A 115,343-nucleotide genomic window follows, 5' to 3' on the forward strand; every position below is an offset into this window, starting at 1 on the left:
ATATATTTTCATCTCTCTGCCCTTTTTTGTTTCAATAGGCTTGAGGTTTGAGAAGAGATGCCTATAGTTGATCCATTAAAGAGGAGCATAGCGCAGAAGAAGAGACTTTACCTAAAGATATGTAGAGACTGCGGTGTTAGAAACGCTCCAACCGCTGAAAAATGCAGGAAATGCAGAAGCAGAAACTTAAGATGGAAGAAGCGGGAGAAGACCCGATAGTTATCAAGCATTTTCTTCCCTAAATAACAGCATTTATTCTCCTTTTGGACATCATAATAAAAGGTTTCACGAAGCGTTGTTGCGCGTTTAAATTTTAAGTTGGATTATCATCCAACTTTAAGGATTACTTCTATCTGGCAGTCAGAAGGCATTCTCATCTTCTCCATCCACTCATTTCCGACAGCTATCATAGCAAATATCCCCGCGACTTCAGCCTTCGCCTTATAGACAAGGTTTAGAAGAGCGTTTTGGGTCTCCCCACTCTTTATAATGTCGTCAACTATTAGGATGCTATCGCGCCTCTTAATCGCGTCCCTTGGAATATAAAGCGTTAAAGTGTACCCCGAATTGCTTAATACATATGTTTCCTCAAGGAACGATGAGACCCCAACCTCCTTATTTGACTTCGCTATAACCAAGTTAACGCCTAAAGCATTGGCAACCATCGTTGCGAGAGGGACGCCGTCCACGGCGGCGGTTAAAACTTTCGTTATTCTTTTTCCAGCGAACCTAGCTATCGCATAGTTTGCAGCCTGCCTTAAAAGTATTATGTCGCCTATGAGCAAGGTATTATCAAAATATCCGTCGCTGTTAAACTTTAACCTCCTCTTGAACTCGTTCTCTAAGCCAACAATTTTCGATAGCGTGTTCCATAGCTGGCGAGCCCTTTCCTTGTTCGGTAGGACATGGCCTTTGGCATACCTGCTTAAGACCGTTACGGGTAGATCGGTTTTAGCGGCGAGCTCTCTGTAAGTATAATATTTTTTAGCTGTTCGAAGCAACTCCACTGTTGCTAAACGAAATTTTAAATCTTCGGTGTGGGTTGAAGCTTTAACCTCATCATATGTTAAATCGTGGAGCATAACGTCTCCTCCCGCGCTGAATAATTCTGGATAGATCCGTTATAGAATAATTTTCTTTTCGTTTTCTTTTCAGTAGTTCGAAAACCAATCTCGTAAAGTTGGGCGAAAAAAATAAGAATTGACTTGAAATAAGATTGTTTTTCGTTTAATTTTGTTATGAAGGTGATAGTCGTAAAGAATTTTAACGAAAAATGTGTAAGATTGCCTTTTTTACGCAGATGTTCCGCGTTCTAGTTTTGGACATTATGAGGGAAGCAGTCTCGCAACATACGTGTTTCCTACTGTGGCAGGCGTTTGAACGATGTTAGAGAAGAGTTTTACCGTAATGATTAAGAGCCTCCTAATGATAAATTACTTAAAACTCAGAGAAATTTATAGGAGAGGGTCAGCGATTATATGAGCGGCGAGCAGGGTTCGAGGAGGGGTAAGGTTAAGATCATATATAAGCCGGCTAAAGAGATCGTTATACTTGACTATTTCCAGTTTTCCAGAGACGCCCTAGATCAAATGTTCGCCCGCCTTATACATTCGGGTCTACCGGTGATAGCGCAGTGGGCTGAAGGATTAGTATTCGTGTATTTTCCTCTAACACCTGACACCAATGAGTTGATGGAGAATTATCTTAGGGGGAGAATTTTCTGGAGCTCCGTAAATTTTGCCTTAATGCCTAAATATTCCCCATCAATTAAAGTTGGCGGTTTAGAGATACCCGTCCTAGATGTCTCAGACCACCCAGTTTTAGTGGAAGTTGCACGATGGCTGAAGAAACACGCTAAACCAGACGTGAAAACGCCTACGGGCATCGTTAGAGGAGACCAGTTAACGCAATAATAACGTAAACCCCTTCTTAAATTAATAAAACAATAAATGATAAATATCGCCTCTACTTTAATTCTTCTAATCCCTTAATAAGGGGAGGAATGATGATTGTTTGGTTACGCTGGTAGGATTTTAAGAGTGAACCTGTCAACTGGGAAGACTTCGCTTGAACCGCTGAAGGAGGAGATGGCAAAGAAGTATATTGGCGGCATAGGCTTAGGTATAAGGCTACTAGTCGACAACTCAAAGCCCGGCATCGACCCGCTTAGCCCGGAGAACCCACTGATACTTACAACCGGGCCGCTCAGCGGTACAGTTGCGCCAACGGGCGGTAATGGACACGCCTTCGTCGCTAAGTCTCCGTTGACCAATGGAGTTGGCGAAGCTAAGTCGCATGGTTTCTTCGGCGCTGAACTTAAGAGGGCTGGTTACGACGCGGTGATATTTGAGGGAAAAGCCGAGAAACCCGTCTACGTATGGATAGACGACGACAGCGTTCAGATAATGGATGCTAAACACCTTTGGGGTAAATCCCCGCAGGAGACCGAAGATATCATTAGGGAGGAGCTAGGCGACTATTATATTCGCGTAGCGGCGATAGGTTTAGCAGGCGAAAAGCTCTCGCGGATCGCATGCATAATCAATGATAAAACTAGAGCTGCTGGGAGATGCGGCCTGGGCGCCGTCATGGGGTCAAAGAACCTTAAAGCCATAGCTATTAGAGGAACTAAAGATGTCCCGGTAGCTAAGCCAGAAGAATTCTTAGAGTTTGTTAAGGTTCTGCATGAGAGGATGAAGGGGCCTGCAACAGTTAAGTATAGAACTCTCGGAACACCGCAGAACGTTTTAGTCCACAATTCTCTCGGCTGCCTACCAACGAGGAACTTCACGAATGCCGTCTTCGAGGGCGCTGAGAAGGTTAGCGGCGAATACCTGAACATGCGCTTCGTAACTAAAATTATCGGCTGTTCCTCATGCGCGATGAGGTGCGAGCACATAGCTGTTGTGCCGGAAGGCCCATATAAAGGGACTATGGCTAGGGTTGAATATGAGCCGTTGTGGGCTTTCGGCCCCCACTGCGGCGTCGATCGGATGGATGCCATAATTAAGGCCATAGACCTATGTAATTATTATGGCATGGATTCGATATCAGCCGGTAACATTGTTGGCTTCGCAATGGATTGCTATGAGCATGGAATATTGACGAAAGATGATACTGGTGGATTAGACCTGAAGTTCGGTAACGCTGAAGCAATTGTTAAGCTAACTGAGATGATGGGTAGGCGTGAGGGGCTAGGTAACATATTGGCTGAGGGCGTTAAAAGGGCTGCGGAAATCATTGGGAAAGGTGCCGAGAAGCTCGCTGTTCACATTAAGGGTCTTGAGATGACCGGCTACGACATTAGGGGGCTTAAGACAGCCGCCGTAGGCTACGCGGTCTCGTTCCGAGGAGCCGACCACAACAGGCATGGAGCCTACGCCCTAGACATAGCTGGGAAAGTTGACAGATTCAAGTTTGAGAAGGGTAGATCTAAGCTGGTTATTGAGATAGAGGACCTATATACAATAATTGATTCGCTCATAGTCTGCAAGTTCTCCAGAGGGGTCTACTATAAGGGGTTTGAGGATCTAGCCAAATATTATGTGCTTGTAACCGGAATGGAGATGACGGCTGAAGAGTTGAGGCGGGCTGGCGAGAGAATAAGCAATCTGGCGAGACTATATAATATTAGAGAAGGGTTCACGAGGAAAGATGATCATCTGCCAATCAAAGTTATGACGACACCGATACCAGACGAAACAGTGTCGAAGGGAAGCTACATAACTCAAGAGGAGCTAGACTTTATGCTTGACGATTACTATGCGCATAGGGGCTGGACAAGGGAAGGGATCCCAACCCTTGAGAAGCTCAATGAGCTAGGTCTGGAGGATTTGGCGTACATCGTTAGGGATAAGTTTTAATAACAGTGTTAAATTAATTTGAAAAACTATATGGGAGGAATAGCATGTCCCATATACATGCGAGAAAGTTTGTTTCAGCTGACCCAGATAAATGCGTTGGATGCAGCGTATGTGAATACATATGTTCATTCGAGAAAGAAAAGGTATTTAACCCCCTCAAATCGCGTATAAGGGTTGTCCGATTAGACACTATTGTGAATATGTCTATCGCATGCAGGTTATGCGAGGACGCGCCATGTGTAGCGGCATGCCCACGCGACGCGCTTAAGCAATCTGAAGAGACAGGTATAGTGATGGTTGATGAAGACAAGTGTAACGGATGTGGATGGTGCATTGAAGCATGCGATTATGGCGCAATAATGCTTCACCCGGATAAAAAGGTCGTATTCGTATGCGACACATGTAATGGAAGCCCTAAGTGCGTGGAATGGTGCCCGGAGAAAGCCTTAGACTTCATCACTAAGGATGTTCTAGCCCAGAAATCAAGAATATCCGCAGTAAAGAAGCTCTTCCAAGAAGTGTTAAGAGCGTAAACCTCATCAAATCCATTCATTTTTCCATAATTTTTGGCTTTAAAACGATTTTTCAGCGTAAAATGTATATTATATTTTGTCTCTACGAATTCAGCCTTAAGTCTTTGATAAGCATTCCTGGGTTGGATGCGAGGTGATGGTGCACATTAACAATAACCTCTAGATCTCGAACTACTATCTGTAGGATGAGGAAAACTCTCCAAGACCGTTCATCTGAGCAATTGTTTAAGTCCGCTGCAATATGCTTTAGAAGGCTGGATACAATGCATATCACGTCCGCGATCTCCGTGAGCTTATATGACAGCCAGAAGGCCCCGCGCCTTCCACCAGAACCCTGCTCTTTAATGAGGCTCTCAAATACTCCTCTAATGTTTTCCAGAGTTTCAACTGATATCGCGCCAAGTATCCTTCGCATGTATTCATCTCCCGGTCTCTCCCTGAGTTCTATACCGACCTCCTCGAGAGCCACTTTAAGATGATCAATTATGATCCTGATCCTTTTACTTGCAAGCATTAAATGAAACCTTAGTCCCCCATCAGCCCTATTTACAGCGTTCTCAAAAAAATCTAAAATATCTGTCATAATCCAATAGAAGGCGAAAAGAAGCTGAAAACTACCATGAGCTGAATCAGCGCCCTTTAACATTTCTTACAACTCCAGCATTACAGGTGAAAATAAACTTAGATGCCAATATTTAAAGATTGTATGTTAACTTTTGTACAGAAAAGATTTAAATAAAACATTTGTATACATTTTTGGCCGTTATGTACGGTGATGCGTATGGGTGATCTAGTTTGGCGCACAATACGAATCCCTTAGGCGTGAATCCTCAAAGCCAGTAAGATTTAGAAGACTTCCGAGCAGGCGGCCTCTCGACGTATTCTTGAATCTCTGCGACGACTATGATTATATCTTTCTGCTTGAATCGATGGGCGACGACGGGAATAGATCCCGCTTCTCTTTCATAGGTTTTGAGCCTGAGGTAACTGTGACTATCAAGGATGGGGTTGCGCGTGTAGGCGAAGATCATATGAAAATTGATGATCCACTCAGCGTTATCGAAGCGTTTATAAGTGGAGCTAAGCCCTGCGACAACTACTTTAGGTATATTGGTGGAGCTGTTGGATACATATCCTATGACGCTGTGCGCTACTGGGAGAAATTGCCATATAAATCCGTAGATGATTTGGGTTTTCCCGACGTTGAGGTCGGCATATATAGCGATGGAATAATCTTCGATCACCTAAATAACGACGCATTCTATTTCTATAGGGGCGAGGATAAGTATAGTGACATCATAAAGAAGATTTATAGGGAGATAAACATACCTGCGTTGTCTTTCTCAACGCCGAAAGTTAACATGAGCAGAGACCGCTACAACACTATCATCGATAGAGCAAAGGGATACATTTTTGCAGGAGACATTTTTCAAGTCGTGCTTTCTAAAAGGTATAGCGCAAGCTATAGAGGCGGTTTCCAAAGATTCTACTTAAATCTGAGAAGGATTAACCCGTCGCCATACATGTATTTCCTCAAGATGAACGATCGGTTCATAATTGGCTCAAGCCCAGAAACCCTCGTTAAGGTGGAAGGCGATCTAATCGAGACTTACCCTATAGCCGGGACAAGACCTGTAACCGGAAACCATGAGAAGGATGCTGTTCTAGAGAAAGAATTACTTCAAGATCCGAAAGAGATAGCGGAACACGTGATGCTTCTAGATTTAGCTAGGAATGATCTCGGCAAAGTCTCAGAGTTCAACACCGTTAAAGTTGCCGAGTTCATGAGAATTCATAGGTATAGCCACGTTCAGCACATAGTTTCTAGGGTTATTGGCAGACTGAGAAGGGGTTGCGACTGCTTTGATGCCTTGAGAGCCGTATTTCCAGCGGGCACAGTTTCCGGGGCTCCCAAAGTTAGGGCTATGGAGATTATTGATGATCTTGAAATGGTTCGTAGGGGGCCCTATGCTGGCGCCGTAGGCTACTTCTCCTATAATGGTAACATGGATTTCGCGATAACGATACGAACTCTATTCGCCAAAGACGGCAAACTGCACATACAGGTTGGCAGCGGCATAGTTGCAGACTCAACAGCCGAGAATGAGTGGCTTGAGACCGAGTTTAAGGCTAGAGCCCTAATGAAAGCTTTAGAAGAATCCGAATGAATGCTCTGGAGGTGTTATGGTTGAAGGTTCTTATAATAGACAATTACGATTCATTCGTATATAACATTGTTCAATACGTTGGTGAGCTAGGCGGCGAACCAATAATTTACAGGAACAATGAAATAACCTTAAGGAAAGCAGCGGAAATCAGTCCAGAAAGGATAATCATTTCGCCGGGTCCGGGCAACCCGGCTGACAGAAGATATTTCGGGGTGTGCTCCGACATACTGTTGACTTTAAGCGTGAAAGTGCCGACTCTAGGCGTTTGCCTCGGGCATCAGGGGATAATATATGTCTTCGGCGGCAGAATAATTCCGGCTAAAAGGGTTATGCATGGGAAAACAAGCTTGATCTCGCATGATGGAAAGGGGATTTTTAAGGGCGTTGAAAATCCCTTCGAGGCCACAAGATACCATTCGCTTGTCGGCGATGAGGCCTCGCTGCCATCCTGCCTAGAGGTTACGGCCAGATCGCTAGATGATGGTGAGATTATGGGCGTTAGGCATAGGCTGTACCCTATAGAAGGCATACAGTTCCATCCGGAATCGATACTGACCCCTGAAGGAAAGAAGATAATTAAGAATTTCTTGGACTGGGGGTGCAAACATGATAGTTGACTGCATAAGGAAGGTTGTTGAGGGCGAAAACCTAACGCCTCAAGAGGCATGTGAAGTGATGAGGGAGATAATGAGCGGCGCGGCAACCCCGTCTCAGATAGCGGCCATTTTAACCGCGATGAGGATGAAGGGCGAAACTGTGGAGGAAATATCAGCTTTCGCATCAGTGATGAGAGAATTCTGCAACACCATTAAACCGAACGTTAGGGGGCGGGTTATCGATACATGTGGAACCGGAGGAGATAAAATAAAGACATTTAATGTGAGTACGTTAACCGCTCTCGTTGCCGCTGGAGCCGGCGTCCCAGTTGCCAAGCATGGAAACCGTTCAGTAACAAGTAAAATCGGGAGCGCAGATCTCCTAGAACGATTAGGCTTAAACCTCAACGTTGAGCCAGAAGTTGTTAAGAGATCCATAGAGGAGATAGGGATAGGCTTCATGTTTGCGCCCAAGTTCCATCCAGCTATGAAGTACGCGGCTGGACCGCGCAGGGAAATCGCTATAAGAACAGTCTTTAACCTTCTTGGACCCTTAACTAACCCTGCTGGGGTAAAAGCGCAGCTCCTTGGCGTCTTCGATGAGGCTCTGCTTAAACCTATCACGCTAGTCCTTAAAAGACTTGGTTGCGAGGAGGCTATGGTAGCGCATGGAGCCGACGGTCTCGATGAAATCTCAATAATTGGTAAAACTTCTGTGGCTTGGCTTAAAAACAACAATATAATGTTTCTTGAGCTGACCCCAAAGGACTTCGGCGTAGAGGCGGCTAGGGCTTCAGATTTAGTTGTGCAAAGCCCCGAAGAATGTGTCGAACTATCGTTCAAACTGCTGTACTGTAGCCCGAAAATCGATGACCCCAAGCTCCGCATGGTCCTCGTAAACTCGTCTGCAGCGTTGATTATTGGGGGGAAAGCCGACGATTTTAAGTACGGCGTCGAGCTCGCTATGGAATCTATTGCGAGCGGCTCAGCATACAAGAAACTTAGAGAGCTAATTAAGAGGTATGGCGGCAATCCCTCAATACTCGAGGAGCTTGAGAAGAAGTATGGTTGACTTTTTAGATCTGCTGGCTAAGGCTGCTATGGAGAACATTCGGGAAGGCTACTATAGTCGGCACAGCGCTTCAGGGAGCCTTAACCAACATGGGAAGAGAAGCCTTAGGGATGCTATACTTGGCTGCAGAAGAGCTGCCATAGTGCCGGAGATTAAGTTCGCTTCACCCTCAGCCGGGATTCTAAGGGCGGATAAAAGCGATGTGGAATCTATTGCCAGAGAAATGGTTTCTGCAGGAGCCGTTGGAATATCTGTTCTGACAGAGCCAAAGTACTTTTCCGGTTCACTTGAAACTTTTATTAAAGTCCGTCTATCAGTTGACGCGCCGCTTCTTATGAAGGATATAATTTTAAGCCGGTGTCAAATCGATGCTGCGCGTAGATTAGGCGCAGACGCCATACTTTTAATAGTCTCCATCTTTGAGCGCGGGTACTGTGAAATGGGGATCGATGAGATGATAGATTACTCTCACAGCATGGGGCTTGAAGTCTTGTTGGAAACTCATGATCCTAGCGAGTTTAAGACAGCGTTGTCGACGAAAGCCGATATGATAGGGATAAATAACAGGGACCTAAGAACCCTTAAAGTAGATATTAATACAACTAAAGCCATATTGGAGAAAGCTGGTAGGCTTAGGGTTGAAGGCAGGCCGATAATCAGCGAGAGCGGAATAAAATCGCCTGAAGATATATGTTTCCTGAGAAAATATGGCGTGGACGCTTTTCTGATCGGAACGGCTGTCATGTCCGCTAAAAACATTAGAGACTTTGTTACGCGTCTGGTGAACGCTTATGAGAAGGGTTAGAGTCAAAATATGCGGCATAACTAGAGTAGAAGATGTTTACGCGGCCGTTAAAGCCGGCGCGGACTCTCTGGGATTTATTGTCGACGTCCCGGACTCGCCGAGGAACATATCGTTGGAGCAGGCTAAACGGTTGATGGCGACTACTCCCTTATTCGTCACGAAGGTTGCAGTCACCGTCTTCAAGGGCCTTGAGCAAACCCTCAAAGTTTACAGAAAATTAAGACCTGACGCGCTGCAGCTGCACGGCGCTTTACCTTCATTAGATGAGATAAAGGAAGTCTCTAGGCGAACCAGGGTTATAGGGGTTGTTAAGGCTGTTTCAGATAAGATTCCTGAAGGCATAGTGCACGGCATAGGTTACCTTGACGCCATACTGGTTGATTCACATGCTCCGGGAATGTACGGCGGCACGGGGATAGTTCACGACTGGTCTTTAAGTAGAAGAATTAGGGACTCAATATACCCTAAACCGCTGATCCTCGCCGGAGGCTTAAGGCCTGAGAACGTTAGAAGCGCGATCCTCACCGTTGAACCATTTGCGGTGGATGTTTCAAGCGGTGTCGAAGCCTATCCCGGAGTTAAGGATGCTAAGAAGATTTTCTCTTTCATTGAGGAAGTTAGGAGGGCTGAGGAATGCCTAAACTGAGCGAGTATCCGACGAATGGAAAGTATGGTAGGTTTGGCGGAAGGTTCGTTCCAGAAACACTTATGTCCGCGCTCATTGAGCTTGAGGAAGCGTACTTAAAGGCGAAAGAAGACGAGGAGTTTAAAACCCAGCTGAAATATTATCTTTCAGAGTACGCTGGAAGACCGACGCCCCTATACTATGCGAGAAACCTTACAAAGAGGCTTGGCGGAGCAAAAATTTACTTAAAGCGTGAGGATCTAGCCCACGGCGGAGCACATAAAATAAACAATACCATTGGGCAGGCGCTTCTAGCTAAGAGGATGGGGAAGAAGAGGGTGATAGCTGAAACTGGCGCCGGGCAGCATGGTGTTGCGACAGCTATGGCTTGCGCAGCGCTGGGTTTAAGAGCTGAAATATATATGGGCTCAGAGGACATGAGGCGCCAGAGGTTAAACGTTTTTAGGATGGAGCTTCTAGGCGCAAAAGTTCATCCAGTAGAATCGGGATCCAAAACCCTCAAAGACGCTATAAACGAAGCCCTCAGAGACTGGGTTACAAACGTTAAAACAACCTACTATTTAATAGGTTCTGTTGTAGGCCCGCATCCATACCCAATGATGGTCCGGGATTTCCAAAGCGTCATCGGGTTAGAGATAAGAGGGCAGATTTTGGAGAAGGAGGGGAGGCTGCCGGACATATTGGTAGCGTGTGTTGGCGGTGGAAGCAACGCCATGGGAACATTCTATCCATTCCTAGACGACTTGGAGGTTGAGTTATATGGTGTTGAGGCAGCTGGTGAGGGGATAGAGACCGGGAGACATGCCGCCTCCCTATGCGCTGGCTCAGAAGGGGTTTTTCATGGCATGAGAACATATGTTCTACAGGATGAGGATGGCCAAATAACGACGACGCATAGCATATCAGCTGGCTTAGATTATCCTGGAGTTGGACCTGAACACTCGTTCCTAAAAGAGGTTGGGCGCGCCAAGTATGTTGCTGTAACTGATAGAGAGGCCGTGGAGGCTTTCCTTGAGCTCTCTAGGAGCGAGGGCATAATACCGGCCTTAGAGCCGTCTCATGCCTTAGCCTACGCTATGAGGATTGCGCCGAATCTAAGCAGGGACACCATAATAGTTGTCACATTGTCCGGAAGAGGCGATAAAGATGTTGAGGTTGCCGCATCCTACCTAGGTGTCAAGATATGAGGGCCATAGAGGAGAAATTTAGGAGTCTAGGTAGGCGCGGTGAAGGCGCATTAATAGGGTACGTTACGTGCGGCGACCCGATGCCAGACTACACGCTGAAGATAGCTAAAGCGCTGATTAGCGGCGGAATTGATATGCTTGAGCTCGGCATACCTTTCTCAGACCCAATAGCCGACGGCCCAATTATACAGCGCGCCGCCATGAGGGCGCTTAAAGCCGGCGTAAGGCCGCTTACCGTGATGGAGACCGCTAAAAAAATATCTGCGGCTCATCCAAACACGCCAATCATCATATTAACGTATTTCAACCTGATTTTCAAAGCTGGGCTGGAAAGATTCTTTAATCTCGCTAAAGAAAACGACATTGACGGGGTTATTGTCCCAGACCTATCTGTGGAAGAAGCCTCAGAGTATAAGGCTGTAGCCGAAAGATACGATGTTGACACAATTTTTCTCGCAGCCCCTTCAACTCCAAATGGACGCCTCAAGAAGATTATCGAGTATTCCTCAGGATTCATATATCTAGTTTCAGTTCACGGAGTCACAGGCCCTAGAGAGAGGCTAAGGAAAGAAAGCATCGATTTTGTTAGGAGGGCTTCCTCAATGTCTGGCGGAAAGATCCCTATAGCTGTCGGGTTTGGGATATCTAAGCCTTCCCATGTTAGGAGAGTTATCGCCGAAGGTGCTGACGGCGCAATAGTCGGAAGTAAAATCGTCAAAATCATGGAGGAAAACATTGATAATGAGGCAAGAATGCTCTCAAAGATAGAAAGTTTCATTAGGGTCCTCAAGAAGTCAACTGTGAAGAACTCTAGCTCCGCTATGAGATTTTAAATGCTCAAGAATATGCATACATGCTCATTAGCGTTTGAGAATATAAGCTCTTTTTTCAAAAATCTTATATTATTGTCCCGCCATTTGCTTAGGTGAAATAACTGGTGGAAATTAATGCTTGGCATTTTTCGGAAATCTAAAGAGAGGAAAGGGGGAAAGAAGGCGGTTAATCGAGCGCAAAGGCGCCTAGACGAGTACAAGCCAGCGCCGGAGGAAAGCTCTCCACCGTGGGTTGCATCTTTCAGAGAGGTGGAGAATGAGGTAGATAATAACGTTAAGTCTCTTCATCTTCACATCAAAAATATTAAGGAAACATCCTTGAAAATTGAGGAGCTAACGAAGATATTTAAGGCTGGCGAAATACCTGAAAACGTATATAATATTCTTTTAGTCGAGCTGAGCAGCAACCTATCGTCATTAATAGGTGAAATGCTCAGAATCAGGGAGAATTTAGAGCTGCTTAGAGCGAGAGCTAAGCTTGAGTGGGCAAAAGAAAAAATTGATATGGGGAGCATTTTTGAAAGCCAGTCTTTTTCTAAAGACTACTATTATTATAGAGGGTTACCGGTAATTAAGTGGCAGGACGTAATAAGCAAAATTGACAGCGCTTTATCATCGCTATCCTTCGAGGAAGAGCTATCCATTATTGAAAAGTATCTGTCAATAATCAGAGATAAATCTTCTTCAGGAGGATTGAAGGAAACCGAAGATATCAAGCAGATCTGTCAGCAGCGCTTAAGCGTGTTTTCAGAGAAGTGGGTTTCTATAAGACATGAAAAGGTTAGAAAAATAATAGATTTGGAGGCAAGAGCATCGCAGCTAAGGGATAGCATTAAGGAGATTGAAGTTAGGTTCGCGGTAGGGGAATTCGATAAAAACCTATACGAGATGAAGATAGGTCAGCTGCAAGGGGCTTTAAAGAGTGTGGAGAAAGAGATATCGGATCTTAGGAATTACATTAGTGAAATAGATCAGAAAATATTTAAGATAACTGAGTTATTGAGGGAGGATAGGCAAAATATTGGCGTGTGATGGAAAAACATTAGCTAAAACGATTCTAATACTGATGAATGCCATATTCTTTTTAGTGCTTTGCATGGCGCCGTTAACAGCATTATGCTCAACTCTATCAAAATATAATAGCGCAGAAAACACCAATGTAAACGTGACTTTGGTGATAAGTAGCGGGGATGGAAAGATTATCCCCAATAATTTAACTGTTTCCATATACGACTTGAATGGCAGCCTAATATTGAGCTGGGCGCTAAACGATACTGGGCGTTTAGATGCGAATCTCAAAAAAGGATTATACACAGTCATAGTTAAAGCCGACAATAATATCGTCAGCTCTCATAGAATACATATTGAAGAATCTAAAACCATCACTATCAACATGCAATCTTACGCCTTAGAGGTTACGTGTATTGATCAAGAAGAGAAATATGTGCGAGGGGCAGTAGTTCTCCTCTATGGCTTAGCGGGTTTCTCTACCGAAGGGGGCGCCCATGAAGAGTGGCAGCTTGTGAATTTAGCTAGAACGGATGAAAATGGAACAGCGCTTTTTCATGGTGTTTGGGGCGGAATATATAGGATTACGGTTAAAAGCGGTAAAACAATCGGTGAAAATACGCTGGAAGTCTATGAACCAAAACACATAACCATAAAATGCGACAGAGCATCTCTAAAGATTAGCGTCGTTACATCCGCGCCAATAGAGTATCCTCTTTCAAACGCGTCCGTCCTCTTACAGGATAGTGCCGGCCATCTGCTTTTTAAAGGCTATACTGACGATTATGGAAGCATAGAATTCGAGAACCTATACATCGGCAACTACACGATTTTCGTTGATTGGATGGATACACAAATTTTTTCCGGCGTGGTGAACACTAGATCTGTCAGAGAACTGCGAATAAGAACATCGGTCTTTAAAGTCTCACTGCACGTTAAAGGTCCCCTAGGCGAATCTCTACCCCGCTCAAAAATATTTATCTCGAAAATAATTTCTAGGAGAACCGTGAGTGTAGGGGAGATTGAGGCTGACGATAATGGTTTCATCACGTTTTTCTTGCCTTTCGGTACGTATGAGTTGACTTGTGTGAGCGGGATCTACTATGGTAAAATCACCATTAACTTGTCTGACAATTACAGCGGAGCAATACAATGCAACGTGCACTCGAATGTTTGGGCTCTAATATTCCTGTTATCTTTCCCCCTACTTATCCTGTCCTTAGTGATAGAGCGGAATAAACTTAGGAAGCCGCTGGAATATAGGCGCTACCAAAACATGCTATCGCGACTTGAATCAATGTACAGTAGCGGTTTAGTGGAATACAAGATATATAGGAAACTTAAGGAGGAGTATGAGACGAAACTTATAGAGTTGGGAGGAAGAAGGCGCAGATGAAGAATAAACGTAACATAAACCCGGCTTTATGGATTTTAGCAACGCTTTCCCTCATCGCATTCTCCTTAATTGCATGCTCCAGTAAAGTTGAATGCTACGATGGAAACGTTCAAGTTTGGCTGAGATTCTCTTTAAGAGAGTATCGGTCTGACAACCCTCTCAACAATGTTTCCGTCTCAATTAAAATATCTACGCCTAAAGGAAGATTCGAGCTGGGACCCTACGTAAGTAATGAAACTGGAATAATAGTTGTTCCTTTAGGAGAATTCTCCGCTAAGGATTTATCTACACCATTAAGATTAACTGATTTAGTCTTGTCGGGCGACTATATTCCGATTAAGGTTAACAACGTTTTTCTTGAAGACATACCGTTTTCAGCGCAGTATAAGTCTAGACAGGTTGAATTCTCAAATATGCAGATTACGGTTGAACATGAATTTTTCGAGAGAACCGCAGTAGTTAATGTTGATTGCTGGGCCCTTAGAGGCAAATTAGTCTCGATTTCAGACTGTGATCCGATAACTGGTGAAAGATCGGTGATCGGCATAAAGATGGCTGCTAAAGCTGTCCCCGAGGATGAGGTGAAAAGGGATGTTTATGAAAGTCTTTACTTTATTCCGGTTGGCTATAGCACGCTCATATACCATGCGCCTAAAACTAGAGTGGAATACGTTTACCCAAATCTCAAAATCGTCGTGGATGAGAACACATCTTCACTAAACTGGATGTATCATGCGGCGAAATCCTATGGAAATTATAGGATGGGTCTGGTTGACAGAGAAATCAATTGGCTGAAGTCTGCTGGCTTATCTCTTGACCGCGAGATAGAGGAGAAATCGGCTCTTGAAAGCCTGCTCGACAGGATTCTGAGCCTCTACGAGAAGGAAGATTACAGCACGGCCCTCAGCGGGATAAGGCTATTCATAAACAGGATTAATGACTTGGAAAAGTGGCTGTCAAATCTGAAAACTTTTTCGTTAGCAAGCACCATCTGCATAAGTCTTTTTGTTTTCGGGCTCTCCTCCATACTCTCAGGATTCATTTTTAATGAGCCCTCAAAAAACAAAGAGCGGGCGGCGATGAAAGCCGCGCTGTTTACGTCCCTGCTAGCGTTCTTCTTTTTAACAGACCCATCCTCTAGGATTACATGCGCCATATTGGTTGAAAGCGCCTTCAGCTCACCTCTCCCAGAGATAAATGTTCCAACAATCCTCTTAGGCTTATTTGTCATAGGTGTGCTAATATATTTTTTAGCAACGGTCATCTCCATTAAGAGGTCCCCAGTAACGGATCTCGCATTACAGTTAGGTGTAAGAAGCCTAAAGAGAAGACCCCTTAGAACATTACTGACTTTAATAACCATAGTGATAATCGTGTCCTCAGCAATAGCCTTCGTGAATATATCTGCTGCAAGAGAGACTAGAGTGAAGGGTTCTTGGCCCAGCACAAACGTCTTAGGCTTAAAGATAAGCGTGGATCCCGTAACGCCGGCTGGATTAAGCTCACATGACGTCGAATGGATTGAGGAGCAGGAGTGGTGTGATGAGGTCACGTATGTGGAGAGGGTTAAGGCTTATGAGCCGCTCGGCGAGACATATATTTCCCGCGTTGTGCTTTTCAGCTTCGGCGCAGAAAACCCGCGAATAGCGAGTTTGATTTGCGTCGACCCGATCTTTATGGAGAAACACTATAATTTCTCCCGCTATATAAGGGGGCTCTGGAAAGACTTCTCTAGAGGCGAAAAGGTTGCCCTCCTGCCAGCGAGATATGATGTTGCCATCGGCGACTACGTAATGTTGAGCGTAGAGGAAACGCTTATGACGCCGTTCGGAGCGGTACCTCTTGGATCTAGGGATCTAGGTCGTTTTCGAGTTGTCGGTAAATTTGAGCCAGCTCAGCTTTCGGATTTTAAGGGGATAGATGGCAGCCCGCTTTTCACCGAGCTGCTGAATGCTGTTTTGCTTCCAGTAAATTCGATAGAAGATCCATCGATGGCCATTTCAGAAGTCACAGTGATCGTGAAATCGGGTTTTGACCCCCTGGAGGCCGCTAGGGAGTTAGCGTATCTGCTTGGGCTTCCCGTAGTAGCTAACAAGAACGGTTTAGCGATTCTGGTTAGATGGGGGCTTGAGATCTCAAGTACAGGTGTTCTTCAGTATATTGTTCCGCTGCTTGTGGCGGGCTTAATGATGTACATAACAGCATTATCAATCTTTGAGGAGAGGAAGAGAGATCTATTCACGCTAGCAACACTGGGCCTAGACCCTCAAAATGTGCTTCTCACATTTCTCGTAGAAACTTTACTTATGGGATTACTGGGAACATTTATAGGCTTCTTCGGCACCCACATTCTCTCAACAATACTATCGCTTATTCCTCCGCTTAAAATGGGGATACCATATAATCCCTTCTCATTCTTCGTGGCCCTGCTTGTCGGCGTAGCCACAGTTTTCCTCGGAGGATACCTGCCATCCGTGAAAGCTCAAGGCTTAAGCTTAATGGGCAGGCCTAAAACCCGCGAACTACTGGGCGAAATAATTGTTGAGGGAGATAACGCTGTTTTTCAGCTTCCTATAAGGGAGACTCTTCAGAGCAGTGAACTACTATATGATTACTCTAGGGAAATCCTTAGGAAAGTGCCTTCATCCCTAGTGGATCCGCATTCAATTAAGAGCGAAATATACGGAGACGGCTCATTCAACATATCATTTGTGGTCTTGAGCGGCAGTCAAAGCGTCTTCATACCATGTAACTTAAAGGGCGAACGGAACGAGGATGTCTTGACGCTCTCCATAATATTTCCGAAATCCTTCATGGAGTATGAGCGGATTAAGAGGATACTTCGCGATTTGGAGGCGCACATGATTGGTTTCTCCTCGTGGCGTGACATGCAATTGAGGATGCGAATCGTGAGGGAAGCGCCCAAGAAACAGAAAACTATGGATGAAATATTGGATGAGATGAAACTGTTGATTAAGGAGATAAAGGATCTTAATAGAAAAATTGGGATTTTAGAGGCGCAGAAGGGAAAGCTTACCGAAGAAATCTATCGCGAGTACAGGCAAAAATATCTCAACATGATTAATGAAAAGTTTAAGGCTCTGCGCTCAACCTCTGTGGGTTTAGAGCCATATCTAAGCCAGATACAGGAGGAGATAAGGAGAACTAACCTAGAGATAGAGAGAGTTACAATAGCCTATAATCTCGGCGAAATAAGCGAGGAAGACTACATTAAGATGTGTAGCCCTCTGCAGAACAATCTAGCCGCGCTAAAAAACAGGCTTAGCGAAGTTGAGGAGATACTAGAGTTCCTAAGAAAACCTTTAGGAATATTTTAATTTGCTGAATCAGAACTCTATCTTTCTCCCCGTTTCCTCATCTACCCTGTAGCCTTGGAAATCTTTTATGAATCTTCTGGCTAAATCGTTGAACTCATCTACGAGCCGCCCAATCATCTTTTTGCTGAGCGCATCTTTTCTTATCACGAGATCGTACCTCTCATAGTTTATGGGCGTAAAAGCTAAGCCGTATTTTTCCGCCACATATCTGACCGCCACTGCAACATCAACCACGCCTCTAAAAACTAGGTGCGCCGCGGCCTCATGCGTCTTTACCTCAAAATTATACCCTTTAACCCTACTTTTCAGCTCCTCTGACCCGACACCTCTTCGTCTTGCCTCTTCCTCCAGCAATAGGTCTATTAGAATCCTGGTGCCGCTTCCCGGATTCCTGTTAACGAAACTAAATTCTTTATCCACTATATCGCTTATAGACAATGTCTCTGTAAAACCCCTCCTATATATAAAGCCCTGCTCACGTAAATAACCCCTAATAAGCAATACTTCCTTCAAACCCATCTTCTTAATGAACGGTACATTGTATTCTCCCGTCTCTCGGTCAAGTAAGTGAACCCCAGCCATATCAGCTACGCCCATTTTAATGGCATGTAGCCCAGCCATGCTACCTACGTTAAGCATACGTATATTTTCAGTCGAAATAATGCAGCCTATTAAATGTTGGAGCAATGGATCGTGACTGCCAATTATGTTCGCATCACACGGCCTCCAGAACGGATTCACCAAAACCTTTAATTCACAGTTTGCTGGAACATGCTCCACATGCTCCGGCACAACTATGTATCCGTCCACAAGGCTTAGAGAAGACACCCTACCGCTATGCCCCGGTAGAGGATACGCCATCATAGATCCTCCACGCTCCATCAACACAGCGGGCACGAATACCCTTACGCCCGGCTCACCTTTAAGGGGCATCGGCACACGCGCATCAATATACTTGTGCTCGTATACTTTAGCCCCCTGAAGTCTCGCCAATATCGGCATAAAGTATAGATTTACGGTTAGGAGACACGATAGCGGGAAACCCGGCAAGCCCAATATTATCTTGCCGCCGTGAACAGCTATAGCTAATGGTCTACCCGGTCTCTCTCTGACGCCGTGAACTATTAGGCCTGGAACAAGCCTAGATAAAGCCCTATAAACTAAGTCTTCTAGACCAGCGGATGTCCCCCCTATAGTGACTACCAGATCGTTCTCTTCAATCGCTCTCCAAAGCCGATCCTCCAAATCCCCCCTATCATCCGGAGCTCTTTCATAAATCTTTGGATCTGCACCCATAAGTTTAGCGTAACCATACACGAGGTGGGAGTTAGAGTCATATATACAGCCGTAATCTAACTGTTCGCCCGGAGCCCTAAGCTCATCTCCAGTTGGCAATATACCAACCTTCACAGGCTTATACACGTGAACTCTGCTAACTCCCAGAGCGGCCAGCATAGATGCCAATAGGGGCGTAACCATCTCGCCCCTCCAGGCGGCAACCTCCCCTTCGGAGAAGTCTGATCCAATTTGATCTATGTTTTCGCCTCTAGCCACGCTCCTATAGAAAAACGCGTAGTTGCCCTCAACGCTAGTATACTCTACTGGAACAACAGCGTCAGCCGGGTAGGGTATGATAGCCCCTGTAGAAACTTCTACGCACTCACCCCTGTTAATCCTAATGACCCTGGTTTCGCCGACCGATATTTGACCCGCTATCTTCAGCTTTCTAGGCCTATCCTCATATACGCCCACAAGGTCATCGCTTATCACCGCGTATCCGTCCATAAGCGACCTAGTGTACGGTGGATAATTCACCTTAGAGTACACGTTGCGGCTTAACACCCTGCCTAAAGCTTCGCTTAGAGGAAGCTCCAGTTCACCCAGAGGCTCTAAAGGCCTATATCTTTCGAGAATCGGTATAACCTCATCCACTGAGACCAGTCTACGATAAATTTTGCGTTCAGTCAAGGCGAGCCACCCCGACCCCAGAGGTTAACTTCAACCTCACACCCTTCATCGAAGCCCTCTAAATCCTCCGGAACCTCTACAAACCCGTTGCCCTTAAGCAGGCTAGCTAATGCTCCAGACCCGCCCGTCATGAGTGGCTCAGCATACGTTCTGCCGCCTTCATCATAAACTCTCACGCGCACAAAGCCTTTAACACCCATCTTCACAGTGACCCTACGGGTTAACGTAGCTTTAACCTTAGGGTATTCCGGTATCTCTAAGCCTAGACCCCTTAAAAGAGGCTTCAAGAGGTATTCTAGGGTTGACATGGCGGCTACGGGAAGGCCGCTCAAAGCCAGTATAGGTTTGCCGTCCTTTACCGCTAGGCAGGCGGTCTTACCCGGCTGAATAGCGAATCCATGTACAAGATATTCCGGCTTTATGCCCTCTATCGCCCTAATAGTATGGTCATGTTTACCCATAGACGTCCCCCCGACTAGCACTGAAAGATAATGTGTCTCGTCTCTTCTGAGCCACCCGGATATAGCGTCAACCTCGTCTCCGACCATGGACACTTCATCCACGATGAGGCCATGCCACCTAAGCCATGCGGCGACAAATTCCTGAGTGAACGGTCTAAAATACGTGCCTCCTACGATTTCGTCCCCGACATTTAGAACCCTCGCTCTCAGATCGAAGACTTTAACCCTAACCCTACCCTCTAAAATCAATCCAGCTATGGCCTGAGGTGCGACTCTACAACCCCTATAGACTATGGTTATGCCCTCATCGTATTCTTCCCCAGGCAGCGAAACATTTTCATATCTGGCTGAACGCTTCAACACAAGAACCCTATCGCCCTCCTCAACGGCGTCCTCCAACGGCACCACAGTATCGGAGCCAACGGGCAGCAGAGCGCCAGTCTCAACCCTGACAGCTGAGCCGGGCTCTAAAACAATATTAGTGTTCAGCCCAGGCCTAGCATAAGCGTCGAAAAGCCTCAGTGAAACGGGCGAGATGGGTGAGGCTGACTCGATGTCAAGAGCGCGGACAGCATAACCATCCATGACGGATTTAGGTCTAGGCGGAAGCTTAAAGCTGGAGACTACTGTCTCAGACGAATATTTTCCCAAAGAACCCTCTACGGGAACCTCAACCTCACCCGGAGGACTGAGAAACTTTAGGACTTCGGGCAGAACATCTGAAACCCTATGGAGCTCCCTCAACCCTTCCACCTACAACGCGCCAACCAATATGCTCGACATCTAAAATCGATTTCAGAACTAAAATATAATGTTATCCCGGCCAAAGCAGAGGGTGGAATTCTAGCCGTGAAAGATCAACCCTTCACCCCAGAGAAGGAAGGGTGGGCTCGTATAGCCACACCTACCTAATCACAGAATATTGCTTAAAAACTTTGGCTATTTCACTATTATGGCTGCCGAAGAAAACCGCATCTGAAATGGTTCATAAAACAATTAGGGTTAACCCTAGTACTGCCCTATCCCGCAGATTCCTGCTCTCCCGGAAAAGCTTATTTTAAGTTTCTTTTAAAAATCGGGGAAGTTTTCTTGGAGCCCCGGGCGGGATTTGAACCCGCGACCCGCGGCTTACGAGGCCGCTGCTCTAACCACTAAGCCACCGGGGCCTAAGGCTTAAATCATTAGTTAATTTTTATGAATGATAAATATTTTTCCCAATAATAAATTAGCTAGCTAATAAATGAAATATTCCTGATAATTTTATCAGAGCGTGATCTCTTTGAGCAATGGGATTAGAGAGGGCGACTACGTTTTACTATATCTAGATGATAAGAGGACGTATATGGTGAAGGCGGAGAGGGGGAAGGTTCTTCACACGCATAAGGGTTTTGTGAAAATTGATGACCTTATCGGTAAGGAGTTTGGCACACGTGTGAAGAGCAGTCTTGGAGTTGAATTTATTGCGTTTAAGCCGAGCATAAGGGACTATATATTTAAGAGCTCTAGGGGTACGCAGATAATATATCCCAAGGATATGGCGCTCATAATTTTATTCGGCAACATACAGCCCGGAAGCCGAGTTGTTGAGGCTGGAACTGGAACTGGAGCCCTAACAACAGTGTTGGCAAGTTATGTAAGGCCCGATGGGCGAGTACATAGCTATGAGATTAGAAGCGAGCTTCTCGAGATTGCGCGGAGAAATTTAGAGAGGGCCGGTGTACTGGAATATGTTGAATTAAAGAGTAAGGACATAACGTTGGGGATAGATGAGAGTAACGTTGATTCTGTCGTTTTAGATATGGCGGAGCCTTGGCTTGTTGTCCCTCACGCGTATAGAGCGTTGAAGGGTAGCGGCTCATTCATATCGTTCAGCCCAACGATAGATCAAGTAATAAGAACTGTCGAAGAGCTAAAGATGAATAATTTCGCAAATATAGAGACCATAGAATGCCTTGTAAGAAGAATAAGGGTTGAGAAAGGGAAGACTCGGCCAGAGACTTTAATGACCGGTCATACCGGATATATGGTTTTTGCGAGGAAGGCGCTCCCAGAGAATTGATTACATAATGCTCCATAGATAGGTTTTTATCCTAAAAGATATTTTAGTGAGAAGAAGAATAGATTGACAAGGGGATTAATGTGAGTTGAGCGATTTGCCGAGTAAAGCCAAGCGTGTCTGGAACAATAGGATGTTTAAAACTTTACTCATGTTCACCATATTAATCGTAAGCGTTTTCCTCGCCCACAAAATTCTCACCGTAATTTTAAGGACAGAGTACCCGTTATCTACACCGGAATCATGGAGCATGTGGCCGACAATTAGTAGAGGAGACCTGTTGATTATTCAAGGTGGATTGAGAGGTGAAGATATCCACGCGGATCCAAAGTACGGTGACATAATTGTTTTTAAGGATCCGAGGGGTGGATCCACCCCCATAGTTCATCGGGCAATATATAAAGGGTATGATGAAGGAAGGAAGATGTGGTTCTTTAGAACCAAGGGGGACAATAACTGGAGCGAGGATCCGTGGATAGTGTGGGAGGATGGCATATATGGTAAAGTCATCTTCATAATACCCTACCTAGGCTACTTTAGGATATATTTGGGTAATGAGGGAGGAATAGTGATTATAGCCATTTTAATAGTGGTTCTCTTAATATCAGAGAACTGGGATCTAATAAAGGAGAGAATAGGCAATAGAGGCAACAGTTCTAGTCAAAAATAATTCTGTGGAAAATAAATATAAATATATCCCATAACATAGAAAGTTCAAGTTACTTGTTAAATACATGTTGGGGGATGCCATTTAATGTCTCAGCAAACACAAGTCAAAGTTAGAATAGAAAACGTGGTTGCATCCGCAACACTAAATCAGAGAATAGACTTAAACGCTGTTGTCAAGGGTTATCCCGGAGTAGAATATCGCCCTGAGCAATTCCCAGGGCTAGTTTTTAGATTAAAGAGACCTAAAACTGCAACGTTGATTTTTAACTCTGGTAAGATGGTTTGCACAGGTGCGAAATCTGAGAGAGAAGCCCGTAGGGCGGTCATGAGGGTTATTAAGGAGCTTAAGAAGAGCGGAATAGTGATAGTTGGTAAGCCGGAATTAAAAATTCAGAATATTGTGGCCTCTGCAAATTTAAATGGTGTTATTGATCTAGAAAAGTCAGCTTACGTTCTAGGTAAGACGATGTATGAGCCGGAGCAATTCCCAGGTCTAATTTACCGAATGGATGATCCTAAGGTTGTTATACTTCTGTTTGCGAGTGGAAAACTCGTTTGTACGGGCGCTAAGAAAGAGGAGGACGTATATAGGGCTGTGGAGAACCTGCAGAAGAAGCTTGAGCGAGAAGGATTAATATATTATGAGCAAAGGTGACTCTAACTCTACTGGGGGACTTTAATCTGACTTTCACCGAATACTTTGATCATCACATGTTAAAAGAGGTTCTGGAAGAACCGGAAGTAATTAGAAGAACTATTGAGGAGGAGCGAGATAACATAAAGAACGTGGCCAGCGAGATCGCGTCTAAAGTTTTCGATATAGTGTACATAACTGGTAGCGGAACAAGCTATCATGCCGGGCTAGTGGCCCAATATGCGCTCTCAAGTCTCACGAATTTAGCGTCTAGCACCATACCGGCTTCGGAGTTCCAACGTTGGGTACCGCCAAGCATTTCACGAAGGTCTCTGGTAGTGGCTATATCCCAATCAGGGGAGAGCTCCGACATTATTGATGCAGTTAAATACGCGGTTAAGAGGAAAATGAGAGTTCTCGCAGTAACGAACACTCCTGGAAGCTCGCTTGCAAACCTAGCAGACTACGTAATAATTCCAAGGTCAGGCAAGGAGATCGCTGTTCCGGCAACAAAAACCTATGTGGCGCAACTTACAGCCGTCTTAATGTTTGCCATCGAATTAGCTGCGTTTAAAGAGAGCGAAACTGACATTAGCATTTTAAGAGAAAAATTCTTTAAGGTTCCGCTTTTAGTCGAAGAAATACTCAAGTTTTATAGGGAGAATATTCGTGAGACAGCCACAAAATATAAGGACAAAAACTTAATATTCGCCTTAGGCAGCGGGCCAAATTACGCTACTGCCCTAGAAACCGCCTTAAAGCTTAAAGAGACATGCATGGTTTTTGCTGAGGGATTCGCGACGCGGGAGTTTCTTCATGGTCCAATAAGGCTTGTTGATGAGAGAACGCTTATGATATTAATTTCCCCAATGGAAGAAGTTAATGATTACATTGAGTTATCGAGAAGCTTCAGGAGTTTTGGTGCAAAGGTAATCTCCGTTTTAGAGAAAACCGAGAATTCTGACGCTTTCCTCAAATTTTTTGATGATGTTTTTTTCGTTCCATACGGGTTGCCTAAAATTTTCTCTCCAATAATATTTATTGTTCCACTCCAATTATTCACATATTATGTGGCCATCTTTAAAGGTTTAAACCCGGATAAGCCGGAAAAGCTCGTGAAGGTGGTGAAGTAGAGTGAGAATAAAGGCTGTAACTTTCGATATTGAAGATACGCTTTACGATTCTTCTCTACAGATGAGGATGGCGAGACTTAACGCTATAAGAGCTATGATTGAGGCGGGTCTCCCAATAGATGTTGAAACAGGATATAAGAGGCTTGAAGAGATAGTTAACGAGTATGGTGCTCATTACGGTAAACATTTTGATAAGCTTCTCGAGCGTTTAGGGTTAAGATGGAACCCGAGGGTTATAGCGGCTGGAGTTGTCGCTTATCGAGAAACCAGTCAAGCGTATCTTAAACCATTCCCCGACACTGTTCCAACCTTGATTCAACTGCGTGACCACAAATATAAGCTGGGTGTTATCTCCGATGGCTTAGCTGTTAAGGAATGGCAGAAGCTGATACATCTCGGGGTTCATCACCTATTTCATTCAGTTGTGATATCCGAAGAATGTGGAACCCTGGAATTAACCGACGAAGTTTTCAGAAGATGTCTCAGGGAATTAAATGTTGAACCTCATGAAGCCATATATGTGAGCAGCAGGTTAAACAAGGCTATAAAAAACGCGAACAAAGTGGGGTTAATAAGTGTAAGACTTAGGAGAGGCGATCACTGCGTTGAGGAACCTGAGTCTCCAGAGGCTTGCGCAAAATATGAGATAGACAATCTTTCACAGATATTCGAAGTTATTGAGGAGGAGAAGCGTCAGTAGAAGCAGGGGATATATTCTCTTGCTCTAAACTTAACCTTTAGGCTTGAAGCCAAATCCTGAATCTTAGATATATCTATCTCCGGAAGCATCACCGCCGTAATCTCCACATCGAGAGACGCATCCCTAGCGACTTTAACGAACTCAATGGCGCTCTTATAGGCATTTGCGAAAACCGGTCTACAAATCCTATTATATGTTTCTTCATCATGCCCATTTATACTGACGCTCACCGCGTTAACACCTGAATCCTTAAGCTCTTCTACAACGTTTCTTCCGGGGTTAAGTAGGAGAGCGTGCCCATTCGTATCCAGTCTAATCCTAAGGGAGAGAAAATGCTCCCTGATCCATTTTGCAATTTCCAGTAGGCAATCAAGCCTAATAGTTGGCTCACCGAAGCCGCAGAAAACGGTCTCTCTCCATTTTCTCCTTGAGATATGTCGCTCTAGGTCTTCAACTATCTCGTTAACACTGGGTTCTTCGCTGAGCTTGAGGTTGAAGCCAGCTATGCCGCTCCAATAATTTTTAAAGCAGAAGTAGCAGTTGTTGGAGCAGCGATTAGTAATATTCAAGTAGAGCGTGTCGCCCAACCAGTATACGAAATCCTCCCTCCGCTTCAAATATTTCCCCTCAACCTTAAAACCATAATTCCAGCCATTATCTGGCAGCCGGAACACATGATGAAGACCGGCTCAAAGCCGACTACGCTGACTATCACTGCGGCAACGAAGGCTGCAAGGGACCCGGCAATGTCGTACGCGGATTCAGATAATCCTATAATTAGCCCCTTCCTCTTTCTGCTGCATACCTCAACAATAAGTGCTAGCCGCGCCGGATCCTGTAGGGCGTATGATAGCCCTAGGAAAAATTCTATTAGGTATAGATGCGTGAGTTCGTAGGCGAAAATATATGCTAGTGAGCATAAAGCGCCAAGCGTGACGCCTACTAAGAAAATAACTTTATTTCCGTAAATATCTATCATCTTGCCGGCCACCATCTTAAAAATTGCAGATGATATGCCAAAAATGGTTAGAAGAATGCCTATGTCTAATGTTGAGACGGGGAATCGATTAAGAACAAATATTGTATATATTGAGCCAAGCAGACCCGCCCCTAAGGAACTCAGAGTGCTCAGCGTGATCATGAAGAGTATCCGTTCTCTCCGCATAGGCTCTACCTCCAAAGGGTAGAGCGGAGACGTAGGAGATTTCTCTGAAACTATTCGTTGTTGAAATCAACATTCCGGGGTCTGCCCGCCTCCTAAATAAGTTATATAGCTTCGGCTTAAATAAGGGTTACGGGACGCTAAAATCAAATCGACTTGAAGTGCTCCCATCCCTTCCTCTCTACAATAACCCTTTTCCCATTGACCTCCATGCATATTTCCCTCTCACCTATAGCCTCGCCCACCTCTATCAGTTGCACTCCAATGCTGCCGAGAGCCTCTTTCGCCCTCTCAAACATGTTGGGTTTAACCGTGACGACAAGCTCATATTCTTCCCCACCATAAAGGCTTAAGTTGACTGGGTCAAGATTATATTCCTCAGCAAACCACTTTACTTCCGGCGCTATCGGAATATTCCTAATAAGAAACCCAACTTTACTGGCCTCCGAAAGCTCATAAAGGCTCCACGCTAAGCCATCACTTGAATCTATTGACGCCGTCAATGCCCCCAGATCCGCTAGAATTAAGCCTTCTCTAAGACGGGCTTTTGGTAACAAGACTGACTCGACCAGCGGCTTCCTTACATGAGCTGGTGGACTCAAACCCTCAAGCAGTATTCTAAGCCCAGCGGACGTTTTTCCAAAATATCCTGTCACCGCAAGTATATCGCCCGGCTTAGCCCCGCTCCGCTTGACAACTTTCTTCGCATCACATAACCCTATCATTAAACAGTCTATCACTAGGTCTGATGCTTCGTTTGTATCTCCACCCACAATGTAAACGCCATATTCTTTTGCCCCTTCACTCAAGCCTAAACCTATCTCCTCTATGTCTCTCTCAGTTAAGCTGGACGGTAAACCCAGAGAAACGAGGGCGGCTAGGGGCTTAACACCCTTGGCCGCAAAGTCGCTGACGCCCATAACTATAGCTTTCCTCGCCGCCTGCCTAAAACTCATGCCCGGTGGAACGTCAGTTCTGCCAACAAGCATATCGGCTTTCGCAACGATTAGCCTTTCATCATCAAGGCGGATAGCCGCCACATCGTCTCCGAAGGGTATAGGCATGTCGCTCATAGAGTTGAGTTTCTCTATGATAATTTTTATTATCTCTCTTTCACCCAGATCTCTAACCGACTTCACTGCGCTCCCTCGCTACTAGCATTGTCCTAAAAATCTGCTAGGATAGAAAAGTCTTATAGGTTTTAATGGATTCAAGGAGAACAAGGTTTTTGAGACCCTCTTCTGGTTTTTTAACGTCATATATCTTCACACCGGAGCATCTTCTTAACAAGTTGATTTTATCGGGGTATTCCCCGCCGGGAAGAATGAATATGACCACCTTATGCCCAAGATTCGAAGCGTCCTCAATGACCGGCAAAGCCTCCTCAATATTCTGCCATCCGCAGTCGGTAATGATAGTTATAAAGCAGTTGCCGCCGCTTTCCAATATCAATCTTCTAACTTCGTAGATTGGAAAGACCGTATATTCATCGAAAGCCATCGAAAGCACCATTTCCTTTAATTCGCTCGGCGAATCCCAAGATGCGGAAACATATCTTGTTGAAAAAGTTACCGTCGACGTTCGCCCACCAGCTTTATGGGCGGCTAAGTAGGCGATGAAAGCTGCTATGGCTGCCTCATCATGTATTTTTGACATGCTTAGGCTTGCATCTAGAATGGTTATTTCTGATGGAACATAACCGGTTACCAAGGATTGACCGTGGAAAGCGGGTTCCTCAACCCACTTTAAAGTTGTGAGTTCAGGTATCAGCGGCCCCTCGTCAAGACTTATGTCCAAATCTAAGTCTTCAATATCGTCCTCAATATACCAGTCGTCGGGATACTTTACGACGGCCCAAACAGGCTTCCTAATCCTGCTCTCGGATAAATAATGTATAATTATGTTTTCAGCCCTAGACTTATACCAGAGTCTTTTCCAAAACGCATCATCGAAGATTTTTGAGTTTATGTTTTCATATGGTTTCGAGAGAGAGCTCGGGAGACGCGGCTCCTCTAGAGCGAAACAGCGATCAGGCTTTTTAAGAGATTTAACTGTTTTCTCCTGTTTTCCTTCCCCGTAGCCCATGCCACCCTCCCTAATTTTTCCTAGTCTTGCCTTATGGGAGGCGAGCTCTTTCTCAAAAATTCTTTTTGACTTCTCCCTTTCCCCAGAGGGCAAACGGGGCTTAATCCATTGCTTAAAAAACTTCTCGGCATCAGAGACGCTTTCTATTTCGCCTAAAATCTCCTCGAAACTTCTCAACGAGCTCGGTAAAAGATCCTCTCTAACTGTAATTACGCCATCTCGTAAACTTTTCTCCACTCTTCTCCTCGAGAATATGTTTGGGGAAATACCTCTCAATTTTGAGAGCACCACCGCTATCATTTGAACCTTTGTATGCCATGGCTTACTAAGCCATATTATTGCTAAAAGCTCTTTAGAGATGTTTTCAAGAACCTTGCTGGATGGTTTGCGGATCGGGTTTATTTGAACATAGACTTCTTGGAGTAAAAGCTCGAGCAGAGAAGAAGCCTTCTTCAGGATCTTCATGAAGTATGGGATCTCACCGAATCTCCTTGGAAGATAATTTACGTTAATTTGGAGGTCGGCGAAAAGATGCGTGGCTAGGTAAGCGAGATCCCAGTCTCCGGTAACATTGAAGGCGGCTTTTTCTAGACTATATACTGTTCTAGCGTCATATGGACAGTAGTGGACGTGCGCCAATTCATGGCGAAAAAACCAGAGCAGATATTTGTATGGGTCGCAGCCCTCAGGAATAATTCTCGGGTTCACAAAGACTCTCCCATTAAGGGCTGAAAAAACCCTAGAGCCTTTAGGCATTCTATCGTCAACGGTAAGCTTAACGGGCGGACAATAGAGCTCTACCCACGCTTGGTTAAAAGCCTCTATCACGTGTTTAAATCGATCCTCCACTACCTTAGCCTCCATCGATCATAAATATGACTACCGTAGTGTACGCGCCAACCCATCTGCGTCGCCATATCCTCGCCCCGCTTGAGTAAACCCTCGCTGATCCACTTATCCTCAATCTTCATAAGCTCTTCAGCGAAGACGACATCTTCAACGGCGGCTTCCCTAGCTAATTTATATATTGATGGGTCGAAACCCTTCATCATTTCATTAAGTAGAGCCCACTGCCTCCTTATCCGCCTATTCTCCATTTTCACCCTTTCTCTTTCAAGTAAGCTCTGCAGATCCACTAAGATGTTCCTTGTCCGAATCAAATTTAGTCTATGCGGGAAAACCCATAAAGCCATCTGGAATAAATCGTCGACATCGCATTTTCCGTAAAGCCATTTAAATGCTTTCGCGAGGTTTATGAGGGCTACTGTGGCTCGCTCGCTCACGGGTTCTTTCACTATCCCACATACCTCACGTATAAAGTGGCAGCCTTCACAAAGTGTCGGCGGCTTAATCTCAGAATTCTCTTTATCGCGTACACATGACTGGAAATCTCTAACCATCAAGTTAATGTATCCGGTTAACTCCGCATCCAGCTCTACATCCGCAACCTCCATTCTAATTTCCTGAAGCTCATCAAAAGAAAGTATTTGCGGCATAGATTCAACCAAGTTCCAATCGTATCTCTCCAGCATTTCTTGAAGCTGAAATTTCTCGCTGAGCGTTAATGTTCTTAGAAAAACGCATATATCGAACCTGTCGTAGAATGGGGGTGGATGAATAAATGAAGTTGCGTCCGAAGGGTTCTCGTTTGCGATTAAAACATAATCGTCAACCCTAGATTTCTGTCCATAAGCCCAAACCTCACCGAACTGCATCAAGTGATGTATATTAGCCGTCGTATAGGGGTTTAGGCGGTTTAGCTCATCGATGCCTTTCCCACGGCTCTTGACGAAAGCGGCCCAAAGAACCCGTTCAACCCCCTCCTTCTCAAGCGACGGTATATGGAGCCTACCAACGACCTCGCCTCTCTTAACTTCGGATGCCCCTAAAACAACGACAAAATCGTCACCCGTTATGCCCTTAAGCAGTAAAAGCATAAGCGTTGATTTTCCAACGCCCCGTGGCGCACGTATAAGGGACGCTGAACGCGGATGCAGCTGATTTAACACGAGCGCCCTAATGGCTTCCCTGTTCGCAACAAAACGGTTCGCTATCTCCCTCTCCAACTCCACCACTTTATTTCGCAGATCCCGCGGCACTTCGCTCCCTCCTAAAGTAAGGCTAAGAATGCGGCTACAAGTGTTGCTGTCGTAAGCCCAAATATTATAATTTTCATCCTTCTAAGCTGCCTGCGAAGTCGGAGGTTCTCCTCCTCTAAATCATGGAGGCGTTCTCGAAGTATCTTCGCGACCTTTTGATCTATGATAACTGTTTTCGATAAATCCCCGCCTAAATATATTGAATCCATTATATCTGAGGAGCCTTTCTCAACTATAACCTTATCCGTTCTATCCCACCAAGATATTAAAAAACGCTCGCCGTCATCTAGACGTTTCTTCTCGAGGGGAGCTTTTCTCGCCTCAATCTCCAGAAAACTCTTATATTTTTCGCTGACGCTCATGGTTCCAAGCTCTATTATAAAGATGACTCGGGCGCAATTTATCTTTTCCTATGGGCTATAGGGTAGGCGTGGATTAAAAGGCTAAATAGGATCTGATTCTTTAGTAGTTTGCGGTGAGCGTAAACTTGAAGGTTTCAGAGGTAATAGTCAGGTTTTTAGAGAAGATTGGTGTGAACCTCATGTTTGGTTTGCCCGGCTCCCAAACCTGCCCGCTATACGACAGCCTTTTTTCCTCATCAATAAGACATGTGCTTGTTAGACATGAGCAGTCGGCGGCTTACATGGCTGACGCGTACGCAAAATTTACCGGAAATCTAGGGGTCTGCGATGGAACAGGTGGGCCGGGCGCAACAAACCTGTTAACGGGGGTTGCAACCGCGTGGACTGATAGCACACCTATACTAGTTCTTACTGGACAGCAACCCTTAAGTCACCTAAGTAAGGGGGCCTTTCAGGAAATCGACCATGTGTTGCTTTTCTCCCCAATATCTAAATGGTCTACTATGCTGGTTAAGCCGGAAAAAGCTGTTGAGACGCTGAAGAGGGCTGTTAGGATAGCTGTGTCTGGTAGACCCGGGCCAGTGCACGTGAACCTGCCAGTGGATATTCAAAGCCAGCATGTAGACTATAATGAGGAAGAGGTTTCAAGAGCAGCTTCACATATTTTCTCCACGTTTAAACCCTGCGGCGATCCCCTCGCCATAGACGCTGCGCTCAATCTTCTCATCGAATCTTTTAGGCCGGTTATCGTTTCAGGTGGCGGCGTGCATTATTCCAGCCGGGCGCATAGGGAGCTCAGAGAATTAGCAGAGTGCTTGAATATTCCGGTTGCTACAACATTTAATGGCAGAGGCTCATTCCCGGAGGATCATCCACTCTCTGTTGGAAGAATTGGCGTGCATGCTTCCACGTTTAGCAATAAGATTGTGTCTGAAGCCGACGTGATATTGGCTGTAGGGTGCAGGTTCGCCGCCTTAAGCACGAAGATGTGGAGCAACATAAATCCAGACGCAAGGTTGATTCACATTGATATAGATCCGGAAATTATTGACAGGAATTATCGCGCCGAGGTCGGCATCGTAGGCGATGCAAAAAAGGTTTTGTCCGAAATGCTGGAGAGAACCAAGAAGCTGAAATATCTTGGAGGAGATAGGCGCGAAGAGTGGCTCAAATACATAGAGCTCGTTAGAGAAGAGTGGAGAAGATCTAAGCATTACTCTGAGATGTTCTCGGAGAGAAGCCCGATAAAACCACAAAGGGTATGCGCTGAAATCCGGAAGACATGCAGTAAAGAAACCGTATTCACCCTAGATGCGGGGAACAATAAGATGTGGGCTTCAACATTCCTAGAAATCTATGAGCCGCACACTTGGATACAGTCCGGCTGCTTTGGACCCATGGGATACGCTATACCAGCAGCCATAGCATGTAGGTTAGCCCTCAAAGACGACAATAGAAGCGTCGTCGCCATATGCGGTGATGGAGGCTTTTATATGAGCATGCATGAGGTTGCGACGGCCATTCAGGAGAACGCGCCCATATTAATATGCATTTTTAATGATGGATCTCTAGGCACGATAAAGCATCGTCAAAGAGAACTCTATGGCAGAAGATTCCTCTCCGTCAATCTTAGAAACCCATCGTTCGCGGATATTGCGGAAGCGTTCGGCTGCCATGGAATAAGCGTTGAGACGCCTAATCAGCTTAAATCAGCTTTAGAAGATGGGTTAAGGGCTACGAGACGCGGTGAAACCGCAATCATAGATATTAAAATAGATGGGGAGGAGCCTCTCCCACCATAAAGAAGCGATTAAACCCTTATATCCAAAGTCTCACCTTAAGTCAAATGAAGGGATATCCATGGATCTAAACGCCTTGATGGAAAAAACCTACATTTTTCAGTTTCCTAGGAAAATAATCTTAGGGATTAATTCATCTGAAACTGTTGGATCTGAGGTTAAAGCGCTCAACGGAAGCAGAGTTTTACTTGTCACAGATAATAATCTAAGAGCTCTTGGCGTCACTAGAGAGGTTGAGGAGGCTCTTTCAGATGAAGGTCTAGCTTTCGAAGTGTTCAGCGATGTCGAGGCGGAACCCAGTCTAGAAGTGGCCGAGAGCATAGCTGAGTTCGCTAGAAACGGTAAGTACGATATAGTTGTTGGAGTTGGGGGAGGCAGCGTGCTAGACATGGCTAAAGTCGCATCTATAGCCGTGACTAATCCAGGTTTAATGAGGAGCTATGTTGGTGTAGATCTAGTCAAGAAACCTGGACTGCCAAAGATCCTTATGCCGACGACGGCTGGGACTGGTTCGGAGGTTACTAAGGTCGCTGTTATAACATTAGAGGAGGAAGAGGTAAAGTCGGCGATAATAAGCCCATACCTACTTAGCGACACGTCAATAGTAGACCCTAAGCTAACTCTCAGTATGCCTCAAAAAATAGCAGCTTCAACTGGTTTGGATGCGTTGAGCCATGCGCTTGAAGCAGTGATGGCGGTCAACGCTAACCCATTAACTGACGCGTTGGCCCTGCAAGCCATCAAAATAATATGTGAATACCTGCCGCGATCCTATAGTAGCGGTGATTTGGAGAGCAGAGTCAACATGAGTTTAGGATCTTTAATGGCCGGCATGGCGTTTGCGAACTCATGGGTATGTTTAGGACACGCTCTCGCATACTCGTTCTCCGTAGCCTATAGGGTGCCGCATGGCGTCTCCTGCGGTTTAGCCCTACCATACGCCTTTAAGTTCAATATGCCAGCAATTTCTCATAAAATTCCTCAAATTGCTGAAGCCATTGGGCTCCCTAGAGAAAAGGTTGCGGGCGACAGTCTTGGGGAGCTGATTCTACATAAGCTTTTGAATCTGCTGAGGGATCTTAACATGCCTAGAAGCCTGAAAGATATAGGTGTACCTGAAAGTGATATTAGGAAAATCGCAGGCAAATTGTTAACTTTCACGCGTCTAATTCAGAGAAACCCAAGAAATATATCTAAAGAAGACGCTTTAAGCCTAGTTGCAGAAATGTGGCATGGTTTCGAGTGAAAACTAATCGGTGAAAACGATTGCCCAAACGCCCAATAATCACTCTACTCTCAGATTTCGGCCTTAGAGACTCTTACGTTGCTGAGATGAAAGCCGTTATACTTTCGATATCTCCAAACGCGCATATAGTTGACATAAGCCATGAGGTTAGAAAATTCGATGTTAGAATGGGAGCTTTCCTATTAGCACGCGCAGCACCATTCTTTCCAAAAGGAACCGTACATGTAGCCATCGTTGACCCTGGGGTAGGCACGGAAAGGCGGCCGATAATAGTTGAAACCAGGAGGAGTTTCTATGTGGGTCCGGACAATGGTTTATTGATGCTTTCTGCTCAGAGAGAAAACGTTAGACACGTATATGTTGTAGAGAACAGGAAATACATGCTCAAAAGTATTTCGAGGACTTTTCATGGGAGAGATATATTTGCGCCGGCTGCAGCGTATTTAACGAGAGGTGTTCCGCCCTCAGAGATGGGTTCAGAAATATTTGATCCCATTATGCCTAGTTTCGCTAGGCCTAAAGTGTTAGACCGCTCCATTAGAGGCGAAATAATACATATTGATGACTTCGGAAATCTAATTACAAACATAACGTATTCAGATCTGAAGCTCCTTGGGATCAAAGAAAGCGGCAATCTACTTGTTGAACTTGGAAAAGAGAAAATGTTGCTGAGATTTTGTAAGGCTTACGGCGAAGCCGAAATCGGCACGCCTCTCGCGATAATTGGAAGCTGCAATTTTCTTGAGATAGCGGTAAATCAAGGTAACGCCTCAAAGTTCTTCGGGGTTAAAGATGGTGAAGGAATAATCATCCATAAAATAGGTTAAGGCGAGAGGCGGGTTATCGATAAATAAAATTAAATTCTTAAGTTATATCTTTCACCAATTATTTGCGGTGAGATCATGATAAAGATCCAGAGCAAGGATAAAGTTGCTCCCGTGCCAAAACATGGTGAAGCAATTTACCGTGATCTTTTCTGCGCGAGCTTAGATGATAGCTCAAATAAGGATCCTGAGAGCGAATGTCTCCAAACCATGTGGAAATGCTGGATAACCACTGTGCCGCCTAAGGTTGAAATAAAACCCCATGTCCACAAGGATCATGAGCAAATATATTATTTAGTTAAGGGTTCTGGGATAATCCTTGTAGGCGACGAGAAAGCTGAGGTTAAAGCCGGCGACTGCATATATCTGCCAAGCGACGTACCTCACGGCTTCATCAACAACAGTAACGAAGAGACTGAGATATTCTGTGTCGGCGCAAACATATTTAGGCCATGGATAGCGAAGAGACAAAGATAGAATTAAGAATTATGGGCTAATCATTCCTCAAAGAATTTTTCTCCTTCCATTAAATTCTTTCTCGCAACCTTCTCGTTCAGCTCTATTCCAAGCCCGGGGCCCTCGGGGACAGATATATATCCGTCTTTTATTATTGGTTTGCTGATGCCGTCCACTAGATCCTCCCACCAAGGCACCGCGACCGCGTGAAACTCGACAGCTATTAGGTTTTCAGGCATGGCTGCCGCGGCGTGAACATTAGCGATTGTAGCTACTGGTGAGGCGGCGTTGTGAGGGGCTATGGATATTCCATGAAGATCCGCCAGCCACCCAACCTTTTTTGTCTCCATTATCCCGCCGCAGGTCAACATGTCTGGGGCAGCTATATCTATGGCTCTTTCCTCAATAAGGGGTCTAAAACCCGCCACGGTATATATGTCCTCTCCAGTCAATATTGGGGTTCTAAGCGCTCTGCTAACGATCTTAAGCCCCTTCACATCTCTCCAGTCCATTATATCCTCTATCCAAAGTAATCCGTATGGTTCAACGGCCTTACCAAATCTGATAGCCCCCTCTATAGTGCCGCCTTGATAGGCGTCTAGGGCTAGCGGAAACTCGTCCCCCAAGGCTTTTCTTAACGCCTCAACCACCGATCTCTCATATTTAATCGCTTTATTGGTCGGGATCCTGCCAATCAGCGCGTCTTTACCAGCATAATGTGGGTGGAGATCAAACTTCAGTATGGTGAAACCCATGGCTTTGATCCTTCTAGCAGCCTCAGCGTACGCTTCAGGCGTATAAAATTCCTCAAACCCCTCAAATAAATAGTCTCTTGACGCGTCCGCTATGGCTCTTCCAGCGTGACAGTCGCAGTAAATTCTAACCTTCTCCCTAAACCTGCCGCCTATAAGCTTGTAGACCGGGGCTCCAAGGGACTTGCCCAGAATATCCCACAACGCTATTTCAACCCCACTTACAGCGCCGCCGAAACGCCCCTCCGCGCCGTATACTATTATTTTTCTGAAAATCCGCTCTATGTTTGTTGGGTCTTCGCCAATAAGAACCTTCTTTAGGCGAAGGATCTGCTCTTTTAAGGGTATAGTGTGGTGCTGTGCTGGAGAGTAATCTCGGGCTTCACCTAAACCATCAATCCCCTCATCTGTTTCAACCCTTATTAAGGGCCAGCAGAAGTTCCCTCTGAGAATGGCCACCTTAATATCAGTTATTTTCAACTTTTCACCGCCCGAAGAAAAGACAATTAATTATCTTGCTCCATTTCCCTTAAAGCCCTCTCAGCAAAGAATCTTATATCAATATCAGGATCGCTTGTCATTTTTTGAAGCCTCTCTTTTGCCTCCGGACCAGTAGCTATCTTTAAGTATTCCCTCAGTATTTCCTCATCTACTTTTTCATCCTTTGATATTGCAGCTATATTTTCCTCCAGCTCGCTTAAGTTATTGACCGAAGGCACAACGGTTGAGATCTCTGGAGACCTAAGAATCCACTTTAAACATAGCTGGGCGGGTGTATATGGGCTTCTCTCCTCACCTTTAACCGGTCCAAACCTCATGAAAGGTATTCCGTAGTAGGGCCAGCAGAAAGGCTTCATTGCGACTACTCCAATCTCCATTGCCCTGCAAAGCGGGAAAAGAACATCCCTAGTCTCCTGCAAATGATAATTATATCTCACCATAACAACATCGAAGCAATCATGCTTCCTTATAAGCTCAGCTAAGAACTTGGGCTCATGACTCGACGCGCCAATCCACCTCACCTTCTCCTCCTCTCTGGCCTCATTGACGACACTCATGTAAACGCTAAATTTTTCCCTCGAGTAAAAGTCCTCGGGGAAATGCAAATTAAAGACGTCGACGTATTTTGTGTTCAAGTTGTTTAGAATCTTCTCTATTTCATCCATGAGAATGTCTCTCCACTTGGATCGGGGGTTCTCGCTCATCTTCCTGAATGGAAAGACTATCATGGCGGCAATGTGTATCTTTTCCCTATTGACCCCAAGGGATTTTAGAGCGTTACCCAGCGATATAACCTCCTCCATCTGCGTCGTATCAAAATAGTTTATGCCAGCCTCTACAGCCCTCTTAACGATCTCGTTTCGCATCGGCTGCGTCGCCATAAGCTTCTCCATATCTATCTCCCCCCACCTGAGAAGAGTTGTTGGAAGAGGACGTCTGTACTCGTGTCCGCCAAGACCTATCTCTGAAACCGTTAATCCCGTTCTCCCTAAAACCCTATACTTCATGATTCTAAACCCCTCTATACTTTAGGAAAACTGTAAACTAAATAAATGTAATGGGAAACACGCGTTGTCCCAGGAGCTTTTCATCAACATTTTTCCTTCATAGAGATAAAGGCTGAGAAAACATTAGCCTATTATTCTCGCCTAACTATTTTTGCCCCCTGTCCCGGTTTAGCGCAGAAGGACATGCTTTTTACGCCTACCTCCTCAAACGCCTCCTTCATTGCCAACGCAACCTCCTCAACGCTGTTTTTCTCCGAGTCTACAAGTGCTATTACCGAGGGGCCCGCCCCGCTTATAGCTACCCCTGCAGCCCCTGACTTTAAGGCTCTGTCCTTAACGCTGCTTAACCCCGGAATCAAGTGAGCCCTAGCCGGCTCAACAACCGCGTCAATCATGCCTTTACCCATGATTTCAACGCTTCTCAGCGCTATTCCGGCCACAAAAGTTGCGGCGCGCCCAACATTATGCACCATGCTCGAAAGGCTGATCTTGCTCGGCAGAACAGATCTTGCGAGCCTAGTGTCGACTCTTATTTCTGGCAGAACAACAGCGAACTCGGCGTTCGGCGGCAATTTTAAATTTAAAACGTCCAGCGGTCTCCTAGAAGTTACCAGTATGAAGTCTCCTAGGATCGCTGCAGAAACATTATCGGCGTGGGGCGCCCCAGCCGAAGCTGATTCGCCCAGAGCAGCGGTCTCTATGAGCTGAAGGGGGCTTAAATTTAAGCCTAAAAGATCGTTTACGGCTACGGCTGCTGCAGCCGCGCTAGCGGCACTGCTGCCAAGCCCACTTCCAGGCCTTATACCCTTATAAATCCTCATATTTAAGCCGCATTTTTCCCTCGAATACTTCAGCATTTCCAGCGCGACTACTCCGGCAGTATTCATCTCAGGTTTAACCGGTATCTCCTTAGACCCCTCTCCATAAACCTCGATCTTAACAACTTCGTCTGACATCCTTTCGACGATGACTCTGTCGAAGAGCATGTCTAGCGCCACTCCAAACACATCGAAGCCAGCGCCTAAATTTGCCGAGGTGGCTGGAGCTATGGCTTCAACAATTGTGAACTCCAAGGTTTATCACCAGAGTAAAAATATTTTTGAGGATAAGTCTAATATTAAAGTTTAATCGCTCACTCTCAGTTTAATAGTAGGAGGTGATGGAGGTTAATGGATGTATTTGAGGCTTTTTTAGGTAGGCGTAGCGTAAGAAGATACTTAAGTAAGCCCGTCGAAGAAGAAAAACTCATTAAGTGCCTATACGCGGCCACATGGGCTCCATCAGCACATAACTCGCAACACTGGAACTTTATCGTCGTGACTGACCAAGAGACCAGAAGAAGAATGGCTGAGATTCATAGATGGGGAAGATTTATGGCCGAGTCCCCTGTAGTCATAGCTGTTCTTGGAGACCCCTCCAAATCAAGTTTCTGGCGTGAAGATTTAGGTGCAGCTATACAAAACATGCTTCTGGCAGCGTACGCACAGGGCTTAGGAACATGTTGGATGAGTGTTGCAGACACCCCTTATGAAGAGCCCATAAAGAAGCTTTTAGGTATACCGGAGAATTTAAGGGTTCTATGCACGGTGGCGCTCGGCTACCCGGCTGAGAAGCCTTCTGGGAAAAGAGAAAAATTGAGCCGAAAGGTGCATTGGGAGAAATATGGTGTTCAGAGGGAGATTAAAGAGCCGGTGATTTCAGAGAAACCGCTTTAAACTGCCCTAATATCTGTTACAGAAATCTTTTCGTGCCGTGGTGCCAGCACGTTTATATTAGTCAAAATTATTTAATCATTCAAAAGACGGTGTTTCGAATGAGCGTTCCTCTGGAGAGGATTGATAAATATATTTGGCGCATACCCAAGTACAGATCCGGCATGCGGGTTCCGGGAGTAGTCTTCGCGGATGAAGATTTACTTGAGAAAATGAAGACGGATAAAACTTTAGAGCAATGCGCTAATGTAGCCCACTTACCCGGCATATACAAGTACTCCATAACACTACCAGACGGACATGAAGGTTATGGCTTCCCAATAGGTGGTGTCGCAGCAACCGATTATGAGGAGGGCGTAATAAGCCCGGGCGGCGTGGGCTACGACATTAATTGCGGTGTAAGGCTCCTAGCGACGAACTTTTCAGAGAAAGATGTTAGGCCGAAGCTGAGCGAGTTGGCGACAGTGATATTCCACAATGTTCCAAGCGGGCTCGGCAGCCACAGAAAAGACTTCACGGTTTCCATGAATGAGCTTGACAAGATAACAAGGGAGGGCATACCATACCTTGTAGACAAGGGCTATGGTTGGCCGGAAGACATCGAGCATTGCGAGGAACGAGGATGCATGCCTGGCGCAAACCCAGAGAAGGTTTCAAGCACCGCTAAGAGGAGAGGGGCCCCCGAGCTCGGAACGCTTGGCTCAGGAAACCACTTTCTGGAAATACAGAAGGTTGACAGAATATTCAATGAGAAGGTTGCCAAGGCGCTTGGGATAACCCATGAAGGGCAGGTTACAGTGATGATCCATACCGGTTCCCGCGGGTATGGTCATCAAATATGTTCAGATTATCTACGGGTTATGGAGAGAGCCGTACACAAATACCACATAGAACTGCCTGACAGGGAGCTGGCATGCGCCCCCGGGCCCAGCCCAGAAGCCCAAGACTACTATCAGGCTATGGCATGCGCTGTGAATTATGCTTTTGCCAATAGGCACATGATTACTCACTGGGTTAGACAGAGCTTTGAGCAAGTGTTTAAGTCATCGGCGGATAAGCTTGGACTATGTACGGTATATGATGTTGCCCACAATATTGCTAAAATTGAAGAGCATACTGTTGACGGTAAAACTGTGAAGGTTTGGGTTCATAGGAAAGGGGCGACAAGAGCCTTTCCGCCTGGACATAAAGATGTCCCGGCAGATTACCGCAGCCTCGGTCAACCGGTTATAATACCTGGATCTATGGGCACGAGCTCTTGGGTTTTAGTTGGCACGCCTAGAGCTATGGAGTTAACCTTCGGCTCAACCGCTCATGGAGCGGGGAGAATGCTTAGCCGCGCAGCCGCAACTAGACGCTTTACTGGTGGAGAGATAAGGAGGCAGCTTGAGAGCCGGGGTATAGTTGTTAGGGCTGCAAGCATGACGGTCCTAGCCGAGGAGGCTGATCCAGCGTATAAGAACGTTGATAGGGTTGCTGAGGTAAGTAACGCTGTTGGCATAGCAACCTTTGTGGCTAGGCTTGTCCCGATAGCTGTCGTTAAAGGTTAAGGTTAGGCTCTCAGAGAGATTAGGGAGCTATAACACCATAATTTCTTTTCCCTTTCGGTTAAATATTTAAAAGCGGAGTTTAACCAGTAAGCCTAATTAGAGGTGAATTTATGGAAGCCGAGTTAAACGATTCGTCGATTTACGAGGAGCATAACGTCGAGGTTAGAGAGCTTTGGAAAGAATTTGAGCACGGAAAACCGCGTAGAATACCAACCATGTGGTCGATGAACTATAAAATGATTCTTCTAGATCCATCCTTAAACGTCTGGGGCTATAGCTTCATGGACGTTTTCGATAAGCCTGACGTCATGTTAAAAGTGTTATTGGAGTTTGAGTATTGGAGGAGACATAACGTTTGGTGCGATTGGGAAATGGGGTTGCCGAGCAAATGGGATATAGCCGTAAACTTTCAGAACGTCTATGAGTCAGCGTGGCTTGGAGCCCCCATCTTCTACACTTCAACCAATGTTCCGGACATAAGCCCCTTCCTAAAAAATAAAGAAGAAATGAGGAGATTTATGGAAAAAGGCGTACCTGACCCATTCTCCGGGTTCATGTGTAAAGTTAGAAGGTTCTACGAGTATTTTCTAGAGAAAAAGAAGGAGGGCCTCACGTTTAAAGGCGTCCCTATCGGGGAAGTCGGCGCACCGATAGGCACAGATGGACCGTTTACTATAGCCGTTAACATAACTGGTGGAGAGATTCTCAGGGTACTGTGTTCCGATCAATGCTTCGTTGAGAAGTTTTTATGGTTTATAACCGACGCTCTAATAGAGAGAATGAGGGCTTGGCATAGGCTTCTCGGCAAATCTTTCCCATACGAAGGTTTCATGTTCGCCGATGACTCAATTCAGCTACTTTCGCCTAGGCTGTATAGGAGCCTTGTCCTCCCCCTACATAAAGAAATAGTTAAAACATTTTGCGTCGGAAGACCGGGAATACATTTATGTGGCGCCGTCGAGCAGCATTTAAAAACTCTTAAGGAAGAGCTTAACATAAGATTTTTAGATACAGGTTTCCCGCTGAACCTTGAAAGGGCTAGGGAGATTCTAGGCGAAGACGTGATCATAAGGGGGAACCTAAACATATTAACCCTTCTAGAAGGGCCGAAGAGCAGGATAAGGGAGGAAACGTTCAGGATAATAGGTTCAAAAGTCACTAAGGGGAAAAAGTTTATTTTTGGAGAGGGAAATAACGTTGCGCCTAAAACTCCCCCCGAAAACTTGAATTATGCTTATAAAATTGTAAAAGAGTATGGGGAATACGAAAACTAACCGTCTAGCCCCTACTCTTCCTTCTCCTCCTTGTAGACCGTATGCAAGACCTCTTTTATCCTCTTTGTGGTCTTTGGACCGAAACCATAAACGTCTTTTGGCCAGCGCTCAACGTTAGCCAGCGCGTTAAATGGTGTTTTATAAATTTTTAGCAGATCCACAGCCTTCTCCCTCCCTATGTTTGGGAGGCTGGATAGGAAGTATATTTGCGCTTCAGCCAGAGTCTCCGTCTTTTTTACTGGGTGTATAACTAGCGTTCTTTTTTCCGCAAACTGCTCCTGCTTGGCTGACGTGTAGAGGAAGTCTATTGTTTCCTTGTAGCTTGTTGTATGAACCATGTTTATGCCGTTTTTCGCTAGGGCAAATATGGCTCCCCATACTGAAGAGGGATTAATCCTGCTAAACTTATATATTATTGGAAAATAGCCCTCAATCAATATGAACGGTTTCGGGTAGGCTTCTTTCAAGAGAAAGAGCTGCTCAAAAAGATGTCTATGGGTAAGCGTGTAGACAAAGTCCCGCACGGTCTTCCTTTCAAAGGCGCATTCATCGGAGATCACATAGTCCCCTTTATCAAGGGCTTCAATCCTTATCAGCGCACCAAGCTCCTTTAAGCCCTTAACTATTTTAGGCGCCGAGCTCGCTTCTCTACTATCAACTACTATTATCGGCTGCTCTGATCCGCTCCCTCTAATATATGGTAAAAGGCTCTCTGACCCAGACATCCTCTTTAATCCCATGCATCTCTTCAGCATTAACTCATTAGATACTGAAACTTTATTTCATTCTTCCTATTTAAATACCTTTTAGGAAAAATAATATTGATTTAAGCATAGCAAGCCAAAATCGGCTGAGTATCTGGCATGATGAAGGTTACACTTGAAGGCTTAAAGGCAATATACCGCGGGATGTGCCCCAATTGTGGAGGGGATATTAGCGATCTAGAATTGCTGAATTTAGGGGTCTGTAGCAGATGTTTACCTACACCAATAACTGGTGCCGATAAAGAGAAAATTTATTTGGAGCTGGTTAAGAGGGGGCAGGTTGGCGAGTACACTAGGGTTTTAGAGATCGATTTTGAGCTCAAAAGATTCTCAGAGTTCTTTAGGCTTCTTATTGGCTCCAGACCATGGGCTCTACAGGAGGTTTGGGCGAAAAGGGTTTTGATGGGGCGAAGCTCCTCAATAGTTGCCCCAACAGGCATTGGTAAGACCCATTTCGGTTTAATTATGGCTCTTTTTCTGGCAATGAAGGGTAAGAAGAGTTATATTATTGTGCCAACAAGCTTGCTAGTTAAACATTTATTAGATAGGGTTTCAGGCTTCTTGCAGAAACTATATGAGTTGGAAGGAGCTAGTTTAACGGTCATAGGCTATTATTCCGGTATGCGGAAGAAGGAGACTGAGGAGGTTATAAACCGTATCATAAACCGAGACTTCTCCATACTCATAACAACAGACCGCTTCCTTTATAATAGGTTCGATATAATCAAGGAAGTATCCTTCGACTTCATATTCGTCGACGACGTCGACTCATTCCTAAAATCCCCAAAAAACATAGATAAAGTTGTTTTCCTAATGGGGTTCACGCCCGAAGATGTTGAGAGGGCCGAAAACACTACGTTGGCACGTTCACCCGAAGCGAAACGTGACAAAGTTCTTGTAGTCTCAGGAGCGACATTAAGGGGAAAGAGGACTAAACGCATAAAAATATTTAGGCGACTATTTGGTTTTGAACCGGGCTTTAGCCCCGAGTTTGTCAGGAATATAGCGAACCTCTATATTGAACCTGAAAAAGATGTTAAAGAAGAGGTCGTAGAGATAATTAAGAGACATGGCCCCGGCTGCCTAGTTTTCGTTCCGCAGGTTAGAGGTCTAGATTACGCTAGAGAGATAACCGCAGCGTTGAGGGAGGCTGGAATAAGCTCATTCGTCTATGAGAGAATGAGCCCAAGAATGTTGGAGAAATTTGTGAACGGCGAATACACCGTGCTAGCCGGGGTCGCAAGCAACAGGAGCCCGCTAGCTCGAGGGCTGGATCTGCCGGAAACGATCAGGTATGTTGTCTTTGCCGGAGTGCCGAGGAGGGAGATAAGGGTTAAGGTTGACGAGTGTAGTCCACAGAAGATTCTCACTCTTCTTAAAGCTCTGTCGCCTTTCTTTGAAGAAAAGTTTTCTCGAGAAGTAGCCCCTGTTATGTCAGCTCTTTCCAAAATAGTTCCCGTTAGCAAAGATATAATTGATAGGATTAGGGAGGCTGATGAGAAGAACATTGAGCTGGGTGGATTTCCAGGCTATGTTCAGAGAGTTGTGAAGGAAGCGAGGAAGCTTCTGGTTAAAATAATGGAGGATGCAGATTTAAAGAAGGTAATTGAGAGGCTTGACGTTGACGTAAAGATTGAGGGAAAGGAATATGTTTTATTCATGCCCGATGTCGCTGGTTACGTGCAGGCGTCAGGCAGAGCGTCAAGATTTTATGCCATGGGTATAAGCCGAGGCGTATCCATAGTCGTAGTTGATGACAAGAAGGCTTTTCATGGATTAAGCAAAAGAATTCAGCTGGCAACCGATGAAGAGTTCGAAAAATACGATCTAGAGAAAGCTCTAGACGAGTTTAGGCAAGTCGATGCGGACAGAGAGATGATCAGGAAGATTCGTGAAGGTAAATTTACCATAGACGCTGTCGACATCATTAGATCCGCGCTCATAGTCGTTGAGTCGCCGACCAAAGCTAGAACGATAGCCTACTTCTTCGGTAAACCAGCGAAGAGAGTTTTAGATGGGTTCACGGTTTACGAGGTTGCGAGCGGACAATTAATCTTAAACGTTATTGCCTCTGGAGGACACATATTTGATCTAACTACGGAGGGTGGCTTTCATGGAGTTCTAAAGGATGGCGAACACTATGTGCCCGTGTACACGGATATAAGAAGATGTAATAACTGTGGCGAACAGTTCACCGACCATGATGAATGCCCAGTATGCAAGTCTAGAAACATACGTTCAAAGAAAGATGTTGTAAACCTGCTTCGAAGACTAGCCATAGAAGTTAACAAAGTGTTTATTGCGACAGACCCGGATGCTGAGGGGGAGAAGATAGGTTACGATATTTATGTTGTCGTTAAACCATACTGCGGAAACATTGAGAGGCTTGAGTTTCATGAGGTGACGCGGAAAGCTCTGAGAAGAGCTTTATCGGAGCCTAGATCCGTTAAGCTACCCTATGTGCAAGCTCAGGTTGTTAGAAGGATTGAAGATAGGTGGATTGGTTTCGAGCTCAGTAGAAAGCTTTGGGAGCAATTTAAGATAATGACTCTCTCAGCAGGTCGAGTACAGACGCCGGTCTTGGGCTGGGTTATAAAGCGGTCTGATGAATTAAGAAACAAGATTCCGGTAGCCGACATAGAACTAGAAAACGGGCTGTCGGTTAAGCTCGTAAATCCGCAAAACGTTGAGGACTTAAGAAGAAGATTTAAGGAGGGGGAGCTAAAAGCTAGAATTGAGAATATTGGTTTCCGCGAAGATAGGTTTTATCCTCAACCGCCCTACACAACCGACAGCATGCTTAGGGACGCTGCCCAGAAGCTAGGTTTTACAGTTAGCTACACTATGGCGTTGGCGCAATCCCTCTTCGAGTCAGGTCTCATAACTTATCACAGAACTGATTCAACATTAGTCTCAACAACAGGCATAGAGGTTGCGCGACGCTTTATAGAGGAGAATCACCCAGGCTTATTTAGGCCAAGAGAGTATAAGAGTGAAGGCGCACACGAGTGTATAAGGCCGACTAAACCTTTAAACGTTAAACAACTACGCTTCTACTTAACGTCAGGTGTTTTGAGGATACCACAGAAGATCGGAGCCGATCACATGAAGCTATACGACATGATATTTAAGAGGTTTATCGCTAGCCAGATGAGCGAGGCAAAATGCTTAGTGCAGGAGTTCGACTTAAAGATTGATGCAAACACGGTGAGGCAAAGCAGAATAGTCAAAATTATTGAGCCGGGCTTCTTAGCTGTTAATCCTATCATCAAAGTTGAAAATGAGGTTGAAGAAGGCGAATATAGAGTTGTGCACATGAGAATTAGGCGTGAATCAACTGTTAGACCTCTTCGGGAAGGGGATTTAATATCGCTGATGAAAGAGAGGGGGATTGGGAGACCAAGCACATACTCTAAAATAATTGATATATTGATGAAGAGGCGATACATAATCGAAAACAACAGAGCAATATTTAACACAAAGCTTGGGAAAGCGGTATACGATTACTTGACTAAAAATTTTGGGTCTCTGGTCTCCGAAGAGTTAACTAGATCTCTCGAGGCAACAATAGATGCTATAGAGAATGGGCAGGTATGGTATCAAGATGTCCTTAAATCAATAGAGAACGAGATAAGAAGCATAGTAAGTAAGTAGAAGTAGGCGTCTTCCTCATCGGTTCCCAATAAAACTTTAAGCGTTAAGCGTTTAAATCCACCTTCTCCAAAATCGTGTGCTCTGGTGGTGGAGGAGGCAGTCTTTCCACAAAATTGAGACCATACTCTGTTTCTAGAAACTTTTCAAATTCGCGGAAAACTATACTCTCGGTTTCGTTTATTCTTAGGCATACTGGTTTTCCAGCATATGCTCCGCTCAAATCATAGAGGGCAGTGCTCCTCAAAGTATGAGAATCCTCTATGATAATAAGCATTAAATTTTCAGGCATCGGCTCTTGGAAAATCCAAGCCATGTAAGAGACATTTACTATTCGGTAGGATACGCCTTCTCTTATCGGAGCGCAATGTTTGGCGATAACGCTCTTAAAGGTTTTAGGATGAACCTTACGAACCCAGAAGAAAACATGATACTCCCCATTAGCATTCACAATATCCTCGTATTCCGACACCCACCACCCTACTTGCCTACATCTACGCTTAAACTGATTGATTAAATCCCAAACCTTAGGGACCTGCATCACTCTCAGATTTTTACTCCCCCAAATAAAATTTGAAAGACTGTGATTAATAGCTTTTACATTTTCCTAAAAACTTGATTGAATAAAAAATTAGATTTTTTCATCAATAAATGTATAAAACTCCCATAAAAAATGGTGCGATCCATAAAATAAGGAGTAACTTAGGCATTTCTCTTAGAGGCTGAATCGGCAGATAAATATGTAAAAAGGGGAAAAGAGAGGAAAAATCGGATAAAATAAACCTTCAGAAAAACCTATTTACTCTTTTTCCAAATAAATTGCTTAAACGTGACTAAGAGATGTGGTTTGGCTTATGCGCCCAAATGATGAAAGTTATATTCTGGTTTTTGACTGCGGGTCAACCAACATCAGAGCTGTTGCCGTTGACTCTATTGGAAATATACGAGCGTTTTCAAGCCTTCCAAACGGACCATGCCAGCAGCCTAATGGTAAACCCGGATGGCTGATCTGGGATTTTGAAGATATTTGGCGCAAAATATGCATGGTCTCCCGTGAAGTTTTAAAGCTGGTTGAGCCGAGAAAAATTAAAGCCGCCACGATAATAACTTGGGGCGCTGATGGGGCACCTGTTAAGCGCGATGGAAAATTAGTCTACCCACCTATTTCCTGGCAATGTCCGAGAACAAAGGATATAGCTAACAAAATTACCGAGCACATTAGCGCTTGGGAAATATTCAAGATTACTGGATACCAAATAATTCCATTTAACACATTATTCAAGATTATTTGGCTTAAAAAGGAGGTTCCTGAAGCCTTAAAGGAAGCTTACACGTGGCTTATGATGCCGGGTCTAATAGCTCATAGACTGACCGGAGCATTTCACATAGATCCGACGACGGCGTCCACCATGATGGCTATGGATCTCGGAAAAAGAACTTGGTCGCGTAGAATGCTTGAGCTTGCGGGTTTAGACGAATCGTTCTTTCCAGATTGGAGGGAGCCCGGCGAAGTACTGGGGTACGTGACCGAGGAAGCTGGGAGAGAATGCGGTTTACCTCCCAAAACGCCCATCATTGTCTGCGGTCACGATACGCAGTTCGCAATATTTGGCTCCGGTGCTAAGCCGGGCGAACCTGTCCTTTCAAGTGGAACATGGGAGATTCTCAGCATTAGAGTTGACTCTTTCAATCCGACGAGGAAAGGTTTTGAAGAAGGATTAATAATTGAAGCCGATGTTGAGAAGGGTCTTTGGAACCCGCAGTTTCTCATGATAGCGTCCGCCGTCGTAGAATGGATTTTACAGAATTTCTTCAGAGATATTGGCGAAAGAAAATATGAGGCTGTAATCAGCGAAATGGAGAAGATTCCGCCTGGCTCTGGCGGCTTAATCTTCATACCGAGCTTTGTGAGGGAAAGCGGCCCCCTGAAAAAATATGGTGCAATGGGGTCGATTCTAGGCCTAACGTTGCATTCTACTCGCAGCCAAATAATCCGCGCGGTCTTTGAGGGCCTAACGTTTCAGATGAAGGAGGCTCTTAAAAACCTAGTTGAATCGCTGAATGTGGAGGTTGATTGTATCAGAGTGGTTGGAGGAGGATCTAGAAATGATTTATGGAATCAGATGAGGGCTGATGCCGTAAGGCTTCCCGTTATAGTTCCAGCCCAGAGGGAGGCGGCGACGCTGGGCGCGGCGTTAATATCCTTTGTCGGAATAGGGCATTATGACTCTATTGACGAGGCAAGAAAAAGCTTCTTCACCGAAGAAAAAATATTTCATCCGACCCCCGCTAATAGCGAGGTTTTAGACAAAATATTTGAGAGATACCTGAGAGCTCTAGAGGATTTGAAGCATCTCTACGGGGCGATAGAACAGTGAGAGTGGATTGAGGATCAGAACATTACTTTAAAAGTATCTTTAAGATCTCTCTTAGATTATTCACCTTAAAGTCCGGCATATCTTCCGGCATATCTTCCGCATCGATCTTGCTTGCATTTTTCCGCTGTATCAATATCGTTTTCATACCAACTTTTTTCGCGCCTCTAATATCTATGTCTGGCGTATCACCCACGAAAACGGAGTCCGACGCCTTAACACCCAAGGCATTTAAGGCGACAAAGAAGATTTCTGGGCTTGGTTTACGCCTATTAACCTCGGCTGAAATAACTACCACGTCTAGAAGATCCTTAAGCCCATGAAGGAGTAAAAGTTTATGGGCGCATTCCGGAATATCGAAGTTTGATATAACACCCGTCCTATACCCATGTTTAAGTAGGCTTTGTAAAACGAAAGTTGCGTCTTCATCCGGGCGAACATGACGCATAAATTCTTCCGAGTATGCGTTGGCAGCGCCCATGGCGATTGGGCTGGTGGGAGCACAATCATAGCCTAGTTTAGCCAAAGTCTGTGAGACCCTGAAAGCAAAGTGCGGTTCCTCGAAACTTTTATGGATTCTTTCATATAATTGATTACGAACTTCAAGGTATATCTGCATAAAATCCCTATATGAAACGTTAACTCCATTTTCATTTAGAAACTTCCAAACGTTTCTCAAGCATTCCTCGTTAACTTTGCCGAAGCCTTCATCTTGCTCTATTAAGAGCAATGTATCGAATAAATCGAAAAGCGCCGCTTTAACATGTATCAGACAGCAACCTGATGATTTAACATTATTGGCCACTTTTCTCCACGCTCTAAGTCTACGCTACTCTTCAAAATGTTTCAAGTGCATCGCTAAAAGATATAGTTTTAGATTTCAGTCTGCTCTAGGAGCATAAATATCTGGAAGATCGTATTAGGATTAGGAAGAGGTGTCAATGTGCGCGTAAAATGCCCTACACTCGCGGTTATCGGCCGCAAGGCTTCAGGAAAAACGGCGGTTATCGAATCTTTAGTCCCAGAGCTCATTAAAGAAGGATTCTCAGTTGCTTCCATCAAACATATCGCGCATGAGAATTTCTCTATCGATAAGGAGGGAAGCGATACATGGAGGCACTATAGTGTTGGCGCTAACCCCGTTATAGCGTTCTCAAAAAGCGAAGTAGACATCATGGTTAGGACTCCAAACATCTCGCTAGAAGATATTTTTGGGGCCACGCTATTTTTTGGCGCCAACGTGATTATTCTAGAGGGGTTCTCGTCAATGATTCTTGAAGAGAGAAGCATAGGTAAAATCATATGTGTTAGAAACCTAGAAGAGTATGATGAATTCAAGGAGCATGTTAAAGACGATTTAATAGCGTTTTGTTCACTTCAGGACCTTGGAACGCATATATTGAACATTAAATGCAACCGACAAATTCTGGTTGAGAGAACGTTAAACTTCGTTAAGAGGAAAGCGAAAATATTTGAGATTATGAATTCTCTTGCTAGGTTGGATTGCGGTAAATGCGGCAGGAAAACGTGCGAGAATCTCGCCGAGGAAATATACTGCGGCACTGCGAGCGTTAGGGATTGCGTCGTTATGGAGATGAAAACAAAGATGAACGCTAGAGTTACTGTTCACGGTGAGGATATTCCTCTCCAACCTTTTGTAGCGGAGTTCATTAGGAGAACAATTTTAGCCATGGTTTCCTCTTTGAAGAACGTAAAGATAAGTGGTGACGAGGATGTTCGAGTGGACATTTCAAGGCGAAATTAAAAATTGCGACAATGGCGGTATATCGAGAAGCTTAAATGCTCGTCTTAGAAAGGATAAATAAAAGTGTTAGGGATGCTGATCCACATGATGCGTAAGGTAAGTTTTAACAGGAATTTCGTGGCTGTTGATCCAAGTAAATGTATAGGTTGCAGCATATGTGAATTTGTGTGCGCTTTAGAAAAGGAGAACGAGCCGAACCCAATAAAATCTAGAATAAGGGTTATACACCTGAACCCGGCGTTTAACCTAGCTGTGGCATGCCGCTTCTGCGAGAACGCCCCATGTATAAGAGCTTGCCCACGTAACGCCATCAAGCAGTCTGAGAGGGGAGGAGTACTTATCATAGACGAAGATAAATGCGATGGATGCATCCTATGCATACAGGCATGTCCCTATGGTGGAATAATGCTTGATCCGGACAGGAGAGTGGTCATAGCCTGCGACCTATGTAATGGAGAACCAAAATGCATAGAGTTCTGTCCAGAAGAAGCTCTGAAACTTGTTTCAGAGGACAAGCTCTTCAATGAGATGCTGCATTCCACTGTAGAAAAATTGCCAAGAACCCTTGAAGAAGTTTCCAGTATAGTTAAAAGCGGGAAGCTGAATGGAATATTTGCTGAAGCAGAGGAGAGAGCTCGAAGGATAGAGGAAAAGCTCAGGGCTCTAAAAATCATAGAAGCTAAAACCAGTGTGAAGAAGCCGCCATCTCCCAAGTAACTAGGTATCATCTAGATTCTCGCAGCATCATTATTCCTATTCTACGTCAGAAAAACCTCTTAAAAATTCAGAGATTCTGGACGCGCTTCTTGAGGTCTTAAACTCAAAACCGCATTTTGGACATTTAACGTACTCGCAGCTTAAGGAGGATAGTATTCTATCGCAGCTTTGGCATGAGACTGCTCTAGCATATAGAATATCGAACTGAAAGCCGCACTCAGGACACGTTATTATCTGACCTTTCCGCGCCACTCACAATCCCCTTCGCTTGAACCCTTATACCTTTGATGTTGCCTCTGAAATAAAACCATTTTGTCGAGACTTAGCGAAAAAGTTTCTGAGCCTTCAATATATTTAAATAGTGATTTTGAGTTAACATTAGATCAATATTAAGTGAAAATATTTAATGGATGGAATGGCATGGAAAAATTTCTGCCAATTCTTGATGTTATTCGGGTTAGGCTTGGGGAGATTCTCTCAAAGAATAAGGATGGAATGAGCTCTTGGGATCTTGTGAAGCTCAAGAATGTAGGTGATGAATTGCTTAAATTGTCGGCAGACTTATATCCGCAGTTATTTCAGGTTGGACATAGAATACTTTATCAGTCTATAAGGGAGGCTGGATTAGGGATAGTATGGAGAATATCGCTGATCGAGAGCTACGGGGAAGTTAAAATCGAGGATAAAGAATATTTTGAGAGTGTTTATGAAGCGCTCCTAAATATACACAGAAAAATTGAGAGCGGAGAATATTATAGGGCTTTAGTCGAAGTTGCTGACAAGAAGAAAGATGAGAAAGAAACGTTTATCTCATAAACTATAACTTAAAAGCCCTGCTTACCCTTGACTATTTAGGACTTTTTCCTTAATCTTCTCAAAGCCGATCAAGGCTATGGAGGCTGCTTCGAGAAAGGTTTGAACAGGAACTATTTTTATGCCACGCTCAAAGAGCAATTTCTCCACCCCAAAACTCTTTAACCTATCGTAATTATATTTCGGTATAACCAGAATACGGGCATACTGATCCGATAATGCCGCTTCAATCTTACCCATCCCACGATAATCGAGGCCGCCAACAGGCCAAACCTCACCCAGCGCGGTTATAGCCCCAGTCATAATAACTGTTGGATCCACCTCAACACCGGTGAAAGCTGAAAGCATCGCTATAGCTATTGCGAGGCCAGCTGAGGGGCCTGAAACGGGCGCTCTCGTCGCCCCCAGCCCATATGGCTGCTTCTCCATTCCTTTTGCGGGGGTTACTATCTCAACGTAAACGTCATAGTCTTTGAAGCTCCAGTTTGAAATCGAGTTTATATATATGAAGGCATCATATGCGCTTGCAAGTATGCTTTCACCGGTCTCGCTCCCAATGACATGCACTTTCCCCGAACCCTTTGGATTAGCGACAACCTCCACTACCCCAACAAGTCCTCCGACCTCACCACGTTCCCCTAAAGCTATAAGCCCATAGCTTTTCCCTATTTCAGGTTTCGGCATTCTCACGGTTTCTAAAATCATCCTCTTGGCCTCCTCAACGGCCTCATCGTAAGTTCTCTCTAGAGCCTTTTCAAAATGATATAGTTTCAGCGGATAGTTTTCAGGACTAACATTCTCAAGTTTCGCTAAGAGACCCGGATCGTCAGGCCTAACGTTAAGCACCGAGAATAGGCGCTCTAAATCATTTTCATAGAGATTCTTTATTTCATCAACTTTTTCAGGCCTATGTTTCATCGCCTCTAGAAGCCTATAGCAGGCCTCAAGCTCCTTTGTTCTAAGACGGTTAGTATCGTCAATCGTGTCCGCGATCTTCCTTGGGCTCAATATCTTTTTCTCAAATATCCTTAATATGTCGCTGGATGTTAAGCCCTTCTCTAAGTGATGCTTATATCGCCTAAGATGAATCTCTATTATCTCAAGCTTCTCTTCCCTATTCTTTGGGTAAGTAAACTCGAAATGCCTTGTGAAGCGCTCAAGTAAAGCTGGGTCAAGAACATCAACGCGATTTGTTGCTCCAATAACAACCACGTTTGTAAGCGGCGTAAAACCATCCATCTCCGTGAGCAACTGAGCAACGACCCTATCGATAACTGGGTCATGCGTCCCTCTTCTAGGCGCAATGGCATCAATCTCATCAAAAAATATTATTGCGGGCGCATTTTTACGCGCATCCTCAAAAATGTCACGTATGGTTTTCTCAGGATCACCATAATGTCCTTGGAGAATTGACGGGCCATTAATATTGTAGAACCAGACATTATTCTCTCCAGCTATCGCCTTAGCCAGTAGGGTTTTGCCAGTTCCGGGCGGACCATAAAATATGAAGCCTTTCGGCGGCTTATAGCCTGCTTTGACAGCTAGGTTGACGTCTAATGCCAAGGAGATCTCTTTAATTATCTCCTCCTTTATTCCGTGAAGCCCGCCAACATCGCTGTATCTTTCTCTTGGAGCTATTCTGAGCATCGCCCTTTTCGCCGCTTCAGTCTTCTCTGTAGTGGTGTAGCTCTTTAGCTTCCGTGCAGCATCCCTGAAATCATTTAGGCTTACTTCTACAGTGTTTTTATTTTGCTGATCATTTTTAGGTCCCAGTCCCAGTAAAATTCTACTTATAATGCTGCTTTGGATGGGCTTGGTTTTTTCATTCATGACCATGTCAAATGCATTACATACGTCTGCAGGGGTTAATCTTACTCCACCGACGCTTCTCAATGAATCCTCAAGAGCATCTACTATCTCGCCGGGGCTGATTTGTATTCCATATTTCTCACATTTTCTTCTTGCGATTTCAATGAGCATGGCCCTATTAACTCCGGCGTCAAGGTCTATTGTTCCCACGATCCCTCTGCGCCTAAGGGTCTCAGTGATTGTTTCATACTCATTTGTGGATATCAGCAAAACACACCTGTAATTTTTCTTCTGGAGATCATCAATCTTCTCTAGGAAAACTGTCTGAACCCTCTTCTCTTCCATGCCAACCTCCGTTGACGATGTGAAGCGGCTTCCGAAAGCATGGAACTCGTCAATCAATATGATGCTTGGTCTCTGGAAAGCTCCCTCAAAAAAGGCGCTGAGCTGCTGAGCGCTTCTACCATACCACATAGTGTAGACTTCTTCTGGTTTCAGAGAAGCGTAGTAAACTATCAGCCCATACTTTAAACCGGCTTCAAAAATCTCCCGCTGACAAGCTTCAGCGAAAAAAGTTTTACCGCTGCCAGAGCTCCCCTTTAATATGAAGATTTTTGGTGGTGGAACCGGGCTGTTCTTTCGAACTTCTGGATCTCTAAATATGTGATAGTAGGCGCTCAAGAGAATTCTTTCAAACTCCTCATCTCTTCCCACAACGTCGTTTCTCGTAACCTTTGGAAAATCCATCCTTTTCCTTATTACCTTAGCTTTCTTCTCAACCTCAGCCTTTCTTTTCTCAGGCGGTTTTTGTAGAAACCTCCATAACCTATACTGCCATGAAGTTAAGTAGAGTAATGGTGAGAAAATTTTCCTTAATATAGGTCTATTATACCACCATTGATTTGTAAATTCTTCCTCCTTATCCTCATCATAATACATTTATTTCACCCACCAACAATTATCCAGTAAACTTGATACAGCACATAGAGGCTAGCGAGAATAGATACGCCAACCAGCATCCAGCGGAATTTTGAAACGCCCTCTCTCTTACTCTTAAAGTATGAATCTAGGACGAAAAATATGTTAATGTAAGCTATAAATGCGCTTATTAGAGCAAAAAACAAGGCGTTCACTGGTGTAGGAAACTTAATGTTGAATATGCTCGATGAGCCTACCTTTTGGGCAACCAAAACTATGTTAATCCTATAGTTCGCTGTTTTATTGTCGTTAGGCGTCATTTTAATCGCATATAGCTCTATGAAGTATCCTTGAGATGTTATGGAAGCTGGCTTATTTTTTCCATAGAAATCGCGGTCACTTGCGTAAACGCCTATAGTACCATTCCACGCATTATTTGAAGAGAAAGATATTAAAAGATTGTAGACGCCCTCCGACTCTAATTGCGCATACACTACTGAAACTTCTCGTCCATATTGAATCTCCTTTGGGGAAAATGAAACCCTGAAGTCGCTTGATCTTGATGCATTGCACTTGACCCATAAATTATCTACTGGCGGCAGTATGAAGATTACTAGCCAATCACCTACTTGAACTATTGCGTTAAGATCAGTTTCAAAAGTCGGCGGATTTCCATCCGCATAAGCGATAATCGGGCTGGCCGCCGAGTAGAAGAATATAATGTTGCCCAAGAGAATTAAGACCATAGGTAGAGAAACTTCTAGACCGACGAAGATGCTGGCACATTCGCTGAGAAAACTCCTTAGCATCATCCTCAATTCTTCCAAGAAAATAATTACTTTTACTTTTCAATAAACATTTCCCTTAACGGATAAATTAATTATTTTCCCCAGAAATATTTAGTGATAGTGCTTCGCCCTAGCGGACTGATATCTTATGTCTAAACGTAAGTATTGGGGTGAAATTAAAGATCCCATATACGGATACGTCTATGTGACCGAGGCTGAGAAGAAAATAATCGATTCGTTCCCATTCCAGAGGCTACGCAGGATAAGGCAGCTAGCTGGCGCCGAATACGTTTATCCCGGAGCCAACCATACTAGATTTGAGCATTCGATTGGAGTTATGCATCTAGCCGGATTAATCGCCGATAACCCACAGATATCCCAAATTTTAACTGAAGATGAAGCCCAAATGATAAGGATAGCGGCTCTGCTTCATGACGTTGGACACGGCCCCTTCTCCCATATTTTCGAACATGTACTTACAAAGTTCTTGGGCAGGACGCATGAAGATATGACCTTTTGGATAATCACGACCTCCGAGCTTAGGGACATTATAAGCGAGCTAGGCTATGATCCAAAAGTTGTCGGGGCACTATCTATTGGGCGCTTAAATAAGCCTAAAATGGCTTTCATGGATCAAATAATTAGAAGCGCTGTCGATGCCGATAAACTGGACTTTGTTGTTAGAGACACGTATCACACTGGAGCAGAATATGGATTTGTGGATGTTATACGCTTAGTGCGTACATTAGACGTTATCGATGGAAACTTGTCAGTTGATATAGGCGCTCTATCAGCCCTAGAATCATTTATACTTGCACGCATAGAATCATTCAAGAGCATCTACTTTCACAGGGTTGGTAGAGCAGTACAAATAATGCTCGCCATCGCCATGGAGCGCGCTAAAGACGACTTAAACTTAGTGGATTTTAAGTCCCCCGAAGAGTACCTATCCTTAAACGATTACACTTTATGGACAAAACTGAAGGAGTGTGAAAAATCAAGAGAGATCATTGAAAGATTGGAGAGAAGAAGACTTATAAAATGTGCGTATGACCCTCCGCCATTCTACATTAGAGATAAAATTGTGTCAACAATATTTAATGTTGAAGGCATAAGAAACCGGATAAGAGACCAGATAGCTGAAGAAGCCAATGTTGACCCGCAGAGCGTAATAATCGATGTCCCAACGCTCCCCTCGGTTCCATACCACCATGCTTTCCCAATGGAGCCGATGGAAATACCCGTTTTTCAGAAGATTAGAGATGGTAGGAAAATTTCTGGTAGATTGAGTGATGTCTCCGAAATATTTGATTTGCTTAAAGGATTCATGAACATACTAAGGGTTTACACTGAGGAAGAATATTTAAAGAAGGTTCAAGAGGTTTCTGAAAAACTTTTCGGCGAGCTACCGTTCTCAATGAGGATATCCTATTAAATAGATCATTTGGTGATGAAAATGGAGATCATATTAAGGGGTCGGCCCATAGTCTCCGGAAATGCTAGTGGAGTAGCTCTAGTCTCAACGAAACCTCTCAGCTTTTTAGGCGGCATAGACCCTAAGACCGGGGTTATTATTGAAAGAAACAATGATCTTTTCGGCAAAACCATTAAAGATTCTATCCTATGTTTCCCCCATGGGCATGGTTCAACAGTTGGCAGCTTTGTCCTATACGCTCTTGCTAAGAACGGCTTGGCACCTAAAGCTATAGTAAACACGCTGGCAGATCCAGTCGTAGTCGTTGGCGCAGTCATCGCCAACATACCCATGATCGACAGGGTGGATATAAGCCAAGTAAAAACAGGTGACCTAGTTGAGGTAAACGGTTGCTCAGGCACTATTAGGGTCTTAAGGAAGTGAAAACATGTATTTAAGCAAAGAGGAGGAGCGGATCTATGATGGGGAGCTTGGCTGGGCATATGAGGTCTCGATGAAGATACTTGTTAAGTTGGGCGATCTTTATGGGGCTAGACGCCTTATACCTGTTGAGTCAGCGCATATATCGGGCGTCTCATATAAGACTATTGGCGATGCTCCAATAGAGTTCCTAGAGGCTTTGGTGGAATCTAATGGAAGAGCTAGAGTGAAAGCGACCACAAATCCGTCCGGCATAGATTACGAAGAGCCAACATTTAGGCTTCTTCCAAAACATATCATTGAAAAGCAGAAGAGGATAATAGAGATATATGAAAGCCTAGGGATCGAAAGCTCTTTAACATGTACACCATACTACATTGAGCCAGTTCAAAGCGGCGACCATTTATCCTGGGCTGAATCTTCAGCAGTCATTTACGCCAACTCACTGCTTAAAGCATGGACGAACCGCGAGGGTGGGCCCAGCGCACTCGCATCGGCGTTAATAGGTAAGACGCCTGACTACGGCCTTCATCAGCCGGAGAACCGCCGCATCTCAGCGATCGTTAAAGTTGAAGCGGATCTTTTAAGCGAAACCGATTACGGTTTGCTTGGGATGCATTTAGGTAAAGTTTTGGGCGACAAGATTCCATTAATTCAGGGCAAAATTATCGGGGAAGAATTATTCCTGAAGCAGATGGGCGCCGCGATGGCTACAAGCGGAATGGTTCCGATGTTCTATTTCGGTGATCTGAAGGATGCGTCCCAGAGAGCAGATGAAGCGATATCAGTAGATAATAAAGATATCAGTAGAACTTACGAGGAGCTTTCGTCGGCGCTTGAAAAACCAGATTTAATCTTCATCGGATGCCCCCACTGCTCCCTAGAGGAGATCAAACATATTTCAAACCTTTTATATGGGAAGAAGATTAGGAGCGACGTTAAACTGTGGGTTTGCACGTCAAGGTTTATCCGCAGTAAAGCAGCCGAATACGTGGAGATCATCAAGTCTTCTGGAGGATGCGTCATATCTGACACTTGCGCTGTTGTTACGTGGTTAAAAAATCTCGGCGTAGAAAACCTGATAACCAACTCGGCGAAAACAGCCTATTATGCGCCTTTAATGAGTAATGTTAAGGCCATGCTCTTGCCAATGAAAAAATGTATAGAGATAGCCATCCAAAAGTGAAGTGGAAAAAGCTCATCTCTTCCTAAATTTAAGCGTACTTAATACTTTGGCAGCTCTCTCCGTTAGAGGCGTCGTTGCCCTCTCAAATCTCTCCTTCTCAGCCTTTAGCGGCCGCGTTGCATCTACGCCAACTTTAGTTGTTAGCCCCGTTTCCATATCCGCCGAGGGGTCGAGGGTTGACCCCCTCACGTTTCTGATCAACAGGAGGTCTTCGTCTCCCTGAAATCTCGTTGCTATAGCCCATTCAACCTCCTCTGGACTAAAAACATCTATGTCAGCATCGACAACTATAGCATGTTTTAGGCTTGGGTGCGCTGCAAAGGCCGCCAGTAAAGCGTTCTTCGCGTCGCCGTCAGTCTGCTTATCGATCGAAATTATGGTGTGTAGCCACCCGCATCCCCCAGTGGAGAGATTAACGGCCTTAACTCTCGGCACAACCTTTGATACAGCGTCGTATATCATTGCTTCCCTAGGCAGCCCCATAAGTAACATGTGCTCAGGCCCGCCCGGTAGAAGCGCTTGATAAATATATTTTTCTCTACGCATGACGCCGACAATCTTCACAACTGGCTGATGCCTTGGGATATCGTAGGCTCCAGTTATATCTACAAAGGGGCCTTCTAAAGCCTCCTCTCTACATGAGATTTTACCCTCAAGAACTATCTCGGACTCTGCCGGCGCGTATGCGTCAACTTTCTCACATTTTATTAGCTTGAGCTTACCTTTAAGCAGCCGGTTCGCCACCCAGTACTCGCTGACCCCAAAGGGTGGCGACGCTGCCGCTGCTAAAAGTATGGCTGGGTGAACCCCAATGGATATAGCCACATCAAGATCTCTCCCAGAGTCCTTTGCCATACTCCATAGCTTAAACAGATGCCTCGGAACAAGCCTTATAGCTAGCCGCCTATCGTCTAAAACCAATAGTCTATGAATTGAAACATTTTCGATGCTTCCATCCAGGCTCCTTGCTGAAACCACGGCCGACGTTATGTATGGTCCAGCATCACGTTCATAATGCTTCAGAACTGGAATTTTTGAGAGTCTAGGCTCCTCGATAACCTCTTTTACTGGGGAATCATCTATTATTTGGGGTTTTTCAGGTCTATTGATGGCGTCGATCATCTCTAGATGTAACCTATCTTCCGTGATTCCTAGTGAAGCGCATATTCTTCTCCTGGTTGCACAGACGTTTCCAACAACCTTAGCACCATCGTATCCCTCAACATTATCGAAGAAAATTATTGGAGGATTCGTTGGAGAGAAATTCCTCATTATTGCTGAGATCTCAAATATGGGTGAAACGCTTTCCTCTACATGAATCGCCTCATTGAGGTCTTCCATGTATTTAAGGAATTCTCTAAGACTCAATCTCTCTTCTCCTTCACAATTTTTTCCAGAAGTCTCAGGAATATCTGTCCAGCCTTCACTTCATCAGCTGTTTTCAGAAATGTTGAGACTAAAACTATCTTATTCGTGAGGGCGGCAAGCCGCTCAGCTATCAGCCTAGCGGTAATGGTGCTCCGTTCACCTAAGAGCACTGAGGATAGGGGCAACCTAGACATTTCAGGTCTATATGGTACTGAGACAGCAAGCGTTCCTAAGTTTTCCTCATCGCCCTCACTTAACAACACTATGTAAGAGTTCCCTAGCTCTATCACCGTGGCCGAGAATTTTCTCCCTTCTTCAACGGTTTCCTCATGAAAAACTCTCGTCCGGCTCAACGCTATCAGACCTAACCCTAAGTCTTAGAAAGGATTCTCTTTAATTCCTCGCCGTTCTTTTTCCACCAGCTAAAGAGTATCCTCAAATCGATATTTAAGTTAAAGTTGTGAACCCCAAGCTCAATATATCTCTTCGCATCCTCTGGACCCCCTATTTCCGCTCTTGGAGCTACACCCATCTTTAAGGCAGTCTTAATTACTTTTTCCTCAGCTTCCCTAACCTTCGGATGATTTACTTCGCCCGGCAAACCTATGCTTATCGAGTAATCCATTGGGCCAAACTGCACCATATCTACTCCTTTAACGGAAAGTATCTCCTCAAGGTTATCTACAGCTTCTCTCTTCTCAATCATTAATGCAACCACGGAATCCCTACAGCTTTTCACAAGGTCCGCTGCCGAGGCTAAGGCTCCCACATAACCGACTCTTCTATCTAACCTAAATCCATTTATCCCTTCAGGCTCCATTCTAACCGCTTTAACGGCTTCCTCAGCATCCTCAACAGACCTAATGTCCGCGAACAAAATATTCTGTATTCCGGCAGCTAACGCCCTCTCGGCAAGATAGACTCTTGGCTGTTGATCAATCTTTATCATCGTTGAGAGGCCAACCAGCTCCGCAGCCCTAGCCAAATTATCTAGGTCATGTAAGTCGTATGGGCCGTACTCGCCTAGAAACTCAACATAATCGTACATCCCCGTATAGCCAATCACCTCAACTATACCAGGCCATGGACAGATTATTCTCGTTCCAATAGTTGGTTCGCCCCTTCTCAAAAGCTCCCTAAGCTTATTAACCCTCATATCAATTTCCCTCGTGGCTAAACAAAAACAATACATAGAAACTCCTTAATTTAAATCTTAGTTTAAATTTAGCATTCCAACCACGCGGAGGAAAAGCTGATGGGAGAACTCCAATCTTTCGAGGAAGAAGACGTTGAAGTTCAAAGAGAAAGAGCTAGAAAAATACTCGAAGTCTTAAGAGGCAGTTTTTCGATCCCGGATTTTTCAGACATCGTGAAGGATCCGTTTAAGGTTCTGGTAAGAACAATTATAAGCCAATCAACATCCGAGAGAAACACTCAGAGAGCCTTTGAGAATCTACTGGCTAAAATGCCGGTGACCCCAAAAAGCTTAGCTGAAGCCGACGTCAAACGCATCGAGGAAGCCCTAAAGGTTGCAGGTTTATACAGGAATAAGTCGGTTGTTCTTAAAGAGGCGTCAAAGATGATAGTTGAGAAATTTAGCGGAAGCCTTGACTTCATATACTCGTTACCGCTGAACGAGGCTAGAGAAAAATTACTGAGTTTACCGGGAGTTGGACCTAAAACCGCGGACATAGTTTTGCTTTTCTGCGCTGGAAAACCGATTTTACCAGTAGATACGCATGTTCAAAGGGTTTCTAAGAGGCTTGGTTTAGTACCGAGAGATGAGAGAAAATACGATTCTATTAGGTTAAGAATCGAGAGGCTATACTCTCCCAAAGAATACTTTGATGTCCATATGCTCCTCATAGCTTTGGGAAGAAAATTCTGTAAATCTTTGAAACCCCGCTGCTCTCAATGCGTAGTTAACAATTTATGTCCTTCCGCGAACCTTTAGAACCAACCTTAGCGAAAATCAATCTCGCTTCCCTTCTCGCTTAACTTTATTTGTCCAACGCAAACTTTCGATACCGTTCCATTAACGTTAGTGTACGCTTTTAATACTCCTCGACCGTAATCTATAGAGTTTATTATTCCAATGCCTAAAAATTTTCCCTCATTGTCCTCCAGAGATATCAGCAGCCCTTTCTCATCGCCTTCATTTATGATTCTAACCGGCTTATTGAATTCTGAGGCAATCTTAAGTTTCTCATCTTCACTTAACACAGAGCCTTCTTTTAATACTAAGATTATGCAGCTTTGCAGGTTCTCGCAGTATACGAGCCTATCACCTATAATTTCCTCAACCCTCTTTTTAAGGGATTGATCGATCTTGCCGCTAAGTTCTAGGCTCCCATGCAACTTTATCCAACTTAATGGTATGGTACGTATCTTTGCGTCCCTCAAATACCTCCTATACAGGGTTTCTCTAATGATTTTCCTCGTCTCCCGATTCCTTCTCTTCACATTTTTCGGCGTTTCAACCGTTAATAAATGAGTCTTCACATTAACCAAAGAATCTACTAGCGGATTTAACGATTCGCCGCTCTGCACTAGGGCAGTAAACGTTGGTTTAAGAGCATCAACCAGCTGACACTTATATCTTACAGCCTCAGCCCCCTCAACCCAGCCATCAGTGTTAACTATTATGAAATCCGACCCCATTTCCACGGCCTTATCCCTTAGCCTCAATAAACCATTTATAACCTGTCCCACTACGCCGTATGGGCTTGTGCTGCCAATGAAAATCGCGTCAGCCAGCGGCAGGTTAACTAGGTCGACAGCTGATTTCCTCATAAGGCTTAAACCCAGCGTTCCAGGAGGCCCTATATCAGATTGACCTAGGTCTCCATCCACAAGAGCAACTTTTCGCCCATTATTTAAAGCCATGTTGGCTAGATACGTGCAAAAGCTTGTTTTTCCAGAATCAACCCCACCCAGTACGGCGACCTCCACCCTCCCGCTAGTTGACAGCGTCTTGCTTGCGGCCTCTTTCCATGAGTTGGGTATTGGATCCTCATCAACAATGCTGAAGGATGCCGCGTTTCCAAGAGATATCTCAACCTGCGAATCTTCAAGAGCTTCGAAAGGTATTCTTCTCCCCCACCTAACAACTAGATGGTCGCTTGCTTTCAGTAGGGCTCCAAAGGACCTCATGGATCCTGACCGAATAGTAATGCATGCTGGTCCGTCCACTAGGAGCGTTTTTCCGCGTTCAACTCTTTGCTCCATGTAACACTATTCCCTCCGAAGCTTTTCACCTTTTCTTGAAGCTATTTTTACAGCGGAATCAGCATCACTTAACTTTTTTTTAACCCCGCTTTCTTTCAGAATGCTTGTGCCTTCTTCATCAACCATTTCGATGGTTATGTTTTTTGGAAGAACCCTCTCCAATCTACGCGTCAACTCGGTAGCTAAGTTGGGCACACCTCTCCCGATCCTAATCCTCTTAACTCTTGAGGGTGCATTTAGCTCTGCCAATATTGAGTTTACAGCCCCCTCTACGCTTGAAAACTCCTCTCTTTTAATGGGCTTACCGTCAGCGAGAACCGCTACACCAAATGTTTTTCCCGGATCAACCCCAATAATAAGCTCTTCGTAATAATTTTTGTTCATAGATATTCGTAAGGCTTCATCTATAACGCTCGATGGATCTGATTCAACATTATAAACTAAAATTTGTGGATGAGTTATTAAAGGTCCCTCATTCTCAGTTGTTACGACTACTTTAACTGAGGGGGGAATCGCCTCTCCGGGCACTATGCTCACGAATGGAATACCCCTATTTTTAAGCTCGTTGACAAGCTTATAGTATGCCTTTCCATTGACTGTTGAAACAGCTATTTTTGCGCGAACCCTCATAATATTACCGCTCAGAGCATCCAATTTATTTACTACAGAAAAGACTAAATTTAAATTTTTAACCATTTTTAGTTTGTGGGATGATTGAGGCGCTGGATACCTACGGGCTGCCCTCCACTTGACAATGTGCTAGAAGGCGGCCTTAAACCAGGCGAATTAACGCTCATATATGGTGAGGCTGAAACTGGGAAGACTAGCTTAGCAATTCAATGTTCTGTAAGCTCGGCGAGAATGGGCTATAAGACGATATTTATTGATGCTGATGGAACATTCTCATTGGAAAGGTTTTCTCAGATAGCCGCTCAAGACTTTAATGAAACACTACAGCTTTTAATTCTTTTTACACCTTCAACGTTTGAAGAACAATCTAATCTGGTGGACAACTTAGAGAAGTTCATCGGCGGGGATCTAGGCTTAATAGTTTTCGATACAGTAACCTCATTATATCGTGCGGAGATTGGAAGTAAGGAAGATGCTTTCAAAGTGAATAGAGAACTTAATCGTCAGGTCGCCATGCTAGCTCAGATAGCCAGAAAATTTCAGATACCAATTTTAATCACAAGTCAGGTGAGAAGTGTTTTAACAGATTTTGATGCGCTTATAGAGCCGGTTGCCTCTAGAGTCCTAAGATACTGGTCAACTTCAATTATCGGCTTATTCAAAACAAGTAAAGCAAACGTGATTAGGGCAAGCATTGAAAAAGTTTATGGGGTTGAAAAGAAAATAACGATTTATCTGCTCTTGGATAGTTCAGGTATACGGGAATATGGGAGAGCAATGTATATAGTTTAGCGGTGAAAAACAATGTTCCTTAACGAAATATTCAGCGCATTATACTATGTTTTTCCAGCGTACTGTGCGAACGCGTCACCGGTTATTTTCGGTGGCGGAAAACCCATCGATTACGGGAAAAAATTCGTTGATGGAAAACCAATATTTGGCCCAAATAAAACCTACAGGGGTTTTATTTCCGGAGTATTAATCGGCACGCTTGTCGGATATATTCAGGAAACTGTTGCACCAACCTATGGTTTGCCGGCAGGTAATGTTCTTCGAGGCTTTACCTTATCGCTGGGAGCGCTTATAGGTGACCTAATAGGTTCATTCGTGAAGAGAAGATTGAACCTTAAGCCCGGAGCCCCGTTTCCGGTGATCGACCAGGTATTTTTTGTCGTTTTTGCCCTACTGTTTTCACTAGCCGTTGAACCCAGCTCACTATCGTTTACAGGGGCTATTTTGATAATCTTTTTAACTATCCCGATCCATATTTTAGTCAACGCTATAGCTTATCTGCTACGATTAAAGGACACACCATGGTGACCATCCAAAATTTAATACATTTTATATTTGCCCCGAGAATAAGAAAAACATTAGAGAAAAAATATGGGTCTCCCGATGTTTAACATAGCGAGGGCATCTCTTTGCACATGTCTCCCAAAATACAACATAAATCCATATCTAGGTAAGTGCGCCCATAACTGCGTGTACTGTTATGCTATTAAATTTCCGAGCTTTACAGGTCCGGTGACGCCGAGACTTAACCTTAAAGAGGAAATTTCTAGAGTGGTTAAAAGAACAAAGATGCGTCTGCCAGTTATGCTCAGCGGTTCAACAGACCCATATCAGCCGCTCGAAAGAAATTACAGGGTAACTAGAAGGTGTATAGAGGTCTTATCTGAGAACCATTTCCCCATACTAATAGTTACGAAATCAGATTTAGTTATCAGAGATATTGATCTTCTAAAGAAGACTTCTAGCGTTGTATCTATGACCATTACCACACCCCGCAATGATGTTGCCAGCATTATAGAGCCAAACGCTCCCGGGCCAAATGCGCGTTTCAGCGCGCTTAAAAGAATTGTAGACGAGAATATACCGGCCGTGGTCAGAATAGATCCGATAATTCCATCGGTTAACTCCGACATCGATGATCTTGAGAAAATAGTTTCTAAGTCTTCTGAGATAGGTGTTAAACAAATAACAGCCTCCACAATGAAGATGGTTAAGAACATGCTGCCAAATATTAGACGTGAAAATCCCAATCTTTCGAGAAGATTAATGGATCTTTACAGAGATGGTGAATGGATTGGAGGCTATAAATATTTGAACAGAGATTTAAGGCGGAGCATACTCGTTAGATTAAAATCTATAGTTGAAGATTACGGCTTAATGTTCGCGACATGTAGAGAAGGCTTTCCAGATCTTAATACGACAATATGCGATGGAACAGCGTATTGCCGCATCACGCTAAATGGTTTTCTCGCGGCTAAGAAACACCACGCTAACTAATGATCTCACCTAAACATATCTCTAGGAAGCCCCTTCCTAATCCTTATGGATTCCACTATTTTAGGCATATGTTCTTCGGGGACTTTCCCCCAATGAGAGAACCTGCTTTGCCAAAAAGCTCTTCCAGAAGACGCCGACCTCAACTCATCCGCTAAACCTAGAGATTCAGCTATAGGCATAAGCCCGTCGACCACGAGGAGCGGCCCCCTCTGCGATATGTTTGAAATTTTACCGCGCCTTTTAGTTATCAAGTTTATGATGATGCCAACCTGCTCGGCTGGCGCAGATATTTGAACCGCGTATACTGGTTCAAGTAGAACTGGACTAGCTGACATAAACGACTTGAAGATCGCCTTTCTCACCGTCGGGGTTATCTGCGCATACCCCCTCGCCTCTTTTTCACGAGCAAGACAAGCGTCAACTAAGTTTACCCTTACGCCTCTCAGAGGCTCGCCACATAAAGGTCCATATTTACACGCCCATTTAAAACCGCTTACAATGGCATTTAAATCCTCTTCAGAATAATCCTTTCCAGAAATGTCAACGAGAACGTTCTCGTTCTCTTCGACGTTAAGTATTCGTTCAATATTTTTAATGTTTTCTTTAAAGCCCGCTTCCTCATCGAGAGCTATTGATGAGTTTACGTCTAATGGCTCAACATTCACTGATATACTGTTAAGTTCATTGGGGCTTACAACCGTTACCACAGCGCCAACCTTTTCAACGCTCTCCCTATAAGATATCATAGGTTTAGAGACGATTATCTCTAGGTCAGGCATAATCTCTTTTATGGTTTTTATGGAAACGTCTAAGTGCAGTTCACCCACACCGCTGAGAAGATATTCACCCGTCTCTTCATTAATTGAAAGGGATAGATTAGGATCCTCAATTAAAAGAGATCTCAGAGCCTCCATTAGACGTGAAAGATTTCTGGGATCTTTCGGCTCAACAGACACCGTGACAACTGGTTCCGAGACATATTTAATTTCCTCAAACGGAACCGCGCTATCCTTATGTTCTACGTCAACTATGGTTTCACCCGCTCTAATCATCTTAAAGCCTGAGAGCGCCGCTATGTTGCCGGAGTCGAGTCTGCCAGCATGCTCCCTGAATGCGCCCATGTAAATTGAAACGCGGTTGATTACGCACTCCTCACCAGCGTTCAAGAGGTAAACCTTGTCACCTTCCTCCACACTACCTGAAAATATTCTTCCAGTAGCCACCAAACCTTCCGCGGGATCCCTCTTAACATTAACCACACATATGGTTGTTGGGCCGTAGGGGTCGCATTCGACCATCGCCCTACCTATTTCTGAATGGGGATCCCCTCTCCATATTTTCGGCACCCTGTATTTCTGCGCCTCGACGGGGCTCGGCAAGCTTCTTACAATAGCTTCCAGAACAGCTTTATGAAGTGGAATGGTCTCTTGAAGGCCCTGCCACTCATCACTATTATATGCTTCAATTAGGTCGTTAAATTTTATGTTCTTTCTTTTAGCGGACTCCGCCGTCAGCCCCCATTTATGCAGTGCTGAGCCGAATATAACGTTTTCCTTAGACGTGTCAACCTTCCACTCATCCTTGAAACGCTGCTCACAATACATATCTATCAGGTTGTTGAAGTCTCGAATTATGCGCGCTATTTTAGTGTAAATTTCCCTTGCCGTTAACCTCAGCTCAGTAATTAATCTGTCAACCTTATTTATTAGGAGGATGGGTTTGACGCGTTCATTTAACATTTGTCTTGTGACCACTTCTGTTTGCGCCATGATCTCTTCAACAGCGTCAACCAGAACTATCGCGCCATCAATTATTCTTAAGGCTCGTGTAACCCTGCCTGTAAAGTCAACATGCCCCGGTGTATCAATGAGATTCACAACGTATTTTTCGCCATTCACCTTATGTAGTAGCGATATGTTGCCAGCCTTTATCGTTATTCCTCTTCTCCGCTCCTCCTCAAGATAATCCAGCATCAGTATTTCGCCAGCTAGACTGTAGGGTATCAACCCGGCCTCCGCGAGCAGTAAATCCGTTAATGTTGTTTTTCCATGATCTATATGGGCCACTACGCCAACATTACGGATACGTTCTTTTCTTCTCATAACCGCTAATATCTCTTCCACTTGAGCGGTCTTCGGCATGCGCTTTCTCACTCAACAATCTAGTGTTCTCTAATTTTAGGCTTAATAGTCTCTTTAGAATTAATTTTAACTAAAAATAATTTTTCCGTATCACGGCATAAATGCGCTATTTATACCTCTCGCGCCTCTTTTTCCTCTTCCTTTTTTCACGACGCATTCTCTTCTTCTTCCACTTAGCCCGCATCGCCCCATCCTCTTTTAAATGAATCAATGTTAAATTTGCTTGTGAGCCTCATATCGAGGCTTCAGGGACTCTAGAAAGGTCTTTCCACTTAACTTATTAATTTTTCGGGTTTAACAATCATTATGAGCGCTACGCTTATAAAACTGAAGGCTCTTAGTAGTGAAAACCGGGGATTCGAGGAAAACTAGGGATGAAAAGCCGTTTACTCTGCATACCTTGCACTTTAAGGGCAGCGTACGATATCGCCACCAAGGCGACCGACGATGAGGAGATGCATAAAAAGGTTCTATATGAAACTTTAAAGTGGCTAAATAGTAATGGTGATCTATTAAATGTTACTCCCACGGTATTGCATACACACGTGTTTAGGCTAGTTCAGAAGATAACTGGAAACAACGATCCCTTCGCGAAACTAAAGAGGGAATCAAATAGAATCGCTATGCGTTTAATACCGTTCCTGGAGAGCGAAATCGAGAAAAAGTCTTTTAACGATGCTTTTAAACTGTCGATGTTGGGAGCAATATGTGGAAACTCTATAGACTTTGAGGTTGAAGGACATCAAGTTTTTGTTGAGGGGCTTGAAAAGTCTTTGATGAATTGCTTGGGAGGTGGGTTAGCGCTGGATGATACACATAAGCTCATTGGAGCCCTCTCGAAATCCCATACAGTTCTCTATCTGCTTGATAACGCTGGCGAAATAGTCTTTGATAAACTGTTCATCGGCACCATCATTAAAAGATTCTCGGTTAAAGTCTTTGCTGCCGTAAAGTCTGGGCCCATAATGAACGATGCGACGATGGAAGACGCATTACAGATAGGGCTAAACGAAGTTGCAGAGGTTGTTACAACTGGCAGTACTTCGATAGGGCTAAACCTAGAAGAATGCTCAGAAGACTTTATTAGACTCTTGAAGGAAGCCGACGTTATAATCGCTAAGGGTCAAGGCTATTATGAAAGTTTAACTGAGATTGAACATGCTTTCTTAAAGCCAATCGCATATATGCTTAGGGCTAAATGTTCGGCTGTCGCTAAATCCTTCAACGTACCCCAAGGTGCGAATGTTGTTAAGGTCATAAATTACTAAGCGATCATACCTGGGAAGTTTATGAGGCTAGGTGCGCTCTTTTCTGGTGGAAAGGATTCGTGTTTAGCAATCTATAAGGCTCTTAAATTCCACGAGGTTCGCTGCTTAGTAAGCTTGATTCCGAAGAGCGAAGAGAGCCGCCTATTCCATTATCCCAATGTTTGGGTGACCAAGTATCAGGCGGAGGCCATGGGGCTGCCAATAATTCAGGTAGAAACTGGCGATAGCGAGGCTGAGGGGATCCTCAGTCTACGTAAAGCCTTGAGCTTAGCTATTAAAACGTTTAGGATTGAGGGGGTTGTCACTGGGGCAATAAGATCCATGTATCAGGCAAGCAGATTCCAGAAGGCGTGCGCTGAGCTTGGGCTTTGGTGCTTTAACCCATTATGGCTTATGGATCAAAATGAATTATTGAATGAGATTATAGGGCAAGGATTCCATGTCATAATTTCAGGAATATTTGCTTACCCCCTCGACGAAAGCTTTCTTGGAAAAACCATAGACCATGAGGTTGTAAGGAAAATTATGGCTCTACAAGAGAAATATGGTGTGAGCGCCGCTGGCGAAGGCGGTGAAATAGAGACAACTGTTTTAGATGCGCCGTTTTTCAGGAAGAGAATTGAAGTGGTGGATTATGAGATACAGTACAGGGATTATTCTGGAATATTCAGAATAAAAGGTTTGAGGTTAATTGATAAATGAGGATGCTGCTGGTGAGCTTGTGCCATGATAGTTTAAGCGAACTAGAATTCGTTAAGCCAGTATCACGGATCTTAAGCAAGCAGGGCGTCAACACATCCATAAAACATTATATGGAAATCAGCCTAGAAGACATCTCCCCGGTAGAAAAAGTCATTGTTTGTGGATCAGCCTTAAAGGACGAAGAATTCTTGAGAAGTGAACGATTTAAATGGTTAGAAAAATGTGATAAGCCAGTTTTATGTGTGGGTTTAGGTTTTCAGGCTCTCGCAAAAGCCTTTGGCTGCAACCTCTTTAATAGGACAAAGATTGGAGTATTTAACGTGAAACTAGTTAGGGGTAACGTGCTAATAGGTGAAAAAAGGTTTCACGCATTTTTTCTAACGAGGAAAGCCGCAAGTATATCAAGGCCCCTAGAAACACTAGCTAAAACAGGAACTTTAGACTGTATGATCAAACATGATTCAAAAGATATTTACGGCTGTCTCTTTCACCCAGAAGTTACAAGGCCTGAAATAATTTTGAATTTTGCTTTGAGGATCTAGGCTAGTTAATCTTGAAGATTCTTTTAGCATTTTCAGTCGTCGCCTCAGCCACAATCTCTGCGCTAACACCTTTAAGCTCCGCGACAGCGTTCAACGCTTTAACTATGTGAGCTGGCTCCGAGATCTCCCCAGCATAAACGACTGGTGAGTCGGTTTCTAAGATTATGTTATCTAAAGGAGTTTTCATTATCACCCTTCTATGCTCTTTACTGTAGGTTGCTGCTGGTGTAGCGGAGACGCAGTACCCGTAGTCGAGAAGCCTTTTTAAGGCGCCATTAGGGCCGCTAAACCAATGGAAAACGGCCCTTTTCACCCCGGCTTCTATAACTATGTTAACGCAGTCATCCCAAGCGCCCCTACTATGAATTGAAACAGGCTTATCGATTCTCCTCGCCATATAGAGAATTCTCCTGAAGATTCTTCTTTGCAGTTCCCGCCTATCCTCGCTTCTTCTGGCATCTTTATCCCAGTAATCTAAGCCAACCTCGCCCAGAGCCACTACTTTATCGATATTATCTTCGATGAATCTTATGGTCTCCTCAACCTTTGAGGGGTCAAGCCCCCATGGATGAAGCCCCAGCGCCGGGTAAATCCTTAATCCTTTAACCTCATATTTTCGGCTTTCACTCATCACCCAAATATTTGAATCATAGTCTGAACCCACAGCTATTATTGCAATGACGCCTGAATCAGCAGCCCTCCTAACGGCATTCTTAAGATCATTAACACCTTCCAAATGTGCATGAGTATCTATTAGATCCATGCCCACCGCACCTTAATATGGTGCTATTTCTCAACCAAAAAGCCTCATCGCCATAATTAAACTTATAAAATTTAGGGACAATTGAACTATAATTACGCTATCTACTCGCAGCACCCTAAAAAGGTTGAAGCTTAAGGTTTACCTCCGCACCTCCCCGATCAACTTCCCGCGGCTATCGTATATCTCTATGAGCAGCGGCATTTGGCCAACCGCGAAGTGCGTTGCACATGCAAGACACGGATCATACGCCCTAAAAGCCATCTCCACCATGTTAAGCAAACTCTGATCAACTTTTCCACCGTGTATTAAACCTTTTGCAGCGTTACGTATCGATATGTTTATTGAGGGGACATTATTTACTGTGGCAACAATCAAGTTAACATCCTTAACCAACGCATTTTTATCCAGCACATAATGGTGGATTAATGTGCCCCTCGCCGCCTCAACAACCCCAACGCCCTCCCCCGGCTCATCCGGCTTATTCCGAATGTTCCTGCTGGTTATTTCCGGATCCTTAATGAGCTCAGCGGCGCGCTCAGCCGCGTAAAGCAGCTCTATGAGCCTAGCCCAGTGATAGGCTAGCGTAGAGTGCACTGGTTTTCCACCTAACGTCCTATACATGAGCCGATATTCTTCTTGGGCTAGTGGCGTCGCCATACCTTCAGAGGCATTAAGTCTACCAAGGGGGCCAACACGATAAATCCCGCTTTCAGGACCGTCAATAAAGCCCTTCCATCCAACCTTTCTCAAGTATGGAAGCTTAACGTACGTCCATTCCTCAACACGTTCAGCTATGTGATTCAAATAATCTTTCGCATCAAATTTTACGAATTCATTACCATAGGGGTCGACAACCCTTATCTTTCCATCGTAAAAGTTAACTTTATTGTTTTCGTCAACTAAACCCATATAGTAGGTGCGTAATGAGTAAACATCGCTCCTGACCAAGTCTATGTACTCAGTGTTCTCTAAAACTATCTTATGGAAAAGATCCAGCGAAAACTTAGCGAACTCAATGGATGAGGAAACCATCTTCTCAATTTCCCGTCTATCTTCTTCGCTTAATGGTTTAGACAAGCCGCCCGGCAATCCGGAAACTGGATGCGTAGCTTTGCCACCTATAATCTCCACAATTCTCTGTCCGTAAGCTCTATGCCTTATAATCTCCCTGCCAATATCTAAACCTAGGCTTTCGATCACGCCCAGAATGTTACGTTTTTCTGGCGGAGCTTTCGGGCCGACTATAAAGTCCGGACCGCCAAGATAGTAAAAGTGCAGTATGTGATCGTAGATTATGTAGCCGCAGTACATGAGCTCTCTAAGCTTTTTAGCCGGCTCGGGCGGCTCAACATGAAACGCCGCGTCTAGAGCTTTTGTCCCAGCCATATGATGCGCTACCGGGCAGACGCCGCAAATCCTGCTCGTCAACACAGGCATATCTTCAGCTTTTCTCCCAACACAGAACCTTTCGAAGCCGCGGAGCTCAGGAACCTGCATGTAAGCGTTTTCCACATCGCCCTCCTCGTTCAGAAAAATAGTTATTTTGCCATGGCCCTCAAGTCTCGTGATCGGATCTATAATTATCTTTTTCATTTACGAGTAGGCCTCCTTTTCAAGATTGAAGCTGGCAGAGTATACATGTAAAATGTTCCAGCTGGATCCACTATCCGGTTTACAGCCCTTTCAATTTCCTCAAAAGGCTTTTTCTCCTCCGCGCTAATTATTGACGCTAATGCGCTTAACATAGCTGCGCCTTGATCAGATACGTTAGGGCATGGCCCTCCACACCCGGTGCAAGGCATATCAGCCTTTAAGCATCTAGCCCCGCATCCACCCCTCGTCGCTGGACCCATACATACTATGCCTTGTTCAAGCAAGCATCTTTCCGGGTCTGGAATTTTCTCGTAAACGCGGTATATCTGAGAGATTTTTTTATTCTCCTTTTTCTTTGAGCATTCATCGCACACGGACTTTAAGGGCGCTAGAACTGAGCCCCTCGGAGGGAGATCCCCCCTAAATACCGCCTCTAACGCAGATACTGTCCTCTCTACTGCTGGCGGGCATCCCGGAACATAATAGTCGACTTCAACAACTTGGTGGAGAGCTTTTACATCATCGTAAAATTCTGGAAGAGATAGCTCGCCTTCCCTGACGTATGTTTTAGGTTTAGGCGAAATGTTTTCTGGATTAACCGTGGAAGCGATCTTAAAGTACACTTTCTCAAAGACCTCGCTCCTACCGTAAAGGTTTGCGAGTCCAGGGATCCCCCCGAAGCAGGCGCATGATCCGTAAGCGACGAGTATCTTAGACTTCTCTCTTAACAGTTTTGCCATATAGTCTTGTTCGCTACTGCGTATGCCGCCATTAAAGAAGCAAACGTCTATATGCTTATCGGGCATTTTTTCAACATCGCCATATTTTATATCCATGGCAGCTGGCCAGAAGATAATATCTGCAAATTGCACTGTGTCAAGTATCTTCTCGTCTATATCGAGCACCGCTATCTCACATCCACCGCAGCTCGCAGCCCAATAGAAGGCGAGCTTAAGTTTCTTTTCACCCAAGCAGCATCACTTAGAATCTTTTTACTCTACACTTCGATTTAAAAGCTTTACATGTTTTTAAAATAGACTAAATGAGGTAAGCGCGTAATGAAGAGAGTAAATGTTATCGCTTAAATTTACAACTAATTTAGTAACATTACTTGCAATTCAATGGGTTAACGATATACTTAGAACATGGTTGTAATTGAGATGAAGAGAACTGTAAAAAGAAGGTTGAAAAAGTGGTTGTCGGGGGCAGAGAGGGTTGTCATAGCTGGTATTGGAAACCCCATCCGCATGGATGACTATATAGGAGTAATCATAACTCGTAGTCTGCATGGAAGAGTATCCGAGAAAGTTCTTTTAATCGAATGTGAAACGGTTCCAGAAAGCTACATGCAGCAGATATTAGATTTTAAGCCAACACACATTATATTAATAGACGCTGCACTTTTAGGCCTAAAACCCGGAGAAGTGAAACTTTTAGAGCCTAGAGACATGGGGTTTTCCCCAGCATTTTCAACTCACATCCTACCTCTCCAAATTTTCTGCGAGTATCTCACTAAAATGATAAACGCTAAAATAATGCTTCTTCTAGTGCAACCCAAAAAGACAGATTTCGGCGATGAGCTAACCCCAGAAGTTCTCTCCACGGGAAAGGAGATTGCAGATCTCCTAATTGAAATCCTTCCCCGCTAGGGAAAGTTTACATAAACAACAAAGGATAAATTATTTTAGGTAATTTAGAGTTAGAGTAAGAAATCGCTAGTGATGATAAAAATTTACGCTCAGTAGTTATGGAGAGAATGCAAATGCTAACCGAAAAAAGCGTAAAGATACGTGATGAGTATTGCAGCAGATGCATTATATGTTCTTCAGTATGCCCATTCGAGGCGATATACCTCAATAGAGAAGCCGGAGAAGTGATATTGGACATAGAGAAGTGCCAAGTCTGCGGTATATGCTTTAGCGCCTGCCCATCATCATCTATAGACATAGCTTACTACAAGGTTGCCTTACTCTCCAAGTATGTTGAAAAGATGCGGAAAAACAACCTGTTGTTAATGTGTAGAGGGGCAATAATAAAACCTGAGCTAAAAGAAAGCCTGAAGAAAAATGGAGTATTAGATGACTCCGCTCAATTACATGTACCATGCGTCGGTCGCATACCGCCAGAGTTTTTGCTTAAAACTATAGAGGCTGGCGTGAAAAAGATATTGATTGTGCCCTGTGAGGATGATAAGTGCCGATTTAAGGTTGGAAGCGATATAAGCGTATCTCGCCTAGTACTATTACAAAAACTGCTTAGCCAGATCGGATTAGATTACAATGCGCTATCTTTTGTGAGGAGCTCTATAAAAGCGTACATCAATAAGTATAGGTGTATAGGCTGTGGAAACTGCGCGTATACATGCCCAAATAGGGCAATAAAGATTGTGTCGCCCGGTGTGGCACAACTCAATGAGGCTGCTTGCTCCGGCTGCGGCGCATGCGTATCTGTTTGCCCATCTCTTGCAATTAACTTAGAGGGCTTTGAAAACAACTTAATTCTTGAGACTATCTCTAAATACCGCCCATTAATTAGCGAAGTAAAAATAAGGAGCGGTAGCCCGGTGGTAGCGGTATTCTATTGCCACTGGGCCAACTTTCCCGCGCCGGATGAGTATCGCGCCCATATCAAGGAGAGCATTGTGTTCTTTGAGATCCCATGCTCAAGCATGATTAGCCCGCTATATATTCTCCAAGCCTTCTACGAGGGGTTTGACGGTGTTCTGGTAGTAGCCTGTAAAAAAGGCGAGTGCAAGTTTGAGAGGGGCAATGAATTAGCTGAAAGGCATATAGTCGCGCTTAAAAATCTCCTTAGACAGGTTAACCTCGAAAACAGACTTGAAATATGTTTTGTATCGCCAAAATATTTAGGGGAGATTGATAATCAAATTAAATTATTCATGGATAGAATAGCGTCTCTAATCGAGGGATCTAGATGATAATTGTAAAAGAGAAACCTTTAGACGAAATACTGGGCTTCCTCCTACCTTACGAGAGCATACTTATTGTTGGATGCGATGGCTGTACTCAGCCCCCAAGAGGGTTGAGAGAAGCGATGACCTACGCCATGCTCATTGAGATGAGAGCTAAGATTAAGGGAAAAACTAACCTTAAATGCAGAGCTACCACCGTATCTATGCAATGCGATAATCACATATGCTCGACAACCTTAACGCCCCAGCTGGAAGGCATCGACGCCATCTTATCTCTTGCATGCGGCGTCGGCGTCCAAACCCTAGTGGAGGTTTTTCCGGAAATCCCTGTTTACCCCGGTCAAAACACCGTCTTTGTCGGCTCGCAAGAAAGAGAGGGCGGCACGATGCACGAGAAATGCAAGGCTTGTGGGGAATGTTTATTGGGGGAAACTGGCGGCATATGTCCAATAACTAATTGCCCAAAGGGCATATTGAATGGGCCCTGCGGTGGATGTGTTGATGGGAAATGTGAGGTTCCGTTTGAAATAAGGGATGAATCTGGAAAGGTTGTAAAGACTATTGTTAAGGACTGCGCCTGGTACCTAATGTATCAAAGACTGAAGAAGCTGAATAGGTTAGATTTGTTCAGAAAATATAGGCCCCCGAGGAATAGAGCCATTTCAAGCTCGCCGAGACTTCTGGAGGTTGTTTGAGAATGGTTCAAGCGTTCTCTGATCTAATGAAGAATATACTTGATGGGAGATTCGTGTATACTGGGGAACTGGAGCCCCACAAGTCAATAGATCTATCCGAAGTCATCTCTTGGGCGAAAACATTGAAGGAGACCGGAAGAGTAGTTGCGGCGAATGTTACGGATAATCCGAAGAGCGTAGGAGCCATAAGCAGCCTCGTCGCAAGCTATATAATCCAGAGGGAAACAGGGCTAGAGATGATATATCAACTCAGATGCAGCGATAGAAACCGCTTAGCGCTAGTTTCAGACTTGTTGGGCGCTGCAGCTTTAGGCATAAGAAACGTTTTAGCGCTGACCGGCGATCATACTAGGCAAGGCGATATGCCGACAGCTATGCCGGTATACGATTTAGATGGAACACAGCTTGTAGATTTAATACATAGGATGGTCTACGAGGGGAAGGATATCGATGGAAATGAAATTCATGGGCCACGCCCACAGTTCAATATCGGAGCGGCGGCTAACCCAAATTTTAAGCCGCTGGAAGTCGAGGTACTGAAGATTGAGCGAAAAGCTGAAGTTGGGGCGGAATTCTTCCAGACACAGGTCGTCTTTGATGTTAATGTGGCGCTAGACTTCCTAGATGCCGTTAAGCACATAGATGCCGCGTTTCTTATAGGAATATTTCCGCCAAGATCATATGGTCAAGCCGAATACTTCGCTAAGCATGTTCCCGGAGTTCAGGTTCCAGCCGAGTTTCTAGAGAACCTCAAAAAGATCTCTGAGATACCTGACAGAAAAGAGCGAAGAAAGAAAATTGACGAGTATAACATAGAATATTTCTCCGACTTTATAAGGGCCGTGAGAAAGAAGGCTCCCTGTAGGGGCATACATATAATGGCTGTGGGTTACCCCGAGGTCGTCGGCCCGCTAATCGAGAGCGTTGAAGGCATGTAGCCAAACCTGAGCAAATAGCTCGTTATAAATCACACTTTTATTTTCCTGAAAGCTTCACATCTTTAATTTTTATCGCCGGAAAGAAGTGGCCTTTACCGAATGTCCGCCCCTCCTTAGATATGGCCCCAATATTCTTGAACAGGTCTAATATGTGTCCGCCAGCCATCAAGTTCTTAACGGGATGCTTTTTCACACCGTCTTCTATTAGAAAACCTTCATCGATGGTTGTCGAAAACTCTCCTGAAACCATGTTGGGCGAGAACGACGCATTTAAAACCAGAATACCCCTCTTTGTTTCAGAAATGATCTCGTCTAAAGCGCTCTCCCCAGGCTTAACTCTAATATTGCTCGGTCCAGCTCCAACGTACCCGCTGTAGCCGCCTCTAATAGCGTGACCAGTTGACTCAACGCTCATTATTCCAGCGGAATAAGAGTTATGAAGGAATGAAAGGACTATACCCTTCTCTATAACCTTTAGCGGTCTTCTCGGAACGCCTTCGCCATCATACGTGCTGCTCGCTATAGCTCCGGGAACCGTTCCATCGTCAAGAACCTCAAGGTTTTCCGGAGCTATCTGCTTGCCCAAAGTGTTGGAGGCAAATGTTCTCCCCTTAACGGCTGATTCACCAGACAACGCCGAGAGTAGGCTTGAGAATAATGATCCGGACGCTTCCGGGAGCAGGATTAATGGTAGAAAGCCGCTTTCAACCCTTCTAGAGCCAAACTGCTCTATGGCTTTTTCAGCGGCCCGCCTTCCAATCCAGCATGGATCTATCTCTCGCAGCGACACAGCGTAGTCGAACTCATAGGAGCTTCCCACGTCGCCCTCTTCTCTATAAATGGGTTGAAGATAGGCTGACGCTGAAGTTTTTTCCATTTCAACCGCAACACCAGTTGATGCCACTAAATATCCTTTAGCATAGCCCGCGCCAAAACCGCCGAAAAACATGGCGCCTCCCCGAACCCCTTCAGCAGCATCAATCATATCTTTCGAGATTCTACTAGCATCTTCGAGAGTTAAGTGGATTATTGCGCTATCGCATAATCCGGGAACTTCGGGAGCTTTTGACGGGCCAGGTATACCCTTAAAGTATGGGTCTGGCTGCGCAACTCTAGCGAATCCAACAGCCCTATTAACCGTTGCCTCTATGTCGGCATCCTCTAGGCTTTGCGAGAAAGCTACGCCCATACCTCTATTTTTAAAGACCCTAACTCCTATGCCGACATCCACTCTTGAGTATGCTTCCCTAATCCCCCTACCAAGGATACTGATGCTTAAAGCCCGAGAGCAGGATGCGAACACATCGTAGAAGTCTATGTCGAACCTGGAGAGGAGAACAGCAGCCTTCTCAACCGGTGTAATTATGTCTACTCCACTCATCTTCATCTCCTCCCGCCGACAACTATGCCGTCTATCCTAAAGTGTGGTGCCCCAGCATCAACAAACATGCTCTGCCCAGATTTGCCGCACATTCCAGGCATCTCTATACTAAGGTCTCTTCCCACAGCGGTTATATTTTTTAGAGCTTCAAGGGTTAATCCGCTTACGGCGACGTCCCTTAAATGTTCTGTGAGCTCGCCTTTCCTTATTAGCCATGCTTCCTCAACCTTACATGTGAACTGGCCTTTCTCCGACTCAACATAACCATATTGGGAGCCGGATAAGTAAATGCCAAACTCGATATCCTCAAGCAGTTCTTCAAGCGCCATATCTCTAGGAGCAAGATAAGTATTTGACATACGTACAATAGGCGGATAGTGATGCGACTGGGCTCTAGCGCTTCCTTCTGGTTTGCCGCCGAGTTTAGCGGCAGATTCAAGCGAATGCAGAAAGCCAACTAAAACGCCGTCTCTTATTATTACGTGAGGTCTAGCCTTAACCCCCTCATGATCATAAGTGAAATGTCCATATCCGTCTCTCGTCGGGTCGTCGATTATTGTTACAAGGTCGCTCGCTATCTTCTGCCCCATCTTATCAGATATTATCGACCCCCCACTAAAAACGAGATCGCCTTCACTGTTATGTCCGATAGCCTCATGAATGAATAAGCCTCCAACCTTAGGATCCACAACAACCGTATACATGCCTCTCGGAGGAGGATGTGCGCTCAGCAAGCTGACAGCTCTTTTCGCAGCCTTAAGGGAGAAGTCTTCCGCGGAAATTTTCTCAATCAACTCGTACCCGGCGACATTACCAACCCTTTCGTACCCTTCTTGCATGTTATCGCCCTCCTTCGCTATTACCCGGCACGATAAAAGTGTTCTTGGAGCGATTTCCTCGACGAAGGTTCCAAAGGAATTGCACGTAATAACTCTTGTTAAGATATCTCTGTAGTTCACAAACACGTCTTTTACTCTGTCGCTGAAAGCCCTTGCAGTCTTCTCCAGCTCAAGAACCCTCTTAACTTTCTCCTCGGGGCTAATGTCTTCTGGATTAATCTTAACCTCATGTTTGATAAAATCAACTGAGGGTTCAACCTCAATTATCTTTGCTTCCTCCCCAGAATGGGCCGTTATAGATTTAGCGCATCCAATAGCATCTGTTAAGGTTCTCTCAGCGCTCTCCCTCGTGACAACATTGGTTGACGCGAACCCCCAACGTCCATTAACAATAACCCTTATCCCTATACCCCTTAAAATTCCTGAAGAGAGAGCCTTTGCGACGCCGTTTTCAACACCTATACTGCTACTTCTCTCTTCGAAGTATCTGACTTCACAAAAACTGACTCCTTTAGCTAACCCGCTTTCAACGATTGATTCAAGGAGATCCCTCAAAAATGGGCACCAACCGTGTTAAACGATTATAATAGATTACTGACCAAGAGACCATATAAGGTTAACGAATCTTATCCAAACTAGAATTGCCGCAAGTTTTTGCTGAGCCTAAGGGAAGAGCGATCAATGGGTTTTGCTTCTAGGATTGAAATTTAACGAGCACCTTCTTCCCAATATAGGATTTAACCCCGCTTATGTAAATTACTTCACCAGACATAGATTAACTTAACCCGGAACCATTTTATAAACATGAAAACGAGAATTAAATTGGGGGCGGAGTAACTTTTCTCTCCGCTAAAGGCTTTTTTGACCACTTAATGAAATCTGTCGATGGAGGCTCATCCGCATAGAGCCTTTTTCTGAACGCTTCCAGGAGATAATTTTCTCTTCCCATAAATTCTGCGGAGGTTAAAACCTTGTGGCTTACATCTGCCGCAGATTCAATAACCGTTTTCATAACACTATTCCAGCCCGCATCCCGTAATAGATGATGATCGAGTATAACTGTTGGAACATGTTTAGCGATTATCTTCAAGTTTTCTATAGCTGAATTTATGTTCTTATGGTTCAGCCTAAAGTCCGCAAGATATATGGGCGGACCGCCTATAATAGCCATTTGGGGAGCCTCCCTGAGAATTATAGATAGTGTTTCCTGCGACATCGGTCCCTGAACATCCGGCGCAAACAGAATACGCTCACCTTTATACCTAATAACTGAAATTATAACCCATCCCAGATCGGAGCCTTCAGGTCCATGAAAAACTGGTTTAGAGAAGGATATATATGTGTCGCCGAACATAAACGTTCTATTATCAGCGACCTCAAGCCTTTCAGCGTATCCACCGCTTGTTTTGGCAAATAGCCATCCGCGACGCCTCTGGCTAAAATTCGCATACTCCCTATAACTTTTTGCTAAGATAAATTTTCCTCTATAGATTTTCTCAGCTATCTCTGCAGAGCACCAGTTGTAAGCCCAGTCGGTGAAGGACGGCGTATGGTGATCAAAGTGATAGTGGCTTACCGTTATAACTTCAGATTTCCCGGCAAATCTAATGATCTCTTCGCGCCTATTTCTGAGAGCTTCATACTCCTTTGGGTGAGGCGGAAGACCATAACGGTTCGGTCCAAGTGAGACGCCAGCATCTAATAAAACTTTGACGTCTGGAGTTTCAACATAAGTACACATAGATCTGACGCCTAAACTTTCATAGGCAACTGGTACTACCAGAATCTCTTTAAGGCTACTGCTCATCTACCCGCACCATAAACATCAATTTAATCCTACTCTTCGTAAGGAATCTCATAGCTGACACTAATGTTTGGAAAACGGCTCTTAACATGCTCAATTATATCTAAAACTTGTTCCCTTCTACATTTTATAATGACAATAGCGTTATGTTCACTCTCTCTTTGATACTCCACCTCCAAGCATTTATCCCTCACATTAGAGTTGTAGGGAAAACGCGTCGTTTCCGGGTAGGCTCTGCACTCAAGATCCACATCACAGATACCCTCAGAAGGGTCAGATTCATCATCACCTACCACCAAAATCTTAAAAACAGGTATATTTAAACCGTATCCTTAAAATTTAAAGAAGAACCGTTAATAAGGAGGGCTGCTAAAAACTATGATAAGACTGGATAAAATGCTGAGTTGGTGGAAGCATGTCATACTGTCCAGTATGCGGCACAAAATTGCCTGAAGAAAAAGGCGCTAGATTCTGCCCAAATTGCGGCGCTCCGACCCGCGATACTTTAAGAAGGATGGAACCCGCATGGTCTTGCACATTGCAAGCAAGGACCATAATCTTCTTAGTAACTTTATTACTTTGTTTTACGGCAACGGTTTTTGGCGCTTTAGCGGAAGTCGACCCGTTAGAAGCGTCAAACATAAAGAGAGAGATGGATACTCTTGAGACAGCCATAAAAACAGTTGGGGTTCAAGTAATTTTCGGCAATAATTTCATGCATACGTTAGTAATGTTTGTCCCCATAGTGGGGCCAGGATGGGGTTTTTTCGTCCTCTATAACACTGGAAGGGTTTTCGCGGCAATTGCCACTACGATGAAGATGAACCCAATCATTCTTCTTTCACTTACGTTATTGTACCCGTTTGCTTGGATGGAATACATATCTTATGCTCTCGCAATCTCAGAGAGCTTCATACTAGCGTATTCCATAGCTAAACATGGTTTCAAGAACGAGCTTAGAACCATGTCTGTAATTCTTGCAATATGCTCAATAATTTTATTGTTGGCGGCAATAATAGAATTCGCCATGATAAAAATTAGCTTAGGTGGACTAATCGGATAGTAAGCGATTGCCTCAAGTTCTTTAAATTATACAATGGGAGCGATGTTCTAAAAAGATAAAACGGCTTTTATATTCCCATCAAAATTATTATATTTTAAGGTGTCCGGCTTGAGCTATGAGATGTGGACTGAAAAGTATCGGCCGCGCACATTAGATGACATAGTTGACCAGGAGGAGATAGTTGCTAGGCTCAAAAGCTTCGTCAAGGCTAAAAATGTTCCTCACTGCATATTTGCTGGACCGCCCGGTACCGGGAAGACGACCGCTGCCCTTTGCCTAGCACATGACCTTTACGGCGAAAACTATCGGGAGTATATAATGGAGCTTAATGCTAGCGATGAGAGGGGCATAAACGTTATCAGGGAGACTGTAAAAACTTTCGCTAGGACAAAGCCTATAGGCGAAGTAACATTCAAACTGTTGATTCTGGACGAAGCGGATAATATGACTGATGACGCTCAGCAAGCTTTAAGGCGAACGATGGAGCGGTATAGCGAGACCGCACGCTTCATATTGATAGCTAACTACAGCGGCAAGATAATTGAACCTATCCAATCGCGCTGCGCCCCATTCAGATTCACGTATCTGCCAGCCGAAGCTGTAACGAAAAGAATCAAATATATATGTGAAAAGGAGAACGTTGAGATCACAGATGACGGTATAGAGGCCATACTGGATCTCAGCGGAGGAGATTTAAGAAAAACTCTGAATATTCTTCAGACAGCGGCTTCAGTCGGTAAAACGGTGACAGCGGACCTAGTTTACGCTGTCGTCGGCAAAGCTAACCCGGCAGATATTAGGGAAATGATGCTCATGGCTTTAAACGGCGACTTCATTTCTGCGAGGAATAAGCTTAGGGAGCTAACTCGAAAATATGGTCTCGCCGGGACAGATATAATAAGGCAGATTCACAGCGAAACATTTCGATTAAATATCCCTGATATTTGGAAGGTTAAGTTAGCCGACATTATCGGCGAAGCTGACTATAGGTTAGTTCGAGGAGCAACCGAGGAAGTTCAGCTCAGCGCGTTGCTCGCTAAACTCGTCGAGGCAGGTTACGAAATGAAGAGAAGCTCTAAATGAGATGGTGCCTTCCATGTTTTCTTCACCTTATATTCCATGGACTTTAAAGTACAAGCCTAAATCTATATCAGAGGTTATAGGAAACGAAGAGGCTAAAAGAAAAATCCTTGAGTGGATAAATTCTTGGAAGAAGGGCGCGCCGGAGAAGAAGGCTCTGTTCATATATGGTCCGCCGGGCGTTGGCAAGACAGCAACGGTTGAAGCCTTAGCGAATGATCTCGACATGGAGTTGGTTATGAGCGACGCCAGCACGTACAGGACTGAAGAGGCTGTTAAACGCTTCGCTGGGAGAGCCTCACAGTTTGGCTCATTGTTCGGCCGAAGTAAAATCATAGTGTTTGATGAGGTGGACGGTTTAACTGGCTCGGCCGACGCTGGTGGATTAGCAGCGATAATGGATGTGATAAGGAATACAAGGATGCCAGTTATATTGATTGCAAACGACGCTTATGACCCTAGGTTTACGCCATTAAGAAATCTCTGCTTGATGGTCGAGTTCAAAAGGCTTTCCGTAACCGAGGTTGCAAAGCATTTAGCGAGGATATGCGTTAAGGAGGGCATCGTTGCCGATGATAAGGCCTTAAGGTTCATAGCGGAGAGAAGCGGTGGTGATGTTAGATCGGCGATATTGGATCTTCAGGCATTAGCGCAGGGCAAGGACAAGCTGACATACGAAGATGTTTCTTGGCTGGCGGTGCGCGATAGGAAAGAGGAGATATTTAACGTTTTAAGGATGATTTTCTACGCGAAGAGCGCTATAACGGCTAGAAACGCTGTAAATATGGCTGATGTCGATTTAGACATGCTTTTCGAATGGATATACGAGAATATTCCATATCACATTAAGAACCCGCCTGAACTCGCCGCCGCAATGGATGCCCTCGCAAAAGCGGACATTTATCGCGGGATTCTTAAAGAGACCGGGGACTGGTCTTTCCTCCGCTACATCACTGACCTGATGACGGGTGGCGTCGCGTTCTCATGGAGCAAAAAATCCCCAGGCTGGACCCCGTTTAGATTTCCGGAGCGCATAAAAATAGCGTCCAGCACAAAAGAGGAGAGGGAATTACTTGAGGAGATTGGCAGGAGGATTGGGAAAAAATGTCATATTTCGTCTTCACGTGCAATAGTTGAAGTTTTGCCGTACCTACGAATAATTCTTCAAAACAACCCGAAAATCGGTAAGAGAATAGCAAAGTGGTTAAATCTTAGTGAAGAAATGGTATCCTACATATCTAGCATGTCAGGTTAGCGAGAGCTCATTATTCACGCGCATGCATTATTATATGCCCAACCTCAGGCAATATTATTTCCTTAAGCGCTAAAGCTACGCTTTGCGGTGAGCCGGGTAAGCAGAATACGGCTTTACCGCCCGATACTCCCGCTATCGACCTCGTTAAAATGGCTGCTGATCCTATTTTCTGGTAGCTAAGCATTCTGAATATTTCGCCAAAGCCGGATATCTCCTTATCAAGTAATGGTTGAACCGCCTCTATTGTTACGTCTTTTGGGCTTATGCCTGTTCCACCTGACATTATTATCGCATCGACTTTACGCGATTTTAAAGCTTTCATAACTGTTTTCTGAATCATCTCTTTGTCATCTGTAACTATTTTCCGTAGGGTTACCTTATGCCCATTCTCCTTAAGCATTTGAACTATTAGATCGCCGCTCGGATCATTTATTTTCCTTGTCTCAACATATTCCTTATACCGTGAAGTGCTGCAGGTTATCACGGCGAAGTTTAGGGTTTTAGGGGCTTCAGCCTTATGTTTAAGTGCGGTTTCGCTCAACTACTCCTTCACCTTCTTAACGACATATATGTTTTGGATTAAAGTGTATGGGTACTGCCCATCTACGTCCTTTTCATATTGTTTAACCATATCCCATATTGTCAGCAACGCAATAGATGTTGCAACTAAAGCCTCCATTTCAACCCCAGTTTGGGCGCGCGTCTTCACCGTGGATTCAACTTCAATCATGTTTTCGCCTAAGATCCTAACGTCAATATTAACGTTCGTTATAGGGATTGGATGGCAGAGCGGTATAAGCATCGAAGTATTTTTTGCCGCCAGAATACCGGCTATTTTAGCCGTGTATAATGGATCCCCCTTTTCAACCCTTCCCTCTCTAATTAGCTTTATTGTCTCGGATCTCAGCTTTATCTGTCCACGTGCCTTAGCTTCGCGATAAACTTCACTTTTAGCGGTTATATCCACCATCGACATTTTTTGGCACCAGCAACAACTTTTTGATTGCCCACCATTATTCTATTTTTATCGTGACCGCTGTTGCTGAAACCTTGAAATCTCCTCTTCAACCCTGCCTATTTGTATCAGCAATTCCTGAATTGACTGCTCTAGGCGCGATAGGTTTATTTTCAGGGTCTCCATGCTCTTTCTGAAGTATTCAAGTCTCGCATGAACGGCTTCTGGAATAGAAACCCTTGAAATATAGTCTTTAGCCTCACATATCTCTTTGAGCCTTAAGATCTCAAGAATTGTTTCCGAGGGGCTTTTAATTATATCCCTAGATAATTCGATGAAATCTTGCCCTTCTGTAACCGCTTTCCTCAAATAATCTAACGCCTGCTTCGATAGGTTTTGGCGCGGCTCAGCCTGCTTCTTTAGAACTTCAAGAAAACTGTTTATTGGCTGCATAAACTCTCTATAAGCTCTCCTTATCGACGAGGCTTTCTCCGGTTTAAGCAGAAGCATATAGTCTCTCATCTCCTCAGCCGCTTTTCTCGCGGCATTTACCTCATCTTCTGATTTGGCCAGCAGCTCCTCCGGAGAAGCTTTCTCATAGAGAACATTAGCCAATATTTCACCGGAAATCCTCTGTAATAAGTCTTCTAGATAAACTGTTTTTGATTCCAGCTCCTTAATTATCAACATTCATCACACAATATACTGAAATAGGTTACTTCGAAAATAAAAGCTTTCAAAGAGCCTAGCTCTATCGAAAAGTATATAAAAGATGTTTGTTTGAGTATGCTATGCTTAAACATATCTTTGAAGGGGATCGAGTATGGCAGCTGTTTCAGGCAGAATTCCTGTTTTGATATTGAAGGAGGGTTCTACGAGGAGTAGGGGTAGGGAGGCTCAGCATAATAATATTATGGCTGCTAGGGTTATTGCGGAGGCTGTTAGGAGCTCTTTGGGTCCTAAGGGTATGGATAAGATGCTTGTTGATAGTTTGGGCGATGTGACTATTACTAATGATGGTAAGACGATTCTCGATGAGATGGAGGTTGAGCATCCAGCCGCTAAGATGATGGTTGAGGTTGCTAAGGCTCAGGATAAGGAGGTCGGCGACGGAACAACGAGCGTCGTCGTATTCGCAGGCGAGCTGCTTAATAGGGCTGAGGATCTCTTAAACAAGAATATTCATCCGACGGTGATCATAGACGGCTACCGTAAGGCGGCTGACAAGGCGCTTGAAGTCTTGGAGAAGATCGCTATAGGCGTTGACCCGCAGGATAGAGACGCCTTAAAGAAGGTTGCTATGACGGCTATGGCCAGCAAGCTCGTATCGGAGAACAGGGATAGGCTGGCCGACATAGCTGTTGAGGCTATACTCCACGTGGCGCAGAGGATAGGCGACCAGTTTAAGGCTGATTTAGACGATATACTCGTCCAGAAGAAGCATGGCGAATCAGTCGCGGACACGCAGCTGATTAAGGGCTTGGTTATCGATAAGGAAGTGGTTCATCCAGGCATGCCTAAACGCGTCGAGAAGGCTAGGATAGCGCTATTGGACTGCCCGCTTGAAATAGAGAAGACGGAGTTCGACGCCAAGATAAATATTGAGACGCCTGAGCAGATGGAGGCTTTCCTACGCGAGGAGGAGAACATGCTCCGCGGAATGGTTGAGAAGATAGCCAGCGTAGGAGCGAACGTGGTTATATGCCAGAAGGGCATAGACGATATGGCTCAGCACTTCCTGGCTAGGAGGGGCATACTGGCGGTTAGGCGCGCGAAGAAGTCCGATATGGAGAAGCTGGCTAAGGCTACTGGCGGACGCGTAGTCACGAACCTGGAGGACCTTAAGCCAGAAGACCTCGGGTACGCTGAGCTGGTTGAGGAGCGTAAGATAGGCGAGGACAAGATGGTTTTCGTCGAGGGCTGCAGGAACCTTAAGGCCGTAGCGATACTCGTTAGAGGCGGAAGCGAACGCATAGTTGACGAGGCTGAGCGCTCGATACATGACGCTTTATGCGTCGTCAGAGACGTTGTCCAGGAGCCCAAGATACTGGCTGGCGGAGGAGCCCCTGAAATAGAGGTTGCGAGGGCGATTAGAGAATACGCGCAGTCCCTGCCGGGCAGGGAGCAGCTGGCAGCGCAGAGCTTCGCCGACGCGATAGAGGTTATTCCCACAGCGCTGGCCGAGAACGCTGGGCTGGATCCAATAGACATTTTATCGGAGCTTAGGGCTAGGCATGAGAGGGGTGAAACATGGGCTGGCGTAGACGTTAACGCCGGTAAGGTTAGGGATATGCGTGAAATAGATGTTTATGAGCCGCTCGCCGTCAAAAGGCAGATAATTAAGTCGGCTGTAGAGGCCGCGACAATGATACTGAAGATAGACGATGTAATAGCCGCAGGGAAAACAAAGATGCCGAAAACACCTAAGGGACCAGAAGGCTATGGCGGAGAATTTGAGTAAAAAGTAATGTGTTTAAGTTCCGCTTCTCTATTTTTTAATTAATATTTCGTGTTTATTTTCAGTTTTAGGGCATGAATACCTCATGGTTAGAGAGGTTTTTGAGGTTTCTGAACCCATTCCGCTTTTAGGGTGCATAGCGTTTGGCTTAATTGATAGGGGAACAAACCTTATTCAAGTTCGCCCGATCACGACGTGCCCACTCTCATGTATCTTTTGCTCGACGGATGCAGGCCCGAAGTCAAAGCGTAGGCGCACTGAATATATTGTTCCGCTAGATTATCTTATCGATTGGTTTAAAAGAGTCGCCGCCTTCAAAGGCGAATGCGACATAGAGGCTCATATTGACACTGTAGGAGACCCAGTAACGTATCCGCGAATAGTTGACTTGGTTTCCGGCTTAAATAACGTTAAAGGTGTCAAGGTTATTTCAATGCAGACTCACGGGTCAACATTAACCGAGAAGATTCTTGTCGATCTTTCAGAAGCCGGATTAACAAGAATAAACCTCTCGATAGATGCTTTAGGCCCCGATTTGGCGAGAAAACTTTCTGGAACAGAATGGTATGATCCATCAAGAATCGTCGATTTAATGCATTATATAGTCTCAAACACGAAGATTGATCTGCTTATTGCGCCAGTTTGGATTCCGGGAATAAACGATTTCGAAATACCAAAAATAATTGAGCTTGCAAAGAAGATCGGAGCCGGGAAAAAGTTCCCACCATTAGGCATACAAAAATATCTCATTCATAAGCACGGACGAAAAATCAGGGGTGTTAAGCCAATGTCGTGGAGAAAGTTTTATGAGCAGCTTAGGCGCTGGGAAAACGAGTTTGGAGTCAAACTTATTTTAAGGCCTGAGGACTTCGGGATACATAAGCGCCCAGCGCTTCCAAAGCCATATAGGCTCTTTGAAGTCATTCGAGTTAAAGTTGTTGGACCCGGGTGGCTTAGAGGAGAAGCATTGGCCATAACAGAGAAATGCGACAGAAGCATAACGCTAATAAACGCTGAAGATATTCCAGTCGGGTCAAAGGTTAAAGCCCGCATATTATCCAGCAAGGATAACATTTTTGTCGCCGAACCCATAACTTGACTTATGAAGGATAATATTTAAGCAATAGCGGCTTCCCGGTGGTTTAGGCCATGCGCATATATATCGATAGGAAAATTAGGGCGGATTTTCCGGACCTAAAGGTTCTAGCCGCCACCGTAGAAAATCTAAAGGTTAAAAAGGATGATCCAGATCTTGATCTGTTGAAGGCTGAAACCATTAGGGAGGTTAAATCCAAGTACAAGGTTGATTTGCTTAAAGATATACCAAGCGTTAAGGCCTATAGGGAATTCTTCTGGAGAATCGGGATAGATCCAACTAAAAGTAGGCCGGCTGCAGAAGCCTTAATAAGAAGGGTGCTCCTAAATAATCCGCTGCCTAAAATTAATACGTTCGTTGACTCGCTTAACCTAGCTTCTTTGAAATCTGAAGTTGCAATAGGATCGTTCGATATAGATAAGGTTTCCGGAGAACTTATAGCTATAAGGTATGCGAGTGAAGGCGAAGTTTTTCGCGGAATAGGTATGAGCAACCCTATCACGCTTAAAGGATGCGAAATGGTACTTTCGGATAACGTGGGTCCAATAGTTATCTACCCGCATAGAGACTCTGAACGCACAAAAATAACTGAAGCAACTCAAAAAGCCCTGCTAGTTTTCTGCGGGGTTCCAGGCATAAGCGAAAACATGCTTCTGGAAGCGATGAGTATTACTATGGGTTTAATAATTAAATTTTGCGGGGGATCCGCTAAACCCGTAGAGGTCGAGTAGAATGTGTGGAAGATTCAAGTCTCTCTTAGAGGAAGCTGAGAGAAAAAAGAGTTCGAGAATAGTTTTGGCTCTAGATGTTGTCGCTGAGAGCCGTGAAAAACTTTTTTCAAAGAGCATGCAGATACTTGACGAAGTTTACGAGTATATATGCGCTTTAAAGATCAACCATCACCTCGTTTTACCGCTCGGACTATTTGATGGCGTAAAGAGAATCCTAGACAAGGCTAAGGATCTTGGGCTACCGGCGATAATAGATTGCAAGGCTAATGATGTTGGAAGCACGAATCGTGTAATAGCGGAAAATTACTTTGAAGCCGGGTTTGATGCGCTCATCGCAAATCCCTTCGTCGGCTGGGAAGATGGCCTCCAGCCGATTTTCGAAGTTGCCGAAAAAATGGAGCGCGGCATAATATTGTTGGTTTATATGAGCCACAAGGCTGCTTGGGAAGGCTACGGACAAAAGGTTTACGACGAAAACACAGGGACAATTAAACCACAGTACATTATTTTCGCTGAGAAGGCTCTGGCTTGGAAAGCTGACGGGGCAGTAGTTGGCGCAACATATCCTGAAAAAATAAGTGAAGTATACGCTATTCTGGGAAAGAGTATACCGATATATTCGCCGGGGGTTGGCGTGCAGGGTGGAGACCTTGAGAGAGCTATACTGGCTGGTGCGCATTACTTAATAGTTGGAAGATCGATAGTTGAAGCTGAAGAGCCTGCTGAAGCCGCCAGAAGGTTTCGGGATTCTTCAAATAAAGTCATTAACAGTATTGGTTGCAGAGCGGATTTAGGCAGCCGACCTTAGATGTCCGTCCATTAGTCATTAGCAGATCCCTAGCAACGGGCTTCCTCATCGGTCAGCTGCGGTATTTAAATTTTTCAGCCGTAGATTAAAACGTTATCTTTCATGGTTCCATCTAGATCTTTTGCTTGGACCATAATTCACGTTTTAATAAATCTCTCACAGCAGTCCTTATGGCTGCGCTTCTACTGGGATACATGTTTTGTCTAACGAGCTCATCTAAGCCTTCAAGGTAGGCTTCGGGAAGCAAAACGGTTACGAGCTTCATCTTAAACACACCTCAATAAGTTTCGCCTAATATCTCTATATTATGGGAAAATTTAAATCTTAAACATGGGTTTAACCCAAAGCGATTAGGCATAAAACGTTTTTAAAGATATCCTAATGGCGCAAATTTTACATAAATATTGAAATAATGAAGGATTTGGCTTCCAAATATTTTCAAAATGTTTTGTTACTTTGATGCGGCATAATAATGTTCTCCAGAAAAATTTAATGTAAGAGACTGGCAGCAAAATTTAATGGCTGTTAAACCGTTATCTACCAAAAAACTTATTGGTTTAGATTTAAACAACACTGTTTAGCCACTTAGCTAGAGAGTGTTAAAATTGGGTAGTTTTGATCCTAGGGACTTTGTTGAAAAGCAGGTTAAAGAGATTAAACGGGTTATCGGCAGTAGTAAAGCGCTTATAGCGGTCTCTGGCGGCGTCGACAGCTCGACCTGTGCTGTGCTAACGCATATGGCTATAGGAGACAATTTAATCTGCGTCATTCTCGACGACGCTTTCATGAGACTTAATGAGCCTGAAAGAGTTGCAGAGACCCTTTCGAAGCCCCCACTCAACCTTCCAGTTAGAATTGAGCGTGTTCAGGAGCGCTTCCTAGAAGCTCTTAAGGGGCTTAGAGATGCTGAAGAGAAAAGGAAAGCCTTTAGAACAACGTTTTATAAGGTTTTAGGTGAGATAGCGAAAAGAGAAAAGTGCGATTTTCTAGTTCAGGGAACAATACTAGCCGACATAATTGAGACAAAGGGTGGAATAAAAACCCAGCATAATGTTTTGGAGCAGATTGGTTTAAACACTCGCGAGCTCTATGGCTTCAGGGTCGTTGAGCCCTTAGCGAGCTTACTTAAGTGGCAGGTTAGGGAAGTTGCAAGGTATTTAAAGATTCCGCCTGAAATAAGTGAGCGCCAACCGTTTCCTGGTCCAGGGCTATCAGTTAGAGTTGTTGGTGAAGTTAGAGTTGAGAAACTGGCAGCTCTGAAGAAGTCGACGATGATAGTTGAGGAAAAAATATCTTCTTATAGGCCGAGTCAGTACTTCGCAGCTATAATAGATAATAAATTTAAGTCTGCTATTGAGGCTAAGAAAATAGTGGATGCTGCCGCATCATCTTTAGGGGTTAGCCCGGAAAATGTTTCTGTGAAAGTTTTTGAGGATAAAGCGACCGGCATTAGGGATAATCTACGCAAGTATGGTGATATAGTTGCTGTTAAATGTTTGATTGACGGCGAAGTCTATACGCCGCCCCTAAATAGACTTCTTGACATGCAGAAAACCATGATAGAGGAAAACCCACGTATTGCGAGAGCGCTATATCTAGTTTCTGAGGTTGAGGAGAATAAGCCATACTCTATAGTTGTTAGAGCGGTTGAAACCGAAGACTTCTTAACAGCTAATGTTGCCAGTATACCGTGGAGCTGCCTAAAGGAGACGGCTAAAGAAATCCTTAGCAGCTGCCCGGAGATTTCCGCAGTCTATTTTGATGTAACGCCTAAACCCCCTGCGACAATAGAGATGGAATAAGATTTATCTGAGCCTCTTTTAATTTTTTTCTTTCATCTTTTTATAGGCGTGCAACATACTACTTTTCATGGTGTTAGGTCATGAGGGTTAGAGTTCAAAGGATAGAGTCCGTTAGAGACCTAGAAGGGAATCTAGGCAAACGCATAGAGCTTGTACAAGAGGAGACGACGCCGAGGTTTGCTATCAGGCCCATGAGCGAGGAGGCTAGAATGGTTCAAGATATGATTAAGGTTTTGCAGCAGCAAATCCCTCTCTTCAGCATTCAAACACAGATAAGCATGCCTAAAATAATACTGTTTCTAACAGAGCGCGAATATGAGGATTTAGGCGTCGACTTCGATGTTAACCAAGTATATGATGTTGAGCTATCCGATCAAACCATAAAGTTTAGGAAAGTGCAATAATACATTTCAGACAAGGAGGCGTTTAGCCTCCTAGACGGTAAAAGGGGCTGAGGTGAAGTGAAGATTAGAGCCCATGTCTTTATCAGCGGAAGGGTTCAAGGAGTCTTCTTTAGGCATGAGACCCGCTTAAGAGCTATACGAAATAACGTCAGCGGATGGGTCCGTAATTTACCCGATGGAAGAGTTGAAGCTGTCTTTGAGGGGGAGAAAGAAAATGTTGAGGCTATGATAGAGTTTTGCCGAAGGGGGCCGCCCGGCGCCGTGGTTAAAGATGTGAAGGTCATATGGGAGAACCCGACGGGAGAGTTTAAGGGCTTTCAAATTCTATACTGACGCATTTAAACTTTTCCTTTTGCAACCAAAAGGAATATTAGTGATTGCGCACTTTATACTTAGCAGCAAGAGCCTTGTTCAATTAAGTAGGAGAAAAGAGAGTTGTCGGGGTGGGAAATATTGAGTGAAAGCTGGATACAGGCGTCCGAAAGATCTTTAGAGCAGATAAGAAGGTTTCTTGAAAGAAAAGACATGGATAGACTTGAGATCGTTCAGTCAATGCGCTTCATCCTACTATCTCTGCATAGGAGCCTGCTTGGGTGGATGAACTGGGTTAACAACCCTGATATAATGGTCGCGTTTAGTAAAGAAGAGCTAGCGGAAATGAACAGACGTTTAGGTGAGTTTGTCCAGGAATTCATAAAATACGATATCGAGGTGACGAAGCAGGGCGCTAGAAAAAGCGGGGTTGTCTTAGAGGCTAGACGAGAAGCTGAAGAGAGTTCTAGGAGAAGACCTGACGAAACATTCTACATCTAAATAGAATTTATCCTTATTTTCTAGCTCTTCCTTGAGACTCTGAAATGAGAGTTTTTACCGTGGCTGACATACTCCCCTTTAAGATGATCGCGCACTATTGAGGCAACCCTTGCAAAATTTTCTGAACCAAGGTACTGCCTAGGTTTAATGATTATATAGTCGTCCGTAACCTCAAACAGTAGCAAACCCAGTAAGTCTTGCGGAAAAAACCTTTGAATATCATCGATAGATCTTATCTTAGAGACTTGACCAGCAGATGTTTCCTCGCCATATGAATTAACGTATGCTTTTAGAGTTTTCGTGATCTCCGCTAGATCCTCAGAAATTATTTTTAAAACCCTTGTTAAGTCATCTAAACGCTTAAGAATTTCTTTAACGTCAATCTCACTGTCACTCATGCATTAATCGCCCTCAATTGCAGATAAATGGGCAAATAAATGAGCTGTTATTTCAATGCCTCTATCACCTTCAAAATATTTAACAATTTCTTAAAGTGTTCTGAGATATTGAGATTACAATTTTTGGGAAACTGCAAAAACCGAGTTAAATTTAATTCTCTTTGGAGCTTTATTTATCTCATCTTAACAATCAATTAGATCAGAGGATGCTGGAATGCTTGAGGTTGACGGCAGCCAGAAGAGCGGTAGCGGCACAATACTACGTCTGTCAATTGCGTTAGCCAGCATACTGGGCGAGCCGCTGCATATCTATAATATTAGGAAGAAGCGCAGCGAGCCTGGCCTTAGACCGCAGCATCTTGAGTCCGTCTTAACGGCGGCTAAGCTGTGTAACGCCGAGGTTGAGGGCGCATATGTTGGCTCCCAAGAGCTCTGGTTCAAACCTAGAGAAATATCTGGTGGGGATTTAACCGCTGAAATAGGGACGGCTGGCAGCATATCGATGCTGATAATGACTGTTCTGCCCATATGTGCATTCGCTAAAAAGCCAGTTTCGCTCAGGATTTCTAAAGGGGGGACAGATGTCCGCCATTCGCCAACCATAAATTACCTGATAAACGTTTACCTTAAAATACTTGAGAGAATGGGGTTAAAGGCTCAGATAGAGGTTAAGAAATATGGGTATTATCCTAAAGGCATGGGTGAAGTTATATTAAGGGTTCAGCCGTGCAGGGAACTTAAGCCTATAAGGCTTGAAGAGTTCGGTGAAATAGAAGACGTTAGGGGAGTATCAGTATGCACATTTTTAGCTGACAGAAAGGTTGCGGAGAGGCAGGCTAAGGAGGCTGAGAGGCTGCTGCAGACAAGAGGATTAGCTCCTAAAATTCAAATAATAAACGATTTTTCAAATCCGTTACAGAAGGGTAGCTCGCTAGTTCTATGGATTGAAACAGATAAGGGCGCGCTCCTAGGAAGCGATTCCATAGGCGAGATTGGAAAAACTAGCGAAACAGTAGCCCAAGAAGCTGTTAAAGGATTACTTGAAGAAATTGATGCTAAGGCGACTGTCGACGTTCATATGGCCGACATGCTTATACCATATGTTGCTTTAGCCAAAGGAGAATCGGTTTACCTAGCAAGAATAATTACAGATCATCTCGAGTCTAACATATGGCTTGCTGAGGAAATTTTAGGCGTAAAATTTCACATAGAGAAAGCGAATGGGTTATACAAGATCTCGAAAATCTAACCATGTAGGTTAAACGGGATGGTTCCAATGTTCAAGGTGAAGGTGAGAGGAATATACAGCACAGCGCTGACGCAAATACTGCTTAAAAACGGTTTTAAGATAGTTCAGCCATCAGCGACAATAAGGGAAAGGTTCAATCTATCTCCATCCCCAGAAGATTGCAGCCAGCCAGATCTAGAAATAAACGATAGGTTTGATAAGCAGGGCATCAGCATTATCGGTGATTCTGCGGCAGCTGAGAAACTCATAACAGTATTACTTAATTCTCTCGACGATGTGATAATTAGACGACGCTCAATCTTCACACCGATACCTCCCAATAATTCTAGTGAATCTTACGGCCTAACTGAAGTTTTAAGCGAGGCGCTAATGGAGGCTTATTCGTCTACCCCCCACCAAACTGTACGTATAGATGTAGAGTTTCCGGGGCTCTCAAAGAAGAAGCTTGATGAAATTAGGGGCGCTATTGTTCCTACATTGAGCGGGCACCACTACTATAAGGCGTATGGTGGTAAGGCTGCAGCCATAGTGGAGATGGCTGAGAAGATGCTTGAGAAAGGTTACTCATATAGAGATGTCGAGGAACTGTTTAGAGAGTGTATGCTGCGGGAATACCCATATAAGGGGTCAAAGCTCAGCATAGAGCATGTAAAGATTAGCGGCAGAGTGTTCCATCTGGGTGAGGCTCGAATAGCGGAGTTTAGCGAAGAAGATCAGCGTATCAGCCTTGTAAGGATTTTCTCGACGCAGGGGATTTATGATGGGCTTAAAGTCCCTAAGGAGCCTGGGGACTACGCTATTTCAAGAATGAAGATTGGCGGATTATTCTTCAAAACATCTTATTTCTCCAGAGATGGCGAATATAAGGGAACATACGTGAACATAAACACTCCAATCGAGATTTATCCAGGTAAAATCAGGTATATTGATTTAGAAGTAGATGTATGCATGTGGCCTGATGGAAGAATTCAAAAAATAGACTTTGAGAAACTTGAGAAAGCTGTGCAGATGGGCTATATATCGGAAAGGTTAAAAGAGATTGCTTCTAGTGCTGTTGAGGAAGCTATCGCCAACTTAAACCCGCAGGAAGAGAAGGAAGTAAAATTTGTTTTAAGTGATGGACGGTAAACTAAGAAGAATATTTGGAAAGTTTATGAATAAAAGATATATTTCAGAGTTTCTCACTTATCTCTTGGTGATATAGAGACATGAGTGCTCTTAAGCTGAAGCTCGCAATGCTTGCAACCCTAGCCGCAATAATAGGTTTATCTACTCTCGCCATTACAATAGTGCTCTCGCTGCTTGGAGTACTAAATATCTTAACTCTAGGCATATTCGTAATCTTCATAAACGTGTTGCAGTGGTTAATCGCACCATACATAATTGACGCAATATACAGGACCAGAAAAGTCTCTAGGACAGAGGAGCCAGAGCTCTATGAAATTGTAGAGAGACTGAGCGCCAGAAGCGGTATAAAGACGCCGGAACTGAGAATAGCCAATATTCCGATACCTAACGCCTTCGCGTACGGTTCACCTTTAACTGGTAATAGGGTAGCGGTTACAACGGGTCTACTTAATACGCTTAACTTAGATGAGATTGAAGCAGTTGTAGGCCATGAAATAGGGCATTTAAAGCACCGTGACGTTCAAGTTATGATGTTCGTCTCTTTGCTACCAGCAATATTCTACTATATCGGGTATTCCCTAATGTGGTCATCAATGTATTACAGTGGTAGACGAGATAGAGGAGGAAACGGCGGATTACTGGCTCTTATAGGGGTACTCAGCATAGCCGTCTACTGGATTCTAACGCTCTTCACGCTGTACCTAAGTAGGCTGAGAGAGTATTATGCTGACAGACATAGCGCTACAGTTATACCAGGAGGCGCGAGAAAACTCGCCTTAGGCCTAATTAAAATAGTTGAGTCAACAACAAGGACGCGTAGAAGATATGGCAACATGGGAAACCTAAGCTCGTTTAGAGCATTGTTCATCTCGGATCCAGAAAGCTCTGAAAAAGATTTAATAGCGCTCTCAAGAACCGGTGTGCTGAGAGGTGAAAGCGACATAATATCTGAGTACACTAGACGTAAAGTCACATTTGCGGAGCAGTTAGCCGAACTCTTCTCAACCCATCCAAACATGGTTAAAAGACTGAGAGCATTACAGGAATTAATGTAGCGGTTTTCGGTTAGAGGACACCGAATCCGATTTTAGATTTTTATTTAGTATCTTTAAATCTTATTTTTGAGGATGAAAATGCGGTTAAATATAGAGTTTGAGGTCCCCTCTTGGGACGAGATCTACGAGATGCTGCTATGTTTGGCCGATATGATTAAAAGAGACTCGTTTAAGCCAGATCTTATTATTGGCATATCGCGTGGAGGATGGCCTCCGGCGAGAGTTATGTCAGATCTTCTTGGAAACGTTGAGTTAGCTAGTATCCGCGTCGAGTTTTATCGCGGGGTCGCTGAGACTGGAAGCGAACCCATTATAACTCAGCCCCTTTCAACGCCGGTGAGGGGAAAAAACGTTTTAATTATGGATGATGTTGCCGATACTGGGAAGAGCCTAAAAATTGTTTATTCTCATGTCGTGGAAAATGGTGCAAAAACTGTTAAAACAGCGACAATATATTATAAGCCTTGGAGCATATTCACCCCAGACTACTATGTTAAGGTTACGAGACGCTGGATAGTCTTTCCATGGGAGAGAAGGGAAACCGTGAAAAACCTAGTTGAGAAATGTGAGAGAAGCGGCACATCCATTGAGGAAGTGAAAAGGAAGCTAATTGATGGTGGAATGGATAAGCGCTTACTTGAGAGGTTCCTCAACGATGTTTTGGAGGAGATAAAATGAGGGAAGCCGAAGTCTTCGGCAAATATCTGATGGTTGAGGGATTCAAAAATGCTAAAATTGAGAACGATCTTTTTAAGCTTATCGGATCTAGATCTAAGACTTCTCAGGTTCAAGTTTTAGACGCGGATTTGATTGCCGGATTTGAGCACATATATTTCGCTGTTTTAAATGCCCTAAAAGCCTTTAAATCCGGCATTAATATCTCTAAAAATCTGCCGATCGAAATTCTGCTGTTCGCTTCAGGCCAAGATCAAATTAAAAAAGCCATTGAAATCTTGGGCGTTAAACAAACCACAAAAAACATTGCAGCCGTAATCATATCAGATAGCCGCGAGGAAGCTCTCTCCACGCTTAATGTGGTTTCAGGTATTGTTAACGGAGAGGCTGATCACAACATTATTGAGTTGAATGAGGAAAAAATACACGTCATAATCGACGCGTTCAAGATATCCCGCTGCGAGCTAGAGGCTTCGATGAGGGGTTCACTGGAGAGCGCCGTAAAAAATGTTTTAATTGAGCGGGCAGCTCTCCTAGTCACGCAGCGCTAGTCCGCGAATAATGTTATAAGTGGGAGGGCTTCTCCTTAGTGACCGACAGTACATCCTTCGGCCTTATAACTGAAATCCCGGTTAATCTGCCGAGCACCTCAATAAGAATTATTTTATCCGGGTTACTTAGATCCACTTTTCTATTAAGGTTCTCTACGGCGGCTTCAATTATATCTTTCGTCGGCATCTCTGTATGTCTCTTCTCAACAGTGACGCGGAAAGTCTCATCCTCCAAAATTTTATGGTGAAGGGAGGAGGCTGCCCTTCTTATCTCGTCAAGTCTCGTTCTCACGACGACCTCTATTGGCACAACCTTCAAAACATAGCGAAACTCCCAAGGCCTTTCCCTAAGAATTCTCCTTAAACCCTCTATCACCTCGAAGGGGTTTAATTTTGTTTTAGCAACAACGAGCCCGGCAACCTCTGTCCTGTCAACCAAAGCCTCTCTGTCGCCTAGCTCGCCTAAAAGAAACCATATTTCAGAACAGGCATTATTCTCATTGCCCTTAGATGTTGAAATAAGTAAATTAAAGTCTTCCATAACCATGGATATCCCCAAAAATAATATTTGAAGCCCACATATATTTGGGCATCGCTCAAAATCAAAAAGTAATGAAGCCTTTAGTCTCTCTGCTAGGTTAAAATCCCTCAGCAACGTTATCGTTTAAAGACGACCCCTTTCTGCTCCGGCACCGGGTTTGGAGGCGGGTTCCCCATTAATACGGCGCGAACGTTTTCTATGCACATTAGCGCCATTTTTCTTCGAGTCTCAACCGTGTATGTTCCGATGTGTGGTGCTAGAACAACGTTTTTCATATTTATAAGCGGGCTATCAAGGGGAAGAGGCTCCCTTACAAATACATCGAGCCCGGCGCCAGCTATCCAACCTTCTCTGAGGGCCTTACATAGAGCTTCTTCATCTATAACAGCGCCCCTCGAAGTATTTATTATGTAAGCTGTAGGCTTCATTAACCTCAATTCTTTTTCGCCTATAAGGTTTCTTGTTTGATGGGTTAACGGAACATGTATTGTTACAAAGTCGGATTCCTTTAGCAGAGTCTCCAAGTCGACGTAGTGCGCGCTCAACGTTTTTTCAGCCTCATGCTTCCTCTCTACATCATAGTAGATCAACCTCATGCCAAAGGCTTTCGCCCTAACAGCAACCTCATACCCTATTCTACCTAAACCAATTATCCCAAGAGTTTTGCCGTAGAGATCCACGCCCATCTCCAGCCTAGATCTCTTAGGGCTCGCCCACATCGTTCTCACATAGCTGTCTGCCTCTATGAGCCTCCTTGAAAGGCAGAGCATTAAGCCAAGTGTGAGCTCAGCAACGGCGTGCGATAGGATCCCGGGTGTATGCGTCACGTAAATACCCCTTCTAGTGCATGCATTAACGTCAACGTTATCGTAGCCTACGCCGTATCTAGCAATAATTTTTAGCTTCGGAAAATTATCGAGAACCTCATCATTTATTGGTTCAAGGCCAAGTATCATTGCTTCGGAGTCCCTTATTTCGCTTGGAATCTCTTTTGAGCTTCTAAATGTGCTGAATATTACTTCCGCTATATCGGAAAGCTCCTCTTCAAGCAATCCCGGATTGTCGCCCCTTACACCCGGCGAAACCATAACCTTCGGCTTCAATTTTACACCCCTCTTTCGGGCTTAACCGTTAATTAAAATATTAGAGTGAAATAAAAGGGGAATAAAGCATTTTTGGTCAGCGGAGGTTAGTTAACAGGGCATCATAGCCCCTGTAGAACAAGGGCTCCGAGCCGTCGCCACACATCATTCCAAAATATCTTCATCCATCAAACTATTTAATCTTATCCATCCCTTAAAATCTTTAAGAAAAGATTAATTGCCGATCAATCTTAAAAGTAGATTAGCATTAACAGTGGGGTTAAATCCAAATGTCTTTAGACGAGTACTTTAGGAAGAGGGATTTCAGTAAGACCCCTGAGCCGCATGGCAGATTGGATGATAAGCGGTTACATGAAGGCGGCAGGGAGGGAAGAATATATGTTATTCAAAAGCATGACGCTAGCCATTTACATTATGACCTCAGGCTTGAAAAAGACGGGGTATTGAAAAGTTGGGCTATACCTAAAGAACCGCCGACAATTAAAGGCGTTAAGAGGCTAGCTGTTCAAACTGAAGACCATCCAATTGAGTACGCTGATTTTGAGGGAATTATTCCAGAAGGCGAGTATGGTGCTGGAAAAGTCGAGATATGGGATAGGGGAACATTCGATGTTGAAGATTGGAGCGATGAAAAAATAGTGGTTCATATCCACGGAGAAAAGCTGAAAGGACGATACTGCTTAGTTAGATTTAAAAAACAGAAGGATGGATGGCTTTTCTTTAAGGTCGGTTAAAGCCTCATCTAAAAAATATAAGGATAGTATTGTTTTTGATGCATGATAAGTTAGATGCCATTAACGCTGAGAAGCAGCGTCGCCTAGAAGCCAAGATAGCGTAGAGGAGACTAAAAGAAAATGAAAGTTAATGTGATTTTCCAGCCAGAAGGTAAACATGTGAAAGTCCCGCTTGGAAGCACCGTTCTAGAGGCTGCGAAAGCTGCCAGTGTGGATTTAACGTCAATTTGCGGCGGCGCCGGCAAATGCGGAAAATGTAGAATCATAATTGAGGACGGTATAAGCAATGTAAATTCTTTAACTGAAATTGAATACAAGTTTCTTTCGAACTCAGATATATCTGCCGGTTATAGGCTGGCATGCCAGACGGTCATTAAAGGTCCACTTCTCATAAGGATCCCTGAGGAGAGTAGGACAGGTAGGCAGAGACTTCAAGTGGAAGGTGTTGAAACGCCAGTTGCTCTAGAACCCGTTATCAAAAAATACTTCGTTGAGATACCTATGCCAAGCCTGCAAGATATTAGATCTGATGTTGACAGGTTGCTTGACGCGCTCAGGGGAAAATATGGGCTTAAAAATTTAGCCGTAGATTATGGGGTACTTCTAGATCTGCCGTCAGTTTTAAGGGAGAGCGAGTGGAAAGTGACGGCTGTTGTTTCGGGGGAAACAACAGTAATTAGCGTTGAGCCAGGAGATACCACTAAAAGGCTGTTTGGATGCGCTTTCGATATAGGGACAACCAAGATTGCAGGCTACCTTCTTGACTTAAACAATGGGAGCGTTTTGGCTGTTGACTCGCTAATGAACCCGCAAGTATCTTATGGTGAGGATGTCATTTCAAGGATAACTTACGCGTCTAAGGGATATAGCGAGCTAACAGAGTTGCAGAGGGCGGTTATCAGCGGAATCAACCAAATTTTAGGGAATCTAATGGATAAAACTGGTGTAAATCCCGAAGAGATCTATGAGATGACTGTTGTCGGCAACACCGCCATGCATCATTTATTTTTAGGCATATGTCCTAAATACGTGGCTTTATCACCGTACCCGCCGGTTATAAAGCATAGCGTAAATGTTAAAGCTAAAGATTTAGCTGTTAAAATAAATCAGAATGGGAACATTCATATTTTACCGTTAATAGGCGGGTTCGTTGGAGCGGATACTGTCGCAGTTATATTGGCAACTAAAATACATGAGAGAGATGATCTCTGTATGGCGCTTGATATTGGGACAAATACTGAAGTTGTTTTAGGGAATAAAGATGGGATTCTGGCGTGTTCATGCGCTTCAGGGCCAGCTTTTGAAGGCGCCCATATAAAGCATGGTATGAGGGCTGCCAGCGGTGCCATTGAGAAAATCAGAATAAACTTGGATAGCCTAGAAGTCGAGTATCAAACTATAGATGGTGTTAAACCGCGCGGTATATGTGGATCAGCTATGGTCGACGCTATTGCAGAAATGCTTAAAGCCGGATTAATCGACATCTTTGGAACATTTAATAAAGATATTTCTTCCACAAGGCTGCGTCGAGGAAACGCCGGATACGAGTTTGTGCTCGCATGGGGTAATGAGACCGCCACTGGAAGCGACATAGTAGTCACCCAAAAGGACATAAGGGAGATTCAACTCGCAAAGGCCGCGATACATACGGGATGCATGATATTAATGGAGAAGATGGGGGTAAGAGAAAAGGATATCAGCACACTATTTATCGCCGGGGCCTTCGGTTCATATATAGATCCTAAAAATGCGAGAACTATAGGCATGTATCCTGAAATACCGTTAAGCAGGGTTAAAATCGTCGGCAATGCGGCTGGAACCGGAGCTAGAATGGCTTTAGTTTCAGGCTCAATGCGGAGAAAAGCTGAAGAGATTTCGAGAAGAGTTAAATATGTTGAGCTTGGGGCTGAGCAGGATTTCCAGGCTGAATTTCTGAATTCACATTTAATACCATACGCTGATCTGGAGAGATATCCCGAAACAATAGAAGAACTCAGAAAACTTGGCAGAGAGATTAAGAAGCCGCCAATAATATTTAATCGATAGACGAAAACGTCTAAAGTTTAAACGCTTTTAGCGCATATCTTAAGCCCCGCTCCAAAGTATTCTTTATAATATTTTTCAAACATTTCATTTTGCATCCTTCTGAGTTTTTCGCTTATTTTCACCGGATATGGCTCGCTGCCCCTTATACGCTTATATTTCTCAGGCAGGGCAGCCAGCTGTTCGGCGCAATACTTCCTTATCTCCTTAAGTTCCGGAAAATCATAAACTATTTCGCCTTTGATAACTATCGGAACGAGTAAAGGTTTCGCGCCCTCAACCTCCTCATCCCAAAGGGCAATCATATCTTCTACATATTGCCCATTCTCTGTTCTCCTCCAAACTTGCTTTCTACCTGGAAGCGTTGCCTTACTTGCGCTACTTGTAAATTTTGTCACCGGTATGAGGTTCCCCTTCTTGTCGCTTGTCTCAGCTATTTTGAATATTCCGTCTAGGGCTGAAACCCCTCCCTCCTTAGTCAGCGAATCGTAGTTTGCACCGGTTACAAGCTTTGTTCCAACACCGAATCCATCTATTGGAGCACCCCTCATTAAGGCGTCTTCGATCACAAACTCGTCTAGGCGGTCGCTCACAATAATCCGCGTATCAGTTAAACCAGCTTCATCAAGCATTTTTCGCGCTATTTTACTTAGTTCCACCGGGTCTCCGCTGTCAAGTCTGATTCCAGCAAGCTTATAACCCCTTCTCTTAAGTTCTAAACCCACTTTTATAGCGTTTTTAATGCCCTCAATAGTTTCATAAGTGTCCACTAGGAGAGCAGCATTATGCGGGAAACTTTCAGCGTACTCCATGAAAGCCGACAGCTCAGTTTCCTTAAATGAGCCAGCTCCCCTATAGCGTTCCTCAATAAACTTATGTGGTATCGTTCCAACAAACGGTATTCCCCACTTCATTGCGGCTATAACGAGCGATGTGCCATCAAATCCGCCAATATATGCTGCTCTCGCCGCCAAAACTGCAGCATCCCTTCCATGAGCCCTTCTTGCGCCAAAATCAACAACAGTTTTTGGCGAGAAAAACGTGTTTCTTCCCTTGGCAGCGTAAACTATTCTGGAGGCTTTCGTCGCAACCAAGCTCTCAAAATTCATTATGTTAAGCAAGTATGTTTCGAGAATTTGAACATCTATAGATGGGCCTGTGACATTTATCACTGGTTCGTTTGGAAAAACTGGCGTACCTTCTGGAACAGCGTAAATGTCGCCCTTAAACTCAAAATTCTCTAAGTAATCCAGAAACTCGCTGCTTAAATCCCTTCCAGCGGTTTTCTCAAGCCACTCGCGATGCTTTTTACTCAACCCCCTATTTAAGATTTGAATGTAGCTGATGAATTGCTCTAAACCCGCCGCGATAACGTAGGAGCCTAGATGCTTTGGAACCTCGCGGAAAAAGTATGTTTCAGTTATCGTGTTGTTTACTCCATGGTCAAAATTGCATTTTCCAGAGGTTAGCTCATAGTAATCTACGAAGAGAAAAAGATCATCCTCGCTTAGGAGGCCGGATTCAAGTTTCTTCAAGCCTTGTTTTCACCTCAAGTATGCTGGCTACCATTAAATGTTACAAGAAAGATAATTTTCGGAGATTTATTTAACTTAATCTATTTTTGGTTTCTAACGATCTTATCGAAAAAGATTAGGCTTGAGATGCTTCAGCTAGGGATTTTTATTGCCAGAGATTAGTTTCCGTAGGTTGTTGGCCGCGCCCCCTTTTACCAACTCTTTTCTTAGTGGCTACCGTCTTCTTTATGGAGGACACGATTTCATCATAGATTAGCGGCAGATCCCAGCCGCTCGAAGAGTAATTATATGTTCCTCCAGCCGTTATTATGGTAACCTTAACCTCGTATCTTTTTCTCTGCCCACTTAAAGATGACGCCTTAATGATGCTTCGCGCTTCCATAATTGGCGGAAGAAACCTGCTTACACCATTAATTAGGCGAGTAAATTTTATTTTGGCAGCCTCGGCCTCGAATGGATCGTCCGGTAAACCAACAATGTATACTGGAAATTCAGCTTTAGATTCTTCGGCAGATATAAGCTTAGCGAAGTCCCTATAGGTCACTATTCCCTGAAGCTCTTCATCAATGGTCACTAGGGAATATGATAAGCGTTGCATAAGCATGCTTTCAGCGACATCTTTAATCGGCACCTGTGGCTCAAACTTTAATGGTGTCCTCATCATTATTGCTTCCACCGGCTGGCTTAATGGGCTCAGCATGTCTGGCACCCCAGAGCTATATTTCTCGCTTCCAACGTCGGTCATTAGGCTAAAAACTATATGGGAGGATGTTACTACGCCAGAGACCTTGCCGCCTTCGATAACTGGCAGATGATCAATTCTTCTCCGAAGCATTATCCCTCTAGCTTTAGAAACTTTTTCGCCAGCCGATAATGTTATGGGCGAGGGGCTCATTATTTTTGAAACCCTTATTTTACCTAAAGCGCTATTCTTGACTTCGTTAACTATGGATCTAATGTCTATTTTGCCCATCACTTCATTATTTTGAATTATTGGGAGCGCTCTCAACCTATAGTCGGCCATCAATCTAGCCGCTTTAAGAAGCCCTTCATTGGGCGGTAAGCTTGGGATAAAACTCATAATGGTTTCAATCTTCGTAGTGGCGGGGTTTTTTACCCTTAAAATATCTCTTATTGTTACAGTTCCAACTTTATTGCCAACATGCGCGAAAACCTCGTAGGAATCACTAACTTTCATTAAACCGATTGCCTTTGATACTGGCGCAGAGGGTTCAACGATAAGGCATTCAGATATAAAATTGCCGACAATCTTTTCTTTTAGACTCAAACTAATCCCCAACCAAAACCTTAAAATAAAATATGTTCTCAAACCTTTTTATGGCTGACGGTTTTATCTGACATTAACTACTACTTAGATGAGAATATACGGCTGAATGGCAGCTAACGTTAATTCTCCACATCATGCTCATAAAGACTGAAAGTCTGCCCCAGTTTAATTACACGTGAATAGTCTACTATCTTCGGTAAACGTCTATTAGGCTTCTTATCCCTTCTTCGAAGTCTATTTTGGCTTTAAATCCCAGAACCTCCTTGGCTTTAGTCACATCTGCCAGCGTATGATGTACGTAGTTTTTAATTGGGTTCGGCTTATAAATCGGTTTTACATCCTTCATAAGCAACCTGTTAATCACGTTGATTACATCGTTAAAGCTGTGGGCTACGCCAGTTCCAACATTAAATATTTCATAGTCGAAGTTGCCCTCAGCTGCTAAGAGAAATGCCTCAACAACATCCGATACATGTATGAAGTCACGTGTTTGCGTCCCATCGCCGAATATTACCGGTGGCTCATCCCGCTGGATCATCCAAAGGAACTGTGAGACTATATTGGCGTATTCGCCCTTATGCTGCTCCTTCGGCCCGTAAACGCTGAAGAGCCTTAACCCAACGGATTTAACGTTATATAGTATGTTATAGAGTTTTGCTAGGCGCTCGATGGCGTATCGGCACTCGGTATAATAGTCTGTCACATAGATCGGCATATCTTCCCTGTAAGGCAGCGGGTTACCGTTATATAGGCTGCTTGTGCTCGCGAAAACGATACTGCAGCCTTCTTTCCTCGCGAACTCGAATATGGCTATAGCATCATTTATTGTTTTACCGACGAGCTCAGGATTTCTCTTATACATGGGCGAAGATGAGGGCATGCCTAGATGGAAGACTATGTCGGTATTTGGCGCCAAATCCTTCATATCTTCATAAGGTCTGTTGAAGAACTTTATGTCTAATTCCTCAACGTTCTTTAGGTTTCCAGTTGACAAGTTGTCGAAGACTATGACTTCATGGCCGTCCCTAACCAGTCTTTCGACAAGGTTACTTCCGATAAAACCACAACCACCGGTCACAACAACCCTCAACAACAACACCTCAACCGAGTCTTTAACAAATTAATTTTCAGTAGGGGGGTTATATTACGTTATCTATTAAGAATCAGAATTAAGCTTTACGAGAGTTGGCATGTTTCATAGAGGTCTGTAGCGGCTAGAACAGTTGCCACCCTCCTCTTCTATAACACCATCCTAGAGTTTTCTTCGTCTAAGCTTTATGTATTATCTCTGGGCCATTTATGGGCGCTCACGCGAATGAGGGTGTCCGGCAGGGGTGGAGAAAATAATATCAACTACTACACCAGCCTAAAACTTTATTCTCATAGCGCGCAATCAACCTAAAAATCGGTTTCAGCGGCCTTACAACCCCGAAAATCCTCTCAAGCTCATTTAAGTCCTCTCTATTAATAGCCTTCAACGTCGGCGCTACCGTCAGATATGTTGCCGCATATATAGCTGAGCATAATATTAGGCTTATTATGCTCGGCAGATACGTGTAAAACGCAAGAACTACTGCTGGAGCTGCCGAAAGCGCTGAAGATGCATATATTTTAGCGCTGACAGAAAGATTCAGGCTTAAATCCAGCCTCCTTCTAGCCAGCTCATAGGCGTATAAGGTTGATATCAGGTTCGATGTTAAAAGGGAGGCGATGACCCCTAGAACACCATAGGGAGCTGCTAGAAAAGGTGCAATAGTCACAAACACGGCTAGGTTAATAATGTTCAACCTCAGCGTCAAACCCGTCTCGCCAACCCCATTAAAAAGGCTTCCGAAAATCCCTGAGCCTAACCCTATCAGCATGTGAGTAACGGAGTAGAATGCTAGATAAACTCCAGCCGGAGCATAGTTTTCGCCATAAACTACATTTACGAGATGATTTGATATTGAGGCGATAAGCGCGGCAAGCGGAACGACGATCAGCGACGAATATTTCACTGACAAATTGAGGAATTCTTCAATCTTCTCCCTTAACCCGTGGGAATTAAGCCTACTGAAGGCTGGGAATAGCGCTGTAAGTATCGGCGATACAACAACCGTGAGTATTGTCGATATGTTTACGGCAGCTCTAAAACATCCAATCTCAACCTCTGAAGAGAACTTAGCGAGCAATATAGCTTGATAATTGCCTAGAAGAAGGATTAGCAGCGACGAGCCATATAATGGTAGAGAGAACTTAACAGTCTCCCAAAAACAGCCTGAACCACTATGGTCCCCGCCGAATTCCTCTATCCCAGATGGAGAATTTAAGCGCCTGTAATGATGAAAATAGAGCACCAATAACCCTATTATCGATGGGATAATATAGCCGACCATATGCCCTATGAGCGCACCGTAAACCCCTAAACCTAAAAGAACTAGGATAGGTGCTGTAATTCCCTTAAAAATCGCCATTAGAATCCTAGTCATAGAGGCATCTCTGCTGGAGTTCAAACCCACAAAGAGGCCATAAAGCAGCGAGAAAAAGGTCTCGAAGAGGACGAGCATGGATAGAAGCCTAATGTACGGCGCTACACTTAACCTATCAAGCAGGGTTTCAGCCATAATGTCCGAGACGATGAAGCAGGCGAAGGAGGCAGCTAGCCCTGTGAAAAGCCTAAAGGCTAAAACCATTCTTATGAACCTTAACGCAAGTTTATTTTTGCCTTCAGAAATATATTTGGCCGGAAACCTTATTGCCGCTGAATCTAAGCCCAAACTCGCTAGGGAGATCGCCAGCGCTGGCACCACAAAGCTAACGGAATATATCCCGTAGCCTTCAGGTCCGAGAAGCCTCGCAACCACTATAGATGAGACCGCTAACACCGCGGCTGAGGAAAAATCTCCGATAAAGAGCACAAAGCTATTTCTAGCTGAATGCTCTGCGAACTCGATTACGTCGCTGCGCGGCTCCAAACCGCTCTACCCCATACCTAACCTTCGCCATTATACGCAAAAACAAAATAAGTATTTTAGAACTTATCCCCATATTAATTACGATAGTGTCCTGTAATCTATTATCTAGTTTGATCGCGAATTCGGCCAGATCTTTCTCCTTTCTTCTTATAGTCTATCTAAAGAGAAATCGGATTGCCGTAAACCCTAATAAACTCAATTATATTCTTAATGCCTCACGCCTTTACTTACATCGTCGCTAATCTCGCCTAGGATTCTCCTTACGGTTTCAGCCAGCGCTTCCTTACTCTTCATTCTCGGCTGCCAACCTAAGGCTTTGATCTTCTCGATTGATAGGGCTATGCGTTTAACGTCTCCAAGCCAGCCGACGCCGTGCAGGATGGGTTTATATAGGCGCTTCACGTCTCTAAGCCCCATAGTCTCAGCGACAATATCGGCGACATCGTTGACGCTCACCCAATCCTCGCTGCCGACATTATAGACTTCAAACATGCTGGCGGACTTTCTCCAAGCAATCATAGTTGCTTCCACGGCATCCGTCACGTATATGTAGCTCCGCACCTGCATCCCGTCGCCTAAAACTTCCAAGACACTTGGGTTCCTCCGCAACTTAACTATAAAGTCGTAGACTACGCCGTGTCTAAGTCTAGGCCCAACTACATTAGCATACCTTAATACGACGGCTCTAATCCCGTAGAGGCGGCTGTAAGCATGAATTAGGCTCTCGCATGCAGCCTTACTGGCGCCATAAACAGATACGGGCTTTATGGGCGCATCCTCACCGACCGGTATGGAGCTCGGCTCGCCGTAAACGCTGCTCGAAGAGGCGAAGACCAGCCCCTTAACATCATTCCTCCTCATGGCCTCAAGTAGATTAAATGTTGCCACAATATTTTCATTAAAGTGCACATCCGGATTTGTGGTGCTCACGCGTACCTCAGGATTCGCCGCGAAATGAAATACTACGCTGATATCCTTAACTACTTCAAGAATCCTCCATGAATCCTTAAGGTCAACGTTCAAAATCTTAACGCGTGAGTCGCACTTATGGTGCTGGAGGTTCTCCATCTTACCGCTGCTGAAGTTATCGATTATACGGGTCCTAAAGCCTTCATTTATAAGCCTGTCAACGAGGTGGCTTCCGATGAAGCCGGCTCCTCCAGTAACAAGCGCATCTTCACTCATCAACTTAGCTCACCCCTTCACCTCTCTTTACCTCTAAGCTCTTGAATTATTCTCCGCTCCATCCTCTTAAGCATTAGAGATATTACTGCCACCGCAAGCCCTTGGAGACCAGCTACGAAGAGGACTAAACCGAGTCAAGACCAGCCTAGTGACCATGCTCCGGAACCGTAAAGATATCTTAGCGTAAGTTGCTCTAAAAGTATTACTGCTCCTGGAACTGTTAGAAGCGCTACTAGGGCAGAGAGCATGAAGACCGGGTTATAGAGCCACATAACCTTCACGGAAGCCGTGAGTATTCTTAAGCCGTCTTTCCACGCTTTAAGCTTACCCCTGCCAAGCCTCTTTCGGTAGCTTATTGGAATCTCCACAACCCTGCCAAGCGACGCGATCTGCCTCGCCATCTCAACCTCGACAGCAAAGCCGCCGGATGTGAGCTCAAGCCTTTTAGCCACGTCGGTTCTTAAAAGATACATTTTATCTCTGGCGTAACCCCACTATCCTTATCTCTAACAGTAATCTTTATCCAAGCGACCTCAGGCGGCATCGGCGTCTTCCCATCACAGCTGCCATACTTGGCATACTGGACCAGCTTTCTAACAGCTATCTTCAATCCATGCTTAGTCCACTCTCTATAAGGCTGCCTGTTGACCCACGCCACGATACGCTCAATGTCACGCTTACTTGCATTAGCCGGGTCGAAGGGAACATGCCTATATATCGTGCATAGGCTTGTAGCATACTTCAGAACCCTAGCCCTAGAAAGGCCTAGGCTCTCCAGGTGATCCAGGAAAGACAACAGTATTTCATTATAGGGCAGCTGGCTCAGCCTAGACCTAGCGGCCTCAAGCCTCTTGACAACATCATGTATATCCGCTGTCACAATAAACTCTGTACCCGAAGACTTAAAAGGAGAGGCTATGTGTAGGGCTCCAGAACTAGGGGTATTGGAGCCTCGGGCGGGCTTTGAACCCGCGACCCCCGCCTTTCTGGGACTTTACCAAGGCGGTGCCCTAACCGGACTAGGCCACCGAGGCTCATTTAAGAATTCTTCGAAAAGATCTTATATACTTTTAGGGGCAACGTATTTTTATGTTGCGGGACTTCTCTTCTGAAGGCTTGAGGAGTTTTCTTGAATCTGCTGGTGTTAATGTTAGGTTCTTTAGGTTTGCTAGTCACACCATGACTGTTGATGATGCTGCGAGGCAGATTAATGTTGGTCGGGAGAAGATAATTAAAAGTTTGCTCTTTATTTGTGATAATGGTTCATCTGTTTTGGCGATTGTCCCCGGTGATAGAAGGGTTGATGAGAGAAAGTTGGCGGCGTTTTACGGTGTAAAAAGGGTTAGATGGGCTACGGCCTTGGAGGTTAAAGATTTGACTGGCTATGATGTTGGCGCTGTCCCGCCAGTTGGGCACAAGAATAGGATAAAGACTATTATTGATGAGAGGGTTTTTAGGTTTGAGAGGGTTATCGGTGGCGGCGGCGAGATAAACACCCTCATGGAAATAAGCCCGGAGGATATAAAGAGACTTAATGAGGCTCAGGTTGGAGATATAAGCAAGTGACTATTTACTTCATTCTTGTAGCGAACTCTTCGGCGATTCTCTTATACATTTCAAGCTCCCTCTGCGATATAGGTCTTACTCTCCTAAAAGCTTCCTCGAAGTGTCTTCTATAAACCTTTAAGCCCTCTAAGTTTTTCTTGGCAGCCTCAGGCTCCTTAGCGTTCATCACGTGCTCCCTTATGGCGAGCATGACAGCGGTGTTGCATATTGCGGCTAAATCGGCGCCAGTGTAACCCTCAGTCCTCTTGGCAATATCCTCTATATCTACGTCCTCGGCTAAAGGCTTCTTCTTCAAGTGAATCCTCAGTATCTCTTTCCTAGCCTCAAGGTCTGGCAGAGGCACATAGAGAAGCTTATCGAACCTTCCAGGTCTGAGCAGCGCCGGGTCGATTATGTCAGGCCTATTTGTGGCTGCCAGAACAACAACGCCTCTAAGTTCCTCTATACCATCCATCTCCGTTAGAAGTTGACTTATAACCCGCTCGGTTACATGCGAGTCGCCGTAGCCTCCACCCCTAATCGGAGCTACAGCATCTATTTCATCAAAGAAGATTATGCTTGGCGCGGCTTGCTTCGCCCTCCTGAAAACCTCCCTAATAGCTCTCTCGGATTCGCCAACCCATTTAGAAAGTATCTCTGGGCCTTTAATGCTTATGAAGTTCGCTTCGCTCTCGGTCGCCACCGCCTTAGCGAGCAGCGTTTTCCCAGTTCCAGGAGGTCCATAAAGCAATATGCCCTTAGGCGGCTTAGCATCCATGTGCTCGAAGAGCTCCGGATATTTGAGCGGCCACTCAACAGCCTCCTGTAGTTCAAGTTTAACTTCGTGTAAGCCACCTATATCATCCCACTTAACGTTTGGAACCTCTATCAAAACCTCGCGCATCGCGGAGGGCTCAACGTCCTTTAAGGTCTCCATAAAGTCGCCCATGGTGACAGTGATCTTATTTAATATTTCAGCTGGTATCGTATCCCTCTCAAAATCTATTTCTGGCAGTATTCTCCGTAAGGCTCGCATAGCCGCCTCCTTGCATAGCGCGACTAAGTCGGCTCCAACAAAACCATGCGTGATGCTGGCGATCTTCTCTAAATTAACGTCTTCCGCTAGGGGCATATTTCGCGTATGGATCTGGAGAATCTCAAGTCTTCCCTGCTTATTTGGGACACCTATCTCTATTTCTCGGTCGAATCTTCCGGGTCTCCTTAGGGCGGGGTCTATGGCGTTAGGCCTATTGGTAGCGCCAATAACCACAACTCTTCCCCGCGGTTTCAGTCCATCCATTAGGGCCAGCAGCTGGGAGACAACTCTTTTCTCAACCTCTCCGGTAACCTCCTCCCTCTTAGGCGCAATCGCATCTATCTCATCAATAAAGATTATGCTTGGAGAGTTTTCCTCAGCTTGCCTGAATATCTCCCTTAAACGCTCCTCGCTTTCGCCATAATACTTGCTCATTATCTCCGGGCCGCTTATGCTGAAAAAAGCCGCATTAGTCTCATTTGCAACAGCCTTGGCTAGAAGGGTTTTCCCGGTTCCGGGAGGCCCATAAAGTAGGACGCCTTTAGGCGCCTCAATGCCCAGTCTCTCAAAGAGCTCCGGATACTTGAGCGGAAGCTCCACCATCTCCCTAATCTTTCTAATCTCCTCCTTTAATCCGCCTATATCCTCGTAAGTAACCTTCGGGACCTCCCTCACCATTGCCGCCGGCTTTTCACCTATCGCTATCTCAGTATCCCTAGTGATTATTACGGCTGAAACGGATGGCTGAACGCTTACTACCATTAGGTCGATGGTTCTCCCCATTATGCCAAGAGGGATATAGTCTCCTCGGGAAACAACTTTTCCCTCAAGTATTTGGGCTAAGTAATCTTCAGCTCCCTCAATGCGTAGAGGCTCCGTTGGCGCGAGAACTATTTTCTCAGCGTGCTTCGCCTCAATCTTTCGTACAGTAACCTTCTCATCTATGCTGACGCCGGCGTTCTTCCTTATGTAGCCGTCTATTCGAATAATACCCTTACCGAGATCATCAGAGTACCCGGGCCAACATATGGCGGCAGTTTTACGTTTACCGGAAATCTCGATGACGTCACCGGGGGTTAAATTTAAACTCTCCATAACTTTAGGGTCAACTCTAGCTATACCTCTTCCCACGTCTCTCCCGTAGGCTTCAGCGACGCGTAGGGTGGCGACCCTAGAATTAGACATCGCTGCATCTCCTCTTATATGAACTAATCTAGGTTGCGGCTTGGATAAAAAGTTTGCGAGACCGAACTTCCAGATGCACTATGTGGTGTGACAATACTTGGGAAAAACTGTTTTAGCGAAATCCCTGAGGAAACTTATCACTCTATCCGGTGGAGTGTTTGACATCGATAGATCCACTATGATTTTGTCCGCTCCAGCTTCACCGTATTCCTCTATCTTTGAAATCCAGCCGGATGGATCTTCACCTAGAGCATCAGGATATGTGAGCGAAGGCGCCAAAATTATTTTCTTACTTTCTCGCCCAGTTTTCTCAGCAACTTTAGATGCCAGCGCCCTAAAATCTTTAACCGGCATGTTAGATAATGGCAGAAGCCCTGAGCCGTATCTAGCTGTGATTTCCAATATTTTATCAGAGGATCCTCCAAACCATATTGGGGGATAGGGTTTCTGGACGGGTTTAGGCCAGAAAGGCGCCTCAACAATCCTATAGTATTTGCCATTATATGTAACCTTTTTATCCTCAGTCCAGAGCCTCAATATTATTTCTAGCGATTCAAGCATTCTTGAGATGCGCTCTTTATGACCGCCCCACCATAGGCCGAAGGAGATGGCTTCATCCCTAAACCATCCGGCGCCCACGCCGAAATTAACTCGGCCCCTAGAGATCACGTCCACTGTGGCAACTATTTTCGCTATTCTGCCGGGGTCATAAAATGGTAGGGGTGAAACCCTTGCCCCCAACCTTATCCTCCTAGTCTGGGCAGCTATAGCCGAGAGCAGGGTCCAAGCATCGAGTTTATTTGGTCTTTCAGGGTCTCCACCAGTCTTCTCGTAGAACTCTTTTGGGAGATAGAAGTGGTCTCCGACCCAAATTGAGTCGAAACCCAGTTCTTCGGCAGTTCTAGAGAACTCTAAAACCTCATAGTATCCGTATCGTCCATGTGTGGGTAAATGGACATCAAAATGCAAATTATTCCCTTCCCCTTAAGATTCAAGGTGCTTAACTAATTTTTGCTCTAGAACC

At 44.5% G+C, this 115,343-nt stretch carries 113 protein-coding genes, 2 tRNA genes and 1 pseudogene (1 of these 116 cut by a window edge); 65 read left to right on the forward strand and 51 right to left on the reverse strand.

Annotated features, from left to right (window positions below):
- Window positions 1-57: 57 nt before the first annotated feature.
- The gene (locus QXR61_00620) at window positions 58-219 is read left to right on the forward strand and encodes a 50S ribosomal protein L40e (GenBank protein ID MEM3756457.1); all 162 of its coding nucleotides are present in this window, start codon (window positions 58-60) and stop codon (window positions 217-219) included.
- Window positions 220-326: 107 nt separating this feature from the next.
- Here the strand turns inward: QXR61_00620 and QXR61_00625 are convergent, their stop codons facing one another.
- On the reverse strand, window positions 327-1,082 hold the full coding sequence (locus tag QXR61_00625) for a phosphoribosyltransferase family protein (GenBank protein MEM3756458.1): 756 nt from the start codon (window positions 1,080-1,082) through the stop codon (window positions 327-329).
- A gap of 396 nt (window positions 1,083-1,478) precedes the next feature.
- On the opposite strand from QXR61_00625, the gene QXR61_00630 reads away from it, so the two are divergent.
- The 3 genes from QXR61_00630 to QXR61_00640 all read left to right on the forward strand — a co-directional run bounded on the left by QXR61_00630 (window position 1,479) and on the right by QXR61_00640 (window position 4,396).
- The gene (locus tag QXR61_00630; protein MEM3756459.1) at window positions 1,479-1,913 is read left to right on the forward strand and encodes a hypothetical protein; all 435 of its coding nucleotides are present in this window, start codon (window positions 1,479-1,481) and stop codon (window positions 1,911-1,913) included.
- Between the two features lie 96 nt (window positions 1,914-2,009).
- Complete coding sequence (locus QXR61_00635; GenBank protein MEM3756460.1) at window positions 2,010-3,863, forward strand: aldehyde ferredoxin oxidoreductase family protein; 1,854 nt, start codon at window positions 2,010-2,012, stop codon at window positions 3,861-3,863.
- A 44-nt stretch (window positions 3,864-3,907) separates the two neighbouring features.
- Entirely contained in the window at window positions 3,908-4,396 is a 489-nt protein-coding gene (locus QXR61_00640) for a 4Fe-4S dicluster domain-containing protein (GenBank protein MEM3756461.1), read from the forward strand.
- Between the two features lie 82 nt (window positions 4,397-4,478).
- Here QXR61_00640 and QXR61_00645 read toward each other — a convergent pair whose 3' ends face one another.
- A complete protein-coding gene (locus tag QXR61_00645) occupies window positions 4,479-5,042 on the reverse strand; it encodes a hypothetical protein (protein MEM3756462.1) in 564 nt (187 codons plus the stop codon).
- A gap of 232 nt (window positions 5,043-5,274) precedes the next feature.
- On the opposite strand from QXR61_00645, the pseudogene QXR61_00650 reads away from it, so the two are divergent.
- The 11 genes and pseudogenes from QXR61_00650 to QXR61_00700 all read left to right on the forward strand — a co-directional run bounded on the left by QXR61_00650 (window position 5,275) and on the right by QXR61_00700 (window position 17,445).
- Window positions 5,275-5,640 (forward strand): annotated as a pseudogene (locus QXR61_00650) (anthranilate synthase component I).
- A 117-nt stretch (window positions 5,641-5,757) separates the two neighbouring features.
- On the forward strand, window positions 5,758-6,564 hold the full coding sequence (locus QXR61_00655) for an anthranilate synthase component I family protein (GenBank protein ID MEM3756463.1): 807 nt from the start codon (window positions 5,758-5,760) through the stop codon (window positions 6,562-6,564).
- A gap of 20 nt (window positions 6,565-6,584) precedes the next feature.
- A complete protein-coding gene (locus tag QXR61_00660) occupies window positions 6,585-7,181 on the forward strand; it encodes an aminodeoxychorismate/anthranilate synthase component II (protein ID MEM3756464.1) in 597 nt (198 codons plus the stop codon).
- Entirely contained in the window at window positions 7,171-8,232 is a 1,062-nt protein-coding gene (gene trpD / locus QXR61_00665) for an anthranilate phosphoribosyltransferase (protein MEM3756465.1), read from the forward strand. The genes QXR61_00660 and trpD overlap by 11 nt, the downstream gene beginning before the upstream one ends.
- Complete coding sequence (locus tag QXR61_00670; GenBank protein MEM3756466.1) at window positions 8,225-9,037, forward strand: indole-3-glycerol-phosphate synthase; 813 nt, start codon at window positions 8,225-8,227, stop codon at window positions 9,035-9,037. Before trpD ends, QXR61_00670 begins: the two co-directional genes overlap by 8 nt.
- Window positions 9,024-9,683, forward strand: coding sequence for a phosphoribosylanthranilate isomerase (locus QXR61_00675; protein MEM3756467.1), 660 nt, complete (start codon window positions 9,024-9,026; stop codon window positions 9,681-9,683). The genes QXR61_00670 and QXR61_00675 overlap by 14 nt, the downstream gene beginning before the upstream one ends.
- Window positions 9,671-10,870, forward strand: coding sequence for a tryptophan synthase subunit beta (gene trpB / locus QXR61_00680; protein ID MEM3756468.1), 1,200 nt, complete (start codon window positions 9,671-9,673; stop codon window positions 10,868-10,870). Before QXR61_00675 ends, trpB begins: the two co-directional genes overlap by 13 nt.
- Window positions 10,867-11,703, forward strand: a complete 837-nt coding sequence (gene trpA / locus QXR61_00685; protein MEM3756469.1) for a tryptophan synthase subunit alpha — start codon at window positions 10,867-10,869, stop codon at window positions 11,701-11,703. Before trpB ends, trpA begins: the two co-directional genes overlap by 4 nt.
- A 114-nt stretch (window positions 11,704-11,817) precedes the next feature.
- On the forward strand, window positions 11,818-12,735 hold the full coding sequence (locus tag QXR61_00690; GenBank protein MEM3756470.1) for a hypothetical protein: 918 nt from the start codon (window positions 11,818-11,820) through the stop codon (window positions 12,733-12,735).
- Window positions 12,725-14,107 (forward strand): T9SS type A sorting domain-containing protein, encoded by a 1,383-nt coding sequence (locus QXR61_00695; protein MEM3756471.1) that lies wholly within the window; start codon window positions 12,725-12,727, stop codon window positions 14,105-14,107. The genes QXR61_00690 and QXR61_00695 overlap by 11 nt, the downstream gene beginning before the upstream one ends.
- Complete coding sequence (locus QXR61_00700) at window positions 14,104-17,445, forward strand: FtsX-like permease family protein (GenBank protein ID MEM3756472.1); 3,342 nt, start codon at window positions 14,104-14,106, stop codon at window positions 17,443-17,445. Before QXR61_00695 ends, QXR61_00700 begins: the two co-directional genes overlap by 4 nt.
- Before the next feature lie 9 nt (window positions 17,446-17,454).
- Here QXR61_00700 and QXR61_00705 read toward each other — a convergent pair whose 3' ends face one another.
- The 3 genes from QXR61_00705 to QXR61_00715 form a co-directional block, all read right to left on the reverse strand.
- Window positions 17,455-19,413, reverse strand: coding sequence for a molybdopterin biosynthesis protein (locus QXR61_00705; GenBank protein MEM3756473.1), 1,959 nt, complete (start codon window positions 19,411-19,413; stop codon window positions 17,455-17,457).
- Window positions 19,410-20,618 carry a molybdopterin molybdotransferase MoeA gene (locus QXR61_00710; GenBank protein MEM3756474.1) on the reverse strand — a complete coding sequence of 403 codons (1,209 nt, stop codon included), beginning with the start codon at window positions 20,616-20,618 and terminating at the stop codon, window positions 19,410-19,412. The genes QXR61_00705 and QXR61_00710 overlap by 4 nt, the downstream gene beginning before the upstream one ends.
- A 346-nt stretch (window positions 20,619-20,964) precedes the next feature.
- Window positions 20,965-21,040, reverse strand: a tRNA-Thr gene (locus tag QXR61_00715).
- Between the two features lie 113 nt (window positions 21,041-21,153).
- Here QXR61_00715 and QXR61_00720 point away from each other — a divergent pair.
- From QXR61_00720 to QXR61_00740, 5 genes are all read left to right on the forward strand, one after another.
- A complete protein-coding gene (locus QXR61_00720; GenBank protein MEM3756475.1) occupies window positions 21,154-21,933 on the forward strand; it encodes a tRNA (adenine-N1)-methyltransferase in 780 nt (259 codons plus the stop codon).
- 85 nt (window positions 21,934-22,018) lie between these two features.
- Window positions 22,019-22,600, forward strand: a complete 582-nt coding sequence (locus QXR61_00725) for a signal peptidase I (GenBank protein ID MEM3756476.1) — start codon at window positions 22,019-22,021, stop codon at window positions 22,598-22,600.
- An 84-nt stretch (window positions 22,601-22,684) separates the two neighbouring features.
- Complete coding sequence (locus QXR61_00730) at window positions 22,685-23,254, forward strand: TATA-box-binding protein (GenBank protein MEM3756477.1); 570 nt, start codon at window positions 22,685-22,687, stop codon at window positions 23,252-23,254.
- On the forward strand, window positions 23,251-24,366 hold the full coding sequence (locus QXR61_00735) for an SIS domain-containing protein (protein ID MEM3756478.1): 1,116 nt from the start codon (window positions 23,251-23,253) through the stop codon (window positions 24,364-24,366). The genes QXR61_00730 and QXR61_00735 overlap by 4 nt, the downstream gene beginning before the upstream one ends.
- Window position 24,367: 1 nt before the next feature.
- Complete coding sequence (locus QXR61_00740; GenBank protein MEM3756479.1) at window positions 24,368-25,066, forward strand: HAD family hydrolase; 699 nt, start codon at window positions 24,368-24,370, stop codon at window positions 25,064-25,066.
- On the opposite strand, the gene QXR61_00745 is transcribed toward QXR61_00740, so the two are convergent.
- From QXR61_00745 to QXR61_00770, 6 genes are all read right to left on the reverse strand, one after another.
- Window positions 25,060-25,683 (reverse strand): TatD family nuclease-associated radical SAM protein, encoded by a 624-nt coding sequence (locus tag QXR61_00745; GenBank protein MEM3756480.1) that lies wholly within the window; start codon window positions 25,681-25,683, stop codon window positions 25,060-25,062. The genes QXR61_00740 and QXR61_00745 overlap by 7 nt on opposite strands.
- The gene (locus QXR61_00750) at window positions 25,680-26,231 is read right to left on the reverse strand and encodes an MFS transporter (protein MEM3756481.1); all 552 of its coding nucleotides are present in this window, start codon (window positions 26,229-26,231) and stop codon (window positions 25,680-25,682) included. The genes QXR61_00745 and QXR61_00750 overlap by 4 nt, the downstream gene beginning before the upstream one ends.
- A gap of 143 nt (window positions 26,232-26,374) precedes the next feature.
- The gene (gene thiL / locus QXR61_00755; protein MEM3756482.1) at window positions 26,375-27,367 is read right to left on the reverse strand and encodes a thiamine-phosphate kinase; all 993 of its coding nucleotides are present in this window, start codon (window positions 27,365-27,367) and stop codon (window positions 26,375-26,377) included.
- Between the two features lie 37 nt (window positions 27,368-27,404).
- Window positions 27,405-29,162: a hypothetical protein gene (locus QXR61_00760; protein ID MEM3756483.1), complete on the reverse strand. Its 1,758-nt coding sequence runs from the start codon at window positions 29,160-29,162 to the stop codon at window positions 27,405-27,407.
- A complete protein-coding gene (locus tag QXR61_00765) occupies window positions 29,162-30,412 on the reverse strand; it encodes an AAA family ATPase (protein MEM3756484.1) in 1,251 nt (416 codons plus the stop codon). Before QXR61_00765 ends, QXR61_00760 begins: the two co-directional genes overlap by 1 nt.
- Before the next feature lie 11 nt (window positions 30,413-30,423).
- Window positions 30,424-30,774, reverse strand: coding sequence for a hypothetical protein (locus QXR61_00770; protein MEM3756485.1), 351 nt, complete (start codon window positions 30,772-30,774; stop codon window positions 30,424-30,426).
- Window positions 30,775-30,899: 125 nt separating this feature from the next.
- On the opposite strand from QXR61_00770, the gene QXR61_00775 reads away from it, so the two are divergent.
- From QXR61_00775 to QXR61_00790, 4 genes are all read left to right on the forward strand, one after another.
- Window positions 30,900-32,576 carry a thiamine pyrophosphate-binding protein gene (locus QXR61_00775; protein ID MEM3756486.1) on the forward strand — a complete coding sequence of 559 codons (1,677 nt, stop codon included), beginning with the start codon at window positions 30,900-30,902 and terminating at the stop codon, window positions 32,574-32,576.
- A gap of 58 nt (window positions 32,577-32,634) precedes the next feature.
- On the forward strand, window positions 32,635-33,819 hold the full coding sequence (locus QXR61_00780; protein MEM3756487.1) for an iron-containing alcohol dehydrogenase: 1,185 nt from the start codon (window positions 32,635-32,637) through the stop codon (window positions 33,817-33,819).
- Between the two features lie 20 nt (window positions 33,820-33,839).
- On the forward strand, window positions 33,840-34,646 hold the full coding sequence (locus QXR61_00785) for an SAM-dependent chlorinase/fluorinase (protein MEM3756488.1): 807 nt from the start codon (window positions 33,840-33,842) through the stop codon (window positions 34,644-34,646).
- A 75-nt stretch (window positions 34,647-34,721) separates the two neighbouring features.
- Window positions 34,722-35,120, forward strand: a complete 399-nt coding sequence (locus tag QXR61_00790) for a cupin domain-containing protein (protein MEM3756489.1) — start codon at window positions 34,722-34,724, stop codon at window positions 35,118-35,120.
- A 20-nt stretch (window positions 35,121-35,140) separates the two neighbouring features.
- Here QXR61_00790 and QXR61_00795 read toward each other — a convergent pair whose 3' ends face one another.
- The 3 genes from QXR61_00795 to QXR61_00805 form a co-directional block, all read right to left on the reverse strand.
- On the reverse strand, window positions 35,141-36,331 hold the full coding sequence (locus tag QXR61_00795) for a mandelate racemase/muconate lactonizing enzyme family protein (protein ID MEM3756490.1): 1,191 nt from the start codon (window positions 36,329-36,331) through the stop codon (window positions 35,141-35,143).
- A gap of 26 nt (window positions 36,332-36,357) precedes the next feature.
- Window positions 36,358-37,359: an aldo/keto reductase gene (locus QXR61_00800; GenBank protein ID MEM3756491.1), complete on the reverse strand. Its 1,002-nt coding sequence runs from the start codon at window positions 37,357-37,359 to the stop codon at window positions 36,358-36,360.
- 131 nt (window positions 37,360-37,490) lie between these two features.
- On the reverse strand, window positions 37,491-38,432 hold the full coding sequence (locus QXR61_00805) for a homoserine kinase (protein ID MEM3756492.1): 942 nt from the start codon (window positions 38,430-38,432) through the stop codon (window positions 37,491-37,493).
- Between the two features lie 96 nt (window positions 38,433-38,528).
- On the opposite strand from QXR61_00805, the gene QXR61_00810 reads away from it, so the two are divergent.
- The 3 genes from QXR61_00810 to QXR61_00820 all read left to right on the forward strand — a co-directional run bounded on the left by QXR61_00810 (window position 38,529) and on the right by QXR61_00820 (window position 41,895).
- Window positions 38,529-39,074 carry a nitroreductase family protein gene (locus QXR61_00810; protein MEM3756493.1) on the forward strand — a complete coding sequence of 182 codons (546 nt, stop codon included), beginning with the start codon at window positions 38,529-38,531 and terminating at the stop codon, window positions 39,072-39,074.
- A gap of 98 nt (window positions 39,075-39,172) precedes the next feature.
- Complete coding sequence (locus tag QXR61_00815) at window positions 39,173-40,621, forward strand: RtcB family protein (GenBank protein ID MEM3756494.1); 1,449 nt, start codon at window positions 39,173-39,175, stop codon at window positions 40,619-40,621.
- A 110-nt stretch (window positions 40,622-40,731) separates the two neighbouring features.
- Window positions 40,732-41,895: a uroporphyrinogen decarboxylase family protein gene (locus QXR61_00820; GenBank protein ID MEM3756495.1), complete on the forward strand. Its 1,164-nt coding sequence runs from the start codon at window positions 40,732-40,734 to the stop codon at window positions 41,893-41,895.
- A gap of 11 nt (window positions 41,896-41,906) precedes the next feature.
- On the opposite strand, the gene QXR61_00825 is transcribed toward QXR61_00820, so the two are convergent.
- Window positions 41,907-42,620 (reverse strand): ERCC4 domain-containing protein, encoded by a 714-nt coding sequence (locus QXR61_00825; GenBank protein ID MEM3756496.1) that lies wholly within the window; start codon window positions 42,618-42,620, stop codon window positions 41,907-41,909.
- A gap of 138 nt (window positions 42,621-42,758) precedes the next feature.
- Here QXR61_00825 and rgy point away from each other — a divergent pair, with 138 nt between their 5' ends.
- A complete protein-coding gene (rgy, locus tag QXR61_00830; GenBank protein MEM3756497.1) occupies window positions 42,759-46,313 on the forward strand; it encodes a reverse gyrase in 3,555 nt (1,184 codons plus the stop codon).
- A gap of 43 nt (window positions 46,314-46,356) precedes the next feature.
- On the opposite strand, the gene QXR61_00835 is transcribed toward rgy, so the two are convergent.
- Entirely contained in the window at window positions 46,357-46,854 is a 498-nt protein-coding gene (locus QXR61_00835; GenBank protein ID MEM3756498.1) for a hypothetical protein, read from the reverse strand.
- 310 nt (window positions 46,855-47,164) lie between these two features.
- On the opposite strand from QXR61_00835, the gene QXR61_00840 reads away from it, so the two are divergent.
- Window positions 47,165-48,688, forward strand: a complete 1,524-nt coding sequence (locus tag QXR61_00840) for an FGGY family carbohydrate kinase (GenBank protein ID MEM3756499.1) — start codon at window positions 47,165-47,167, stop codon at window positions 48,686-48,688.
- Between the two features lie 22 nt (window positions 48,689-48,710).
- On the opposite strand, the gene QXR61_00845 is transcribed toward QXR61_00840, so the two are convergent.
- Window positions 48,711-49,490, reverse strand: coding sequence for an HAD-IA family hydrolase (locus QXR61_00845; protein MEM3756500.1), 780 nt, complete (start codon window positions 49,488-49,490; stop codon window positions 48,711-48,713).
- A gap of 138 nt (window positions 49,491-49,628) precedes the next feature.
- Between QXR61_00845 and mobB the strand changes: the two genes are divergently transcribed.
- The gene (mobB, locus tag QXR61_00850) at window positions 49,629-50,450 is read left to right on the forward strand and encodes a molybdopterin-guanine dinucleotide biosynthesis protein B (protein ID MEM3756501.1); all 822 of its coding nucleotides are present in this window, start codon (window positions 49,629-49,631) and stop codon (window positions 50,448-50,450) included.
- A gap of 84 nt (window positions 50,451-50,534) precedes the next feature.
- Window positions 50,535-51,167 (forward strand): 4Fe-4S dicluster domain-containing protein, encoded by a 633-nt coding sequence (locus tag QXR61_00855; GenBank protein ID MEM3756502.1) that lies wholly within the window; start codon window positions 50,535-50,537, stop codon window positions 51,165-51,167.
- Between the two features lie 36 nt (window positions 51,168-51,203).
- Here the strand turns inward: QXR61_00855 and QXR61_00860 are convergent, their stop codons facing one another.
- On the reverse strand, window positions 51,204-51,419 hold the full coding sequence (locus QXR61_00860; GenBank protein ID MEM3756503.1) for a hypothetical protein: 216 nt from the start codon (window positions 51,417-51,419) through the stop codon (window positions 51,204-51,206).
- Window positions 51,420-51,587: 168 nt separating this feature from the next.
- On the opposite strand from QXR61_00860, the gene QXR61_00865 reads away from it, so the two are divergent.
- Window positions 51,588-51,983, forward strand: coding sequence for a hypothetical protein (locus QXR61_00865; protein ID MEM3756504.1), 396 nt, complete (start codon window positions 51,588-51,590; stop codon window positions 51,981-51,983).
- A 21-nt stretch (window positions 51,984-52,004) separates the two neighbouring features.
- On the opposite strand, the gene QXR61_00870 is transcribed toward QXR61_00865, so the two are convergent.
- Both QXR61_00870 and QXR61_00875 read right to left on the reverse strand, forming a co-directional pair.
- Window positions 52,005-54,728, reverse strand: coding sequence for an AAA family ATPase (locus QXR61_00870; GenBank protein ID MEM3756505.1), 2,724 nt, complete (start codon window positions 54,726-54,728; stop codon window positions 52,005-52,007).
- Between the two features lie 5 nt (window positions 54,729-54,733).
- Window positions 54,734-55,519, reverse strand: a complete 786-nt coding sequence (locus QXR61_00875; protein ID MEM3756506.1) for a hypothetical protein — start codon at window positions 55,517-55,519, stop codon at window positions 54,734-54,736.
- A gap of 124 nt (window positions 55,520-55,643) precedes the next feature.
- Between QXR61_00875 and QXR61_00880 the strand changes: the two genes are divergently transcribed.
- The 3 genes from QXR61_00880 to QXR61_00890 are packed head-to-tail and all read left to right on the forward strand — an operon-like array spanning window position 55,644 to window position 58,536.
- Window positions 55,644-56,930: an HD domain-containing protein gene (locus QXR61_00880; GenBank protein MEM3756507.1), complete on the forward strand. Its 1,287-nt coding sequence runs from the start codon at window positions 55,644-55,646 to the stop codon at window positions 56,928-56,930.
- A 21-nt stretch (window positions 56,931-56,951) separates the two neighbouring features.
- A complete protein-coding gene (locus QXR61_00885; protein MEM3756508.1) occupies window positions 56,952-57,353 on the forward strand; it encodes a DUF126 domain-containing protein in 402 nt (133 codons plus the stop codon).
- 4 nt (window positions 57,354-57,357) lie between these two features.
- Window positions 57,358-58,536 carry an aconitase X catalytic domain-containing protein gene (locus QXR61_00890; protein ID MEM3756509.1) on the forward strand — a complete coding sequence of 393 codons (1,179 nt, stop codon included), beginning with the start codon at window positions 57,358-57,360 and terminating at the stop codon, window positions 58,534-58,536.
- 12 nt (window positions 58,537-58,548) lie between these two features.
- Here QXR61_00890 and QXR61_00895 read toward each other — a convergent pair whose 3' ends face one another.
- From QXR61_00895 to QXR61_00905, 3 genes are read right to left on the reverse strand one after another with little or no spacing between them, the layout of a single operon-like run.
- The gene (locus QXR61_00895) at window positions 58,549-59,904 is read right to left on the reverse strand and encodes a UbiD family decarboxylase (GenBank protein MEM3756510.1); all 1,356 of its coding nucleotides are present in this window, start codon (window positions 59,902-59,904) and stop codon (window positions 58,549-58,551) included.
- Window positions 59,901-60,257 (reverse strand): proteasome assembly chaperone 4 family protein, encoded by a 357-nt coding sequence (locus QXR61_00900; GenBank protein ID MEM3756511.1) that lies wholly within the window; start codon window positions 60,255-60,257, stop codon window positions 59,901-59,903. The genes QXR61_00895 and QXR61_00900 overlap by 4 nt, the downstream gene beginning before the upstream one ends.
- Window positions 60,258-60,274: 17 nt before the next feature.
- Window positions 60,275-61,060 carry an aldolase/citrate lyase family protein gene (locus QXR61_00905; protein MEM3756512.1) on the reverse strand — a complete coding sequence of 262 codons (786 nt, stop codon included), beginning with the start codon at window positions 61,058-61,060 and terminating at the stop codon, window positions 60,275-60,277.
- Between the two features lie 99 nt (window positions 61,061-61,159).
- Between QXR61_00905 and nth the strand changes: the two genes are divergently transcribed.
- Window positions 61,160-61,858, forward strand: coding sequence for an endonuclease III (gene nth, locus QXR61_00910; GenBank protein MEM3756513.1), 699 nt, complete (start codon window positions 61,160-61,162; stop codon window positions 61,856-61,858).
- 8 nt (window positions 61,859-61,866) lie between these two features.
- Here nth and QXR61_00915 read toward each other — a convergent pair whose 3' ends face one another.
- Window positions 61,867-63,132, reverse strand: a complete 1,266-nt coding sequence (locus QXR61_00915; protein MEM3756514.1) for a Clp1/GlmU family protein — start codon at window positions 63,130-63,132, stop codon at window positions 61,867-61,869.
- Window positions 63,133-63,138: 6 nt separating this feature from the next.
- Window positions 63,139-63,762 (reverse strand): hypothetical protein, encoded by a 624-nt coding sequence (locus QXR61_00920; protein ID MEM3756515.1) that lies wholly within the window; start codon window positions 63,760-63,762, stop codon window positions 63,139-63,141.
- Window positions 63,763-63,846: 84 nt separating this feature from the next.
- Here QXR61_00920 and QXR61_00925 point away from each other — a divergent pair, with 84 nt between their 5' ends.
- The 3 genes from QXR61_00925 to QXR61_00935 all read left to right on the forward strand — a co-directional run bounded on the left by QXR61_00925 (window position 63,847) and on the right by QXR61_00935 (window position 66,051).
- The gene (locus QXR61_00925) at window positions 63,847-64,554 is read left to right on the forward strand and encodes an AAA family ATPase (protein MEM3756516.1); all 708 of its coding nucleotides are present in this window, start codon (window positions 63,847-63,849) and stop codon (window positions 64,552-64,554) included.
- A gap of 12 nt (window positions 64,555-64,566) precedes the next feature.
- Entirely contained in the window at window positions 64,567-65,082 is a 516-nt protein-coding gene (locus tag QXR61_00930) for a CDP-2,3-bis-(O-geranylgeranyl)-sn-glycerol synthase (GenBank protein MEM3756517.1), read from the forward strand.
- 63 nt (window positions 65,083-65,145) lie between these two features.
- Entirely contained in the window at window positions 65,146-66,051 is a 906-nt protein-coding gene (locus tag QXR61_00935) for a radical SAM protein (protein MEM3756518.1), read from the forward strand.
- A 5-nt stretch (window positions 66,052-66,056) separates the two neighbouring features.
- Here the strand turns inward: QXR61_00935 and QXR61_00940 are convergent, their stop codons facing one another.
- On the reverse strand, window positions 66,057-68,192 hold the full coding sequence (locus QXR61_00940) for a GTP-binding protein (protein MEM3756519.1): 2,136 nt from the start codon (window positions 68,190-68,192) through the stop codon (window positions 66,057-66,059).
- 374 nt (window positions 68,193-68,566) lie between these two features.
- Between QXR61_00940 and QXR61_00945 the strand changes: the two genes are divergently transcribed.
- Genes QXR61_00945 through QXR61_00955 form a run of 3 tightly spaced genes read left to right on the forward strand, consistent with a single transcriptional unit; the run spans window position 68,567 to window position 70,704 of the window.
- Window positions 68,567-69,460, forward strand: a complete 894-nt coding sequence (locus QXR61_00945) for an ARMT1-like domain-containing protein (protein ID MEM3756520.1) — start codon at window positions 68,567-68,569, stop codon at window positions 69,458-69,460.
- Between the two features lie 21 nt (window positions 69,461-69,481).
- Window positions 69,482-70,162 (forward strand): diphthine--ammonia ligase, encoded by a 681-nt coding sequence (locus tag QXR61_00950; protein MEM3756521.1) that lies wholly within the window; start codon window positions 69,482-69,484, stop codon window positions 70,160-70,162.
- Window positions 70,159-70,704, forward strand: coding sequence for a hypothetical protein (locus QXR61_00955; GenBank protein ID MEM3756522.1), 546 nt, complete (start codon window positions 70,159-70,161; stop codon window positions 70,702-70,704). The genes QXR61_00950 and QXR61_00955 overlap by 4 nt, the downstream gene beginning before the upstream one ends.
- Window position 70,705: 1 nt before the next feature.
- Here QXR61_00955 and QXR61_00960 read toward each other — a convergent pair whose 3' ends face one another.
- The 3 genes from QXR61_00960 to QXR61_00970 form a co-directional block, all read right to left on the reverse strand.
- Window positions 70,706-71,467 (reverse strand): TatD family hydrolase, encoded by a 762-nt coding sequence (locus QXR61_00960; protein MEM3756523.1) that lies wholly within the window; start codon window positions 71,465-71,467, stop codon window positions 70,706-70,708.
- Window positions 71,468-71,605: 138 nt separating this feature from the next.
- Window positions 71,606-73,060, reverse strand: a complete 1,455-nt coding sequence (locus QXR61_00965; GenBank protein MEM3756524.1) for a Ni/Fe hydrogenase subunit alpha — start codon at window positions 73,058-73,060, stop codon at window positions 71,606-71,608.
- Complete coding sequence (locus QXR61_00970; GenBank protein ID MEM3756525.1) at window positions 73,057-74,031, reverse strand: oxidoreductase; 975 nt, start codon at window positions 74,029-74,031, stop codon at window positions 73,057-73,059. The genes QXR61_00965 and QXR61_00970 overlap by 4 nt, the downstream gene beginning before the upstream one ends.
- Window positions 74,032-74,220: 189 nt before the next feature.
- Here QXR61_00970 and QXR61_00975 point away from each other — a divergent pair, with 189 nt between their 5' ends.
- The 4 genes from QXR61_00975 (at window position 74,221) to QXR61_00990 (ending at window position 77,625) form a co-directional block, all read left to right on the forward strand.
- Window positions 74,221-74,709, forward strand: a complete 489-nt coding sequence (locus QXR61_00975) for a hydrogenase maturation protease (GenBank protein MEM3756526.1) — start codon at window positions 74,221-74,223, stop codon at window positions 74,707-74,709.
- Between the two features lie 113 nt (window positions 74,710-74,822).
- Window positions 74,823-75,998: a hydrogenase iron-sulfur subunit gene (locus tag QXR61_00980; GenBank protein ID MEM3756527.1), complete on the forward strand. Its 1,176-nt coding sequence runs from the start codon at window positions 74,823-74,825 to the stop codon at window positions 75,996-75,998.
- Entirely contained in the window at window positions 75,995-76,687 is a 693-nt protein-coding gene (locus QXR61_00985; protein MEM3756528.1) for a methylenetetrahydrofolate reductase C-terminal domain-containing protein, read from the forward strand. Before QXR61_00980 ends, QXR61_00985 begins: the two co-directional genes overlap by 4 nt.
- A 2-nt stretch (window positions 76,688-76,689) precedes the next feature.
- Window positions 76,690-77,625, forward strand: coding sequence for a methylenetetrahydrofolate reductase (locus tag QXR61_00990; GenBank protein MEM3756529.1), 936 nt, complete (start codon window positions 76,690-76,692; stop codon window positions 77,623-77,625).
- Window positions 77,626-77,662: 37 nt separating this feature from the next.
- On the opposite strand, the gene QXR61_00995 is transcribed toward QXR61_00990, so the two are convergent.
- The 4 genes from QXR61_00995 to QXR61_01010 all read right to left on the reverse strand — a co-directional run bounded on the left by QXR61_00995 (window position 77,663) and on the right by QXR61_01010 (window position 81,948).
- Window positions 77,663-79,006: a TldD/PmbA family protein gene (locus QXR61_00995; GenBank protein MEM3756530.1), complete on the reverse strand. Its 1,344-nt coding sequence runs from the start codon at window positions 79,004-79,006 to the stop codon at window positions 77,663-77,665.
- A gap of 2 nt (window positions 79,007-79,008) precedes the next feature.
- Complete coding sequence (locus tag QXR61_01000) at window positions 79,009-80,400, reverse strand: TldD/PmbA family protein (GenBank protein MEM3756531.1); 1,392 nt, start codon at window positions 80,398-80,400, stop codon at window positions 79,009-79,011.
- A gap of 262 nt (window positions 80,401-80,662) precedes the next feature.
- Window positions 80,663-81,652, reverse strand: a complete 990-nt coding sequence (locus QXR61_01005; protein ID MEM3756532.1) for a hypothetical protein — start codon at window positions 81,650-81,652, stop codon at window positions 80,663-80,665.
- A gap of 29 nt (window positions 81,653-81,681) precedes the next feature.
- Window positions 81,682-81,948 carry a hypothetical protein gene (locus QXR61_01010; GenBank protein MEM3756533.1) on the reverse strand — a complete coding sequence of 89 codons (267 nt, stop codon included), beginning with the start codon at window positions 81,946-81,948 and terminating at the stop codon, window positions 81,682-81,684.
- A 116-nt stretch (window positions 81,949-82,064) separates the two neighbouring features.
- Here QXR61_01010 and QXR61_01015 point away from each other — a divergent pair, with 116 nt between their 5' ends.
- From QXR61_01015 to QXR61_01025, 3 genes are all read left to right on the forward strand, one after another.
- A complete protein-coding gene (locus tag QXR61_01015) occupies window positions 82,065-82,712 on the forward strand; it encodes a zinc ribbon domain-containing protein (protein ID MEM3756534.1) in 648 nt (215 codons plus the stop codon).
- Window positions 82,713-82,832: 120 nt separating this feature from the next.
- Complete coding sequence (locus QXR61_01020) at window positions 82,833-83,795, forward strand: replication factor C small subunit (protein MEM3756535.1); 963 nt, start codon at window positions 82,833-82,835, stop codon at window positions 83,793-83,795.
- Between the two features lie 13 nt (window positions 83,796-83,808).
- Window positions 83,809-85,047 (forward strand): replication factor C large subunit, encoded by a 1,239-nt coding sequence (locus QXR61_01025; GenBank protein MEM3756536.1) that lies wholly within the window; start codon window positions 83,809-83,811, stop codon window positions 85,045-85,047.
- 10 nt (window positions 85,048-85,057) lie between these two features.
- Here the strand turns inward: QXR61_01025 and QXR61_01030 are convergent, their stop codons facing one another.
- The 3 genes from QXR61_01030 to QXR61_01040 are packed head-to-tail and all read right to left on the reverse strand — an operon-like array spanning window position 85,058 to window position 86,692.
- Window positions 85,058-85,588 (reverse strand): molybdenum cofactor biosynthesis protein B, encoded by a 531-nt coding sequence (locus tag QXR61_01030; protein MEM3756537.1) that lies wholly within the window; start codon window positions 85,586-85,588, stop codon window positions 85,058-85,060.
- A complete protein-coding gene (gene moaC / locus QXR61_01035) occupies window positions 85,589-86,023 on the reverse strand; it encodes a cyclic pyranopterin monophosphate synthase MoaC (protein MEM3756538.1) in 435 nt (144 codons plus the stop codon).
- A gap of 48 nt (window positions 86,024-86,071) precedes the next feature.
- Window positions 86,072-86,692 carry a hypothetical protein gene (locus tag QXR61_01040; GenBank protein ID MEM3756539.1) on the reverse strand — a complete coding sequence of 207 codons (621 nt, stop codon included), beginning with the start codon at window positions 86,690-86,692 and terminating at the stop codon, window positions 86,072-86,074.
- Window positions 86,693-86,825: 133 nt separating this feature from the next.
- On the opposite strand from QXR61_01040, the gene thsB reads away from it, so the two are divergent.
- The 4 genes from thsB (at window position 86,826) to QXR61_01060 (ending at window position 91,095) form a co-directional block, all read left to right on the forward strand.
- Window positions 86,826-88,463 carry a thermosome subunit beta gene (thsB, locus tag QXR61_01045; protein ID MEM3756540.1) on the forward strand — a complete coding sequence of 546 codons (1,638 nt, stop codon included), beginning with the start codon at window positions 86,826-86,828 and terminating at the stop codon, window positions 88,461-88,463.
- An 82-nt stretch (window positions 88,464-88,545) separates the two neighbouring features.
- A complete protein-coding gene (locus tag QXR61_01050; protein MEM3756541.1) occupies window positions 88,546-89,559 on the forward strand; it encodes a radical SAM protein in 1,014 nt (337 codons plus the stop codon).
- A 50-nt stretch (window positions 89,560-89,609) separates the two neighbouring features.
- Window positions 89,610-90,287 carry a phenylalanine--tRNA ligase beta subunit-related protein gene (locus QXR61_01055; protein ID MEM3756542.1) on the forward strand — a complete coding sequence of 226 codons (678 nt, stop codon included), beginning with the start codon at window positions 89,610-89,612 and terminating at the stop codon, window positions 90,285-90,287.
- A 1-nt stretch (window position 90,288) separates the two neighbouring features.
- Window positions 90,289-91,095, forward strand: coding sequence for an orotidine 5'-phosphate decarboxylase (locus QXR61_01060; protein MEM3756543.1), 807 nt, complete (start codon window positions 90,289-90,291; stop codon window positions 91,093-91,095).
- Between the two features lie 112 nt (window positions 91,096-91,207).
- On the opposite strand, the gene QXR61_01065 is transcribed toward QXR61_01060, so the two are convergent.
- Window positions 91,208-91,360 (reverse strand): ribbon-helix-helix domain-containing protein, encoded by a 153-nt coding sequence (locus QXR61_01065; protein ID MEM3756544.1) that lies wholly within the window; start codon window positions 91,358-91,360, stop codon window positions 91,208-91,210.
- Window positions 91,361-91,700: 340 nt separating this feature from the next.
- Here QXR61_01065 and QXR61_01070 point away from each other — a divergent pair, with 340 nt between their 5' ends.
- The 4 genes from QXR61_01070 to QXR61_01085 all read left to right on the forward strand — a co-directional run bounded on the left by QXR61_01070 (window position 91,701) and on the right by QXR61_01085 (window position 94,114).
- Complete coding sequence (locus QXR61_01070; GenBank protein MEM3756545.1) at window positions 91,701-92,897, forward strand: ATP-binding protein; 1,197 nt, start codon at window positions 91,701-91,703, stop codon at window positions 92,895-92,897.
- Between the two features lie 80 nt (window positions 92,898-92,977).
- Entirely contained in the window at window positions 92,978-93,301 is a 324-nt protein-coding gene (locus tag QXR61_01075; protein ID MEM3756546.1) for an arcadin 1, read from the forward strand.
- A 57-nt stretch (window positions 93,302-93,358) separates the two neighbouring features.
- Window positions 93,359-93,634, forward strand: coding sequence for an acylphosphatase (locus QXR61_01080; GenBank protein MEM3756547.1), 276 nt, complete (start codon window positions 93,359-93,361; stop codon window positions 93,632-93,634).
- A 102-nt stretch (window positions 93,635-93,736) separates the two neighbouring features.
- Complete coding sequence (locus tag QXR61_01085; protein MEM3756548.1) at window positions 93,737-94,114, forward strand: DUF2153 family protein; 378 nt, start codon at window positions 93,737-93,739, stop codon at window positions 94,112-94,114.
- Between the two features lie 20 nt (window positions 94,115-94,134).
- On the opposite strand, the gene QXR61_01090 is transcribed toward QXR61_01085, so the two are convergent.
- On the reverse strand, window positions 94,135-94,512 hold the full coding sequence (locus QXR61_01090; GenBank protein MEM3756549.1) for a hypothetical protein: 378 nt from the start codon (window positions 94,510-94,512) through the stop codon (window positions 94,135-94,137).
- 214 nt (window positions 94,513-94,726) lie between these two features.
- On the opposite strand from QXR61_01090, the gene rtcA reads away from it, so the two are divergent.
- The 5 genes from rtcA to cgi121 all read left to right on the forward strand — a co-directional run bounded on the left by rtcA (window position 94,727) and on the right by cgi121 (window position 99,170).
- Complete coding sequence (gene rtcA / locus QXR61_01095; protein ID MEM3756550.1) at window positions 94,727-95,761, forward strand: RNA 3'-terminal phosphate cyclase; 1,035 nt, start codon at window positions 94,727-94,729, stop codon at window positions 95,759-95,761.
- Window positions 95,762-95,788: 27 nt separating this feature from the next.
- Window positions 95,789-96,889: a DUF402 domain-containing protein gene (locus tag QXR61_01100; GenBank protein ID MEM3756551.1), complete on the forward strand. Its 1,101-nt coding sequence runs from the start codon at window positions 95,789-95,791 to the stop codon at window positions 96,887-96,889.
- Between the two features lie 80 nt (window positions 96,890-96,969).
- Complete coding sequence (gene htpX / locus QXR61_01105) at window positions 96,970-97,944, forward strand: zinc metalloprotease HtpX (protein MEM3756552.1); 975 nt, start codon at window positions 96,970-96,972, stop codon at window positions 97,942-97,944.
- Window positions 97,945-98,022: 78 nt separating this feature from the next.
- Window positions 98,023-98,622 carry a phosphoribosyltransferase gene (locus QXR61_01110; GenBank protein MEM3756553.1) on the forward strand — a complete coding sequence of 200 codons (600 nt, stop codon included), beginning with the start codon at window positions 98,023-98,025 and terminating at the stop codon, window positions 98,620-98,622.
- Complete coding sequence (gene cgi121, locus QXR61_01115; GenBank protein ID MEM3756554.1) at window positions 98,619-99,170, forward strand: KEOPS complex subunit Cgi121; 552 nt, start codon at window positions 98,619-98,621, stop codon at window positions 99,168-99,170. Before QXR61_01110 ends, cgi121 begins: the two co-directional genes overlap by 4 nt.
- 13 nt (window positions 99,171-99,183) lie before the next feature.
- On the opposite strand, the gene QXR61_01120 is transcribed toward cgi121, so the two are convergent.
- Both QXR61_01120 and QXR61_01125 read right to left on the reverse strand, forming a co-directional pair.
- Window positions 99,184-99,717 carry a THUMP domain-containing protein gene (locus QXR61_01120; protein MEM3756555.1) on the reverse strand — a complete coding sequence of 178 codons (534 nt, stop codon included), beginning with the start codon at window positions 99,715-99,717 and terminating at the stop codon, window positions 99,184-99,186.
- 110 nt (window positions 99,718-99,827) lie between these two features.
- On the reverse strand, window positions 99,828-100,814 hold the full coding sequence (locus QXR61_01125; GenBank protein ID MEM3756556.1) for a D-glycerate dehydrogenase: 987 nt from the start codon (window positions 100,812-100,814) through the stop codon (window positions 99,828-99,830).
- A 269-nt stretch (window positions 100,815-101,083) separates the two neighbouring features.
- Between QXR61_01125 and QXR61_01130 the strand changes: the two genes are divergently transcribed.
- A complete protein-coding gene (locus QXR61_01130; GenBank protein MEM3756557.1) occupies window positions 101,084-101,548 on the forward strand; it encodes a DNA polymerase ligase N-terminal domain-containing protein in 465 nt (154 codons plus the stop codon).
- A 120-nt stretch (window positions 101,549-101,668) separates the two neighbouring features.
- Window positions 101,669-103,594, forward strand: coding sequence for an ASKHA domain-containing protein (locus QXR61_01135; protein MEM3756558.1), 1,926 nt, complete (start codon window positions 101,669-101,671; stop codon window positions 103,592-103,594).
- A 17-nt stretch (window positions 103,595-103,611) separates the two neighbouring features.
- Here the strand turns inward: QXR61_01135 and QXR61_01140 are convergent, their stop codons facing one another.
- The 8 genes from QXR61_01140 to QXR61_01175 all read right to left on the reverse strand — a co-directional run bounded on the left by QXR61_01140 (window position 103,612) and on the right by QXR61_01175 (window position 111,587).
- Window positions 103,612-105,126: a nicotinate phosphoribosyltransferase gene (locus tag QXR61_01140; GenBank protein ID MEM3756559.1), complete on the reverse strand. Its 1,515-nt coding sequence runs from the start codon at window positions 105,124-105,126 to the stop codon at window positions 103,612-103,614.
- Between the two features lie 145 nt (window positions 105,127-105,271).
- Window positions 105,272-106,414, reverse strand: coding sequence for a CBS domain-containing protein (locus tag QXR61_01145; GenBank protein MEM3756560.1), 1,143 nt, complete (start codon window positions 106,412-106,414; stop codon window positions 105,272-105,274).
- Window positions 106,415-106,601: 187 nt separating this feature from the next.
- Window positions 106,602-107,507: an NAD-dependent epimerase/dehydratase family protein gene (locus QXR61_01150; protein ID MEM3756561.1), complete on the reverse strand. Its 906-nt coding sequence runs from the start codon at window positions 107,505-107,507 to the stop codon at window positions 106,602-106,604.
- Window positions 107,508-107,763: 256 nt separating this feature from the next.
- Window positions 107,764-109,368 carry a flippase gene (locus QXR61_01155; GenBank protein MEM3756562.1) on the reverse strand — a complete coding sequence of 535 codons (1,605 nt, stop codon included), beginning with the start codon at window positions 109,366-109,368 and terminating at the stop codon, window positions 107,764-107,766.
- A gap of 207 nt (window positions 109,369-109,575) precedes the next feature.
- Window positions 109,576-110,553, reverse strand: coding sequence for an SDR family NAD(P)-dependent oxidoreductase (locus tag QXR61_01160; GenBank protein MEM3756563.1), 978 nt, complete (start codon window positions 110,551-110,553; stop codon window positions 109,576-109,578).
- Window positions 110,554-110,687: 134 nt separating this feature from the next.
- The gene (locus QXR61_01165; GenBank protein MEM3756564.1) at window positions 110,688-111,026 is read right to left on the reverse strand and encodes a hypothetical protein; all 339 of its coding nucleotides are present in this window, start codon (window positions 111,024-111,026) and stop codon (window positions 110,688-110,690) included.
- On the reverse strand, window positions 111,014-111,433 hold the full coding sequence (locus tag QXR61_01170; GenBank protein MEM3756565.1) for a hypothetical protein: 420 nt from the start codon (window positions 111,431-111,433) through the stop codon (window positions 111,014-111,016). The genes QXR61_01165 and QXR61_01170 overlap by 13 nt, the downstream gene beginning before the upstream one ends.
- Window positions 111,434-111,498: 65 nt before the next feature.
- Window positions 111,499-111,587, reverse strand: a tRNA-Thr gene (locus QXR61_01175).
- 55 nt (window positions 111,588-111,642) lie between these two features.
- Between QXR61_01175 and QXR61_01180 the strand changes: the two genes are divergently transcribed.
- Complete coding sequence (locus QXR61_01180; GenBank protein ID MEM3756566.1) at window positions 111,643-112,119, forward strand: aminoacyl-tRNA deacylase; 477 nt, start codon at window positions 111,643-111,645, stop codon at window positions 112,117-112,119.
- Between the two features lie 4 nt (window positions 112,120-112,123).
- Here the strand turns inward: QXR61_01180 and QXR61_01185 are convergent, their stop codons facing one another.
- From QXR61_01185 to trxA, 3 genes are all read right to left on the reverse strand, one after another.
- On the reverse strand, window positions 112,124-114,319 hold the full coding sequence (locus QXR61_01185; GenBank protein MEM3756567.1) for a CDC48 family AAA ATPase: 2,196 nt from the start codon (window positions 114,317-114,319) through the stop codon (window positions 112,124-112,126).
- 78 nt (window positions 114,320-114,397) lie between these two features.
- Window positions 114,398-115,288 (reverse strand): LLM class flavin-dependent oxidoreductase, encoded by an 891-nt coding sequence (locus QXR61_01190; GenBank protein ID MEM3756568.1) that lies wholly within the window; start codon window positions 115,286-115,288, stop codon window positions 114,398-114,400.
- Between the two features lie 15 nt (window positions 115,289-115,303).
- Window positions 115,304-115,343: the 3' portion of a thioredoxin gene (gene trxA / locus QXR61_01195; GenBank protein ID MEM3756569.1), read on the reverse strand. Its footprint extends 374 nt past the window's final position; only the last 40 of its 414 coding nucleotides appear in the window; its start codon lies off the right edge, out of view; the stop codon is at window positions 115,304-115,306.

This window comes from Candidatus Bathyarchaeia archaeon (assembly GCA_038882715.1).
Taxonomy (GTDB): domain Archaea; phylum Thermoproteota; class Bathyarchaeia; order Bathyarchaeales; family DTEX01; genus DTEX01.

Coding starts and splice junctions, on each gene's coding strand:
- QXR61_00975 (MEM3756526.1), top strand. CDS start 74,221: ATGAAGAGAACTGTAAAAAGAAGGTTGAAAAAGTGGTTGTCGGGGGCA.
- QXR61_00990 (MEM3756529.1), top strand. CDS start 76,690: ATGGTTCAAGCGTTCTCTGATCTAATGAAGAATATACTTGATGGGAGA.
- QXR61_01050 (MEM3756541.1), top strand. CDS start 88,546: ATGGTTAGAGAGGTTTTTGAGGTTTCTGAACCCATTCCGCTTTTAGGG.
- QXR61_00690 (MEM3756470.1), top strand. CDS start 11,818: ATGCTTGGCATTTTTCGGAAATCTAAAGAGAGGAAAGGGGGAAAGAAG.
- QXR61_01160 (MEM3756563.1), bottom strand. CDS start 110,553: ATGAGTGAAGATGCGCTTGTTACTGGAGGAGCCGGCTTCATCGGAAGC.
- QXR61_01065 (MEM3756544.1), bottom strand. CDS start 91,360: ATGAAGCTCGTAACCGTTTTGCTTCCCGAAGCCTACCTTGAAGGCTTA.
- QXR61_00865 (MEM3756504.1), top strand. CDS start 51,588: ATGGAAAAATTTCTGCCAATTCTTGATGTTATTCGGGTTAGGCTTGGG.
- QXR61_01135 (MEM3756558.1), top strand. CDS start 101,669: ATGAAAGTTAATGTGATTTTCCAGCCAGAAGGTAAACATGTGAAAGTC.
- QXR61_01040 (MEM3756539.1), bottom strand. CDS start 86,692: ATGTTGATAATTAAGGAGCTGGAATCAAAAACAGTTTATCTAGAAGAC.
- QXR61_01060 (MEM3756543.1), top strand. CDS start 90,289: ATGTGTGGAAGATTCAAGTCTCTCTTAGAGGAAGCTGAGAGAAAAAAG.
- QXR61_00955 (MEM3756522.1), top strand. CDS start 70,159: ATGAGGATGCTGCTGGTGAGCTTGTGCCATGATAGTTTAAGCGAACTA.
- QXR61_00625 (MEM3756458.1), bottom strand. CDS start 1,082: ATGCTCCACGATTTAACATATGATGAGGTTAAAGCTTCAACCCACACC.
- QXR61_00985 (MEM3756528.1), top strand. CDS start 75,995: ATGATAATTGTAAAAGAGAAACCTTTAGACGAAATACTGGGCTTCCTC.
- QXR61_01130 (MEM3756557.1), top strand. CDS start 101,084: ATGTCTTTAGACGAGTACTTTAGGAAGAGGGATTTCAGTAAGACCCCT.
- QXR61_00890 (MEM3756509.1), top strand. CDS start 57,358: ATGTATTTAAGCAAAGAGGAGGAGCGGATCTATGATGGGGAGCTTGGC.
- QXR61_00950 (MEM3756521.1), top strand. CDS start 69,482: ATGAGGCTAGGTGCGCTCTTTTCTGGTGGAAAGGATTCGTGTTTAGCA.
- QXR61_00630 (MEM3756459.1), top strand. CDS start 1,479: ATGAGCGGCGAGCAGGGTTCGAGGAGGGGTAAGGTTAAGATCATATAT.
- QXR61_01020 (MEM3756535.1), top strand. CDS start 82,833: ATGTGGACTGAAAAGTATCGGCCGCGCACATTAGATGACATAGTTGAC.
- htpX (MEM3756552.1), top strand. CDS start 96,970: ATGAGTGCTCTTAAGCTGAAGCTCGCAATGCTTGCAACCCTAGCCGCA.
- QXR61_00875 (MEM3756506.1), bottom strand. CDS start 55,519: ATGATGCTAAGGAGTTTTCTCAGCGAATGTGCCAGCATCTTCGTCGGT.
- QXR61_00930 (MEM3756517.1), top strand. CDS start 64,567: ATGTTCCTTAACGAAATATTCAGCGCATTATACTATGTTTTTCCAGCG.
- QXR61_01110 (MEM3756553.1), top strand. CDS start 98,023: ATGCGGTTAAATATAGAGTTTGAGGTCCCCTCTTGGGACGAGATCTAC.
- QXR61_00940 (MEM3756519.1), bottom strand. CDS start 68,192: ATGCCGAAGACCGCTCAAGTGGAAGAGATATTAGCGGTTATGAGAAGA.
- QXR61_00870 (MEM3756505.1), bottom strand. CDS start 54,728: ATGTATTATGATGAGGATAAGGAGGAAGAATTTACAAATCAATGGTGG.
- QXR61_00825 (MEM3756496.1), bottom strand. CDS start 42,620: ATGTCTGGGTCAGAGAGCCTTTTACCATATATTAGAGGGAGCGGATCA.
- QXR61_00945 (MEM3756520.1), top strand. CDS start 68,567: ATGAAAAGCCGTTTACTCTGCATACCTTGCACTTTAAGGGCAGCGTAC.
- QXR61_01090 (MEM3756549.1), bottom strand. CDS start 94,512: ATGAGTGACAGTGAGATTGACGTTAAAGAAATTCTTAAGCGTTTAGAT.
- QXR61_00670 (MEM3756466.1), top strand. CDS start 8,225: ATGGTTGACTTTTTAGATCTGCTGGCTAAGGCTGCTATGGAGAACATT.
- QXR61_00885 (MEM3756508.1), top strand. CDS start 56,952: ATGGAGATCATATTAAGGGGTCGGCCCATAGTCTCCGGAAATGCTAGT.
- QXR61_00855 (MEM3756502.1), top strand. CDS start 50,535: ATGATGCGTAAGGTAAGTTTTAACAGGAATTTCGTGGCTGTTGATCCA.
- QXR61_00730 (MEM3756477.1), top strand. CDS start 22,685: ATGTCTCAGCAAACACAAGTCAAAGTTAGAATAGAAAACGTGGTTGCA.
- QXR61_00935 (MEM3756518.1), top strand. CDS start 65,146: ATGGGTCTCCCGATGTTTAACATAGCGAGGGCATCTCTTTGCACATGT.
- QXR61_00770 (MEM3756485.1), bottom strand. CDS start 30,774: ATGAGCGTCAGCGAAAAATATAAGAGTTTTCTGGAGATTGAGGCGAGA.
- QXR61_00960 (MEM3756523.1), bottom strand. CDS start 71,467: ATGGATCTAATAGATACTCATGCACATTTGGAAGGTGTTAATGATCTT.
- trpA (MEM3756469.1), top strand. CDS start 10,867: ATGAGGGCCATAGAGGAGAAATTTAGGAGTCTAGGTAGGCGCGGTGAA.
- QXR61_00780 (MEM3756487.1), top strand. CDS start 32,635: ATGGATCTAAACGCCTTGATGGAAAAAACCTACATTTTTCAGTTTCCT.
- QXR61_00965 (MEM3756524.1), bottom strand. CDS start 73,060: ATGAAAAAGATAATTATAGATCCGATCACGAGACTTGAGGGCCATGGC.
- QXR61_01015 (MEM3756534.1), top strand. CDS start 82,065: ATGTCATACTGTCCAGTATGCGGCACAAAATTGCCTGAAGAAAAAGGC.
- QXR61_01100 (MEM3756551.1), top strand. CDS start 95,789: ATGTTCAAGGTGAAGGTGAGAGGAATATACAGCACAGCGCTGACGCAA.
- QXR61_00800 (MEM3756491.1), bottom strand. CDS start 37,359: ATGAAGTATAGGGTTTTAGGGAGAACGGGATTAACGGTTTCAGAGATA.
- QXR61_01185 (MEM3756567.1), bottom strand. CDS start 114,319: ATGTCTAATTCTAGGGTCGCCACCCTACGCGTCGCTGAAGCCTACGGG.
- nth (MEM3756513.1), top strand. CDS start 61,160: ATGGGAGAACTCCAATCTTTCGAGGAAGAAGACGTTGAAGTTCAAAGA.
- QXR61_01055 (MEM3756542.1), top strand. CDS start 89,610: ATGCGCATATATATCGATAGGAAAATTAGGGCGGATTTTCCGGACCTA.
- QXR61_00645 (MEM3756462.1), bottom strand. CDS start 5,042: ATGTTAAAGGGCGCTGATTCAGCTCATGGTAGTTTTCAGCTTCTTTTC.
- QXR61_00820 (MEM3756495.1), top strand. CDS start 40,732: ATGGAAGCCGAGTTAAACGATTCGTCGATTTACGAGGAGCATAACGTC.
- moaC (MEM3756538.1), bottom strand. CDS start 86,023: ATGTCGATGGTGGATATAACCGCTAAAAGTGAAGTTTATCGCGAAGCT.
- QXR61_01180 (MEM3756566.1), top strand. CDS start 111,643: ATGTTGCGGGACTTCTCTTCTGAAGGCTTGAGGAGTTTTCTTGAATCT.
- QXR61_00840 (MEM3756499.1), top strand. CDS start 47,165: ATGCGCCCAAATGATGAAAGTTATATTCTGGTTTTTGACTGCGGGTCA.
- QXR61_00620 (MEM3756457.1), top strand. CDS start 58: ATGCCTATAGTTGATCCATTAAAGAGGAGCATAGCGCAGAAGAAGAGA.
- QXR61_00920 (MEM3756515.1), bottom strand. CDS start 63,762: ATGAGGGTTCGCGCAAAAATAGCTGTTTCAACAGTCAATGGAAAGGCA.
- QXR61_00655 (MEM3756463.1), top strand. CDS start 5,758: ATGAGCAGAGACCGCTACAACACTATCATCGATAGAGCAAAGGGATAC.
- QXR61_00640 (MEM3756461.1), top strand. CDS start 3,908: ATGTCCCATATACATGCGAGAAAGTTTGTTTCAGCTGACCCAGATAAA.
- thsB (MEM3756540.1), top strand. CDS start 86,826: ATGGCAGCTGTTTCAGGCAGAATTCCTGTTTTGATATTGAAGGAGGGT.
- QXR61_01165 (MEM3756564.1), bottom strand. CDS start 111,026: ATGTATCTTTTAAGAACCGACGTGGCTAAAAGGCTTGAGCTCACATCC.
- QXR61_01075 (MEM3756546.1), top strand. CDS start 92,978: ATGAGGGTTAGAGTTCAAAGGATAGAGTCCGTTAGAGACCTAGAAGGG.
- rgy (MEM3756497.1), top strand. CDS start 42,759: ATGATGAAGGTTACACTTGAAGGCTTAAAGGCAATATACCGCGGGATG.
- rtcA (MEM3756550.1), top strand. CDS start 94,727: ATGCTTGAGGTTGACGGCAGCCAGAAGAGCGGTAGCGGCACAATACTA.
- QXR61_00995 (MEM3756530.1), bottom strand. CDS start 79,006: ATGAGTGGAGTAGACATAATTACACCGGTTGAGAAGGCTGCTGTTCTC.
- trpB (MEM3756468.1), top strand. CDS start 9,671: ATGCCTAAACTGAGCGAGTATCCGACGAATGGAAAGTATGGTAGGTTT.
- QXR61_01025 (MEM3756536.1), top strand. CDS start 83,809: ATGTTTTCTTCACCTTATATTCCATGGACTTTAAAGTACAAGCCTAAA.
- QXR61_01005 (MEM3756532.1), bottom strand. CDS start 81,652: ATGAGCAGTAGCCTTAAAGAGATTCTGGTAGTACCAGTTGCCTATGAA.
- QXR61_00880 (MEM3756507.1), top strand. CDS start 55,644: ATGTCTAAACGTAAGTATTGGGGTGAAATTAAAGATCCCATATACGGA.
- trpD (MEM3756465.1), top strand. CDS start 7,171: ATGATAGTTGACTGCATAAGGAAGGTTGTTGAGGGCGAAAACCTAACG.
- QXR61_00980 (MEM3756527.1), top strand. CDS start 74,823: ATGCTAACCGAAAAAAGCGTAAAGATACGTGATGAGTATTGCAGCAGA.
- QXR61_00750 (MEM3756481.1), bottom strand. CDS start 26,231: ATGCGGAGAGAACGGATACTCTTCATGATCACGCTGAGCACTCTGAGT.
- QXR61_00810 (MEM3756493.1), top strand. CDS start 38,529: ATGGATGTATTTGAGGCTTTTTTAGGTAGGCGTAGCGTAAGAAGATAC.
- QXR61_00700 (MEM3756472.1), top strand. CDS start 14,104: ATGAAGAATAAACGTAACATAAACCCGGCTTTATGGATTTTAGCAACG.
- QXR61_00815 (MEM3756494.1), top strand. CDS start 39,173: ATGAGCGTTCCTCTGGAGAGGATTGATAAATATATTTGGCGCATACCC.
- QXR61_00790 (MEM3756489.1), top strand. CDS start 34,722: ATGATAAAGATCCAGAGCAAGGATAAAGTTGCTCCCGTGCCAAAACAT.
- QXR61_00915 (MEM3756514.1), bottom strand. CDS start 63,132: ATGGAGCAAAGAGTTGAACGCGGAAAAACGCTCCTAGTGGACGGACCA.
- QXR61_00905 (MEM3756512.1), bottom strand. CDS start 61,060: ATGAGGGTTAATAAGCTTAGGGAGCTTTTGAGAAGGGGCGAACCAACT.
- QXR61_01120 (MEM3756555.1), bottom strand. CDS start 99,717: ATGGTTATGGAAGACTTTAATTTACTTATTTCAACATCTAAGGGCAAT.
- QXR61_00675 (MEM3756467.1), top strand. CDS start 9,024: ATGAGAAGGGTTAGAGTCAAAATATGCGGCATAACTAGAGTAGAAGAT.
- cgi121 (MEM3756554.1), top strand. CDS start 98,619: ATGAGGGAAGCCGAAGTCTTCGGCAAATATCTGATGGTTGAGGGATTC.